This window comes from Synechococcus sp. TAK9802 (assembly GCF_014279535.1).
Taxonomy (GTDB): domain Bacteria; phylum Cyanobacteriota; class Cyanobacteriia; order PCC-6307; family Cyanobiaceae; genus Parasynechococcus.
Map to the genome: position 1 here is coordinate 53740 of NZ_CP047937.1, position 112685 is coordinate 166424.

Below are 112685 nucleotides of genomic sequence, written 5' to 3' on the forward strand. Positions count from 1 at the left end.
CCAACCCACTGTGACTGAGCCCACTCTGGTGGAACCGGTTCAGCGGGCGACGCACCGTTCCGTCGCTGACCCACCGCGGGTTGAAGGTCATGAACCGGTGCTCTGGGTGGCCTTGGCGGATCATCTCGGTGCTGCGGAAACAGCAGCTCCTTTGAATTTGCGGGCCTTTGCTGGCTCGCTCAGCCTTCGCGATGCCACCGGGGAGCAAGGCATTGATTCAGGGTTCGTGATCAGCTGGCGCAGTGTTGCTAAGGCCCGTCCGCTCAAGTTGGCTCGCCGGATTGCAGGTCCCTACGCCAGCTTTGAGTCGGCGGATCGTGTCGCCTCCCGTTGGCGTGCTTTGGGGGTTGCGGCCGAGGTGGCCCATCCCAAGGAGTGGGAGGTGTGGGCGCCGGAGGGTTCGCCTGTTCCCGACGGTCTGGCGGTGCGTGATTGGCAAGGCACCGTCACCAGCAGCGTCGAACCGGTGTTGCAGACGTCGGAGGGTGGACGCCCCCTGCAGGGCCCTCTTCTGATTGAGGCCTCGGATGGGTTGCTCTGGGCTGGTGGACGTTTTGAGGGGCCCTTCCGGTTGCAACAGGATGCCTACGGCAGCTGGACGCTGGTGGAGCAGGTGGCGGTGGAGCGCTACCTCGAGGGAGTGGTGCCCCACGAGATCGGTGCGGGTTCACCGATGGCGGCGTTGCAGGCTCAGACCGTTCTGGCGCGCACCTGGGCTCTGGCCAACAGCCATCGCTTCAACATCGATGGCTATCACCTCTGCAGCGACACGCAGTGCCAGGTCTATAGCGATCCCCGCCATGCGGGAGCAGCTGTGCGTGAGGCGATTGCGGCCACCCAGGGCAAGTTGCTCAGCCTGAACAACCGGCCAATCAGCGCGGTGTATCACGCCACCAATGGCGGGGTCATGGCTGCCGGTCCGGAAGCCTGGGCCATGCAGCCCACCACGTATTTGCGTGCGAAGCCGGATGGGGATGAGGGCTGGAGCAACCGTCATCCCTTGCCCCTGCAGCAGCGCAAGGCGGTGGAAGCGTTGCTGGCGGATCGCAGCGGGGCCTATGGCCAGCGCCATCCCCGCTTCCGCTGGACCCGAATCCTTTCGGGTCCGACCTTGCGTCAGGCCCTCGGAGCCGCCGCAGACCCGCTGGTTTCGCCTTTGCAATTGAAGGTGCTGGAGCGGGGTGCAAGCGGCCGGGTGCTGGCCTTGCAGATTTCAGGCAGCAGCGACGCCGTTCCGGTCATCCTCAAGTTGGATGCCATTCGTCGCACCCTTCGCATCCTGCCCAGCACCCTGTTCGTCTTGGAGCCTCAGGGGGCCGAACGCTGGTTGGTGTTGGGTGGTGGCTTTGGCCATGGGGCCGGTTTGTCGCAGGCTGGAGCCATTAATCTGGCCTGGCGTGGCTGGCCCGTGGAGCGGATCCTGAGCCATTACTACCCAGGGACTGTCTACGGCCCACTCTCAACACTGGTGCAGTCCCCTTAAAGTCCTTCCCACCTGGGCAGCTGGATGAGCTCGAACGCTATATCGGGTGATCACCGTCGGGTGAAATCGGCAGCGTTCCTGTTCGCCTGTGGATGTGCTGGTGCCGCTCCCCACTGGTTGGACCCCGCCCGTTCGCTCTGGCCTGCCATCAGCCTTGCCTTGATGCTTGGGGGCTATGGCCTCCGTTCTGTCATGCGTGGGCAGCTGACGCGTGGGTCATCGGAGTCCGTACCAGCGATCGATCCGGCCAAACTTCCCAGCCTCGATGTGGTGGTGGCGGCCCGCGATGAAGAGGCGGTGGTGCCGCGCTTGGTGGAACGGCTCACATCTCTTCGTTATCCGTCCGGCCAACTCACCACTTGGGTGATCGACGACGGCAGTCTTGATCGGACGCCTGCGTTGCTCGACGATCTGGCCACCCGGCACCCGGCACTCAATGTGATCCATCGCCAGCGCAATGCCGGTGGTGGCAAGTCGGGTGCCCTCAACACAGCCTTGAGCCGGCTCAAGGGTGACTGGCTGCTGGTGCTTGACGCGGATGCTCAGTTGCAGGATGACCTGCTCGAGCGTCTTGTCCCCTACGCCCTGGATGGTGGTTGGTCGGCGGTGCAGCTGCGCAAGGCCGTGATTGATGCCGATCGCAATTGGTTGACCCGATCCCAGGCGATGGAAATGGCTCTGGATGCGGTGATCCAGTCAGGCCGCCTCGCCAATGCAGGCGTGGCCGAACTGCGGGGGAACGGACAGCTGATCAAACGCTCCGTGCTCGAGTCCAGTGGTGGTTTCAATGAAGACACCGTCACCGATGACCTGGATCTCAGCTTTCGTCTTCTGACCCACGGAGCTTTGGTTGGATTGTTGTGGGACCCTCCGGTCCAGGAAGAGGCGGTACCCGGTCTTCAGGCCTTGTGGAAACAACGGCAGCGCTGGGCGGAAGGTGGCCTGCAACGCTTCTTCGATTACTGGCCGGTGCTCACCTCAGCGCAGTTGAGTCTTCGCCAGCGCTGGGATCTGACGGCCTTTTTTCTGCTCCAGTACGCCTTGCCGGTGGTGTCCTTCGCTGATCTGGGCACGGCTCTGATCACCCAAAGCGTGCCGGTCTACTGGCCCTTGTCTTTGGTGGCGTTCAGCGTGTCGGGTCTGGCCTATTGGCGTGGATGTAGCGATGGCAGTGAGGGGCCGGCGATTCCCTCAGCGAGCTTGTCCAATCTCCTTGTCGCAATTGCCTACCTGGGCCATTGGTTTGTGGTGATTCCCTGGGTGACATTGCGGATGTCACTGCTCCCCAAACGCCTGGTCTGGGCCAAAACCAGCCATGGTCAGGACCAGCCCGTCCAGGCCTGATGGCTCCGCCCTTTTCGTTGTTCGATCAGGCGGAGGATCGCTTTGAGGATTTGGCTTGGGGCCAGGTTCTTGTCACCCCCTTTGAGCTGGGGGCTTGGGCGTTGCTGGAGTCGATGGGGGACCAAAACCATGTGCCCCAGTTGTGTTGGATCCGGCCCGATCTGTTGGGCTGTGTCTGGATGGCAGGCAGTGGAGAGGGCACCGCTGGGATGTCGGTGTTTCTGTCTCTATTGGGGGCTGAGGGCGGAGGTTGGTCGGAACCGCAGCGGATTTCCCGAGATTAGGAGCGGTCGGAGCAGAACCCCTTGCTGTTCGTCTCTGACGGTTGTTTGCACCTGATTCATTCGGCCCAATTGGTTCGCGATCCAGAGGATCGCGCTGCTGTCGACGCATCCAGCAGCTTTTCCATGCAGTGGACAGCTGTGCTCCGGCATCAGTGGCTGGCGCTGGACGGCCTCGATCCTTCCGAATCTGAGACCTGGTCGGCCGAGGCATGGTCGACTCCCGTTGACCTGTTTGACGATCCCGCCTTCTGCCGAAATCCCCCCTATCCCCTGGAAAACGGCCAGTGGTTGTTGCCGATCTACCGCAGCCTGGAAGCGGACGGGGCCTTTGGTCATGACCACAGCGAGATGGTGCGTTTGGATCCGTCTGGTCAGTGTCTGGACAAGCCGTTTGGCATTCCAGACAGCACTGGCAGGGTGCATGGCTCCGTCGTTGCCTCGCGCGATGGCGAGCAAATGATCCAGTTCTTTCGCAGTCGCCTCGCGGATCAGATCTACCGAAGTGTGAGTTCAGATGACGGCCATACCTGGTCAGCTCCGGAGCCCACTCAGCCCCCCAACAACAACAGCTCCATCCAGGCCTGTCGTTTGGCGAGCGCGCGATTGGCGATGATTTTCAACCGCTTTGGCTTTGCGCCTGATCCGGCCGAGTCGGGGGAGCCGCTGGAGTGGGGGAAGCCCGTTGGCCCCGAACCCGATGGCCGTTGTCGATTGCCATTAGCGATGACGACGGCCTGAATTGGCCGTGGATTCGCGACATCGATACCGGTTTCGGCTTCTGTGGGCCGATGAATTGGGACCTCAATGGGCAACTGGCCTACCCAACCCTGATCGAGGGGCAGCCCGGTGAGCTGCATGTGGCTTATTCCTGGGCGGGGCGCCAAGCCATTTGCTACGTCACGCTGAGTGAACAGGAGGTGATTGGGTACGACCCTGCCGCCACTCCCTTTGGTTCGTTCTGACGTCAGCGGAATCCATCAACTGATCGCATCAATTGATCTCATCAACGTCGAGCACCTGACCATTGAAGAAGTCCGCCAGGTTGCGGGCCTGACGATCCAGGCCTGACGGCGGGCCTGGTTGAGGGCTGGATTCGGCTGTGGGTGGAGTTGGTTTCGGCTCGATCGGCTCGGGTTGGGTGCGCGGCAGTTCCGGTGCAACGGCCGGTGCTGGTGCTGGTGCTGGTGTTGCTGGGGGGGCCGGGATCGGCGCCGGTGTTGTTGCGACTGGTGTTGGCGCGCTTGGTGGTGGAGTGATCGATGGAGTTGTGACCGGGGCTGTTGCCAGCGGAGTTGGCATGGCGCTGTTGCTGGCCTCCAGCACCAGCTGCCTCGAGCCTCCAAGCGCTTTGGCCACGGCCTGTTCCAGCAGGGATGACCGGCTCTGAACCATCCCCATCCAGTTGCCTGCCACTTGAACAACGGCGCGGTTGGCATCCAGGCGCACCAGTTGGGCCTGCTGCGACAGCAGCATCCGGGTGGAAGGCAGTTCAAGGCTGCCAAGGATCTGTTGCCATAGCTCGGGCAGGTTGGTGCTGGCTGCCGGTGCAGGGGTGGAGACCGTCGGCAGTTCCGGCGATGGAGCTGGGGCGGGGGCAGGTTTTGGGCTGGGGGTAGGCGCCTCGATTGCAGGGGCTGCGGCGGAAGCCGTGGGAGCAGGAGGGGCGACTGGTGTTGTCGGTGGGCTTGCTGCTGCCGGCTGCGTTGTTGCTGGTTGTCTTGGGGCCGGAGCTGCGGCTGCGCTCTGAGCTGCCACCGGTTCCGCCAGCAACCCCAAAAGCAGCACTTCCAGCCACAGGCGCGGCTGCACGCTTTGGCGCAGTTGTTGCTCGGTGCCGCGCAGTTGGGCCTGCCATTGCAGCAAACGGGCCCGGCCGATGGCCTTGGCGAGGTCGGGCAGCTGCTCGCGGAACTGGGGCGAAACGCTGGCGAGTTCCAGTCGGTCTGGAGCGGCCGCCATCAACACCAGATCCCGCAGCATTCCGGCTAGACCCTGCAGCACGGCCCCGGGATCCCGGCCTCGGTCCAGCAGGTTGCGGGTGGCCTCCAGCAGCTGCACAGGTTCGGCGCTGCTCATGGCCCCCACCAGTTCCAAAAGCTCCTGTTCGGGAACGGCCCCCAGCAGATCCCACACCGCAGCGGCTTCGATCGGCGGCGGCAGCAGGCTCAGCTGATCCAGCAGGCTTTCCGCGTCCCGCAGGCCTCCCTGGGAACGCTGGGCCACCACATGAATGGCCTCAGGCTTGATTTCGATCGCTTCCTGTTCGGCGATCCAGCTCAGATGCTTGTTGAGGGCATCCAGAGGAATGCGCCTGAAATCAAAGCGTTGACAACGGCTCAAGATCGTCGGCAGCACCCGTTGCGGGTCGGTGGTGGCGAGCACGAACACCACCTGCGGCGGTGGCTCCTCCAGGGTTTTCAGCAGGGCGTTGAACGCTGCGGTGGAGAGCATGTGGCACTCGTCCACCACGTACACCTTCCAGCGGGCCTGCACCGGGGCGAAGCGGGAGCGTTCGATCAGCTCGCGGATGTTGTCGACGCCGGTGTTGGAGGCCGCATCGATCTCGATCACATCGAGGGCGGTGCCGGCGGCGATCGTGGTGCAGAGCTCGCAGGTGCCGCAGGGTTCTGGGGTGGGCCCCTCGCTGTTCAGGCAATTGAGCGAGCGGGCCAGGATGCGGGCGCTGGAGGTTTTGCCGGTGCCGCGCGGGCCACTGAACAGATAGGCCGGTGCAATCCGATTGCTGGTGAGGGCGTGGCCCAGGGTGGCGGCGATCGCCTCCTGCCCTACCAGCTGATCAAAGCGCTGGGGCCGGTATTTGTGATGCAGCGGCTGGTAGGCCGAACTCATGCGCCGCGAGCGTTAAGAGGAGATTACTCAGAGGATTCGGAGCCTGGAAGGGCGGGGTGCTGCTGGAGCAGGGCATCAATCCGCTGTTGCAGGTCTTCGACGGCGGCCAGTTCATCGGCCAGGCTCTGGCCCGTGAGCAACAGCCGGCGATCGGGTCCCTCGCCCGCCCGTTCCAGCAGACCCTCCAACTTGTGCAGCAGCGAGAGGCGCAGGCGTTCCAGCTTCTCCACACCCCGCCTGGCCATGGCACGGGCGTCGTCATCGAGCAGGCCCCGTTGCACCAGGAGCTCCAGGCCCCGCATCAGCGCCGAAGGCATCAGCCCGCTCCAGTGGCGGGCGCGCTCCAGCACGGAGTCCACCTGGCCACTGCGATGACGTCCGGTTTTGCACCAGGTGGCGAAGTGCTCGCAGTTGTTGAACAGCAGGTTGTAGTGCTGTTCCCCCAGGCGCCCCATGGCCCGGCGCAGGGTCACACCCTGCGGAGATGCCTCGACGTAGTTGATCACCCGCAACGGTTGTCCCTTGCAGAACTCCTCCAAGGGGCTGCGCAGGATTTCACGCCCTTCCAGATAGTGAGCGACGGTTCCGTCGCCGAGGTCGATGCCGTGATGGTTGAACAGGCCGTGCTGCCGCGGCACCTCCAGGTGGTCAGCGGCAGCCAAGACTTCAGGCGGTCTTTTGCTGTTCCGTGCCAGGCAGGGGCAGCACCTTGCCACCGGTATGTTCTTCCACCATCGCCCGGGTGACGGTGAACTCCTTCACCGATGTCTGCGATGGCAGGTCGTACATCAGGTCCAGCATCAGCTCCTCAACGATGCCGCGCAGGGCGCGGGCCCCGGTCTTGCGCCGGTGAGCCTCCTGGGCAATCGCCTCGATGGCGTCATCGGCGAACTGCAGTTGCACGTTGTCCATGCTCAGCAGGGTGCGGAACTGCTTCACCAGAGCATCGCGGGGCTCCGTGAGGATCGATTGCAGGGCGCTTTCGTCCAGGGGCTCCAGCACGGCGCTCACAGGCATCCGGCCGATGAATTCGGGGATCAGGCCGTAGCGCACCAGATCATCCGGCTCCAGGTGCCGCAGCACTTGGGCGGCCTGAAGGTCGCGGTTGGCGCGGCTGCGTCCACGGCCGTCGCTGGGCATGAAGCCGATGGCATTGCGGCCCATGCGTTTCTGCACCACGTCGTCCAGACCGACGAAGGCACCACCGCAGATGAACAGGATCTGGCTGGTGTCGATCTGGATGCAGTCCTGATAAGGGTGCTTGCGTCCGCCCTGGGGCGGCACGTTGGCCACCGTGCCCTCCAGCATTTTCAGCAGGGCCTGCTGCACACCTTCGCCGGATACATCCCTCGTGATTGAGGGGTTCTCGCTCTTGCGGGCGATCTTGTCGATTTCATCGATGTAGATGATCCCCCGCTGGGCCTGGTCCACATCCATGTCGGCCTTCTGCAGCAGCCGCAGCAGGATGTTTTCCACGTCCTCACCCACGTAGCCCGCTTCGGTGAGGGTGGTGGCATCAGCCACGGCGAAGGGCACGTCCAGCATTTCGGCCAGGGTCTGGGCCAACAGCGTCTTGCCGCAGCCGGTGGGTCCGATCAGCAGGATGTTGCTCTTGTGCAGCCGGGTTGCTGTTTCCTCGGTTTCACCCTGGCCATCCCCCTGCCAGGCCAGACGTTTGTAGTGGTTGTAGACCGCCACCGACATCACCTTCTTGGCCGCGTCCTGGCCGACCACCTGCTGGTCCAAGAAGCTCTTGATGTCCTGCGGCCTTGGAATGGAAGCCAGGGTCGGGGCCGGCTTGCTGCTCTTGCGGGCGGCTGGGGTGGCCTTTCGGCTCGGCTCATGGTTGTGGCGTGGGTTGCCCTGCCCATCCACCAGCTCTTCATCCAGGATCTCGTTGCAGAGATCGATGCATTCGTCGCAGATGTAAACGCCAGGTCCGGCGATCAGCTTCCGCACCTGGTCCTGGGATTTCCCACAGAACGAACACTTCAGATGGGCGTCGAACTTGGCCATCGAACGCTGGGCACCACGCAGGAGAACAACTCAGGAATCAACCGATGGGGTCTCCCTGAACACACAGGATCGAGAACGGAAGGGCGTCTGTCAGCCCTCCGTAATGATTCCTCCGTCCCCGGAACTGTCCACCACGCGATCGATCAGGCCGTATTCAACCGCTTCTGCCGGAGAAAGGAAGTAGTCGCGGTCGGTGTCTTCCGAGATCTTGTCGAGCGGCTGACCGGTGTGTTCCGCCATCAACCCGTTCAGGGTTTCCTTGAGATACAGGATTTCCTTCGCCTGGATCTCGATGTCCACCGCCTGCCCCTGGGCGCCACCGAGGGGTTGGTGAATCATGATCCGGGCATTCGGCAGAGCAAGACGCTTGCCTTTGGTGCCTCCGGAAAGCAGGAAGGCACCCATGCTGGCGGCGAGGCCGTAGCAAATGGTCACCACGTCAGGGGCGACCTGCTGCATCGTGTCGTAGATCGCCAAACCAGCGGTGACGGAACCGCCTGGTGAGTTGATGTAGATCTGAATGTCCTTTTCGGGATCCTCGGCTTCGAGGAACAGCATCTGAGCTACCAGAGCATCGGCAACGGCGTCATCCACGCCGGTGCCGAGGAAGATGATTCGCTCCCGCAGCAGGCGGGAGTAGATGTCGAAGGCGCGGTCGCCGCGACCGGACTGTTCCACAACCGTGGGCAGAGGGCCCGGTGCCGAGACGGGCATGGCGGCCCGCCAGCGGTTCTGGATGGGGTGGTGACTGCGGGCGTCGATCACGCGATCGGTCTGCGGTGAAGTTGGGTCAATCTATGGGCGTTGCTCAGTCCTTGGCGTCCGCCTTGGACTTGCTTGTGGCCGCGGTCTTCTTGGCGGCGGGCTTTTTCTTGGCGGCAGGCTTGCTGTCATCCCCAGCCGGTGCCTTTTCGGTGAGGGTGCTGTTCTCCTCGAGCCAGCCCATCAGACGATCCTGCATCAGGTCATCCATCACGGCCTGACGCAGGCGCTCGGGATCGATCTTGGCGTCGGCGGAGAGCTCCTTCTTTACCTCCTTGATCTTGGCGTCCACATCCTTGTCGTCGAGCTTGATGTCCTCCGCTTCAGCCAGGGCGGTGAGGGCAAAACTGCGGCGCAGACGCTCTTCGGCCTCAGGGCGGGAGTTCTGCATCAGGTTGCGCACCAGATCGGGAGTAAACAGTGATTTCACATCCATGCCCTGCTGGGCGAACTGGGCTGCGGTCTGCTCCAGCAGGTTGCGGCTTTCCTGTTGGATCAGGGCTTCCGGCAGCTCCACCTCCAGCTGCTCCACCAGGGCGGCGACGAGGGCATCGCGTCGGTTGCTGGTCTGACGGCGTTCGGCGTCGTCCTTGAGCCGCTGCTCCAGATCTTTGCGCAGGTCTGCCAGGGTCTCCTGCTCGCTGGCCTGCTTGGCGAATTCGTCGTCCAGCTCGGGCAGTTCGCGGGTCTTGAGGTCCTTCAGCTCGATCTCGAAGGCGGCCTTACGTCCGCGGGCGTCCTCCTTCGGGTAGTCGTCAGGGAACTGGCAATCCACGGTTTTGGTCTCGCCGACCTTCATGCCGATGACCCCTTCGATGAAGCCGGGGATCATCCGGCCGTTTTCCAGGTCCACATCCATCGAATCGGCGCTACCGCCCTCGATCTCGCTGCCGTCATCGCTGTAGGTGCCTTTGAAGCCGAGCACAGCGATGTCGCCGTTCTTGGCGGCACGACCTTCCACCGGAACGACCGTGGCCATCTGCTTGCGGGAGTCCTCAAGCATCGCGTCGACCCGTGAGGCGTCGTAGGCGACGGTTTCGAATTCCGCCTTCAGGCCCTTGGTGGTTTTCAGCTTCGGCGTCGGGGCGACGTCTGCTTCCAGGGTGAAGGTGAGTTCCTTGCCGGGCTCAAAGCTCTCCAGCAGACCGTCGAAACCACTGCTCAGATCAGGCTGACTGATCGGTTCCAGCGATTCCTGCTGGATGGCGTCACGCCAGGCGTTATCGATCAGCTTTTCCAGAGCCGTGGCTTTGATCCGCACGCCTCCCAGCTGCTGCACCAGCACCGTGCGCGGCACCTTGCCTTTGCGGAAGCCCGGCAGGTTGATGCTGCGGCTGAGGCTGGTGATGGCGTCTTCGTAACTCGTCTTGCAACGCTCCCCGGGAACGGTGACCGTCACCGCCAGGCGGCTGCTGGGGCGGGCTTCGGTGGTCACCTTCAGGGCTGCAGCGCTCATGGGGGAAGGGAAAGGGCAGCCCAGCACTTTATGCAACGGGTGAATTCAGGCTGGATCGGTAAGCTGATCGCGTCGCTTGATCGGCATCACGTTCTCTACGCAGTGATGTCGGATCTGAAAAACGACAGGTTTTCGTTCAGATCGTTCACTCCACCGCTTGTCTTCGACCCATCCCAATCGCCCTCTCAACGTTGCAGTTCTCGGTGCCAGCGGTGCTGTTGGCCAGGAACTACTGCTGCTGCTTGAAGAGCGCCGTTTCCCCGTTGGCGAGCTGAAGTTGCTGGCGTCGGCCCGTTCGGCTGGCCAAACTCAAAGCTGGAATGGCCGCACCCTCACGGTGGAAGAGGTTTCGGCCCAATCCTTTGAAGGGGTCGACCTGGTGCTGGCGTCAGCCGGTGGTTCTGTTTCCAAGCAGTGGCGCGAGGCGATCACCGCCGCCGGTGCGGTGATGGTGGATAACTCCAGTGCCTTCCGGATGGAGGAGGGTGTGCCGCTGGTGGTGCCTGAGGTCAATCCCGATGCGGCCTTCGCCCACAGGGGCGTGATCGCCAATCCGAATTGCACCACGATCCTGCTTACCCTCGCTTTGGCTCCTTTGGCGGCCAAGCGGGCGATGCGCCGGGTGGTGGTGAGCACCTACCAATCCGCCAGTGGTGCAGGCGCCCGGGCCATGGAAGAGCTGAAAAACCTGTCGCAGACGGTGCTGGATGGCGGCACTCCGAAGGGAGAGGTGCTGCCTTACTCCCTGGCGTTCAACCTCTTTCTGCACAACTCTCCCCTGCAAGCCAACGGCTATTGCGAGGAGGAGATGAAGATGGTGAACGAGACCCGCAAAATCATGGGTCTGCCGGCTCTGCGCTTCACCGCCACCTGCGTGCGGGTGCCCGTGCTGCGGGCCCATTCCGAAGCGGTGAACATCGAGTTCGAGTCTCCCTTCCCGGTTGATGAGGCACGTGAGTTGTTGGCGGCGGCCCCCGGTGTGGAGTTGATTGACGACCCGGCGGCGAACCGTTTCCCGATGCCGACGGATGTGACCGGTCGCGATCCGGTGGCGATCGGGCGGATCCGGCAGGACATCAGCGATGCCAATGCTCTGGAGCTCTGGCTGTGTGGGGACCAGATCCGCAAGGGAGCAGCGCTTAACGCTGTTCAGATCGCAGAACTGTTGATCGAGAAGTGATGACTCAGGCCGCCACCCTCTCGCCAACGCCTTTCGGCCGTGTGGTCACCGCGATGGTGACCCCCTTTGATGCCAGCGGTGCTGTGGATCTCAGCGTTGCCGCAAACCTGGCCCGTCACCTCGTGGATCAGGGCTCCGATGGATTGCTGGTTTGCGGCACCACCGGTGAATCGCCGACCCTCAGCTGGGACGAGCAGTTGCAGCTTCTTCAGGCAGTGCGTGATGCCGTAGGCGATAACGCCAAGGTGTTGGCGGGCACGGGCAGCAACTGCACGGCCGAAGCGGTGGAGGCCACCAAGGAAGCGGCGGCGGCCGGCGCCGATGGCGCTCTCGTTGTGGTGCCCTACTACAACAAGCCTCCTCAGGAGGGCCTGGAAGCCCATTTCCGGGCCATCGCGGAAGCGGCTCCTGAGCTGCCACTGATGCTGTACAACATCCCTGGCCGCACCGGCTGCAGCATCGCCCCGGCCACGGTGGCCCGGCTGATGGACTGCCCCAACGTGGTGAGTTTCAAGGCCGCCAGCGGCACCACGGAAGAGGTCACGGCCTTGCGGCTGGCCTGCGGTCCGCAGTTGGCGATCTACAGCGGTGACGACGGCCTCACCCTGCCGATGCTTGCGGTGGGTGCCGTGGGCGTGGTGAGTGTGGGCAGCCATGTGGCGGGCCCTGAGATCCGCGCCATGATCGAGGCCTATCTGAACGGCGATGGTGCCTCCGCACTCGCCCTGCACGACGCGTTGATTCCTCTGTTCAAGGCCCTGTTCGCCACCACCAATCCGATTCCCGTCAAGGCAGCCCTGGAACTCAATGGCTGGTCTGTCGGTGCGCCTCGTCCGCCCCTCTGTCCCCTCTCTGACGACATGAAACGTTCGCTTTCCAACGCCATGGCCGCCCTCCGTCAGACCTAGCCCGGTCCGGCTTATCGGCTTACGCAACCTGTTCTTTACACATCGTTTTCATGGCCAACAACGCGCGATCCAGCAAGGGTCAGGAGCCCTGCCTTCGGGTGATTCCCCTGGGTGGTCTCCACGAGATCGGCAAGAACACCTGTGTGTTCGAGTACGGCGATGACCTGATGCTGGTGGATGCCGGTCTGGCCTTCCCCAGCGACGGCATGCACGGGGTGAATGTGGTGCTGCCCGACACCAGCTTCTTGCGCGAGAACCAGAAGCGGATCCGCGGCATGATCGTCACCCATGGTCATGAAGACCACATCGGTGGCATCGCCCACCATCTCAAGCACTTCAACATTCCGGTGATCTACGGGCCGCGGCTGGCCCTTTCGATGCTCACCGGCAAGATGGATGAGGCCGGTGTCCGCGACCGCACCACCCTGCAGACCGTCGGTCCGCGCGATGTGGTGAAGGTGGGTCAGCACTTCTCCGTGGAGTTCATTCGCAACACCCACTCGATGGCCGACAGCTTCTCGCTGGCCATCTCCACACCGGTGGGAACCATCATTTTCACGGGTGACTTCAAGTTCGACCACACCCCGGTCGACGGCGAAAACTTCGATATGGCCCGTCTCGCCCACCACGGTGACAAGGGCGTTCTCTGTCTGTTCAGCGATTCCACCAACTCCGAGGTTCCTGGCTTCTGCCCGCCGGAGCGCTCGGTGTTCCCCAACCTGGATCGCCACATCGCCAATGCCGAAGGCCGGGTGATCGTCACCACCTTCGCCAGCTCGATTCATCGCGTGTCGATGATTCTGGAGCTGGCCCTGAAGAACGGCCGCAAGGTGGGGCTGCTGGGCCGCTCGATGCTCAATGTGATCGCCAAGGCGCGGGAACTGGGCTACATGCGCGCGCCGGATGAACTGTTTGTGCCGATCAAGCAGATCAACGATGTGCCCGATCGCGAAACCCTGCTGCTGATGACCGGCAGCCAGGGTGAGCCGCTGGCCGCCCTGAGCCGCATCTCCCGTGGTGAGCATCCCCAGGTGAAGGTGAAGACCACCGACACGATCATCTTCTCGGCCAGCCCGATCCCGGGAAACACGATTTCCGTGGTCAACACCATCGACAAGCTGATGATGCTGGGCGCCAAGGTCGTTTACGGCAAGGGCGAAGGCATCCATGTCTCCGGCCATGGCTTCCAGGAAGACCAGAAACTGATGCTGGCCCTCACCCGGCCCAAGTTCTTCGTGCCGGTGCACGGTGAGCACCGGATGCTGGTGCAGCACTCCCGCACCGGCCATTCGATGGGGGTTCCGGTCGACAACACCCTGATCATCGATAACGGTGATGTGGTGGAGCTCACCCAGGATTCGATCCGCAAGGGCAATGCGGTGAAGGCGGGCATCGAGCTGCTGGATCAATCCCGCAATGGCATCGTCGATGCTCGGGTGCTGAAGGAACGTCAGCAGCTGGCCGAAGACGGCGTGGTGACGATCCTCGCCGCCATCAGCACCGATGGCGCCATGGTGGCTCCGCCGCGGGTGAACCTGCGGGGTGTGGTCACCACAGCTGATGCCCGCAAGATGTCGTTGTGGGTGGAGCGTGAAATCAAGTGGGTGCTCGAAAACCGCTGGAAGCAGCTCTGCCGCAACACCGGTGGCAAAGCACCGGAGGTGGACTGGATGGGTGTGCAGCGAGAAGTGGAGGTGGGCCTTGGCCGCCGGATGCGCCGTGAACTGCAGGTGGAGCCGCTAATCCTTTGCCTGGTGCAGCCGGCCCCTGGCGGCACACCGGTCTACAAGGGCCGTGCCGATGCTGAGCCCGATGACCGTCCGGCTCCCCGCGGTCGCGGTGGTCGTGGCGGTGGCTCTCCCTATGGCCGTCGCAACGGCGGTGGCGGCGGAACCCCCGCTCCGGTGCGGAACAACCAGGGCAACGGCCGGTCTGGCTCGGCAACACCGGCCCCCGTCCGTGCCGCTGCGGCAACCGCAGTGGTGGAGAAAGTGGCTCCTCAACCGGTGGCTGAAAAGGCAGCACCGGCTTCCCCGGAGCCGGACATGCCTGCTGGCCGCACCCGTCGTCGTCGTTCAGCGGCCAGCTGATCGGGCGAAGACCCCTTTGATCCTGTTGATCAGCCCCATCGGCTCCACGGAGTCGGTGGGGATTTTGATGTCGGGCTGGAGTTGAACGCGGAGCCATGAGTTCTCCAAAAGCTTCGTGGCCGCAGGCTCCTGGGGTGCGGGTTCGACGGCGTCGAGGGGTGGCTCTTCTTCGCTGCGTGCTTGTTCCTGGTTCGCCATCTCGACCTCGACGTCTGAATTGGCTTCCGGGCTCAGCGTTGGCTCTGGGCTTGGGACAGGATCTGGCACAGAAGTCGCCGTGGGAGAGGGATCCGGCGACTGCATGGCTCGGGGTTCCTCCTCACTGGACAACCACGGCATTGCGGTGACCACATCAGCCGGTGCTGGCCTGGCCTGATCGGGATCGGTGCTCAGGAAGGGATCCTTCAGCAGGTCTGGGATGGCGCCATTGGTTGCGGGTGTCATGTCTGCTTCGCTGGCGATCTGTTCTGATCGGCAGCGCTTTAGCCCCTGTTCCGCCAGGGCGGCGATGGTGGCGTCCACGTCACCCTCCAGCACCCGTTCGTAGGCGACGGCGGCTTGCTCCGGTTGCTGGAGACCATGCAGCTGGATGTGACCCAAAAGCAGCGACACCACCGCCCGCCAGCCCAAGACGAGGCTGGGGTCGTGGTCCTTCGATGCGCTTTCAAGTTGACCCCACAACGCCGAGGCGATGGCATGGGCCTCGGCGTACTCCCCGAGGCCATAGGCCCGTTCCGCGGCTTGGTAGTGCTGCTCGAAATCGGCGTCCACGCGTTGGGGGGCCAGTCCCCCCGTTGTAGACCGTTAGTCGGGGTCGTGCGGTGAAGCCGTGCCTTGGGCGGTGTGACGTTCTTCACCTGCCAGCCCGAACCCGGCGTGCACCACCTGGAGCGCCTTGACGCCAGCATCTTCGGCCACCACACAGCTGGTTCTGATTTCGCTGGTGGCGATCAGGCCGATGTTGATGCCCGCATCCGCCAGTGCGCGGAACATGCGCCCCGCCGTCCCTGGCGTTGCCGGCATCCCAGCGCCCACAGCACTCACCCGGGCAATGGCCTCACCATCCTCCAGAGCGGCACCGGGCCACTGGGCCAGCAGGGGGGCCAGGGCTACATCGGCGCGGGTACGGTCGTCCTTGCGCAGGATGAAGGTGATGTCCCGCGATCCGTCGCTGTGCTGACGTTCCGATTGAACGATCGCATCGAGGCTGATGCTGTTGTCTGCCAGGGCTGAACACAGCGCCGCTGCGGTGCCGGGTCGATCGGGCACGTGGCGAACACTCAGTTGCACTTGGTCGCGGTCCAGGGCGACGCCGCGCACTTCTGGTTCCCCGCTGCCGTTGTCGGTGGGATTGATGCGGATTTGCGAGTCCTCCAGGGCGAAGGCCTCTTGCACGGCTTGAACCGCTTTGCTGCCGGCGCCGGAGTCGATCACGCAGCTCACCTTCACCTCACTGGTGGCGATCAGGCGCAGGTTGATGCCCTGCTGACACAGGCAGTTGAACAGGCCGGCGGCAATTCCAGGGCGTCCCATGATGCCGGCCCCGCTGATGCTGAGCTTCGTCAGTCCTGCTTCGGACGCCAGATCGCCGCCCAGTTGGTCCAGCACCTTCTGGCAGACAGCGCGGGCCAGCTCGAGATCCGCTTCCGCCACCGTGAAGGTGATGTCGTTGCTGCTGCCCTCGTGGGTGGCCTGAATGATCAGGTCCACATTGATTCCTGCCTCAGAGAGGGTTTCAAACAGTCGTGCGGCAATCCCAGGCTGATCGGGAATCTGGGAGAGGGCGAGCACGGCCTGTCCGTCCACTTCCTCCATCCCATCCACAGGACTGCCGAGCTCCAGGCCACTGCTGCTGATCGGACGGGCTGAACGGCTGGTGATTCGGGTGCCGGGGGCATCGCTCCAGCTGGAGCGCACCACAAGGTTTACGCCGTAGTTGCGGGCAATCTCAACGGCCCTGGGATGCAGCACGGAGGCCCCAAGGCTGGCGAGTTCCAGCATTTCGTCGCAGCTGATCGTCTCCATCAGCTGGGCATCGGACACCTTGCGTGGATCGGTGCTGAGCACACCCGGAACGTCGGTGTAGATCTCGCAGGCATCGGCACCCAGGGCCGCCGCCAGGGCGACAGCAGAAGTGTCGGAGCCTCCGCGCCCGAGGGTGGTGATTTCGTTGAGGCCATCGCTGCTGGTGCTGGTGCCTTGGAAACCAGCAACCACCACCACCTGGCCAGCTGCGAGGCGGTTGCGGATTCGGTCGGTGCGAATCCCAAGGATCCGGGCCCGGCCATGGGTGGATTCCGTGGCGATGCCCACCTGTGGACCGGTCATCGATGTCGCACTGACCCCCTGGGCGTTCAAGGCCATCGCCAGCAAGGCGATCGACACCTGTTCGCCACTGGCCAACAGCATGTCCATCTCCCGCTGGGTGGGGGCAGAGGTGATGGCGTTGGCCAGACCCGTTAATTCATCGGTGGTGTGGCCCATGGCGGAGACCACAACGACCACGTCGTGCCCTTCTTCACGGCAACGTCCGATCCGATCAGCCACCGCCTTGATGCGTTCCACGCTGCCGACGGAGGTGCCCCCGAATTTCTGCACCAGGAGGGCCATGGACCGGGCTTCAGCAACGCTGGATTTTCTCACCTGGCGGGCAGCAATCAGCCCAGCAGGCCGTCGCGGAAGGCGTCGCCCGGTTGAGCGCCGCGTTTCAGACGGGCCTCCACCTCCAGGAGACGGCCCAGCAGCGAAAGGAAGCGCTTGGGCGGGCGGCCCTGCAACTGCTTGCGCATCACGTAGATGCGCTTGGGGTTGCCGATCCCAGCGGCTTTGGCGATCACCGCCACATCCCGTTCCCCCTGCTGTTCAAGCAGTCTCACCCAGAGCCAGCCGCGGATCTGACCGGTGAGGGTGGCCACGATGCGCAGGGCTGGTTCCCCGGCTTCGATCAGGGCATCCCAGCGGGCGATCGCCTCGCCGGGGTTGCCCTCCAGCAGGGCATCGCCCACGGCCAGGGCGTTGGTGGAGCGTCCTCCCACCAGCTCCTGCACCCGTGCAGCGGAAATGCTGGTGTCCCGCAGGGAAAGCTTGCGCAGTTCCGATTCCAGTCGGGCGCTGTCGGTGCCGATGGCCTCCACCAGGGCATCGATGGCATCCGGCTCCACCTTGAGGCCCAGGGCTTCGGCCGTGCGTTGCACCAGCTGGCGCTGGCCGTTGCCATCCCAGGCGGCCGGCAGTGGAAAGCTCTGCTCCTGATCGAGCCCGCTTTTGATCCGTTTCTGCAGGGCTTTGGTGGTGCGCAGGCGACCATCGGGTTTGGCCGGGTTCACCAGCACCAGGTGGCTGCTGTCGGGGATGAGCTCGAGGGCAGCCTCAAACCGGTCAGCCAGCTCACTGGTGCAGCCATTGCAGAACGGACTGCGCTGCAGCAGCACCAGCCGTTCGCCCGTGGCGAAGGGAGGGGTGCGGGCCTCCTCGAGGGCCTGCAGGGCCTGACCAGCGTCGGCCCCATCCAGGCGGCTGAGGTTGAGGCTGCTCCAGCTGGGGTCGACAACCTTGCCGATCAGGGCATCGATGGCCCGGTCCCGCGCAGCGGCGTCATCACCCCAGAGCAGATGGATCGGCATGGGTCGATGATGGCGTGGATGGCCCAGGACCACCCGATCTTCACCGAAAGCATCCGGCGGATCCGGGCGGCACTGGGGGACACGGGCCTGCCGTCGCTGCAACAGCAGGTGCTGGAACGGCTGGTGCACAGCAGCGGTGATCTCTCGTTGGGAACACTGCTGCGGTTCAGCGAGGGGGCCTGTGAGCAGGGTTTGGCAGCGCTGAAGCAGGGGGCGCCGATCCTGACGGACACCGCGATGGCGGCGGCGGCGGTGGCCCCGATGGCCCAACGCACCCTCGGCAGTGCGGTGCACACGGTGCTGGAGTGGGCACCTAAGGCGGCGCCGGCGGGTTCAACGCGCACGGCGGCGGGCATGGAGCAGGCCTGGCGCGCGCTCGCGCTGGACTCACCGGCTCCGGTGGTGCTGATCGGTAGTGCGCCAACCGCCCTTGAGGTGCTGTTGCAGCAGGTGGCCGCCGGTGCTCCAGCCCCCAGCCTGGTGATCGGCATGCCGGTGGGTTTTGTGGGGGTTGCCGAAAGCAAGAAGCATCTGGCGGCCAGTGGCCTGGCCCAGATCCGTTTGGAGAGCAGCAGGGGTGGAGCGGGTCTGGTGGCCGCGGCGGTCAACGCTCTGCTGCGCGCTGCTGCAGCACCAGCTCCGCCCCTTTCCAGCTGAGTTGCCAGCCCCCGGCAAGGTCGGCCGCACCGCCGGGGGCACCCCCTTCCAGTCGCCTGCTGAGCTCGTCCAGCTGGCTGGCCGGCAGGGCTGGCACCCCCTGCTGCAGCAGCCACTGCGCCAGCAGCAGGCGGCGGCTGGCTGAGCTCAACGCCCCCAGGCCGCGGCGGTCCAGGCCGGCAGCGGTTTGCAGAAACTTCAGGGCCATCCGGCTGAGTTCCGTCTGACTGTCCCGCACTTGGGACACCCGTTCGGCCAGATCGCTCATTCGCTGCGTGCTGCCTGGATGCAACGCCTCCAGCACCGGCAGTACCTCCTGGCGGATCCGGTTGCGGGCGAAGGCAGGGGATTTGTTGCTGGGGTCCTCCCAGATCGGCAGGGCCAGGTCCCGGCAGATCTGGAGGGTGTCGTGGCGCTGCAGGTGCAGCAGCGGCCGGCGCAGGAGGGGCCCTTCCGGGCTGAGCGGGCGGACGCTGGGCAGGGCCGCCAGGCCGGCCAGGTTGCTGCCGCGGGCAAGCTGCAGCAACATCGTTTCGGCCCGGTCGCTGGCGGTGTGGCCCGTCACCACATCGGCGCCTGCTTGGCGGCCCCGTTGTTCCAGTCGTTCGTAACGCCACTGCCGGGCCTTGGCTTCGCTGGGCATGTCTCCAGCCGCTGCCTGGTCCACCAGCAGGGGGAGCTGCCGCTGCTGGCACCAGCTGCTCAGTTCCGCGGCGATTCGGCTGGAGTTGTCGTGCCAGCGGTGGTCGCCGTGCCAGAGGCTCAGGCTCCAGCCATGCAAGGGCGCCAGATCCTGCAGCAACGCCAGCAGAGCCATGGAGTCCTGTCCGCCGGACACCGCCAGCAGCAGGGAGCTGCCCTGGGGCAGCAGCTGCGGCTGCATCAGCAGGCGCCGGTGCAGGCGGTCATGCCAGGACGTCCAGTCCAAAAAGGAGGGGTGCGTTTCCCCCACGGTGTGAGAATCAGGGCATCGCTGTCCAGTCCCCCATGACCCGTCTTCAGCAGCTGCCCGTTTCTCTGCAGCGCAGCCTTGAGCAGCGCTCTGCGCTCAAGGTGATCGCTGGCCTGATGAATTTCGATGCCGCCAGTGTGGAGCGGGTCGCCCATGCCGCCGGGCGTGGCGGTGCTGATCTGATCGACGTGGCCTGTGACCCCGCCCTGGTGCGTCTGGCGATCGAGGCCTCCGGTGGTGTGCCCGTGTGCGTGTCGTCGGTGGAGCCTGAGCAGTTCCCCGCGGCGGTGGAAGCCGGTGCGCTGATGGTGGAGATCGGCAACTACGACGCCTTCTATCCCGAGGGCCGGATCTTTGATGCGGCTGAGGTGCTGGAGCTCACCCGCCGCACCCGCCAACTGCTGCCCAACGTGGTCTTGAGCGTCACCGTGCCCCACGTGTTGCCGATGGATGAGCAGGAGCAGCTGGCCATCGATCTGGTGGCCGCCGGTGCGGATCTGATCCAAACCGAGGGCGGCACCAGTGCCAAGCCCTTCAGTGCTGGCCACCTAGGCCTGATTGAGAAGGCTGCCCCCACCCTGGCGGCGGCCCACAGCATCAGCCGCGCTGTCGATGTGCCCGTTCTGTGTGCTTCGGGTCTGTCGGCGGTGACGCTGCCGATGGCCATTGCTGCCGGTGCGGCCGGTGTGGGCGTTGGTTCTGCCGTGAACCGCCTGCAGGATGAGTTGGCGATGGTGGCCGTTGTTCGTGGTCTGCGTGATGCCCTCGGCAGCGCTGTCGCGACCCGCGTCTGAACTTGAATCTGCGCTGAGCGGAGGCCTCTTCCCCTTCATGGTGTGAAGAGTGCTCCGCTCGCTCGCGGGAGCAACAGCTCTCGTGTGAAAATCGAACTCTGACTTCCAGTTCCATGCAGTTCATCAACACGCTGACCGTTCTGGCCCTGGTGGTGGCGTCCTTCGCCTTGATCGTCGCTGTGCCTGTGCTGTATGCCTCCAGCGAAGACAGCGGCCGCTCCAACCGTCTGATCCTGCTGGGAAGTGCCGTCTGGGTCGCCTTGGTGCTGTTGAACTGGGGTGTGAGCTTCTTCGTCGTCTGAGCTCAGGCCTCATCGGGAACCTGGCGGGTGCCACGATGGTTGAGATTCAGCCGGCACCCTCCCAATGGCCACGTTTGAAGGACGTTTCTCTGACGCAGTCGGGCTGCGGGTCGGCATCGTCGTGGCCCGTTTCAATGATCTGGTCACCGCCAAACTGCTGAGCGGCTGTCTCGACTGCCTCAAGCGCCATGGCGTGGATGTGTCGGAAACCAGCTCCCAGCTGGACGTGGCCTGGGTGCCGGGTTCGTTCGAATTGCCGATCGTGGCGCAGCAGATGGCCCGCTCCGGTCAGTACCAGGTGCTGATCACCCTGGGGGCGGTGATCCGCGGCGACACGCCCCACTTCGATGTGGTGGTGGCGGAGGCCAGCAAGGGCATTGCTGCGGTGGCGCGCGACACATCCGTGCCCGTGATCTTCGGTGTGTTGACTACCGACACGATGCAGCAGGCGCTTGAGCGGGCGGGCATCAAGAGCAACCTCGGCTGGAGCTACGGGCTGGAAGCCCTGGAGATGGGCAGCCTGATGCGGGCCTTGCCGTCGGCTTGATGTTTCAGGCCGCCAACTGATCGAGCACCTGGCGGGCCCGTTGAACCACGGGCTTGGGAACGCCGGCCAGGCGTGCCGCTTCGATGCCGTAGCTGCGGCTGGCGCCGCCGGCCTGCACCTGATGGAGGAAGACCAGATCTTCACCGGTTTCCTCCACCAGCGCCTGGAAGTTGGCCACGTTGTCGCGTTCGGCGGCCAGGTTGTTGAGCTCGTGATAGTGGGTGGCAAACACCGTGCGGCTGCCTAGGTCGCCCGCCAGGTGCTCGCTCACGGCCCAGGCGATCGAGAGGCCATCGAAGGTGGCGGTGCCCCGCCCGATCTCATCCAGCAGCACCAGAGAACGATCGCTGGCGTGGTGAAGGATGTTGGCGGTTTCGGCCATCTCCACCATGAAGGTGGACTGGCCAGCGGCCAGATCATCCACGGCACCCACCCGGGTGAAGATCCGATCGGCGATGCCGACCGTGGCGGAGCGGGCCGGTACCCAGCTGCCGATCTGAGCCATCAACTGGATCAGGCCGATCTGGCGTAGATAGCAGCTCTTGCCACTGGCGTTGGGGCCCGTGAGCACCACCAGATCGGTGCCTTCACCGAGCTGCACGTCATTGGGGGTAAAAGTGGTTTCCACCAGCCGTTGCTCCACCACCGGGTGGCGGCTGGCCTCCAGCTGCAGCCCCCGGCCGTCGGTGATGGTTGGTGCGCAGTAGCCACCGCTGGCGGCCACATCGGCCAGGCCGGTGAGGGCATCGAGGGCAGCAACGGCACGGGCCGCCTGGCGGATCGGGGCGGCCATGGCCCCCACCTGCTCGCGCAGCTGGCAGAACAGCTCGTATTCCCGCTGGCAGGCCCGGGCCCGCAGCTGGAAGATGCGGCCTTCTCGCTCTTTGAGATCAGGGGTGATGAAGCGTTCCTCATTGGCCAGGGTCTGGCGCCGGATCCAGTGGTCCGGCACGGCGGTGGCCTTGGCTTTGCTCACCGCCAGGAAATAGCCGAAGGTGCGGTGGTGCTGCAGCTTCAGGGTGCTGATGCCACTGCGTTGGCGCTCCTGCTGCTCCTGGTGGCTCAGCCAGGCGTCCTGATCGTCCAGCTGGTTGCGCAGCCCATCCAGCAGTGGGTCGACGCCGTCATGGATCAGGTCGCCCTCGGAGAGAGAGAGCGGTGGGGCCTCCACTAGGCTGTGGCGAATTGTCCGGGCTAGCTCGGCTAGTGCTGGATCAGGGCTGAGCAGCTGCTGCAACCACTCTGGCCCCGCGCTGATCGCAGAGTCCAGCCGAGCGGTGAGCTGGGGTAAGCGTTCCAGGCCATCGGCGATGGCCACCAGATCACGGGCACCGGCATGGCCCGCTCCGGCTCTGCCGGCCAGCCGTTCCATGTCGCCCATCGGCCGCAGCAGCTGGCGGATCGCCAGCCGCAGGCTGCGCTCATCCACCAGGGTGCTCACCAGATCCTGGCGCTGCTGAATGGCCTGACGGTCCATCAACGGTGCTTCCAGCCAGCGGCGCAGGCAACGGCCGCCCATGGCGGTGAGGGTGCGATCGATGGCCCAGAGCAAGGACCCCTGCAACTGGTTGTCACGCTGGGTGGCGGTGAGCTCGAGGTTGCGGCGGGTCTGGGCATCCAGCACCAGGGCATCGCCGCGGTGCACGATCGCCGGTACCTCCAGGGGGATGCGGCTGTCCTCCTCCAGGGGCTGGGTGTCCTGCAGGTAACGCAGCAGGCCGCCGAGGGCCTGCAGGGCCAGGGGGTGCTCCGGCAGGCCGAGGCCATCGAGGCTGCTGAGGCCGTAGTGCTGCTGCAGGGTGCGCTCCGCCTCCACAGGGCTGAAGGGGGTGCTGGCCATTGGCGTCAGCCGCAGCCGTTCCGGGCACCAGGCCGGCCGCTCAGCATCGAGGGCGGCGGCCCAGAGCAGTTCGGAGGCCTCCTGCTGGGCCAGCTGCTGGTGCAGGGCGCTGCTGTCGTCCCGTTGCATCACCTGCACCTCGCCGGTGCTCACATCGGCGCTGGCCAGGCCCCAGCGCAGCGGTTGCTTGCCCTGGGCCGGCTCCACCACCACCGCCGCCAGCCAGTTGTTGCGGCGGGCGCTGAGCATGCCCTCCTCCAACACGGTGCCAGGGGTCAGCACCCGGGTGATGTCCCGCTTGAGCAGGGCGCCCTTGGTGGGGGTGGTTTCGAGTTGATCGCAAAGTGCCACGCTGTAGCCCTGCTTGATCAGTTCGGCGCAGTAGCGCTCGGCGGCGTGGTGGGGTATGCCCGCCATCGGCACCCGGCCGATGGCTTTGCCGCCCTCCTTACCGGTGAGGGTGAGCTCCAGCACCCGGGAGAGTTCGATCGCGTCTTCGAAGAAGCACTCGAAGAAGTCGCCCAGGCGGTAGAGCAGGACCCGCTCGGGATGGGCGGCCTTGAGCTCCACGTAGTGGCGCAGCATCGGTGTGAGCTGCAGCGGGTCCAGCTGGCTGTGGTGGGCCCAGGCCGGTTCGTCGCTGCTGGGTTCGGAATCGTTTGCAGCCGGGGAGTCGCTGCTGGCCTCGCTTGCCGTGGCCTGTCGCTGGCGGGGCCTGGCGGCTGCATCGGCGCCGAGCTCGTCGTCGCTGAGATCGTGGCTGGCCGCCTCAGGTTCGCTGGTGGGTGCAGTCGGTGCGGCCGGCTCAGGCGCCCCGAACAGATTGCCTTGCAGGGCGTCGTCAGGGGACTGGGACGCGGACCGGGGCATCTGCTGATCTGACGGATCCGGATCGTACCGGGCCTGACCGGATTGAGATGCCTCAGCGGCGCAGCACCATCAGCTGCTGGGGGTTCGCATCCTGGAAGCCCAGTTGCCGGTAGAAGCCGGCGCTCTTGGTGGTCATCAGATACACCCGTTCCACGCCCACCACAGGCGGGGTGTGGAGCAGTTCTTCGATCACCCGGCGGCCGAGGCCATGGCCCTGCAGATCGCCGGCCACCACGATGTCCCAGAGCACGGCCCGGCTGAAGCCATCGGAGGTGGCCCGGCCGAAGCCCACCAGCCGCTTGCCGCGCCAGAGGCTCACCACGGCATCGCTACCGGCCAGCAACCTCCGCAGCTGAGCAAAGCTGCGGCCGCGGGCCCAGAAGGCGTGGCGATCGAACAGCCGTTGCAGCTTGAGCAGGGCCCTACTGGGGCGCAGATCCGGCCCGAGGCCCAGCCAACGCAGGCCGGGGGCACCGGGGGCATGGTGAACCAGCCGGATCGGGGTCACGGGTCGGGGAGCCGCAGCACTTCATCTTGCTCCCCGGCGATAATTGACGGCCGCCGTCTGGCCCCGCACCCATGCCCGCCTACGACCTCACGGCTCCGTATTCGCCGAAGGGTGATCAGCCGACGGCGATCAAGCAGCTGGTGAAAGGCGTCAACAGCGGTGAGCGCTATCAGACGCTGCTGGGGGCCACGGGCACGGGCAAGACGTTCACGATGGCCAACGTGATCGCCCAGACCGGCAGGCCGGCGCTGGTGCTGGCGCACAACAAAACCCTGGCGGCCCAGCTCTGCAATGAGCTGCGGGAGTTCTTCCCGGAGAACGCCGTTGAGTACTTCATCTCCTACTACGACTACTACCAACCGGAGGCCTACGTACCGGTCAGCGACACCTACATCGCCAAGACGGCGTCGATCAACGAGGAGATCGACATGCTGCGCCACTCGGCGACGCGCTCTTTGTTTGAACGGCGCGACGTGATCGTGGTGGCCTCGATCAGCTGCATCTACGGCCTGGGGATTCCGAGCGAATACCTCAAGGCGGCGGTGAAATTCGAAGTGGGCGAGACCCTCAACATTCGCAGCCAGCTGCGGGAGCTGGTGAACAACCAGTACAGCCGCAATGACACCGAAATCGCCCGCGGCCGTTTCCGGATAAAGGGGGATGTGCTGGAGATCGGCCCGGCCTATGAAGACCGGTTGGTGCGGATTGAGCTGTTCGGCGACGAGGTGGAGGCGATCCGTTACGTCGACCCCACCACCGGTGAGATCCTGCAGAGCATGGACGCGGTGAACATCTACCCGGCCAAGCACTTCGTCACCCCCAAAGACCGGCTGGATTCCGCCATCAGCGCCATCCGCTCAGAGCTGCGGGAGCGGCTGGATGTGCTCAACGGCGAAGGCAAGCTGCTGGAAGCCCAGCGGCTGGAGCAGCGCACCAAGTACGACCTGGAGATGCTGGGCCAGGTGGGTTACTGCAACGGGGTGGAGAACTACGCCCGCCATCTGGCCGGCCGCGAAGAGGGCACTCCGCCGGAGTGCCTGATCGATTACTTCCCGGACGACTGGCTGCTGATCGTGGATGAGAGCCACGTCACCTGTTCGCAGCTGCAGGCGATGTACAACGGCGATCAGGCCCGCAAGAAGGTGCTGATTGAGCACGGCTTCCGCCTGCCCAGTGCCGCGGACAACCGGCCGTTGAAGGGGGCCGAGTTCTGGGAGAAGGCACGCCAAACCGTTTTTGTTTCAGCCACCCCGGGCGACTGGGAGATGGAGGTGAGCGGCGGTGAGGTGGCTGAACAGGTGATCCGCCCCACCGGGGTGCTCGATCCGGTGGTGGAGGTGCGGCCCACCACGGGGCAGGTGGACGATCTGCTCGGAGAGATCCGCGATCGGGCGGCTAAGAACCAGCGGGTGCTGGTCACCACCCTCACCAAGCGGATGGCGGAAGACCTCACCGACTACCTGGCGGAGAACGAGGTGCGGGTGCGCTACCTGCACTCGGAGATCCACTCGATCGAGCGGATCGAGATCATCCAGGATTTGCGCCTTGGGGAATACGACGTGCTGGTGGGGGTGAACCTGCTGCGGGAAGGTCTGGACCTGCCGGAGGTGAGCCTGGTGGCGATTCTCGATGCCGACAAAGAAGGCTTCCTGCGGGCTGAGCGCTCCCTGATCCAGACCATCGGCCGGGCTGCACGCCACGTGGAGGGGGTGGCGCTGCTCTATGCCGACAACATGACCGACTCGATGGCCAAGGCCATCTCTGAAACCGAGCGCCGCCGGGCGATCCAGCAGACCTACAACGAGAAGAACGGCGTGGTGCCCACTGCCGCGGGCAAGAAGGCCAGCAACTCGATCCTCAGCTTCCTGGAGCTGAGCCGCAAGCTCAAGCAGGATGGGCCCGATGCCGATCTGGTGGAGGTGGTGGGCAAGGCCGCCAAGGCCCTGGAGAACGATCCTGATGCCGGCCTGGCGCTGGAGGCGCTGCCGGAGTTGATCGATCAGCTTGAGGCCAAGATGAAGGAGGCGGCCAAGAAGCTCGATTTCGAAGAAGCGGCCAACCTGCGCGATCGGGTGAAGCAGCTGCGTCAGAAGATGGCCGGCTCCCGTTGAAATTCGCGGTGGGAACCCTTGGCAATTGACCATTGGTCCCTCCGTAAGGCAGAGTCTCCAAGTCGTCAGGGACACGCCCGCGTCGACACCTGCGGATGTAGCTCAGTGGTAGAGCATCTCCTTGCCAAGGAGAGGGTCGAGAGTTCGAATCTCTTCATCCGCTTTATTCAGAACCCAGTCCAGGAGGGCCTTCTGCGAGTGAGCCTCCATTAGGCTGCACTCGATTCGGTTGCCGTCTTCCATGCTCAAGCTCCTGCTGGGTGATCCCAATGCCCGCAAGCTGAAGCGTTACCAGCCGATCGTTTCGGATATTCAGCTGCTCGAAGAGGAGATCGCTCCGCTCTCCGACGAAGAGCTACGTCGCAAAACCGCTGCCTTCCAGGAGCGGTTGGCCAATGCCGGAAGTTTGGCGAACCAGCGCCCGATCCTCGATGAGATCCTGCCTGAGGCCTTTGCCGTTGTTCGTGAAGCCGGCAAGCGTGTGCTGGGCATGCGTCATTTCGATGTGCAGTTAATCGGCGGCATGGTGCTGCATGAGGGTCAGATCGCCGAGATGAAAACTGGCGAAGGCAAAACCCTGGTGGCCACCCTGCCGAGCTACCTCAACGCCCTCACTGGCCGGGGTGTGCATGTGGTGACGGTGAACGATTACCTGGCGCGCCGCGATGCCGAATGGATGGGCCAGGTGCATCGTTTTCTTGGCTTGTCTGTCGGTTTGATCCAGCAGGACATGCGTCCTGAGGAGCGCCGGCGCAACTACAACTGCGACATCACCTACGCCACCAACTCAGAGCTCGGTTTCGATTACCTGCGCGACAACATGGCCGCCGACATCTCGGAGGTGGTGCAGCGCGAGTTCCAGTACTGCGTGATCGACGAGGTGGATTCGATCCTGATCGACGAAGCCCGTACCCCCCTGATCATTTCCGGTCAGGTGGAACGGCCCCAGGAGAAATACCAGCAGGCGGCCGAGGTGGCCAATGCCCTGGCCCGCGCTGCCGAGCTGGGCAAAGACGGCATTGATCCGGAAGGGGACTACGAGGTGGATGAAAAGCAGCGCAGCTGCACCCTCACCGATGAGGGCTTCGCCAAGGCCGAGCAGATGCTGGGGGTGACGGATCTGTTCAACCCCCAGGATCCTTGGGCCCACTACATCACCAATGCCCTCAAGGCCAAGGAGCTGTTCGTCAAAGACGTGAACTACATCGTCCGCGATGGTGAGGCGGTGATCGTCGATGAGTTCACCGGCCGGGTGATGCCGGGCCGCCGTTGGAGTGATGGCCAGCACCAGGCGATTGAGGCGAAGGAGGCCTTGCCGATCCAAGCGGAAACGCAGACCCTCGCTTCGATCACCTATCAGAACTTCTTTCTGCTCTATCCCCGTCTGGCCGGCATGACCGGTACGGCCAAAACGGAAGAGGTCGAATTTGAGAAGACCTACAAACTCGAAACCACGATCGTTCCCACCAACCGGGTGCGGGCCCGCCAGGACTGGGCCGATCAGGTGTACAAAACCGAAGCTGCCAAGTGGCGGGCTGTGGCCAACGAAACCGCTGAAATTCACAAGAGCGGCCGGCCGGTGCTGGTGGGCACCACTTCGGTGGAAAAAAGCGAACTGCTGAGTTCGCTGCTGGCGGAGCAGGAGATCCCCCACAACCTGCTCAACGCGAAGCCGGAGAACGTGGAGCGCGAATCGGAGATCGTGGCCCAGGCGGGTCGGGCTGGCGCCGTGACCATCGCCACCAACATGGCGGGCCGAGGCACCGACATCATTCTTGGTGGCAACAGCGATTACATGGCCCGTTTGAAGTTGCGGGAGGTGCTGCTGGGCCGTTTGGTGAAGCCTGAGGACGATCACAAGCCGCCGGTGCCCCTGCAGCGCAGTGCTGCGGGCGGGTTCGCCGATGCTGCTGCGCCGTCCATGCCCCGCAGCGGCGAGAGCCTCTACCCCTGCTCCCTCACCGACGACACCGATCAGGCTCTCGGGCAGCTGGCCCGAGATCTGGTGAAGGCCTGGGGTGACCGTGCCCTCACCGTGATCGAGCTGGAGGAGCGCATTGCTACGGCTGCTGAGAAAGCCCCCAGCGAAGACGCTCAAATTCAGGCCCTGCGGGAAGCGATCGCCCGGGTTAAGGGGGAATACGACGCCGTGGTGAAGCAGGAGGAAGCCCGTGTTCGGGAAGCCGGTGGTTTGCATGTGATCGGCACCGAACGGCATGAGTCCCGTCGGGTGGACAACCAGCTGCGGGGCCGGGCCGGCCGTCAGGGTGACCCGGGCTCCACGCGCTTTTTCCTTTCTTTGGGCGACAACCTGCTGCGCATCTTCGGCGGTGACCGTGTTGCCGGCTTGATGAATGCCTTCCGCGTGGAGGAAGACATGCCGATCGAATCCGGCATGCTCACCCGCTCGCTGGAGGGGGCTCAGAAAAAGGTGGAGACGTATTACTACGACATCCGCAAGCAGGTGTTTGAGTACGACGAGGTGATGAACAACCAGCGCCGTGCGGTGTATTCCGAGCGCCGGCGTGTGCTCGACGGTCGCGCCCTCAAGAAGCAGGTGATCGGCTACGGCGAGCGCACCATGGGCGAAGTCGTGGAGGCCTATGTGAATCCGGATCTGCCGCCGGAGGAATGGGATCTGGGCCAGCTGGTGGGCAAGGTGAAGGAATTCATCTATCTGCTGGAAGATCTCACCCCTGATCAGGTGCAGGGCCTTGGCATGGAGGAACTCAAGGCCTTTCTGCAGGAGCAGCTGCGTAATGCCTACGATCTCAAAGAGGGCCAGATTGAGCAGCAGCGCCCGGGGCTGATGCGGGAGGCAGAGCGCTTCTTCATCCTTCAGCAGATTGACACCCTCTGGCGTGAACATCTCCAAGCGATGGATGCCTTGCGTGAATCGGTGGGTCTGCGTGGCTACGGTCAGAAAGATCCGCTAATTGAATACAAGAACGAGGGCTACGACATGTTCCTCGAGATGATGACCAATATGCGTCGCAATGTCATCTATTCAATGTTTATGTTCCAGCCTCAAGCGCCTCAGAACTAGTTTTCTCGTTGTAGCTTATTTTCTTCCGGGAATTTTTTGATTAATATTGATTAATTGCTGTTAATTCAGGACAGTATTGATGCTGAAAATAGTTATACTGTTAGATTTTCTGTGCCAGCTAATTTTTATTTTAGGCTAAAACCTGAGCTAATTACAAGTATCAGTTTTGCTCAATCCGGATTTGAAAATATGTTTATTTTTGCATGAATATTCAGGGCTTGTATGTGGCAATTAGCTTAATTTAATGAGCAAGTTGTCAGCACTTTATTTAGTGCTTTCTCCCAGGAATTCCAAGATTTCTCGGTCCTTGAGATTCTGGGCTTCGCCTGAGCATTCTTCAAGGAGCTGCCGACCGGCCGCCACTTCTTGTAAGCAGCGCTTGAGGTTCGTCACCGTGTTCTCGAGGTGATCGATCCGTTCCATCAGGTTGCGGATCACGTTTGCTTCCGCATCTGGCAGTGCTGAGTGGGCCAATGGATTGATCCGCACGCCGCTCTGGTGAATCACGCGGCCGGGAATGCCCACAACGGTGCAGTCGCTTTCCACATCGCGCACCACCACCGAGCCGGCGCCGATGCGGGTGTTGGTGCCGATCGTGATGGCCCCCAGCACCTTGGCTCCGGCTCCCACCACTACGTTCTCCGCAAGGGTGGGATGGCGTTTGCCGTGCTCCTTGCCAGTACCACCAAGGGTGACACCCTGGTACAGCAGGCAGCGGGGGCCGATTTCGGCGGTTTCGCCAATCACGACCCCCATGCCGTGGTCGATGAACACGCTGTGGCCGATGCGGGCGCCGGGGTGGATCTCAATGCCGGTGAGGGCCCGGCCGATCTGGCTGAGGCAGCGGGCGGCCAGCTTCAGCGGTAAGTGGCAGGTCCAGAGCCGGTGGCTGACTCGGTGCAGGCTGATGGCCTGGAAACCGGGGTAGCAGCACACGATTTCCAGCCAGCCGCGGGCAGCCGGATCACGCTCGCGGATGATCGCGAGGTCGGCACGGATGTGATCAAACATCGCAGGGGTGTCAGCTGGCGGCCGCCGGGATCTGCAGGCCGATCTCCTTGCGGAGCAGATCGATCGTATCGGTGCTGAGGTAGCTCTCGGCGCAATGCACCTGGGGCATGCGCATCAGCTGGGAGCGGTTCTGGCGCAGGCTTTGTTCCACCAGGGGCAGGCTGGGCCGATCGCAGAGCACGTGGCTCGAGGCCCGCAGCAGGGCCAACAGGCGGCTGCCCACATCGGGAGTGGCCGTCATCAGCAGCAACTCGTTGCCGCGCATCGAGTGGAGAATCACCTCTGCGGCCCGCAGGATGCCCGGGCTGATGCTCACCAGGCCCACACAGCTGCCAGGCCGCAGCTCCTTGAGCATGGCCAGCTCCTGGCGGAAGTCGTTGAGGTCCACGGCCACGGCGCGGACGCTGTGCTTCTTGGCCAGCTCCTCCACCGGTTGGAGGAAGTAGCGGCTGGTGACCACCGTTCCGTTGCTGGAGTTCTCCAGCACGCTTTCCAACTCTTCCATCGGTACCACCTCCACCGGCACATCCAGGCAGGGCTCCAGTTCTTCGGCGATCAGCATGGAGGCACCGATGTCCTCCCGCGGCGTGCTGACCAGCACGCGGGCGCCGCAGCGCAGCCGCCAGTCGATCTCCCGGGTGAGCAGTTCCCGGGTCTGCTGCAGGGTGCAGCCCGCATTCAGCAAGCCATCCACACATTTGCGCACTTCCCGGTCGAGATCGGTGACGCCCCGATTGCGGATGTGCGGCGGCGTCTTGATTTCCCGGGGCTTTTGCTGGTCGCGCACGTAGATGCCGGAGCCGGCCATGGCTTCCACCACGCCATCGGTTTCCAGCTGGCGGTACACCTTGCTGATCGTGTTGCGGTGCAATCCCGTTTGCATCGCCAGCTGTCGGGTGCTGGGCAATCGATGCCCCGGCGGGTAGTGCCGCGCTGCGATGGCGAAGCAGATCTGGTTGTACAGCTGCGTCGACGCCGGAATGTCGCTTTCCTGTTGGATATGGAATCGCACGCCGGTGGGACAGGTCGGAATGCGGCCACCATACGGAGCGAATTGCCTGGTGACAATTGGGGGTGTGTCCTGTGGGCCTGTGACAATGTCCAGCTTCCCTTCGCCTGGCTGGGTTGAGCTTGCCAATGGCGTTGTGCCACTGCGCTGCTGGTGGGCGTTGCCGCAGGTTAGTATGAACGATTTAGATACCAAATCGTTAATTAATCGTGTTTATATCGTGCTGCCTGAGGTGTATGGGGTGAACGCCTGGGTGCGGAGTGTGGTGGATCGCCTGGCCGCCCAGGGGTACCCAGCACTGGCGGTGCCGTTGTTTGCCCGCACGGCTCCTGATCTGGAGTTGGCCTACGACGCCTCCGATCTGGCTGAAGGCCGGCGCCACAAGGACGCCACTACCGCAGATCAAATCCTCGGCGATGTCTCTGCAGCGCTCAGCTGGTTGCGGGCCCGTTACCCCCAGGCCTCCATCCATGTGGTGGGCTTCTGCTTTGGGGGGCATGCCGCTTTTCTGGCAGCCACATTGCCCGGGGTTGAGCATGCCTTTGATTTCTACGGCGCCGGTGTGAGCCGGATGCGCCCCGGCGGCGGTGACCCTTCTTTGGCCCTGCTGCCTGAGATCAAGGCGCGGCTCACTTGTGTGTTCGGCACGGCTGATCCTTTGATCCCCATGGAGGATCGTGAGGCGATTCAGTCGGCCCTACAGCAGCAGGACCCCTCGGGCCAGCGCTTGCGCGTTGTGGAGTGTGCCGATGCCGACCACGGCTTCATGTGTGAAGCCCGCAGTGCGTTTAATCCCCAGGCTTCAGCCCAGGGATGGTGGTTGCTGCTGGGTGACGAGCCTGAGGGTTAGCCCTGAGGGCTGGCCACCTTGGCGGCGGTGGGCTTGGGCGGTGCGGGGATGGTGCGCACGGCCTTGTTGGCGGCCTGCTCCTTCTCCTCTTTCTTCACCAGCGGCGTTTTGCGCGGGGTGAGGAACATGATCATGTTGCGGCCCTCCCGCTTGGGCGCCTGCTGGATCTCGGCCTTTTCCTCGAGATCTTTGGCCATCCGCCGCAGCAGCGTTTCCGCCAGCGCCGTGTGCTGAATTTCGCGGCCGCGGAAGATCACGGTGCACTTCACCTTGTCGCCCGCCTTGAGGAAGCGCTGGGCCTGACCGATCCGCACGTCGTAATCGTGCTGATCGATCTTGTAGCGCATCTTGACCTCCTTGACTTCGGTCTGGTGCGACTTCTTCTTGGCCTCTTTGGCTTTCTTTTCCTGCTCGAACTTGAACTTGCCGTAGTCCATGATCCGGCAGACCGGTGGGTCAGCCTTCTCGCTCACCAGCACCAGATCCAGTTCCCGGTCGCGGGCCACATCCAGGGCTTCTTCGCGGCTGATCACGCCCAGCTGAGCGCCGTCTGAGTCGACCACCCGCAACTGGGGGTAGTTGATCCGGTCGTTGATGTTGGGCAGCTCCCGAACCGGGGCACGACGGTCGAAACGGGGACGTGGGGGCATTCAGGCGGTGACGGGGACAGGTGCAGACAACTTCGCTGAATACAACGTCTGCATCCTTCACCTTAGATGTTGCTCGATCAACGTCATTGCATCTGTCAGCGTCGCCTGGTCGGCCAGCCAGTGGGGGTTGTGCTGACGCCGGAACCAGGTGCGTTGGCGTTTGGCGAACTGGCGGGTGCGTTGGCTGGTGATTCGCACCGCCTTTGCAGTGCTCAGGCTGCCGCCGATCACCTGCAGTGCTTCGCCGTAGCCGATGGTCTGCAGCAGCGGCAGATCAGCGCCATAGCGCTCGCTCAGGCGCCGGGTCTCCTCCACCAGCCCATCGCGGTAGAGCTGCTCGGTGCGTTGCTGGATGCGTTGGCGCAGGTTGGCGGGGTTGAGGCCCAGTTCCAGAACCCGCCAGGGCGGAGGCGCGGCTGTGGCCTGGCGGCTCATCGGTTGCCCGGAGGCGTAGAGCACCTCCAGGGCGCGCTGGGTGCGCACCGCATCAGCCGGGGCGATTTTGGCGGCGGCCATGGGGTCGGCGGCCTGCAGCAGGGGGTGGCAGATGCCCTGGCCCAGGACCTTCAGCTGCTGGCGCAGCTGCGGCTGAGGTGCCACAGCCGGAGGCTGAAGGCCACTGGTGAGGGCCTTGAGATACAGGCCGCTGCCGCCCACCAGTAATGCCACGCCCCGCTGCTCCAGAGCGGCGTCGATGCAGGGGGTGGCGATCGCCTGAAACTCCTGGAGGGTGATCGGCTGATCGGGTCTGCGCAGGTCCAGCAGATGGTGCGGCACCCGCGCCTGTTGCTCCGCCGTTGGCTTGGCGGTGCCGATGTCCATCTCCCGGTAGAGCTGGCGGGAATCCACGTTGATCACGGGCAGATCCAGCCGTTCGGCGATGTCCAGCGCCAGGGCGGTTTTGCCGCTGGCGGTGGGCCCGAGCAGGGTGATCACCAGGGAGTGGGAGCTGTTCAAAAGGGTGAGGGGGTGCAGCCCGGCGTGGAATGGGCGCTGAGAGGCCTCTGCAAGCCTCTATAGACAGCCGGTGGTAGATTGACATTGTCAGGTCGAGGTTTAGAGCCGTTGCGCCCGCCCATGACCCGGTTTCCTGGCTTGAGACTTTCTGAATGAGCGACGCTTCCAAGGTCCAGAACGCCTACGGCGCCGAGCAGATTCAGGTGCTGGAAGGGCTTGAGCCCGTCCGCAAGCGCCCGGGCATGTACATCGGCTCCACCGGACCGCGGGGCCTGCACCATCTGGTGTACGAAGTTGTTGATAACTCGGTCGATGAAGCCCTGGCGGGCCATTGCGACCGCATTGTTGTGGTGCTGGGGGAAGACGGTTCCGCCTCGGTGAGCGATAACGGCCGCGGCATTCCCACCGATGTGCACCCGCGCACCGGCAAGAGCGCCCTGGAGACGGTGCTCACCGTGCTGCACGCCGGCGGCAAGTTTGGCGCCGGTGGTTACAAGGTGTCCGGCGGTCTGCACGGCGTTGGCGTCTCGGTGGTGAACGCCCTGAGCGAATGGGTGCAGGTGACGGTGCGCCGTCAGGGCCAGGTGCATCGCCAACGTTTTGAGCGCGGCGCGGCCATCGGGGGGCTGGCGTCGGAGTCGCAGCCCGCAGCGGAGTCCGGGGAGACCGGCACCACCGTTTGCTTCAAGCCTGACCTTGAAATCTTCACCGGCGGCATTGTCTTCGACTACGCCACCCTCTCGGCCCGGCTGAGGGAGCTGGCCTACCTCAACGGTGGTGTGCGGATCGTGTTCCGCGATGAGCGGGAGTCGGCCCGCGATGAGGAGGGGAACCCCCATGAGGAGACCTACTTCTACGAAGGCGGCATCAAGGAATACGTCGCCTACATGAACAAGGAGAAGGACGCCCTTCACCCCGAGATCATTTACGTGAATTCCGAAAAGGACGGCGTTCAGGTGGAGGCAGCCCTGCAGTGGTGCTCCGATGCCTACTCCGACAGCATCCTCGGCTTTGCCAACAACATCCGCACCGTGGATGGCGGCACCCACATCGAAGGCCTGAAGACGGTGCTCACCCGCACCCTCAACGCCTTCGCTAAGAAGCTGGGCAAACGCAAGGAATCCGATTCCAACCTGGCAGGGGAGAACATCCGCGAAGGCCTGACGGCGGTGCTCTCGGTGAAGGTGCCCGAGCCGGAATTTGAGGGTCAAACCAAGACCAAGCTCGGCAACACCGAGGTGCGCGGCATCGTCGACAACCTGGTGGGCGAAGCCCTCAGCCAGTTCCTCGAGTTCAATCCCTCCGTGATCGGCCTGATCCTCGAGAAGGCGATCCAGGCCTTCAATGCCGCTGAAGCCGCCCGTCGGGCCCGCGAACTGGTGCGGCGCAAGAGCGTTCTGGAGAGCTCAACCCTGCCCGGAAAACTGGCCGATTGCAGCTCCCGCGATCCCGGCGAATCCGAGATTTACATCGTGGAGGGCGACTCTGCTGGTGGCTCCGCCAAGCAGGGCCGCGACCGTCGCTTCCAGGCGATCCTGCCGCTGCGGGGCAAGATCCTCAACATCGAAAAGACCGACGACGCCAAGATCTACAAGAACACGGAGATCCAGGCCCTGATCACCGCCCTGGGCCTGGGGATCAAGGGGGAGGACTTCGACGTGAAGAACCTCCGTTACCACCGGGTCGTGATCATGACCGACGCCGACGTGGATGGCGCCCACATCCGAACCCTCCTGCTCACCTTCTTCTACCGCTACCAGAAGGAGCTGGTGGAGGGCGGCTACATCTACATCGCCTGCCCGCCCCTCTACAAAGTTGAGCGCGGCAAGAACCACACCTATTGCTACAACGAGGGCGATCTGCAGAAGACCCTGGAGGGCTTCGGCGAGAAGGCCAATTACACGATCCAGCGTTTCAAGGGTCTTGGCGAAATGATGCCCAAGCAGCTCTGGGAAACCACCATGGATCCCACCACCCGCACGATGAAGCGGGTGGAGATCGAGGATGCCCTCGAGGCTGATCGCATCTTCACGATCCTGATGGGCGACAAGGTGGCTCCGCGCCGTGAATTCATCGAAACCCACAGCGCCGAGCTGGACATGGCAGCCCTCGATATTTGATGACGGCTGATCGAACAGGGACTGTTTCGACAAGCAGTGTCCTTCGTTGGAGTTGGCTGCTGGGGGTGGCGTTGATGGCTCCAGCTGCCCTGCCGGCCGGTGGTGCCGACCGGCATCAACCGCAGCCCCGGCGTCGCGCGGCCTCCGGACCATTGCACATCAGTTCCGATCAACCTCTTCGCCTCAGTCCGCTGGCCGTGGCGCCTCGGTTGAGCACCCTCAAGGCGGGCTCATCCCTGCGCTTGTTGCGGCGTTGGTCCACCGCTGATGGCCAGGACTGGCTGCACGTGCAAACCCTTTCCGGAGAGCAACGCCGTGGCTGGCTCCGCGTCTGAGGCTCTCTTGGTTGGGCTCGGGGCCATCCCTGGAGCCTGGCTGCGCTTGAAGGTGGTGAACCACTTTCAGCCGATGGTGCCTAAGAAGCACTGGGGCACCTTCATCGTGAATGTGATGGCCTGTTTCGCTCTGGGCCTGGTGCTGGCCCTCGATGAAACCTGTGCCTCCAGCACCGGCATTGCCTTGTTGATGGGGGTGGGTTTTTTCGGCAGCCTCAGCACCTTTTCCACCTTTGCCGTAGAGCTGCTGAACGAGTTGCGGGCCGGCCAGATGCTTACGGCTGTGGTGCTGGCGCTGGCCTCGATCGGTGCAGGTTTGCTGGCCTCTGCTTTGGGTTACGGACTGGGGACCCATGCCTGAGACCAAACCGAGCCTTCAGCTGGAACTGCAGGAGCTGCTGCTTGTTGGCGTGGGCGCTGTGCCCGGAGCACTTCTGCGCTGGCAGTTGGCCCTGCATCTGGGGGATCAGAACCTACTGGTGAATGGTCTGGGGGCTGCCCTGTTGGGTTTGCTGGCCGGGCTCCCCGCTGCTCCACGGCGACAGTTGCTGCTGGGGATTGGCTTCTGCGGCTCGCTCACCACCTTCAGCAGTTGGATGCTGGCGGCCATGAAGCACCTGAGTTCCGGTGATTGGGCCGCCGCGTTGGGTTTGATTGGGCTGACCCTTGGGCTGGGAGTTGGTGCCGCAGCCCTTGGGTTCAGCCTGGGGCAACGGCTCAAGCCGCCAGCGCCGCCTCAATCGCCGACTTGAGGTCTTCAGGGGTGACGCCGCTCTTGAAGCGGGCGATCACGGTGCCGTCCTTGCCCACCAGGAACTTCTCGAAGTTCCACTCCACATCTCCGGCGGGATCCATCTGGTTGAGCGTTGTATAGGGCTCGGTGGTGCTTCCCTTCGCATGCACCTTCTCGAACAGTTCGAAGTCGGCGCCGTAGGTGGTGGAGCAGAAGCTCTTGATCTCCTCCAGGGTGCCGGGCTCCTGGGCGCCGAAGTCGTTGCAGGGGAAACCCAGCACCGCCAGCCCCTTGGCGGCGTAGGCCTCGTTCAAGGCCTGCAGACCGGCGTACTGCTTGGTGAATCCACAGCGGCTGGCCACGTTCACGATCAGCAGCACCTTGCCGGCGTAGTCGCCCAGGGATTTGCTGCTGCCGTCAGGGGTGGTGACGGAGACGGAACTGACGCTGATCGCCATGGTGAACCAGTGGTGGAGCGCAGAGGTTAACCGGCTGTAACGGCCATACACTGGGCTCCCGGCCGGAGGGGCATGACGGAGGCATCGGGGCTGAGCAGTGGTGGCGTGAGCGTGGAGCCGGAGTTGCTGGCCGAGGCGGTGGCCCATGAGCTCGCCGCAATGCTCCAGGCGGGTAATTACGACGCCGTGAAATTGTTGTTGGAACCGGTGCAGCCGGTGGACATCGCTGAGGCGATCGGCAGTCTTCCGGCCAACCTGCAGGCGATTGCCTTTCGCCTGCTCAGCAAAGACGAAGCCATCAGTGTTTACGAATACCTCGACACCGCCACCCAACAGAGCCTGCTGAGCCTGCTGCGCTCCGGTGAGATGCGGGAGGTGATGGAGGAGATGTCGCCCGATGATCGCGCCCGGTTGTTCGAGGAGTTGCCGGCCAAGGTGGTGCGGCAACTCCTGAGTGAGCTCAGCCCTGATGAACGCAAGGTGACGGCTGAGTTGCTGGGCTACCGCTCCGAGACGGCCGGTCGTTTGATGACCACCGAATACATCGCCTTCAAGGAAAACCAAACGGCGGCGGTGGCGCTGGAGATCGTGCGGCGGCGTGCCCGCGATACCGAGACGATTTATTCCCTCTACGTGACGGACGCTGAGCGACGCCTCACGGGGATCCTGTCGCTGCGGGATCTGGTCACAGCGGATCCCCAGGCCCGCATCGGCGATGTGATGACCGAAGAGGTGCTCAGCGTCAGCACCGACACCGACCAGGAGAAGGTGGCGCGCACGATTCAGCGCTACGACTTCCTGGCTGTTCCCGTGGTGGATCTGGAGCAGCGTCTTGTGGGCATCGTCACGGTGGACGACGTGATCGATGTGATCGAGCAGGAGGCCACCCGTGATCTCTACGCCGCCGGCGCGGTGCAGGCCGGCGATGACGACGACTACTTCAGCAGCAACCTGTTCACCGTTGCCCGGCGCCGCGTTGTTTGGTTGGCGGTGCTGGTGCTTGCAAGCTTTTTCACTTCGGAGGTGATTGCCGCCAATGAAGACGTCCTGCAACAAGTGGTGTTGTTGGCGGCGTTCATTCCCTTGCTCGGTGGAACCGGCGGCAATGTGGGGGCCCAGAGCTCCACGGTGGTGATCCGTGGTTTGAGCACCCAGAGCATCTCCAGCCTGGGACCCCTCAGGGCGATTGGCCGCGAAGCCATGGCGGGGGCGTTGTTGGGGGTGTTGATGATGCTGCTGGTGGTTCCCTTCGCCTGGTGGCGTGGGGAAAGCGCTTTGGTCGGCCTCTCGGTGGGGATGAGCCTGCTGGCCATCACCACCCTGGCAGCCACAGCTGGTGCTGCGTTCCCACTGCTGTTTGACCGTATGGGTCTGGATCCAGCGCTGATGTCCACACCCTTCATCACCACCTGCACGGATGTGGCGGGAACGCTGATCTATCTGAAGACGGCAGGGTGGTTCCTGGTCAACCTGCCGCAGCTGGTGCAGGCCACAAGTATTTCTACCCATTTCTTTGTCTTCGGCGTTTTCTGAGAGTCTGTTTACGTTTCTTAGGAGTAGGCTTCACATAACTCAAAGAAGCACTCCATGGCTCCTGCTGCGACCGCTGCTTCCAAGCCTAAAACTTCTGCGAAAGCTGCGAAAACCGTCACGGCAGACGTCGACCTGGTCCGCTCTTATCTGCGTGACATCGGCCGTGTTCCCCTGCTGACCCATGAGCAGGAAATCACCCTGGGGCGCCAGGTGCAGGAGCTAATGGATCTGGAGTCACTCGAGTCCGAGCTCGAGAGCAAGGGTGGAGAAAAGCCCAGCCGTGACCAGTTGGCCAAGGCTTCCGGGTTGTCGTCGATGCAGCTCAAGCGAAAGTTGCAGCACGGCCGTCGTGCCAAAGAGCGGATGGTTGCCGCCAATCTCCGGCTGGTGGTGAGCGTGGCCAAGAAGTACACCAAGCGGAACATGGAACTCCTGGATTTGATCCAAGAGGGCACCATCGGCCTGGTGCGGGGTGTTGAGAAGTTCGACCCCACCCGTGGCTACAAATTCTCCACTTATGCCTATTGGTGGATTCGACAGGGCATCACACGGGCCATCGCGGAGAAGAGCCGCACGATCCGGCTGCCGATCCACATCACCGAGATGTTGAACAAGCTCAAGAAGGGTCAGCGGGAGCTGAGCCAGGAGCTGGGCCGCACGCCCACCGTCACCGAGCTGGCCGAGTTCGTCGAGTTGCCTGAAGACGACGTCAAGGATTTGATGTGCCGGGCACGTCAGCCGGTGAGCCTGGAGATGAAGGTTGGTGATGGCGACGACACCGAACTGCTTGAGCTGCTCTCGGGGGATGGTGATCTTCCCAGTGATCAGGTAGAAGAGGATTGTTTGAAGGGCGATCTGCGCAGCCTTTTGGGGCAGCTGCCCCACCTGCAGGAGCAGGTGCTGCGCATGCGTTATGGCATGGATGGGGAAGATCCGATGAGCCTTACCGGCATTGGCCGCATCCTGGGCATGAGCCGCGACCGTGTTCGTAACCTTGAGCGTGATGGCCTGGCCGGTCTGCGCCGGGTGAGTGATCAGGTGGAGGCTTATGTCGCCTGTTGACTTGATCTTGCGTTGATCAGCTGCTGAAGCACCGGATTCACCTGATCCGGTGCTTCGTCGTGGGGGCAATGGCCCGCGTTGTGAATCAGTGAAAGGGACTGAATGCAGTCCAATGTCTGCGCCCATCGCTCCGCTTCTGCGACTGGCTCCCAGGGATCCTGCTCACCCCAGATCAGGTCCACGGGTGTCGACATCCCCGCCATTAACTGTGGGGCGAGATAGTCGTCAAACAGGTTGATGAAGCCGCGAAAGGCCTCAGCCGCACCCCGGCGTTGGGTCGGTTGAAACAGCAGATCCACCAGGTCGTCGTCGATGTTGGCGCCACTGGGATAGGCCTGCTTCAACACACTGCGGATCACGCCGGGCCGTGCCGCATTGCGGAACAGCGCGGTGCTGAGCCAGCGCTGCCGCACCATCGTCTTGAGCAACGGTCGGATCCAGGACATCCAGGCGGGTTGGGTGGACAGTTGCTTGTCGTCCATCAAGCGCTGGGCGCAGTCGATCAGCACCACGCCCCGGCATCGTTCCCCCAGCAGTTGTGCGGCCCGTAGGGCAACGACCCCACCGATCGAGTTGCCCACCAGTCGCACCGGGCGATCGATGACTTGGCGGCAGAAGTCAGCCACCTGTTGGCCCCATAGATCAAAGCCGTAATGAACGGCATCCGCTGAAACGGACTCGTCCTTCAAGCGAGCCCGAGGCTGATCGCTGCGCCCGAAACCGAGTAGATCGATGGCGTAGGTGGGCAGCAGTTCGGCCAGCACCGGTTGGTTGAAGCGCCAATGGTTGGTGTTGGCCCCGAACCCATGAATCAGCAGCATGGCCTCTTCGGCATGGGGGTCGCCCATCAGGCTCCAACCGATTGATCGCTCGTTCCAGCTCCAGAGGTTGTGGCTTGGGCTCACGCCTTGGTTTGTTGCGCCCGTGCATCCTGGCGAGGGAATCACTTGGATGACGGTCGTTGCTCGGGCCCTGTTCTGACGCCAATCGCGAACCCATGGATGCGTTGACCGAGGCCGAAACTGCTGTTCTATCGGCAGCCTTGCTGGCTTGGTGGGAGCGGTATGGCCGCGGCGGCATCCCCTGGAAGCAGTTGCCTGGCGGCGCACGTCCAGCGCCGGAGCAGGATCTCGATCCCTACGGCATCTGGATTGCCGAGGTGATGCTGCAGCAGACCCAGTTGGCCGTGGCTCTCCCCTACTGGACGCGTTGGATGGAGGCGTTTCCCTCTGTCGAGAGCCTGGCCGCGGCGTCTCTGGATGAGGTCCGGCTGCAGTGGCAGGGCCTGGGGTATTACTCCCGGGTCCGCCGGCTGCATGAGGCGGCGCAACGGTTGGTGGGCCGACCATGGCCGCGCAGCTTGGAGGAGTGGATGGCGTTGCCGGGAATCGGCCGCACCACCGCTGGCAGCATCCTTTCGAGTGCCTTTAATGCCCCGTTGCCGATCCTGGATGGCAACGTCAAACGGGTGCTGGCGCGATTGACGGCCCATCCGCGCCCACCGGCCCGTGACGACGCCTTGTTCTGGTGCTGGAGTGAGGCCCTGCTTGATCCGGTTCGGCCACGGGACACCAACCAGGCCTTGATGGATCTTGGGGCCACGCTTTGCACCCCCCGCCAGCCGGACTGCCAGCGCTGCCCCTGGCAATCCCATTGCGCTGCCTACGCTGCCGGCGATCCTTGCCGCTGGCCCGTGACCGAAGCCCCCAAGCCCCTGCCCTTCCAGGTGATCGGTGTGGGGGTTGTGCTCAACGCGGCCGGGGAGGTGTTGATTGACCAGCGCCTGGAGGAAGGCCTGCTTGGGGGAATGTGGGAGTTCCCCGGTGGCAAACAAGAACAAGGCGAAACGATTGAAAATTGCATTGCCCGCGAGTTGAAGGAGGAGCTCGGCATTGCGGTGACGGTGGGCGCTGAACTGATCACCGTTGATCACGCCTACAGCCACAAGAAGCTGCGCTTTGTGGTGCATCTCTGCGACTGGGTCTCGGGGGAGCCGCAGCCCCTTGCCAGTCAGCAGGTGCGTTGGGTGCGGCCGGAGGAGCTGGCGAATTACGCCTTTCCGGCCGCCAATGCTCGAATCATTGAGGCCCTACTTGGCAGCTTGGAAAGCTCTGCCCACCCTTAAGCAAGGTCCTGATGCGGTCGGATGGCGCTTGGTCCCGTCGTTGTCTGTTTCGGTGAAGCTCTGATCGATCGGCTTGGGCCGCCGGGCGGTGATCCGGCGGTGGATCGTCCGGTGGACGACTGTCTGGGAGGAGCGCCAGCAAATGTGGCTTGTGGCTTGGCCCGCTTGGGCACCCCCGTGGCTTTTGCCGGACGACTCGGCCAGGACTCCATCGGTGAAGCCTTTTCCAGGTTGTTTGCTGAGCGTGGTGTCGAAACCTCGCTCCTGCAGCGGGATGCCGAGCGTCCAAGTCGCATCGTGCTGGTGCGCCGTGCGCGGGATGGGGAACGACAGTTTCAGGGCTTTGACGGAGATCAGGGGGCCGGCTTTGCCGACCAGGCGTTGGAGCCGGTTGCCCTACCCCCGGCCCGATGGTTGTTGATTGGCACGCTTCCGTTGGCAGCACCAACGTCGGCTTCGGCTTTGTTGTCGGCCGTGCGCCAGGCCAGGAGCCAAGGCACGGCGATCGCCCTTGATGTGAATTGGCGTCCCACCATCTGGGATGCCAGCGCTGATCCCGAGGCGGGACCGTCGGCTGCGGTGAAAGCGTCGATTCGACCGCTCCTGGACCAGGCGGCCCTGATCAAGCTGGCGCGGGAGGAAGCGCTCTGGTTGTTCAACACCGACGATCCCGGTGCAATCCAGCAGGCCTTGCCCCAGCGGCCGGATGTGGTGGTGACCGATGGTGCGGCCCCGGTGCGCTGGCATTTGGCTGACGACTCTGGTCGGCAGGTTGCCTTTCAGCCCCCCAGCGTCGTTGACACTACCGGTGCTGGTGATGCGTTTACAGCAGGGCTGTTGCACCGCTGGGCCGCCGCGCCCCAGGAACGCATCCGTTTCGCGACCGCCTGTGGTGCTCTGGTCTGCGGCGGGGCCGGTGGCATTGATCCCCAGCCCACGCAGGCTCAGGTGGAGGCCTTTCTTGGAGAGGTGAGCTGAGCGAGCCGCCCTTCGTCTTGATGGCGAAGTTCCAGGTGCCAGGCCTCGGCCAGGTCGAGCCCCAGCCGTTCCGGCCACTCCACGGCCATCAACGCCCCGGTGGCGCTGGCTTCCTCCTCCTCCTGAAGAAACAGTTCATCCGCGGAGGCCGGTTGCTCCAAGCGATAGAGATCAAGGTGCACCAGCTGTGGCTTCCCCTGGGGGTAGTGCTGGGCCAGTGCAAAGGTGGGGCTGGTAATCGCTTCGCTGATCCCGAGGCCCTCGGCCAGGCCCTGCACCAGCGATGTTTTGCCGGCGCCAAGGGGCCCGCTCAACAGCAGGATTGCTCCCGTTGGAAGCTCGCGCGCCAGTAGTCGCCCCAGAGCCCGGGTCGTCTCAAGGGTCTCAAGAGCCCAGACATGCCCTGTAGAGTCCGGCTCAAGCGAGCCCGAAGCCTCGGCGTCTCTGCAGAGATTCAACTCCACGATTCATTAGGGAGCACCGAAACCATGGTGGCAGCGCCCACATCCCCGGCTGAGCTGAAGCTCGGTGTTGATTGCGTCATCGCCGATATCAATCAGGCTGAGTTCGGCCGCAAGGAACTCGACATCGCCGAGACCGAGATGCCCGGTCTGATGGCACTGCGCGAGAAGTACGGCAGCGAAAAGCCCCTCAAGGGCGCCCGCATTGCTGGCTCCCTGCACATGACGATTCAGACCGCCGTTCTGATCGAGACCCTGGTGGAGCTGGGCGCTGAAGTGCGCTGGGCCTCCTGCAACATCTTCTCCACCCAGGACCACGCCGCTGCAGCCATTGCGGCCCGCAACATCCCGGTCTTCGCGGTGAAGGGCGAAACCCTGGAGGAGTACTGGGAGTACACCCACCGCATCCTCGAGTGGGGTGACGGCGGTTCCCCCAACATGATCCTGGATGACGGCGGCGATGCCACCGGTCTGGTGATGCTGGGCAGCAAGGCTGAGCAGGACATCACGGTTCTCGACAACCCCGGCAACGAAGAGGAGACCTTCCTGTTCGCTTCGATCAAAAAGAAGCTGGCTCAGGACCCCAGCTTCTACTCCCGCACCAAAGCCCAAATTCAGGGTGTGACCGAGGAGACCACCACGGGTGTGGCGCGTCTCTACAAGATGCAGAAGAGCGGTGAGTTACCTTTCCCCGCCATCAACGTCAACGACTCGGTCACCAAGAGCAAGTTCGACAACCTCTACGGCTGCCGTGAGTCGCTGGTGGACAGCATCAAGCGCGCCACCGATGTGATGGTGGCGGGCAAGCAGGCCCTGGTGATCGGCTACGGCGATGTGGGCAAGGGTTCGGCCCAGTCGCTGCGCGGCCTTGGTGCCACCGTTTGTATTGCGGAAGTGGACCCGATCTGCGCGCTGCAGGCGGCCATGGAGGGCTACCGCGTTGTCCGTCTTGAGGACGTGGTCGAAGACATGGACATCTTCGTCACCGCCACCGGCAACTACCAGGTGATCCGCAACGAGCACCTGGTGAAGATGAAGGACGAAGCCATCGTCTGCAACATCGGTCACTTTGATAACGAGATCGATGTTGCCTCCCTCAAGGAGTACGAGTGGGAGAACATCAAGCCGCAGGTCGACCACATCACCCTGCCCAGCGGCAACAAGATCATTCTGCTGGCGGAAGGCCGCCTGGTGAATCTGGGCTGCGCCACCGGCCACCCCAGCTTTGTGATGAGCAACTCCTTCACCAACCAGGTGTTGGCTCAGATCGAGCTGTTCACCAAGGGCGACGAGTATGCCAATGAGGTGTATGTGCTGCCCAAGCATCTCGATGAGATGGTGGCGCGCCTCCACCTCGGTCGCATCGGCGCCAAGCTCACCGAACTCAGCAAGGATCAGGCCGACTACATCAATGTGCCCGTGGAAGGTCCCTACAAGCCCGACCACTACCGCTACTGATCACGATCCAGCGGATCGGAATCTGATTTCCACGGCCCCATGGAAGACTTGCGCGATCAAGCGCAGTCTCCATGGGGCTTTCTGATCTGATCACACAACTGCCGGAGTTGATCGGCCAGGCGGTTGAGGCGAATCAGTGGCTGGGTTACACCGCGATCTTCGCGGCAATGTTCCTCGAGAACTTGTTCCCGCCGATTCCGTCCGAGCTGATCATGCCCCTCGGGGGCTTCTATGTGCAGCAGGGTCAGCTGGATCTGGTGCCCGTGGTGCTGGCCGGTTTGCTGGGCACGGTGCTCGGTGCCCTGCCCTGGTACGGGATCGGTCGCTTGATCAACGAGGAACGGATCGAAGCTTGGTTGCAACGTCACGGTCGCTGGATCGGTATCAGTGCCGATGAGTTGGCCCGTAGCCGCCGCTGGTTCAGCCGCTACGGCACCGCCCTGGTGTTCTGGGGGCGTTTGGTGCCTGGCATTCGCACGCTGATCTCGGTCCCGGCGGGCATTGAAATGATGCCGATGGCCCCGTTTCTGGTCTGGACCACCGCCGGCAGCCTGATCTGGACGGCCCTGCTCACCGTGGCCGGCATGGTTCTCGGAGAGGGCTACAGCAACGTTGAGCTCTGGATTGACCCGGTCTCCAAGGCTGTGAAGGTGTTGCTGGTGGTGTCGCTGCTGGCGGGTGCGATCTGGTTGGGTCTGCGCATCTGGCGCCGGGGTCAGTCGTCCGACTGAGCACCGGCGCGAGGGTTTCCCTGGGGGAGAGGATCAGAAGGGGATGTCCTCGTCGGAAGCCTGGCCGCCAAAGCTGCCGGCAGCTTCCTGGTTGTCCCGTTTGGAGCCCAGCAGTTCGAGCCGATCCACACGGACCACGGGCTTGCTGCGCTCTTCGCCGCTAGCACGGTCGGTCCAACGGTCCAGCTTGAAGCTGCCGATGATGCCGAGCAAGGAGCCCTTCTTCACGTAATCCGCAGCAACCTGGGCCTGCTTGCCCCAGATCTCGAGGTTGAACCAGTCGGGTTCATCGTCGCGGCTGCGACGGTTCACCGCCATGGTGAGGTTGGCCACCATGCTGCCGGACTCGAAGTAACGCACTTCGGGATCGCGGCCGGCACGGCCGACGAGGGTGACGGAATTAACGCCCATCGATAATTCATCTCCTGAATTTGGATTCATGATGCGGCACCGGTTGGGTGACTGCTTTTAAGGAGTTCCACCCAAGCCGCTGGGTGTAACAGGCAACCGCTGAGAACGCCCCTATGATCCGGCGGTCTCGACTGCGGTGTCTGTGTTCCTTCGTCGTTTCCAGCTGTCGCGCGACATCGGCATCGACCTGGGCACCGCCAACACCCTGATCTACGTTTCAGGCCGGGGCATCGTGCTGCAGGAGCCCTCCGTGGTGGCTCTTGATCTCGAGCGTGGCACCACCATGGCTGTGGGTGATGAAGCCAAGTTGATGCTTGGCCGCACCCCGGGCAACATCCGGGCCGTCCGCCCGTTGCGCGATGGGGTGATTGCCGATTTTGATGCGGCTGAGCAGATGCTCAAAACTTTCATTACCAAAGGCAATGAGGGGCGCGGCATCATGGTCCCTCGGCTCGTCGTCGGCATTCCCAGTGGCGTGACTGGTGTGGAGCGTCGCGCCGTTCGTGAGGCGGGCATGGCAGGGGCCCGTGAAGTTCATCTGATTGATGAGCCGGTGGCAGCCGCCATCGGCGCTGGCCTTCCGGTCACCGAGCCCGTTGGGACGATGATTGTTGATATAGGTGGCGGCACCACTGAGGTGGCGGTGTTGAGCCTGGGCGGAACGGTGCTGAGTGAATCCGTCCGCGTTGCCGGCGATGAGATCAGCGACTCCATCAGCGTCTACCTCAAAAAGGTGCACAACATGGTGGTGGGTGAGCGCACGGCCGAGGAAATCAAGATCCGCATCGGCTCCGCCTTCCCTGACGACGAGTTCGATCAGCAGTCCATGGATGTGCGGGGTCTCCACCTGCTCTCTGGTTTGCCGCGCACCATCAATCTCAAGGCCGGTGATCTGCGGGAAGCCATCGCCGAACCGCTCAATGTGATCGTCGAGGCGGTGAAGCGCACCCTGGAGCGCACCCCGCCTGAGTTGGCGGCCGACATCGTGGATCGCGGCATCATGCTGGCTGGTGGTGGTGCGTTGGTGCGGGGCATCAGCGACCTGATCAGTCACGAGACCGGCATCTTTGTGCATATCGCCGAAGACCCCCTGCTCTGTGTGGTGAACGGTTGCGGCCAGGTCTTGGAGGACTGGAAACGCCTGCAGCGGGTGGTCGACACCCCGGAATTCGTTCGCGCCGCGGCAGGCGTCTGAAGTCATGGCCCCGACGCTCCGTCCCGGCAAGAGCCGCTGGCGCGGATTGGGGCAACTCACCCCCTGGCTGTTGCTTGTGGCCGGGCTGTTGATGGTGCGTCTGAGCAAGGGCGCTGGTTTCAGCGATGCCTATGCCCTGCTCAGCCGTCCGTTCTGGCCTGGGTCTGCCCAGCGGGAATGGGTCATGGCTGCAGCGGATTTGGAGGAGCGCTCTCGCCTGCAGCTGCTGGAAGAGGACAACCGTCGTTTGCGAGGTCTGCTCGATCTTCAGCAACAGGGTTCTGAAGAGGGGCAAGTGTCCGCCGCTGTGATCTCCCGCTCGCCGCGGGGATGGTGGCAGCAATTGGAGCTCGGCAAGGGCTCGCTGCAGGGCATCGGCCCTGGAGATGCGGTTCTGGGACCTGGTGGTCTGGTGGGGCGTATCGCCAGCGTGACCCCCGCGACTGCGCGGGTGAAATTGCTCACCGCACCGGGCCATGAGATCGGCGTCTGGCTGCCCCGCAGCCGCCGTCATGGGTTACTGGTGGGCCGCGGCAACAGCCGTCTGTCGCTAGGCTTCATCGATAAAGACCCCAACGTGCGGCCCGGGGATCTTGTGGCCACGTCCCCGGCCAGCACCCTGTTGCCCCCCAACGTGCCGGTGGGGGTAATCCAGTCGGTGGATGAACAGGCTGTTCCTGCACCCGTAGCTGTGGTGCAGTTGATCGCAGCGCCCGAGGCGATCGACTGGGTGCAAGTGCAGACCCGTTGAGATGCACCACTGACATGAAGCGCCTGCACCGACAACCGATCTGTGTTGCCTCAGCTTTGGTGGTGCCGTTTCTGACCCTGGCGTCGCCGCCTTGGTTGGCCATCGATGGGGTTGGTCCCGCCTGGGCTGTGCTTTGGCTGTTGCCCTGGGCTCTCGTGGATGGTCCGGTGTCGGGGGCGTTGTCGGGTGTGGCTTTGGGGCTGGTGCTGGATGGTCTCAATCTGGGCGGTGTCAGTCAGGTGCCGGCGCTGCTGCTGCTGGGCTGGTGGTGGGGACGGCTGGGGCGGCGTGCAGCCCCGATCCAACGCAGCCTGAATCTGGGTTTGTTGGCCTGGCTCGGGTCCATGGGTTTTGGTTTGTCGTTGATCCTTCAGCTCTGGTGGGGTCAAGGGAGAGTTTTGGATCCCTTGACCCAGAGCTGGGGCCTGCAGACGCTCTGGTGCCAGGCCCTGGTGACGGGTTTGCTGGCGCCGGTGTTGGTGTCGTTGCAGTTGCTGCTTTGGCGCAGGAGAGTTCCCTCATGAGGCTGACGCGTCGGGATCTGCTGCTGGGGACAGCGGCCATGGGGCTGGCGGCCTGCGGCCCGAGGACCCCACAGACCAGGGCTCTGGAGTTGTGGACCCTGCAATTGGCTCCCAAGTTCAACCCCTATTTCGCCGATGTTCTGGGGGCCTGGGGCGGCCTCCATCCCGATGCGCCCGTGCGCTGGACGGATCTGCCTTGGGGGTCCGTGGAACGCAAGTTGCTGGCGGCGGTGTTTGCGCGCACGGCCCCGGATGTGGTGAACCTCAATCCGCCCTTTGCGGCCAATCTGGCCAGCAAGGGGGGCTTGGCCGACTTGACCCCGCTGCTGCCGGCTGATGCCGCTGGTCGCTATCTGCCCTCGGTGTGGCACGCCTGCCGTGACCCCGATGCCGGGCAGATCGCTGTGCCCTGGTATCTCACGGTGCGGCTGAGTTTGGTGAACCGGGCGCTGTTGGATCAAGCCGGCATCGCTGCTCCGCCCAGCCGCTGGGAGCAGGTGCCGGCCTTCGCCCGTCGGATCCGCGAGCGCACGGGCCGTTATGGCCTCTTCCTCACCACTGTTCCAGACGACTCGGCCGAGCTCCTGGAAACTTTGGTGCAGATGGGGGTGACCCTGCTGGACTCCCAACGCAGGGCCGCTTTCGACAGCCCTGCGGGGTTCCGAGCCTTTCGTTTCTGGAGTGATCTATACCAGGAGAGGCTGTTGCCCCGGGAGGTGGTGAGTCAGGGGCAGCGCCGGGCGATCGAGTTGTTCCAGAGCGGTGATCTGGCCCTGGCGGCCACGGGGGCGGAATTCCTGCGCAGCATTCAGACCAATGCGCCAGGGGTGGCCGCGGTGACGGAGCCCCATCCCCCGGTAACCGGTGCCGATGGCACAGCCAATGTGGCTTTGATGACGTTGGCGGTGCCGCGTCAGAGCCAGCGCGCCCAGGAGGCCGTGGATCTTGCGCTGTTTCTGACCAATGCCGATCAACAGGCGCGCTTCGCTGCCGAGGCTCGGGTGCTGCCGTCGTCGTTGGAGGCCTTGGCTCGGGTGCGTGAGGCGTTGGAGCAGGAGGAGCCCGCGACAACCGCGGAGCGTCAGATTCGCCAGGCCCGTTTGTTATCGGCCAGCACGTTGGACCGGGCCAGGATGTTGGTGCCGGCGCTGCCGGGGATCAAGCGCCTGCAGAAGATCCTTTACACCCAGATGCAGCGGGCGATGTTGGACCAGGTCAGCCCTGAGCAGGCTTTAACAGCTGCGGCGGCGGAATGGAACCGTTACGCCCGTTCGCGCTGGCCTGAGGCCGCCGGCAATTCTTAAAACAATCGGTAAACCGGCTGCGCGCCAGGGTGTTTGTGTCGGTCTCCAGGCCCTGACCAGTAAGGTTGCAGCTCGTTAAGGGTTTGATTCGGATGACGGGCGACCTGCCCTCACAACCGAAAGCGACCATTCTTGTCGTTGATGACGAGGCTGCTGTTCGGCGCGTTTTGGTGATGCGCTTGCAGTTGTCGGGTTATCGCGTCATCTGCGCTGAGGACGGTGAACAGGCCCTAGAGATGTTCCATAACGAGTCCCCCGACCTGGTGGTGCTCGACGTGATGCTGCCCAAGCTGGATGGCTTTGCCGTCTGCCGCCGCCTGCGGGCCGAATCCTGCGTCCCGATCATTTTCCTCTCCGCGGTGGAAGCGATCTCCGAGCGGGTGGCTGGCCTGGATCTGGGCGCTGACGACTACCTCCCCAAGCCCTTCAGCCCCAAGGAACTCGAGGCACGCATCGCCACGATTCTGCGCCGGGTGGGCCGGGGCAATGCGGTTGTTGAAAGTCGTGAGCTGCCTACGGGGCAGGGCGTTTTGCGGCTCGGCGATCTGGTGGTGGACACCAACCGACGCCAGGTCACCCGTGGATCCGAGCGCATCAACCTCACCTACACGGAGTTCAGCCTGCTGGAGTTGCTGTTCCGCGACCCCGGCCATGTGGTGCCACGGGCTGAAATTCTTGAGCAGCTCTGGGGTTATCCCCCTCGCCGTGCAGCCGATCTGCGCGTGGTGGATGTCTACGTGGCGCGGTTGCGCGGAAAACTGGAGCCTGACCCTCGCAATCCAGAGTTGATCCTCACGGTGCGAGGCATTGGCTACGCCTCCCAGCGCATGGGCGAGGCCTCCGCTGCTGGTTGATTAACCCGCGGGCGGGCAGGATGGCGCCCGACTGACCTGCTGCTGTGTCTGAGCTGCGCGACACCCGTCTGGAAAAGGCCAAGACCTTGGAGGAGCTGGGGCAGGGCCCTTATGCCCTCACCTTCAGCCCTAGCCATCGCATGGCCGAGTTGCAGGAGACCCACGCCGATCTGCCCAAGGGGGAAGAGCGGGACGTCAGTGTTTCTGTGGCCGGACGGGTGATGACCCGCCGGGTGATGGGAAAGCTGGCCTTTTTCACCCTGGCCGATGAGACGGGCTCCATTCAGCTGTTCCTAGAGAAGGCGGGTCTGGAGGCCCAGCAGGAGGGCTGGTTCAAACAGATCACCTCGCTGGTGGACAGTGGCGACTGGCTTGGGGTGAGCGGCACCCTGCGTCGCACTGACCGTGGCGAGCTGTCGGTGAAAGTGAGCGACTGGCGCATGCTTACCAAGGCGCTGCAGCCCCTTCCCGACAAGTGGCATGGATTGGCTGACGTGGAGAAGCGCTACCGCCAGCGCTATCTGGACCTGGTGGTCTCCCCCGAAAGCCGTGAGACCTTCCGGCGCCGGGCTCGCTTGGTGAGCGGCATTCGCCGCTGGCTCGATCAGCGGGACTTTCTCGAGATCGAGACCCCCGTGCTTCAGAGCGAACCCGGTGGCGCTGACGCGCGACCGTTCGAGACCCACCACAACGCTCTCGACCTGCCCCTCACCCTGCGGATTGCCACTGAGTTGCACCTCAAGCGCCTGGTGGTGGGTGGCTTTGAGCGCGTGTATGAGCTGGGCCGGATCTTCCGCAATGAAGGGGTCAGCACCCGCCACAACCCCGAGTTCACCTCGGTGGAGATCTATCAGGCCTACAGCGATTACCTCGGGATGATGGAGCTCACCGAGCAGATGGTCAGCGCGGTGTGCCAGGAGGTCTGCGGCACGACCACCATCACTTACCAGGGCACCGAGATCGATCTGGCTCCGCCGTGGCGGCGCGCCACCATGCATGAGCTTGTGCAGGACGCGACGGGGCTTGATTTCAACAGCTTCAGCAGCCGGGATGAGGCGGCTGCGGCGATGACCGCCAAGGGCCTACATGCGCCTGAGCTGGCCGACTCCGTGGGCCGTCTGCTCAATGAGGCCTTTGAGCAAGAGGTGGAGACGACCCTGATTCAGCCCACCTTCGTCACCGATTATCCGGTGGAGATTTCGCCCCTGGCTCGGCCCCATCGCAGTAAGCCCGGCTTGGTGGAACGCTTTGAGTTGTTCATCGTTGGCCGTGAGCACGCCAATGCCTTCAGTGAGCTCACCGATCCCGTGGATCAACGCCAGCGCCTGGAGGCCCAACAGGCGCGCAAGGTGGCGGGTGATTTGGAGGCCCAGGGGTTGGACGAGGACTTCGTCATGGCTCTCGAGGTGGGCATGCCCCCCACCGGAGGTTTGGGGATCGGCATCGACCGGTTGGTAATGCTGCTCACCGACAGCCCTTCGATTCGGGACGTGATCGCCTTCCCGCTGCTGCGGCCGGAGTCTCGCAAGGGAGAACCACCCTCAGTGGAATAATGGGACGAGTGGCATGGTCCTATCCCCATGAGTGGAGAACGCGTCGGGTTTCGCTTCAAGCACGCTGATGCCGTGGTCAAGCGGAATCCCCAGGGCCGTTCCCGCCGGGGATGGGTGATGGAGCCGGTGGAGCAGACCACCAGCCGTGGCACCAAAATGCCTGCTTACCGCATCCGCTGGCGCGACAGTGAGCGCCCGGAAATTGTGTTGCAGCACATGCTGATCGCCGATCCGGATCCCACACCTCCCCCCGAGGGTGTGAGCCTCGAGCCCCCCGCGCCCAAGGCCTGATCTAATTCAGTCCAGCGTCGCGGCGCAGCTGTTCAAGCTCCTGTTCCGCTTCAAACAACGCCCAGTCCTTCTCCAGTGTTGAGGGGCTGGGTGTTTGCTTTTGCTGTTGAAGCTCCTTGAGCTGTCGCTCCACCTCGTTGAAGCGGCGTCCCAGATCCTCCAGGTCGGCCCAGAGGGCGCGACCCTGGTTCATCAGGCTGGTGAGATGTTGTTCGGCTCGTCCGGCCAGATCGGCTGCGCCGGCTGCCCTGGTACGCTCCACCCGACTGCGCCAAGCCCGCACGTCCTCGGCCAGCCTTAGCAGCTGCTGGCGTTGCTGCTTCGCCTCGCCCTGAAGTTGCTGGCGTTGCCGTTGCAGGGCTGCCGCCCGATCTTTCAGATGCTGTTCGCTGAACAGGTGCTCCTGGACGGGGTTGTTGCGCAGAAAGGCGGAGAGCCGGGCATCCAGCTCCCGCTCCAACTGCTCCAGCCAGCTGCTCATGCCTCGCCTGGGGTGGTGATCACCGGTTTTTCGATCTCTTTCTCCAGGGGCTCGATTGCGGCCGTTTTGGAGTTGAGGATCATCTGGGTGAGCTGCGCCGCTTTCACTTCTCCCACTTCACCTTCCAGTTCCCCCAGGCGATCGAAGGCCGCCATGTACACCGCTTCCAGGTCTTGGATCAGCTGCTCACGCTGCCGCTTGATCGCCTTACGCCGTTCGTCTGATTTCATGCCGCCTTGAGCTCCTTGGCTTGGTCTGTGGGATGAGTCTGTTGGCTCAGTTTGCCGGCAAAAGCAGATGCAGAGCGATCTGCTGGTGTGATCGGTTCAGCGGCGTACGGGGAATATTTGACGCTGTGCTCGGTGATCCCGGCGACGCGCTGGCGAAAGAACCAGGCCTCGCCGCCCAGGTGCATGGTCTGATCCATCCCTTTGCGGACCCTAGGGGGGTGCAGCAAACCATCTGTACCATCAGCCCTCCATTGATTTGCGCTCGTGCCTGAGCCCACAACGTCGCTGCGAACAAGCCGTGCGGAAGCTCGCGTGCAAGGCGCGGAGGGTCGTCTCTGGCCTGTGGTGATCGCTCTGGGGTTTTTGGCGCTTGTGGGTTCCGCGATTGGATGGTTCCTGCTGCCCCGCAGTTCACCCGTCGATGCTGCACCTGATCGTGCGGTTCAGCAGCCTGCCGTCAGCTTGCCGTCGGCGGAGCTGGATCAACGCCAGCAATTGCTCAGTCGGCTGCGAGCGCTTCAAGTGGATCGCAGTTGGTTTGTTGAACTTGTGGATGCCAGCCAGCTCAGCACGGAGTCGCAGCAGGATGCTCCGTACCGCAGGGTCTGGACCGAGCTGGCCGAGCAATGGCTCGCTCGGATTGCCTTGCTGCCGCCGGCGATTCGGGCCCAGTTGGGGCGTCTGAGGGAAGGGGACTGGCAGCCGCCGCGTGAGGCGCTGTTGAAACAGGGCGTTCATTCGCGGGTCGTCGAGCATCTGGTGAGTGCTGGAGCCCAGGATCTGCTGCCGGTCACCATGCGTGGCCGCAAACCCGCCAACCCCTTTCTTCAGCTCTGGATTGCAGCGGCGATTCAGAGCCTTGATGACGTTGAGATCGTGCGGCTCAAAGCGCGTCCGCTTGAACCCGCCATCACGTCGTTGCCGATCCCTGCCGGTGGCGCGCGTTTGGTGCTGGTGGAGGCTCCAGCAGGTGATGCCGTGGTCCTGGGCATCAACGGCACACCGCTGATGCAGATGATGGTTTTCGGCGTCAACGGGCAGGTGGAGGAGGAGCGTGGTCCCCTGCGGGTGACTCGGATTGCTCCGCAAGCTGGCTCGCTGCTGCAGGTGTTGGTCACCAACGAAGGGGTTTCTTCGAGTCTGTTCACCCTGTCCTGTCGGGCGGACCCGCTCGATCAGTAGCGCTCCATCGCTGCTTTCACGTCCTTCTTGGATTGCTTTTCCTTTTCGGCGGCGCGTTTGTCGTGCAACTTGCGCCCTTTGCCCAGCCCGATGGTGAGCTTGATCCAGGACCCCTTGAGGTGAATGTTGAGGGGGATCAGCGTCAGGCCTTTCTGATCCACCAAACCGCGCAGCTTGTCGATCTCACGGCGATGGGCCAGCAGTTTGCGGGTGCGCAGCGGGTCGTGGTTGAAGTAACTGCCGGCATGGGTGTGGGGTGAGATATGCACGTTGTGCAGCTGCAGCTCCCCATTGCGGATCAGGCAGAAGCCATCCCGCAGGTTGGCCTTGCCGTTGCGGATCGACTTCACCTCGGTGCCCACCAGCTCGATGCCGGTTTCGAGGGTTTCGAGGATTTCGTACTGGTGCCGTGCCTGCCGGTTGTCCGCCAGCATCCGATTGGCGGCGGCCCGTGCCGCGGCTGCGGCTGCTTTTTTCGCTCCTCCCTTGGCCATGGCTGCGGCTGCGTCTTCCGACCCTATCCAGGTCTGGGTACCCTGCCCGCATGGCGATTGTCTCCTCCAGCTCCGGTCGCAAGCCACCACGCCGCCCTGAAGCGCTGGTGGACCCCCAGCCGGCACCTGAAGAGGTGGTGAGTCGGCCGGAAGACAAGCTTCGGCCCCAGCGCCTGAACGACTACGTCGGCCAGAGCGAGCTCAAGCAGGTGCTGGGCATTGCGGTGGAAGCGGCGCTTGGCCGCGGCGATGCTCTGGACCATGTGTTGCTCTATGGCCCGCCGGGTTTGGGCAAAACCACCATGGCCATGGTGTTGGCCGAAGAAATGGGGGTGCAGTGCAAGGTCACCAGTGCACCGGCCTTGGAACGCCCGCGCGACATCGTTGGCTTGTTGGTCAACCTGCGGCCCCGTGATCTGCTGTTCATTGACGAGATTCATCGCCTGACCCGGGTGGCGGAGGAACTGCTCTATCCGGCGATGGAAGACCGTCGCCTCGATCTCACCGTGGGCAAGGGGAGCACAGCACGAACCCGTTCCCTCGACTTGCCGCCCTTCACCCTTGTGGGGGCCACCACCCGCGCCGGATCGCTGAGCTCCCCGCTGCGGGACCGGTTCGGCCTGATCCAGCGGTTGGAGTTTTACGGCCAGGACGACCTGGAAGCGATCGTCGAGCGCACCGCCGGGCTGATCGGGGTCACCCTCACACCCCAGGCCCGCAGCAGCATTGCGGCCTCCTGCCGCGGTACGCCCAGGATTGCCAACCGCCTGCTGCGCCGGGTGCGGGATGTGGCCAGCGTGCGTGGCGGTAGCGGTGGAGCCATTGATCAGGCCCTGGTGGGAGAGGCCCTGAGCCTGCACCGCGTTGATCATCGGGGCCTCGATGCCAGCGATCGGCGTTTGCTGCAGCTGCTGATCGACCACCACGGTGGTGGTCCGGTGGGCCTGGAGACTCTGGCGGCGGCCCTCGGCGACGATCCCGTCACCCTGGAGACCGTGGTGGAGCCGTTTTTGTTGCAACAGGGGTTGCTGATGCGCACCCCTCGCGGCCGAATGGTCACGGATGCGGCCCGCAGTCATCTGGCCGAGGCGGCATGAACCGGTTTCTCGTCCTGTTGATGAGTCTGGTGCTGGCACTGCCGGTGCAGGCCCTCGATCTGCAGGGGCTCTATGAGCAGGCGCTGACGGCAAGCCGTCAGGGGGATTTTGTGGAGGCGTTGCCCCTCTGGGACCGCTTTCTGGAGCAGGCTCCAGAGGATGCAGCAGCGCTGAGCAACCGCGGCAATGTGCGTCTCGCTCTGGGTGATCCTTCCGGGGCCATCGACGATCAGAGCGCTTCGATTGTGCTGGCGCCGGAGGAAAGCGACCCGCATCTGAACCGGGGCACGGCGGAGGAAGCGCTTCAAGACTGGTCCGCGGCAGCGGATGACTATCTCTGGATTCTGGAGCGCGATCCGCAGGATGCCTCAGCCCTCTACAACCTGGCCAATGTGCGTGGCTCGCAAGGGGACTGGCCTTTGGCGCGAGAGCTTTATGGCCAGGCTGCTCTGGCCCGCCCCGGCTTCGCCATGGCCCGCTCCAGTGAGGCGCTGGCGGCCTGGCAGGCGGGAGATCTCGATTGGGCGGAGGCGGAATTGCGCAAACTGATCCGTCGCTATCCCTTGTTTGCTGACGCTCGGGCGGCCCTCAGCGGCCTGCTCTGGCGCGAAGGATCCAGTGGTGAAGCCGAAAGCCACTGGGCCGCGGCGGCCGGCCTGGATCAGCGTTACCGCCAGGCCGATTGGCTGCAGCAGGTGCGCCGCTGGCCACCGCAGCCGACGGCGGATCTGATGGCGTTCCTTGCCCTGGAGGCGTCCTGAGATGACCCAAGCGACGTCCCTGTCCGATCGACTCAGCAGGGAGCTGCCTGAGCTGCTGCAGCTGCGCCGGCATCTGCATGCCCACCCTGAGCTCAGCGGTGAGGAACATCAGACGGCTGCTTTGGTCTCCGGTGAACTGCGTCAGCTGGGTTGGCGGGTTCGTGAGGGAGTTGGCCGCACGGGCGTGGTGGCCGAGTTGGGGCCCGATCACGGCCCCACGGTGGGTTTGCGGGTGGACATGGATGCGCTTCCGGTGGAGGAGCGCACCGGGCTGAGCTATGCCTCCACCCGCCAGGGTCTGATGCATGCCTGTGGCCACGACCTGCACACCTGCACGGGTCTTGGGGTGGCGCGCTTGCTGGCTCAGGAGCCCCACTTAGGGGCTCGAGTGCGGCTGCTGTTTCAACCCGCCGAAGAGTTGGCCCAGGGGGCGGTCTGGATGCGAGATGCGGGGGCGGTGGAAGGCCTTGATGCCTTGTACGGCGTGCATGTGGTGCCGAATCTGCCGGTGGGCACGGTGGGAATACGGCGGGGTTGTCTTACAGCGGCGGCCGGTGAGCTGGAAATCTTTGTTCAGGGTCAGGGTGGCCATGGCGCCCGTCCCCACCAGTCGGTGGATGCTGTTTGGCTGGCGGCTCGGGTGATCACAGAGCTTCAGCAGACCATCGCCCGCCGCTTGGATGCGTTGCAGCCTGTGGTGATCAGCTTCGGCAAAGTGGAGGGCGGTCGCGCCTTCAACGTGATTGCCGATCAGGTGCGCTTGCTGGGTACGGTGCGCTGCCTGGATCTGCAGCAGCACGCCCAGCTGCCGGCTTGGATCGATGAGACGGTGCAGGGGATCTGTGCCAGTGGAGGGGGTACGGCAGTGGTGAATTACCGCTGCATCGCGCCACCGGTGCACAACGATCCGCAGCTCACGACCTTGCTCGAACGTTGTGCGGTGGAGTGTTTGGGGCGCGACAAGGTGCTGCCGGTGGAGCAGCCTTCCCTGGGGGCGGAAGACTTTGCTGAGCTGCTTCGGGATGTGCCGGGAATGATGGTGCGGCTGGGCGTGGCCGGGCCCGAGGGGTGTGCGCCGCTGCACAACGGAGCGTTCGCACTGGAGGAAGATGCCCTCGGTGTTGGCATTGCGGTTCTCACGGCCACCGTGCTGGCCTGGATCACGGAGAACAACTCGGCATGAACCAACGTCGTGCGGTGATTTGGGTTTCCCTCGGGACTCCGTTGCTGATCCTGCTCGCGTTGCTGGCCACCAACCAGCGCCAGGGCAAGGACCGGGTGCAGGTGTTGCCCGCAATATTGGTGGGTTCGGGTCTGATCATCAGCAGCGCTCTCGGTCGGCAGCGCCGCCGCGCCAGGCTGTTGGCCGATCTTCAACGGGCGCGCACCCCTGGCAGCAACCCATGAATGAGACCGATCCGCAACGCCCTGATCTCGAAGAGGTCCGCCAGGCCATTGCCAGTGGGGATCCGGTTCAGGCGATGCCGGCGATCACAAAGCTCCGCCATTGTTCGGACGCTGAGGCTGTGCCGTTGCTGGTGCTGGGCACGGAGCAGAAGCCCTTTCTGGTGCGTTCTTTGAGCTGCAGTGGATTGGGCTACAAGCGCACCGAACAGGGCTGGACTGTGCTGAGTGCGTTGATCACCGCCGATGAAGACCCCAATGTGCGGGCCGAGGCAGCCAATGCTTTGGCCAGCTATGGAGTGGAGCGGGCCTGGCCTTTGCTGCGTTCGGCCTTTGAAGTTGATGCCGCCTGGCTGGTGCGCTGCAGCATTCTGTCCGCCTTGGCGGAACAACCCGACATTGATCTGGGTTGGTTACTGGAGTTGGCAACCATGGCGATTGCCGATGCCGATGGCACCGTGCGGGTGAGTGGGGCTGAAATTCTCAGTCGGATTGTTCGGGAAGCGGGTACCGATCCCATCGCGGTGCAGGCCAGAGGCTTGTTGCAATCTCTGCAGCAGGACAGCGATCACCGGGTGGTGGCTGCGGTGCTCAATGGTTTGCAGGTCAGCTGAACGGGTCTTTGAGCAACGCTTGCTAGCGTTCAAACATCACTAGGGGTGTCCGGGTTTTCTCATGAACCCAGACTGAGATCACACCCTCCGAACCTGATTCCGGGTCATGCCGGCGCAGGGAAGTGCTTGAGCGTGATCCACGGCCAAACGTCGACCCCTGGGCTGTCCGTCGCACCTCAGATCATGCGCGCTTCCTGGGTTGAGTCCCGTAAGGGTCAGGCCAACGTCTCTCAGATGCACTACGCCCGTCAGGGCGTGGTCACCGAAGAAATGGCCCATGTGGCGAAGCGGGAGAACCTGCCCGAGTCGCTGGTGATGGAAGAGGTGGCCCGGGGGCGAATGATCATCCCGGCCAACATCAACCACACCAATCTGGAGCCGATGGCGATCGGCATCGCCAGCAAGTGCAAGGTGAACGCCAACATCGGCGCCTCTCCGAATGCGTCTGATGCCGCTGAGGAGGTGAAGAAGCTGAAGCTGGCGGTGAAGTACGGCGCCGATACCGTGATGGATCTCTCCACCGGCGGCGTCAACCTCGATGAGGTGCGCACCGCGATCATCGGTGCATCCCCCGTTCCAATCGGCACCGTGCCTGTTTATCAGGCTCTTGAGAGCGTCCACGGATCGATCGAGAAGCTCGATGAGGACGACTTCCTCCACATCATCGAGAAGCACTGTCAGCAGGGCGTCGACTATCAGACCATCCACGCTGGCCTGTTGATTGAGCATCTTCCCAAGGTGAAAGGCCGAATCACCGGCATCGTCAGCCGCGGCGGCGGCATCCTGGCGCAATGGATGCTGTATCACCACCGTCAGAACCCGCTCTACACGCGGTTTGACGACATCTGCGAGATCTTCAAGCGCTACGACTGCACCTTCTCCCTTGGTGACTCGCTGCGTCCCGGTTGCCAGCACGATGCATCGGATGCTGCTCAACTGGCTGAATTGCACACCCTCGGTGAACTGACCCGTCGCGCTTGGAAGCACGACGTGCAGGTGATGGTGGAGGGTCCCGGCCACGTTCCCCTCGATCAGATCGAGTTCAACGTGAAGAAGCAGATGGAGGAGTGCAGCGAAGCACCCTTCTATGTGCTCGGCCCCCTGGTCACCGACATTGCTCCCGGTTACGACCACATCACCTCTGCGATCGGTGCGGCGATGGCCGGTTGGCATGGCACGGCGATGCTCTGTTACGTGACGCCGAAGGAGCACCTCGGTCTGCCCAATGCTGAGGATGTGCGCGAAGGCCTGATCGCTTACAAGATCGCTGCCCATGCTGCAGACATCGCCCGCCACCGTCCCGGTGCCCGTGACCGTGACGACGAGCTCAGCCGCGCCCGCTATAACTTCGACTGGAACAAGCAGTTTGAGCTGTCCTTGGATCCGGAGCGGGCCAAGGAGTATCACGACGAAACCCTGCCGGCTGACATCTACAAGCAGGCTGAGTTCTGCTCCATGTGCGGACCGAAGCACTGCCCGATGCAGACCAAGATCACTGATGAAGATCTTGAGGGCCTTGAGAAGGTGCTCGAAACCAAAGCAGGAGCCGCCGAGCTCACAGCGGTCAAGCTCGACAAAGCTGATTGATTGTGTTGACTGAAGTCAGCTGTTGGCCCGGCGTCCGTTAGGACGTCGGGCTTTTTTGCGTAAGGCCATTGGTTGGGTTGGTGACATAAAAAAAGACCCCCTGCCGAGGCAGGAGGCCTTGTTGTTGACGTGTTCTAGCGATCAGCCGAGCAGAGCCTTGGCCTTGGCCACCACGTTCTCCACCGTGAAGCCGAACTCCTTCAGGCAGGTGCCGCCAGGGGCGGAAGCGCCGAAGCGGTTCATGGTGACGCTGTCGCCATCCAGGCCGATGAAACGGTGCCAGCCGAAGGATTCAGCGGCTTCCACCACCATGCGCTTGCGCACGGCGTTGGGGAGCACCTCTTCCTTGTAGGCGTCGGTCTGCTCGTCGAACAGCTCGACGCAGGGCATGGAGACCACGCGCACCTTCTTGCCTTCAGCGGTGAGCTGCTTGGCGGCTTGGACGCAGAGGTCCAGTTCGGTGCCGGTGCCGATCAGGATCAGATCGGGAGTTCCTGCGCAATCTTCCAGCACGTAACCACCCAGGGCCACCTTGTCGATGGAGGAGTTGGCCTGGTTGGCCATGCCCTGGCGGCTGAGGCAAAGGGAGCTGGGGCGCTTGCGGTTCTGGATGGCCACCTTGTAAGCACCGCTGGTCTCATTGCCGTCGCCAGGACGGAACACCAGCATGTTCGGCATCGCCCGCAGGGAGGGGATGGTTTCGATCGGCTGGTGGGTGGGGCCGTCTTCACCCACACCGATGGAGTCATGGGTGAGCACGTAGATCACGCCCAGCTCGCTCAGGGCGGACAGGCGCATGGAACCGCGCATGTAGTCGGCGAAGACCAGGAAGGTGCCGCCGTAGGGGATCAAACCGCTGTTGTGATAAGCGATGCCGTTGAGGATGGCGGCCATGGCGTGCTCACGCACACCGAAGTGCAGGTAGCGCTTCTCAGGGCTGCTGGCTTGATAGGAGCCGGTTTCACCCTTGATGTCCGTGTAGTTGGAGTGGGTGAGGTCGGCGGATCCGCCGATCAGTTCGGGCAGGTTGGGGCCCAGAGCACCCAGGCAGATCTGGGAGTGCTTGCGGGTGGCCAGGCCACCGTCTTCAGGGGTGTAGGTGGGCAGATCCTTGTCCCAGCCCTCGGGCAGCTCACCGCGCAGCATCCGCTCGAACTCGGCCGCTTCGCTGGGGTACTTGGTGCGGTAGGTGGCCAGGGTCTGGTTCCACTCGGCCTCGAGGCTGGCGCCACGGTCGATGGCTTGGCGGAACTGGTCGTAGGCGTCCTGGGGAATTTCGAAGGGGGCGTAGTCCCAACCCAGTTGCTGACGGGTCAGGGCTGCTTCCTCCTCGCCCAGAGCAGCACCGTGCACACCAGCGGTGTCGGCTTTGTTGGGGGAGCCGTAGCCGATGGTGGTGGTCACCTTGATGATCGACGGCTTGTCGGTCACAGCCTTGGCAGCCTCGATCGCCTTGGCGATGGCATCCACATCGGTGTTGCCCTCGGCCACGTGCTGCACATGCCAGCCGTAGGCCTCGTAGCGCTTCAGCACGTCCTCGGTGAAGGACACATCAGTGCGTCCATCAATGGTGATGCTGTTGTCGTCGTAGAGGGCAATCAGCTTGCCCAGCTTCAGGTGACCGGCCAAGGAGGCTGCTTCGGAGGAAACACCCTCCTGATTGCAGCCGTCGCCCATGATCACGTAGGTGTAGTGATCCACCACGGCGGCGTCGGCCTTGTTGAACTTGGCCGCCAGGTGGGATTCAGCGATGGCCAGGCCCACAGCGTTGGAGATGCCAGCACCCAGGGGACCGGTGGTCACTTCAACGCCGGGCGTTTCGAAGGTCTCGGGGTGGCCGGGAGTCTTGGAGCCCCACTGGCGGAACTGCTTGATGTCTTCAATGGAGACCGAGTCGTAACCGGTGAGGTGCAGCAGCGCGTACAGCAGCATGCAGCCGTGACCGGCTGACAGCACGAAGCGGTCGCGGTTGAACCACTTCGGGTTCTTGGGGTTGTGCTTGAGGAACTTGTCCCAGAGGGCGTAACCCATGGGTGCGCAGCCCATCGGCAGGCCGGGGTGGCCGCTGTTGGACTTGTTGATGGCGTCGACAGCCAGCATCCGAATGCTGTTGATGCAAAGCGTGTCGAGTGACGCGGGCGCAGCGACCATGGTGTTAAGAGGAAAAGTTGGAGCGATTTTGACGCACGGCGTGAGCGGTAAGGCTCAGCTGGCGCGTTTGAAAGCCAGGCAGACGTTGTGGCCGCCGAAGCCGAAGGAGTTGGACAAGACAGTTCCCAGTGTCTGATCCCGCGCCTCGTTGGGCACGACATCCAGATCACAGTCGGGATCCGGGGTGGTGTGGTTGATCGTGGGAGGCACGACGCCGTGTTGCAGCGCCAGCACGCAGGCCACCGCTTCAATGCCACCGGAGCCACCCAACAGGTGACCGGTCATCGATTTGGTGGAGCTCACCGGAATCTGCAATGCACGTTCACCCAGGGCGCTTTTGATCGCCGAGGTTTCGTTCTTGTCGTTCGCGGGGGTGCTGGTGCCGTGGGCGTTCACGTAGTCGATCTCAGAAGGATCGATACAGCTATCGGCCAAGGCCAGGCGCATGGCCTCAGCACCACCAACGCCGCCGGGGGTGGGGGAGGTGATGTGGTGCGCATCGCAGGTCATCCCATAACCCACCACTTCGCCAAGGATCGTGGCGCCACGGGCCTGGGCGTGCTCGAGGGTTTCGAGCACCAGCACGCCGGCACCTTCACCGATCACGAAGCCATCGCGTTCTTTGTCGAATGGACGGCTGGCGGTGGCCGGGTCGTCATTACGGAACGACAAGGCCTTGGCACTGGCGAAGCCGGCCACCCCTAGGGGAGTGATCGCCGATTCGGCGCCTCCGCACACCATCGCGTCGGCTTTGCCCATTTGGAGCAGACGGAATGCATCGCCAACGGCATTGGAGCCGGCAGCGCATGCGGTAGCCACAGCGGAGCTGGGCCCCTTTGTGCCCAAAGCAATGGCGGCAAGACCTGTGGCCATGTTGGGAATCATCATCGGCACCGTGAACGGGCTCACCCGTCCAGGGCCTTTGCCCTCCAGCACATGGGCCTGCGTCTCCATCGTCAGCAGACCGCCGACGCCGGAACCGATGATCGTGCCAATCCGATGTGCATTGGTGTCGTTGATTTCAAGGCCGGCATGGGTCACAGCCTGTTTGGCTGCCACCACGCCGAACTTGCAGAACCGATCCCAGCGCTTGGCTTCCTTCGGTTCGATGAAGCCGGACGGATCGAAGTCCTTCACCTCCGCCGCAAAGCGGCAGGCGTGTGCGGATGCATCGAACAGGGTGATGGCATCCACTCCGTTTCTGCCGGAGGTGAGGCCATTCCAGTAGTCCTGAACCGTGTTGCCGATCGGTGTGACCGCGCCGAGGCCGGTGATGACGACGCGATGGAGACCATCCACCATTGCGTTGCTCAGGCCTGTTTGTCTTCGATGTATTTGACGGCGTCACCAACGGTGGTGATGCCTTCAGCTGCTTCGTCGGGAATCTCGATATCAAAAGCCTCTTCCAGGGCCATCACGAGTTCCACGGTGTCCAGAGAATCAGCACCCAGATCGTTCTGGAAGTTGGATTCGGGCTTCACTTCGCCGGAGTCAACACTCAGTTGCTCCGCAACGATTGAGCGCACCTTTTCGAGAATCGCTTCCTGGGACATAGCCGTGGCAACGGGACGCTGCATCTTACGGGCACGCCTTCGTGGTCCCTTTCTCAATGACCGCGCCGTTAACAACGGTGACGGCCTGGTCATGGACCGGCGAAGGACGGGTACGTTTGCCGCAAGCCTTCGTATGCATCGGGCACATGTCCCACGCCGTCAAGATCTACGACACCTGCATTGGCTGCACCCAGTGTGTGCGCGCCTGCCCTCTCGACGTGCTTGAGATGGTGCCCTGGGACGGTTGCAAAGCCGGCCAGATTGCCTCCTCCCCACGCACCGAAGACTGCGTTGGTTGCAAGCGCTGTGAGACCGCCTGCCCTACGGACTTCCTCAGCATCCGCGTTTACCTGGGCGATGAGACCACGCGCTCCATGGGTTTGGCCTACTGATTTGCCCCATTTCACCTCATAAGCTCGGCCCGGCTTCAGCCGGGCTTTTTTTGTATGTGCGGAATCGTTGCCCTTGTGGGCTCCCGAGAAGCGGCGCCTCAGCTCCTGGAGGGTTTGCGGCAGCTGGAGTACCGCGGTTACGACTCCGCTGGCATTGCCACGGTGGCTGGTCAAGGCCAGTTGACCTGCCTTCGGGCCAAGGGCAAGCTCCGCAATCTCACCGCTTGCTTTGAGGCCGAAGGCGCGCCCGGTCAATGCGGTATCGGCCACACCCGCTGGGCCACCCATGGCAAACCCGAAGAGCGCAATGCTCATCCGCACCGCAGTAGCAACGGTGCAGTGGCGGTGGTGCAAAACGGAATTATTGAGAACCACCGTGCCCTGCGGGAGCAGCTGGATGCCTCAGGGGTGGTGTTCCAGTCGGAGACTGACACCGAGGTGATTCCCCACCTGCTGGCTGCGGAATTGCAGCAGCTGCAAGCCGCTGGTGGAGCCCCTAGCGGTGGGCTGTTGTTGGAGGCCCTGCAGCGGGTTCTCCCCAAATTGCAAGGGGCTTATGCCCTTGCGGTGATTTGGGATCAGGCGCCGGGGGCATTGGTGGTGGCCCGTAAGGCGGCACCGCTGTTAATCGGTTTGGGAGAAGGCGAATTCCTCTGTGCCAGCGATACGCCGGCCCTGGCGGGATTCACCCGCACGATCCTGCCGATGGAAGACGGCGAGGTGGCTTTGCTCTCACCTCTGGGGGTGGAGCTCTACGACGCCGCGGGGGTGCGCCAGCAACGCATGCCCACCCAGCTCAGCGGTGTGGATCACGTGGCCGACAAGCGCGAGTTCCGTCACTTCATGCTCAAGGAAATCCATGAGCAACCGGAAACCGCAGAGCTGTGGGTGACGCGCCACCTGCCCCAGGGACTGCCGCCGGAAAAGCCGGTGGCGCTGCCGATGGACGATGCCTTCTATGCCGGAATTGAGCAGATTCAGATCTTGGCCTGTGGGACCAGTCGCCATGCCGCGATGGTGGGGGCCTACCTGCTGGAGCAGTTCGCCGGGATTCCCACGTCGGTGCACTACGCCAGTGAGTTCCGCTACGCCCCGCCTCCGCTTGCCCCCCACACCCTCACCATTGGCGTCACCCAGTCCGGTGAAACGGCCGACACCCTGGCTGCCCTGGCAATGGAAGCCGAGCGGCGTTTGGCCCATAGGGATCCAGCCTTTGCCCCCCGCCAGCTGGGGGTGACCAACCGTCCAGAAAGTTCTCTCTCACGTCAGGTGCCCCACATCCTTGATATCGGGGCCGGGATTGAAGTGGGCGTGGCGGCCACCAAGACCTTCCTCGGTCAGCTGTTGGCCTTCTATGGCTTGGCCATGGCCTTTGCCGCCCGCCGTGGGTCTCGCTCAGCTGCTGAGATCAACGCTCTGGCGGATGAACTGCGCGGTCTGCCCCAGCAACTGCGCCAGCTGGTGGCTCTGCACGACCAGCGCTCCGAGGCCCTGGCCCATCGCTTTACCGACACCCAGGACATGATTTTCCTGGGGCGGGGAATCAACTACCCGATCGCACTGGAGGGGGCGTTGAAGCTTAAGGAAATCAGCTACATCCACGCCGAGGGATATCCGGCCGGTGAGATGAAGCATGGTCCGATCGCCCTGCTCGATTCCCGGGTGCCGGTGGTGTCGATCGCTGTGCCCGGATTGGTCTTCGAGAAGGTGCTCAGCAATGCCCAAGAAGCCAAGGCCCGCGACGCCCAGCTGATCGGCGTGGCGCCCCAGGGGCCCGACACCGATCTCTTTGATGAACTGTTGCCGGTGCCCTCGGTGAGCGAGTGGATCAGCCCTTTGCTCACCGTGGTGCCAATGCAGTTGTTGAGCTATCACATCGCCGCCCATCGCGGCCTGGATGTCGATCAACCCCGCAACCTGGCCAAGAGCGTCACGGTGGAGTGAGCCTCAGCTGGCATTGATGCTGAGATCACGACTGCTGAGATCGCTGCGGCCGTAGCGGTCCTGGAAGCGCACGATGTCGTCTTCACCGAGGTACTCGCCGCTCTGAACCTCGATCAGTTCCACGGGGATCCGACCGGGATTGGAGAGGCGGTGTTTGCAACCCATCGGGATGTAAGTGCTCTGGTTTTCCCCCACAAGCTGCTCAATGCCGTCGCGCTCCACCAGGGCTGTGCCCTTCACCACCACCCAGTGCTCGGCACGGTGGTGGTGCATCTGCAGCGACAGGCTGGCGCCGGGTTTCACCGAGATCCGTTTCACCTGCCAGCGGGTTCCTTCGGTGATGCCGGTGTAGTGACCCCAGGGACGGTAAATCTTGCGGTGCGCCTTGCCCTCCGGGCTGCCGGCGGCCTCCAGCTGCTTCACCACGGTCTTGATCTCTTGGGCCTTAGAGCGATCCGCAATCAACACGGCGTCGTCGGTTTCCACCACCACGAGGTTTTCAACCCCCAGCCCCACCACCAAGCGGTGTTCGCTGCGCAGATAGCAGTCGCGGCTGCCTTCGCTGATCACGTGGCCCTGCAGCACATTGCCTTGGGAATCCTTTTGCTCTGAGGTTTCCCAGAGTGCGCTCCAGCTGCCGACGTCGCTCCAGCCCGCATCCAGTGGCAGCACACTGCCCAGTTCCGTTTTCTCCATCACGGCCACGTCAATGGCCACGTTGGGGCACTTGGCAAAGGCTTCCCGCTCCAGTCGATGGAATTCCAGGTCGGCTGTGTCTTGCTCCAGAGCGGCCCGGCAGCAGCTCACCACTTCCGGGGCCAGTCGCTCCAGTTCCGCCAGCATGGCGCTTGCTCGGAACAGAAACATGCCGCTGTTCCAGGTGAAGCGGCCGGTGGCCAGGAATTGCTCTGCTGTGGCCTGATCGGGCTTCTCCACGAACCGCTTGATCGGCACATGGGGCGGTCCTCCAAGGGAGAAGGGTTCGCTTGCTTCGATGTAGCCGTAGCCGGTTTCCGGGGCCGTTGGCACGATCCCGAAGGTCACCAGTCGTCCCGCTTCGGCGGGTTTGCGGCCGGCGTCGATGGCCTGGCGGAACTCGGCGGCATCGCGGATCAGGTGATCCGCCGCCAGCACCAGCAGCAGGGGGTCTTCGCCGTCGGCCGTGGCCTGCAGCGCGGCCACCGTCACCGCCGGGGCGGTATTGCGGCCCATCGGTTCCAGCAGGATCGCGTTCGGTTCGACCCCGATCTGTCGCATCTGTTCGGCCACGATGAAGCGGTGGTCTTCATTGCAGATCAGCAGGGGAGCCGCCAGGGCGTCCAGGCCATGAAGCCGCTGTTGGGTCTGCTGCAGCAATGTGGCTTCGCCGTCTCCGCTCAACGGCCAGTACTGCTTGGGGTAACTCGCCCGTGACAGCGGCCATAGCCGTGTGCCGGTGCCCCCGCAAAGGATCACAGGAATCAGCGGTGTGGAGGCCATCACGTCCTGAGAGCGGTGACCCAGAATCGCTTGCCCTATGGGGTTCTGTCGATGCCCCGAGAGAGACCTGTCAGAGCTCCAGCAGGCCCGGCGGTGGCGTGAGCAGCAGCCAGCCGTCCTCCAACTGCACCTCTGGCACGATCGCCTCCACGAAGGGAATCAGCAGCTTGCGGCCCTCCGATGTGGTGATTTCCAGCAGGTCGTTGCCGCCGCTGATCAAATCACTCACGGTGCCAACGGCAGGACCATCCGCTGCGAGCCGTGCCTCCAGGCCCAGGAGGTCGAGCAGGTGAAATTCCCCCTCGTCCAATTCGGGCCGGTCATCCGCTGACACCAGCAGTTCCTGGCCCACAAGGGTTTCGGCGGCGCTGCGGTTGTCGATTCCTTCAAGTCGCACCACGAACAGCGACTTGCCAGGCAGTTGCCTGCCCTTCTTGAGTTGGATCTCCGTCGGCTCCCCTCCCTTGGGGCTGCGCAGCCAGCGAGGTCCAGGAGCTGTAAAGCGCTCGGGGAAATCACTGGCGGGGTTCACCCGCAGTTCCCCCTGCAGCCCTTGGACCCCCACGATCTTGCCGACGCTGAGCCAGTCATTGCTCTCCGCCATGCCATCCGCCGCGCACTCTGCCGATAATGGCGCCAGATTCGTCTGCGAACGAGCCATGGCGCCTGCAACCGCTCCGATCCTCCCCGGCGCCACTGTCACCGTGGTCGATGCCACTTCGATCTACAACGGTTACACCGGCTTTGTGCAGCGAATCAGCGGCGACCGTGCGGCCGTTTTGTTTGAAGGCGGAAACTGGGACAAATTGGTGACCCTGCGGTTGAAGGATCTTCAGCCGGCCTAAGGCAATGGATGCTGACCGAAGCCTGCGACAACGGCTGCAGTCAACGGTGCTGGAAGCAAGGACCCCGGCGGGCAAGGCTTACAACGCTGTCATTTTTGGGGCAATTCTTCTGAGTGTTCTGGCCCTCTCGCTGGAACCCGACCCCTTGGGCAACTCAGCCCTGCGTCAAACCAACGTGCCCTGGATTGATCTGGTTCAGAACGTTTGCTTGGCGGTGTTTGCGGCGGATTTCGTCCTTCATCTGGCCTTGGTGGAGAGGCCTCGCCGTTACCTGTTCAGCTTCACCGGATTGATTGACGCTTCGGCGGTGCTTTTTTTCTTCGTGCCGCAGGTGCGCAGTGAGCTGTTGCTGTGGGTGTTCAAGTTCGGTCGCATCCTGCGGGTGTTCAAGCTGCTCAAGTTCATCGATGAAGCCCGCGTGCTGGGGCAGGCATTACGGGGAAGTGCCCGCACCATCGGCGTCTTTCTGTTCTTCGTCTTCCTGCTGCAGGTGGTGCTCGGCTACAGCATCTTTGTGATCGAGAGCGCCCGGCCGGACTCCCAGTTCCAGACGGTGGCGAGCGGCGTCTACTGGGCGATCGTCACCATGACCACCGTTGGTTATGGCGATGTTGTTCCCCAGACGGAACTGGGGCGGCTGCTGGCCTCAGTGGTGATGCTCCTGGGTTTCGGCATCATTGCCATTCCCGCAGGGATCCTGACGGTGTCGGGGGTGCGCCATCACCAGCAGAGGTCGGTGGAGCTGGTCTGCAGCAGCTGCGGGCGTCAGGGGCACCGCAAGGGTGCCCGTCACTGCGATACCTGTGGCGCGTCGCTGCCTTCCAGGGCCTGAAGAGCTGCTGTTGCCGCGCTCTGCTCGGCCTCCTTGCGGGATCGGCCTTTGGCTTCCGCTAGGTCTTGGCCTTGGACGCTCACCCGGCAGCGGAAGCGTTCGGGGTCGCCGTGCTGGCGGCTGCATTCTTCGGTGGTGTAGCTGGGCAGTCCCAGCCCCTGGCCCTGGCTCCACTCCTGCAGGGCTGTTTTGCCGCCGAACTGATGGGGAGTTGCCAGCATCGCCTGGGCGGTGGCGCACCAGTGGGGGGTGAGCCAGCGGTGAATCGCTTCAAGGTTGCCGAGGGAGCTGTACAACGCACCGATCAGAGCCTCGGTGGCATCGGCTCGCAGCCTGGATTCGGCGGACCGATCCCCCTGGGCGTGCCGCCCCAGCAGCAGATGCTGTTCGATGCCAAGTGCTGCACCCACGTCCGCCAGCCAGCGATCGCTGACCAGCTGGGCCCGCAGGTTGGAGCAGGCACCCACCGCGAGATCGGCGTGGTGGCGATCAATGAATTCGGTGGCGGCGAGCCGCAGCACCGCATCACCAAGGAACTCCAACCGTTCCAGGTTGCGGGCCCGGCCGCTCGATATGTGGGTGAGGGCCTGATCCACCAGGGTGAGTAGCTCAGGGTTGATCGGAATCTCAGTGTCGAGGCGCTGAATCAGGTTGGTGAGCTCTGCAGCGCGGGATGGATCCACAAAGACTCCTGAGTAACGCTGATTTGGGGTGAAAGCAGGACATAAGCCGGGTTCTGTTCACACCTCCTTGGAGGGTGGGTGGCTATCTATCTGGGACCGCCGTTACCGACGGCCTCAAGCGGCGCGTTCAAACGGAACGGGGCCAATGGCCAGCCGTCGTTCCTTGGCCTTGCTCCCAGCCGGGGTTTACCGAGCCAGCACCTCTCGATGCTGCTGGTGCGCTCTTACCGCACCTTTGCACCCTTGCCTGTGCCGGCGAACCGGCCATCGGCGGTGTGTTTCTGTGGCACTCTCCTCACGGTCACCCGCACTGGGCGTTACCCAGCAAGCTTGGCCATCAGGGAGCCCGGACTTTCCTCAGCCGACACTCAAAGAGATCGGCCGCAACCACCTCGCCTGCTTTCAGAACTCATCATGCCTCGTGGGCATAATTCAGATGTCTGGGGCTGTAGCTCAGCTGGATAGAGCGACGGTTTCCTAAACCGTAGGTCGTGGGTTCGAGTCCCGCCAGCCCCGTGAGAATTGCTCAAGAGGTAGTGAGCGCTACATCTGGTGGGGTGTTCATATCGTTCACCACCGCTAGGGTTGGTGCAACCGGGTTTGGGTGCCATGACCCAGCTTCACGATCTCCGTCTCCGGCTGTTGGTGCAGCAGGAAAGTGAGCGGATTGCTGAATCCCAGCCCACGGATCTGGATTTATCAGTGGTGCAGGCCCGCTGCCTGTGTTGGCTCGCCCTCCTGGCGGAAGCCCATGAAGACCAGGCCAGTGACGCGGAACGTCGCGGCGATACGGAACAGGCCATGGGCTGGTTCGCCGATTCGATGCGGCTGCGGGATGTGATCGGTGTGGTGTCCTCCATTGAGATCCCCCTGCCCGACACCGCTGGTGAGGATGGCCCCCAGGCCGAGGAGGATCTGGGGCCTCAGGCGGCTTGATCGGTGGCATAGTGGGGGATGACCGCGAGGGACTGCATTGCCGGAAGAGCCCTGCCAGTGCCCGGATTGCCAACGGTTTTACCGGGAGCATGACCGGCTGATCCGGGAGTCCCCCACGCTTCGTCAGCAACAAGAGCTCAACTGGGCAGCCCTCCAGTCGTTCCGCACCTTGTCCGGCCGTGTGCTCGAGGATCTGCAGAAGCAGCACGGGTCCCGCCAGACCGCCGATGCAGCCGCTTCGAAGCCTGCAGCATCCGGCGCCCCTGTTCCAGAGGAATCAGCTGATTCCATCCAGCAGGCCATTGCCGATCTGGAGAACATCAACGCCCATCTGTTCTCGATTGAGGCCTTGATGGAACGGGTGTTTGATGTGCGCGTCCCGGAAGAAATCGAGCAGAAGTTCCGCGAACTGGCCGGTGAGCTGGCTCCAGACCCGTTGAACGTGGACCGTCTACGGCTCAACCGCCTGTTGCACCAGACGCCTGATCTGCCTGATCGGAACTGAAGCGCTGCATCTTTAGTTGTGAGCCCTGGCCATCAATCCAGGGCTTTTTTGTGGCTGTAGTCAGCGCACGTCGCAGGTGATCTCCACGTTGAGAGGATCCACGGCCCAGATGTTCTTGCAGTACTCGCCGATGGACCGGTCGGAGGAGAAGAACCCGGTGCGGGCCGTGTTCAGCAGCGACATCCGATTCCAGTGCATCCGATCGCTCCAGGCACGGCTCACCGCCTCCTGGGCCCGCAGGTAGTCGGCGTAATCGGCCATCACATAGAAGGGGTCGTTGCCGGTGAGGTTGTCGAGCAGGGGGCGGAACAGTTCGCCGTCGCCGTTGCTGAAGTGCCCCATCTCGATCAGCCGCAGGGCCTCCTGCAGTTCCGGAAGTGCCGCGATCACATCGCGAGGGCGGTAACCGTCCTGCTGCAGGGCCGTGATCTCCTCCACCGTCTTGCCGAACAGGAAGAAGTTCTCGCTTCCCACCAGCTCGCGGATCTCCACATTGGCCCCATCAAGGGTGCCGATGGTGAGGGCCCCATTCATGGCGAACTTCATGTTGCCGGTGCCCGAGGCTTCCTTGCCGGCCGTGGAGATCTGTTCGGAGAGGTCGGAGGCGGGATACACCTGCTCCCCCAGTTTCACGTTGTAATCCGGCAGGAACACCACCCGCAGCAGGCCGTCCATGTCGGGGTCGGCATTGATGGTGTCGGCGATGCCGTTGAGGAAGCGGATGATCAGCTTCGCCAAGTAGTAGCCGGGAGCGGCCTTGCCGCCGAAGATCACGGTGCGAGGCGCCATGCCGTCGGTCTGGCCGTTCTTGATCCGCAGGTACTGGGTGATCACCTGCAGGGCGTTGAGGTGCTGGCGCTTGTACTCGTGGATGCGCTTCACCTGCACGTCGAACAGGCTGGCGGGGTCCACCAGCACGCTGGTGTTGCGGTGGATGTAGGTGGCCAGCTTGCGCTTCACCGACAATTTGGTGTTGCCCCAGAGCTCGAGGAAGCCCTGGTCGTTCTGCCGCTCCTCCAGCTTGCGCAGGCTCTCCATGTTGGAGATCCAGTCCGGCCCCACGTGTTGATCCAGTAGAGCCGACATCTCGGGGTTGGCCAGGGCGACCCAGCGGCGTGGGGTGACGCCATTGGTGACGTTGGTGAACTTCTCCGGCCACAGCGCCGCGAACTCAGGCAGCAGATCGGTTTTCACCAGATCGGAGTGCAGCGCTGCCACGCCATTCACATGGTGGGCACCGATCGTGGCCAGGTGGGCCATGCGCACGGCCTTGCTGCCCTCTTCATCGATGATCGAAAGCTTGCGCTGGATCGCATCGTTGCCGGGGTAGCGCAACCGAACCTGTTGCAGGAAGCGCCGGTTGATCTCGTAGATCAGCTCCAGATGGCGGGGCAGCAGGCTGCTGAACAGGTTGAGGTCCCACTTCTCAAGCGCTTCGGGCAGCAGGGTGTGGTTGGTGTAGGCCACGGAGCGGGAGGTGATGTCCCAGGCCCGGTCCCACTCCAGGTGCCGATCGTCGATCAGCAGCCGCATCAGCTCCGCCACGGCGATGGCCGGGTGGGTGTCGTTGAGCTGAACCGTCCAGTAGTTGGGGAAGTCCTCGACGGACAGGCCGCGGTTGTCGAGGCTGCGCAGCATGTCCTGCAGCGAGCAGCTGACGAAGAAGTGCTGCTGTTTCAGGCGCAGACGCCGGCCTTCGTCGGTGCCGTCGTTGGGATAGAGCACCTTGGAGAGGGTTTCGCTGCCCACCTTTTCCTCAACGGCGCCGTAGTAGTCGCCGATGTTGAAGGCATAGAAGTCGAAGCTTTCGGTGGCATCCGCGCGCCAGAGCCGCAGCCGGTCGCAGATGTTGACGCGATAGCCCAGCACCGGCACGTCATGGGGAATGCCGATGGCGTGTTCTGCCGGGATCCAGCGGGAGCGGTAGTTGCCTTTGTCGTCGATGTAGCTCTCGGTGCGGCCGCCGAAGCCCACGAAGCAGGCCTCGTCGGGCTGGGGCAGTTCCCAGGGCCAGCCTCCCTTGAGCCACTTATCGGTGATCTCCACCTGCCAGCCATCGCGGATCAGCTGATCGAAGATGCCGAACTCGTAGCGGATGCCGTAGCCGGTGGCCGGGATCTTCAGGCTGGCCAGCGATTCCATGTAGCAAGCCGCCAGACGGCCGAGGCCTCCATTGCCCAGGCCCGGTTCCTCCTCCACATCCAGGATCTGCTGCAATGATTCAATGCCGAAATTCTTCAGGGCCTCCTCGGCTTCCTTCTGGATCCCGAGGTTCAGCAGGTTGCTGTTGAGCTGCGGGCCGATCAGGAATTCCGCCGACAGGTACGCCACCGATTTCTGCGGGCGGGCCCGCATCGCTTCAGTGGTGGCCAGATAGCGCATCATCAGCCGATCACGCACCGCATAGCTCAGGGCCATGTAGAGGTCATGACGGCTGGCGGTGGGGGCGAGCTTGCCGAGCGTGAAGAACAGGTGTTCCGTCATGCCGTCGAACACGCTCTTGGCATCGAGGCCAGCGCGTTCTGGGTCGTTGTGACAGCCGGGGGTCGGCAGACGCAGATCGAACGGTTGTGACGTGGTCATGGGGGTTCAGCGAGCCATGGAGCGTGGAATCACCGTCAGGCCAGGGGTGCTCGGAGCCCAACTCAATGAATTACCCGGACCGTAGCCATCACAACTGGGGCTGCCTGAAAAAAAGCGCTTAATACAGCATTCCCGGTCAATTGGGATCGTCCAGCGAACAGTTCAGCGGCGGAATCACCATTAAGGTTCGGCGTGAGACATGCCCGGCTTGATGCTGCTGCCCACCCTGCTGAGCGAAATCAGCAGTCACGACCTCGAATTGGCGGAAACGCTGATCGGCGTCCTTCGCTTCATGCTGATCTTCGTGGCGGCCCGCACCCTCGCCGAGGTGCTAGTGCGGTTCGAGTTGCCCACAATCCTCGGGGAACTGCTTGCTGGTGTGCTGATTGGTGCCTCGGGCCTGCATCTTCTGGTGCCGCCGGAGACCCAGGTGCAGCTTTCCGGAGCTTTCTCCGAGGTGGTGGCCGGCCTCTCGCATGTGCCGGTGGAGGAGATCCCGGCTCTCTACAACGAGAGCTTCGGCGCCTTGCAGGCGGTGGCCACGCTGGGGCTTTATTCCCTGCTTTTCCTCACGGGTCTTGAAAGTGAGCTGGAGGAACTGATGGCGGTGGGGGCCCAGGCCTTCAGCGTTGCCGTGGTCGGCGTGGTGCTGCCCTTCGCCCTCGGCACCCTTGGCTTGATGGCGATCTTCCACGTGGATGCGATCCCGGCCATCTTCGCCGGTGCCTCGATGACGGCCACCAGCATCGGTATCACCGCAAGTGTTTTCGGTGAACTCGGCTATCTGCGCACCCGAGAAGGCCAGATCGTGATCGGCGCCGCTGTGCTCGACGACATCCTCGGCATCGTCATCCTGGCCATTGTGGTGTCCCTGGCGGCAGGCGGCAGCCTGGAGATCGGGCCCATCGTTCAGCTTGTGGTGGCGGCCGTTCTGTTTGTGGTGGTGGCTTTGCTGTTGAGCCAGAAGGCAGCCCCTGTCTTTGATTGGTTGATTGATCAACTCAGGGCGCCCGGAGCCAAGTTGATTGGTTCCTATTTGCTCCTCGCGATCAGTTGCTTCGTGGCATCAGCCATTGGGTTGGAGGCTGCACTCGGGGCCTTCGCCGCTGGTTTGATCGCCAGCACCTCCAAGCATCGCCACGAGATTCAGGCGGCAGTCACCCCCATCGTTGGCTTGTTCGCCACCGTCTTCTTCGTGCTGGTGGGTGCAGGAATGGACCTCTCAGTGATCAACCCCTCTGATCCGGGGGCCCGTTCCGCCCTGGTGGTGGCAGCCTTCCTGTTCGTGGTGGCGATCATCGGCAAGGTGGCTGCCGGTTGGGCCATCTTCAGCAAGGAAAAGACCAACAACCTGGTGGTGGGGCTGGGAATGATGCCCCGCGGCGAAGTTGGCCTGATTTTCCTGGGCCTGGGCACGGCTTCAGGGCTGCTCAGCCCTGGCCTTGAGGCGGCGATTCTGCTGATGGTGATCGGCACCACGTTCCTGGCGCCGGTGCTGTTGCGCATCGTCCTCAAAGACAAGCCCCCTGAAGACGGCAATCAGGTTCCCGAAGAATTTGCTGCCGATCCCCTGGCGGGTGCCTCCTGAATCAATCCTCTTTTCCAGCATTAGCGAGGACGATCAGAACACTCCAGCCCACGGCCACAACACCAAGGCTGGAGGCCCAGCTCGGACCCAGGACCCAACTGAATCCGAGCTGGGTGACAACGCCCACGACGAGGGCCAGCAGCAGGCTGCTGATCACAAGCACCGGTTGACGCACCGATTCGGGCAGCTCACTCTCCTTGAGGCTTGATTCCAACGTGCTGAGCGGTGCGCTCAGCGGCACGTAAAGGGCGATGGCCCAGAGCAACGCTCCGCGCCAGACGGATGCGTCCGCCAGCGGTCCGCCCATCACCTCGTAGCTCACCATCCAGGCCGCTTCAGTGCTGCTTAGCATCGCGTCCCTCGCAGCCGGCTGTGGATCGCGTCACCTGGAGCCATCTCGGCCACGCCGTGCACACGGTGCAGCAGCATCCCGAGCAGGACAGCAGCGACTATCCGGCGCTTCTGCTGGTGCATGGGTTCGGGGCATCCACCGATCATTGGCGTCACAACATTCCCGTGTTGGCCCAGACCCATGCCGTGCATGCGATTGATCTGCTGGGCTTCGGTAGAAGTGCCAAGCCAGCGGGTCTGAATTACGGGGGTGCCCTGTGGCGTGACCAATTGGTGGCCTATGTGCACGAGCGGATCGGGCGTCCGACGGTGATCGCCGGCAATTCCCTGGGAGGGTTTGCGGCCCTCGCCGCTGGAGCCGCCATGGGATCGGACTGTGCTGGCGTCGTGCTGCTCAATGCCGCCGGTCCCTTCAGTGATGAGCAGAAACCGCCGCAAGGCTTGGGTGCCATCGCCCGCCAGAGCATCGGCACGGCCCTGCTGAAGAGTCCGGTGCTGCAGCGGTTGCTGTTCGAGAACCTGCGCCGACCCGCCACGATCCGCCGCACCCTCAATCAGGTGTATGTCGACAAGACCAACGTTGACGATTGGCTGGTGGAGTCGATTCGGCGCCCCTCCCTGGATCCAGGCGCCTTCGGGGTGTTTCGCACGGTCTTCGATATCCCCCGAGGTCAGCCCCTCGATGAGCTTTTCGCCGAACTGACGGCGCCGTTGTTGCTGCTCTGGGGCATTCGTGATCCCTGGATCAACGCCCCCGGTCGCCGCTCCACCTTTCAGCGCCATGCTCCTGAGGCCACCACAGAGGTGGTTCTGGAGGCCGGGCACTGCCCCCACGATGAGGTGCCGGATCAGGTGAATGCGGCGTTGCTGCAATGGCTGGACGGCCTGAAGTCGGCTGCGGCACCGACAAATGTTGATCTGCTGGCTAAGTGAATGAATGAGCCACCCCGCATCGGCGGATGCCCATGACCCTCACCCAGCAGTCGGCCCCCTATGCCCACTGGGAGTTCGTGCATCCCAGCAGCGCTGATCGGTTGCGCATCATTCCCGAGCGGGGTGGTCTGGTGAGTGGTTGGTGTTGCAGGGGGCGGGAGATCCTCTATTTCGACCAGGACCGTTACGCCGATCCGAGCAAAAGCATTCGCGGCGGCATTCCGGTGTTGTTCCCGATCTGCGGCAACCTGCCCGGAGATGTGCTGCCGGTGGATGGCGTTGACCATCCCCTCAAGCAGCACGGCTTCGCCCGGGATCTTCCCTGGCAGCTCCAGTTGCTTGAGGATCAGAGCGGTGTGTGCCTCAGCCTCTCCAGCAGCGACGAAACGCTGAAGGCCTATCCCTTCCCTTTCCGTTTGGAAATGGAGCTGCGTCCGGTGGCCTCTGCCTTGGAGATCTCCACCACGGTGCACAACTGCGGTGATGCCGCCATGCCGTTCAGTTTCGGTTTGCACCCCTACTTCAACGTGAGCGATCTGGCCCAGACCCGGCTCACGGGTCTGGCAGAGCGCTGCCTCAACCACCTGGAGATGGCGGAGGCCGCCACCATCGATCAGCTCAAGCGGTTGCCCGAAGGGGTGGATTTCCTCTGCCGGCCTGCGGGTCCTGTCAGCTTGATCGACGACGCCACCGGCGTGACGCTGGAACTGCAGCATCAGGCACCGATGGATCTCAGTGTGGTTTGGACTGAGCCCCCGCGGCCGATGGTTTGTCTGGAACCCTGGACAGGGCCCCGGCAGGCCCTGGTGAGCGGTGATCGAAAACTAGTGCTCCAGCCCGGTGCAAAGCAGACCCTGGCCTGTCGCTACAGCGTTTCCTGATTCACCCCTGGCAGACGGCCGCGGCTGAGCTGCAGCTTGGGGTCGAACTGGCGTTTCACCGCTTCGATCAGCGGTCGGGACGGACGGTCAAGCCAGACCGGCACGGTTGATCCGGCCGCGCGTTTCAACAGCGTCATTTCGCCGCCGAGGCGGATCACGCTGCGGCGCAGCGCCTCCAGCTGGTGATCCGCTGTCGCCGCGTCGCACCAGCCGTCACCGCAGCCGGCTCCTGCGGCCAGTTCCCAGGTCCATGGTTTGAGGGCCCTCATCGCCTCATCCCGCAACAACCGGTGCAACTGGGCCGGCGGTAGCACCAGCCGCACCAGCTGCCCAGAGGGGCTGGCATTGAAGGGTGTGGTGAGGGCATCGGAACAAGCCTGGCGTTCGGCGCTGAGTTGCTGGTTCAGCGCCAACCCCTCGAGCTGCTTCAGCTGATCGTTCACCGCCTGCTCCGACACGCTGCTCACCACCAGCCGCAGCCGCCAGGCACCATCGCCGCCGTTGATCCAGTCACAGCGTTCCGGCGTCAGGCTGGAGCGCAGCAGTTCGCTGCGAAAGGCCTCCTGGGCCTTCAGGTCGCCTTCCAAAAACAGGCCGCTCCGGGCGAGTCGCAGCGGTTGCAGCCGCAGGGTGAGTTGGGTGATCAGCGCCAGGCTGCCCCAGCTGCCGCAGAGCAGCCGCATCAGGTCGTAGCCCGCCACGTTCTTCACGACCCGTCCACCGGCATGGGCTTCGACGCCATCGGCCCGCAACAGGCCGATGCCAATGATCTGATCGCGTACCCCCAGATGGCGCTGCCGCAGTCCCCCCGCCAGTCCACGGGCCACCAGGCCGCCGATGCTTCCGGGAGCGCCGGCCCGGGGCCAGTCAATGGGCAGCCATTGCCCCTGCTCCGCCAGCAGATCCTGCAGGTCCTGCAATGGCATGCCGGCTTCCACCGTGATGGTCAGATCGTCCACGGCATGGTCGATCACCCGGTTGAGCTGCCGGCAGGAGAGCACCTCATGGCGGGGATCCAGCGGTGGACCCCAGTCCAGGCGTGTGCCCAGGCCACTGGGACTCCAGGGGGTGCCGCTCTGGTGCCACTGGTGCACCAGATCAATCAGAGCACTGCGGCTTGCGGGGGAATGGCTCACGGCACGATGGTGCCATGAAGGTTGTGGTCATTGACGACGATCCCACCGGCTCGCAGACGGTGCACAGCTGTCCGCTGCTGCTGCGCTGGGATGTCGACACCCTGCGCCAGGGGCTGCGTCATGCGTCGCCCCTGTTGTTTCTGTTGGCCGACACCCGGGCGCTGATGCCCACGGATGCTGCGGAACGCAACCGCGGCATTGCGGTTGCCTTGGATCAGGCGCTGCAGCGGGAGGGATTGGCGCGTGATCAGGTGTTGCTGGTGAGTCGTGGTGATTCGACCTTGCGTGGCCATGGGGTGCTGGAGCCTGAGGTGTTGCAGGCGGCCTTCGGACCCTTTGATGCCACGTTCCATGTTCCGGCATTTTTGGAAGGTGGCCGCACCACCGTGAACGGCGTGCATCTCCTCCACGGGGAACCGGTGCACACCACGCCGTTTGCTCAGGATCGGCTGTTCGGTTTCAGCAGCAGTGATCTGGCCTGCTGGTTGGAGGAGAAGAGTGATGGGTCCATTGCCGCGGCGTCGGTGCAGCGCGTCAGTGGCCGGGAGCTTGATGCCGCCTGCTCAGCAGGTCTGCCGCTGTTGATTGAGCGTCTGCGTGGGCTCCAGGGCAATGCCTCTGTGGTGGTGGATGCCGAACGCCAGGACCAGCTCACGGCTCTGGCCGCAGCGGTGCGCGCCCTGCAGGGGCAGAAACGCTTTCTGTTCCGTTCCGCCGCCAGCATGGTGAAGGCTCTGGCGGATCCAGGTCCGCCGCCGCTTGATCCCAAGGGCTTAGCGGGGTTGCGGCTGTTGGCTGACGATGGAACGCCTCTGCCGGGACTGGTGATGGTGGGCTCCCACGTGCTCTTGGCGGATCAGCAGCTGGAGCTGTTGCTGCAGGAATCGGGTTGCCAAGGGGTTGAACTGTCGGTGCCGCGCATCGCTCGGGTGCTGGAGGGGCCGACACCCGACCTGTTGCTGGCGGATCTGGAGCGGGTCTGGTTGCAGCAGCTGCGGGCGCTGCTGGATCAAGGCCTGACGCCGGTGCTGTTCACCAGCCGCGGTGAGCTGCGTTGTGCTTCCGAACAGGAGGGCCGGCGCTTGTCCTGCGCTCTGGCCGAGTTGATGGGGCGACTGGCATCAGCCCTGGCTCCTGATCTGGGCTATCTGCTCAGCAAAGGCGGCATCACCACCCAGACGCTGCTGGCCCGGGGTCTGGCCCTCGAGTCGGTGCAGCTGGAAGGGCAGCTGCTGCCGGGTCTCTCGCTGGTGCGTCCGTCAACGGGACCCTGCAGCGGTCTGCCGATTCTCACCTTCCCCGGCAATCTCGGCGTTGCCGGCACCCTGCGGGAGGCCTGGCAGCGGATGGAGGCCGGCTGAGGCGGCCAGTAGTTCCATCGGATGCTGCACCTGGGCCCGATCGCCCAGATGGCGCCGCAGCTGCAGGGTGCAACCGATGTTGGCGCTGGCCACCAGTTCGGCGCCTGTGCTGCTGAGGTCGTCGGCCTTGATTTGGCCCAGTTCGGCGGCTTCCTCTGGCTGCACTAGGTTGTAGATGCCGGCGCTGCCACAGCACACCCCCGCCTCGGTTGCTTCCCGCAGCTGAACGTCGGGGATGGCCCGCAGCAGTTGGCGGGGCTGGGCCTGGATGCCCTGGCCATGGATCATGTGGCAGGCGTCATGCATGGCCACGACGCCGGGAAGTGGTTGCAGTTGGGCGCGGAACGACTCCAAAAGGCCGCGGTCCGCCAGGAATTCCTGCACATCCAACACCGGAGCGCGGAAGGCCGCTTTCCCGTTCAGGAGCTCGCCGTATGCCTTCATCGTGTGGCCGCAGCCCGAAGCAGCCACCAGCACCGCATCCAGATCTCCCTTAACGGCATTCATGCTCCGAATCAGATCCGTCGCCAATTGGCGCGTGAGTTCCAGCTCCCCCTGGTGATGGCTCACCGCCCCGCAGCAGCCCTGGTCTGCTGGGATGACCACCTCAAATCCGTTGGCTTGCAGCACCTTCACCGTTGCGGTGCTGACGCTGGGATCGAAGCAGCGCTGCACGCAGCCCAGCAACAGCGCCACGCGGCCGCGGCGTTTGCCGGAGGCGGGATTGATCTGGGGTAGTCGGTCGCTGAAGCTCTCCGGCACCAGGGGCGGCAGCAGCTGCTCCATCGCTTCGATTTCCGGCCCGAACAGACGGGTGAGCCCGGAGCGGCGGGCCAGTTGTTGCAGCGGTGTGCCGGCATAGGCCCGCAAGGGTTGCAGCAGGGCCCGCAGGCGCTTGGGGTAGGGCAGCACCTGCAGCAGCAGCGTGCGGAAGCTGGTTTGCCAACTGCTGCGCTGGTTGGCCTGATTCAGCTTGGGCCGGGTGGCTTCGATCAGCTGGTCGTAGCGGACTCCCGAAGGACAGGCGGAAACACAGGCGTAACAGCCCAGGCAGGTATCGAAATGGCTGGCAACCGTGGCATCCAGCTCCAGGTCACCGGCTTCGATTGCCCGCAGCGCATGGATGCGGCCGCGGGGCGAGTCCATCTCACTGGCCAGCACGCGATAGCTGGCACAGGTGGGCAGGCAGAAGCCGCAGTGCACGCAGGGGTCTGCTGCGCCGGCGGGAAGCCCGGGGAGCTGGGTGGGATAGGCCATCGCCTGAGTCTGGCGTGAATGGCAGCTCTGGTGATCAAAAGCGCTGGATGATCGCTTCGGCGAAACCGCTGCAGCTCACCGGATCCACCTGGGGTTCCATCAGTCGGGCCAGGTCGTAGGTGACTTGCTTGTCGGCAATGGCGGCACTGAGGCCCTTGGTCACGAGATCAGCAGCCTCCTGCCAGCCGAGGAACTCCAGCATCATCACGCCGCTGAGGATCACCGAACCGGGGTTGATCCGGTCGAGGCCAGCGTGTTTCGGGGCGGTGCCGTGGGTGGCTTCGAAGATGGCGGCGTTCTCGCCGATGTTGGCGCCGGGGGCCATGCCCAAGCCACCGACCATCGCTGCTGCGGCGTCGGAGATGTAATCGCCGTTGAGGTTCAACGTGGCGAGGATCGAATACTCCTGGGGGCGGGTCTGGATCTGCTGGAAAATGCTGTCGGCGATGCGGTCATCCACCAGCACCATCTCCTTCCACTTGCCGCCACCATGGCTGCTGCCGATGGCGTCGATCACCGCCTGCACCTCGGCGTCGATGTCGGCTTTCTTCTCTGGAGTGAGGCTGTCGTAGCCAGGCTCGATCATGCGGGCGTTGGCCTGCACGCTCAGGTTGGGATCCTTCTCGAGGTTGCCGAGGATCCAGCTTTCCCGCTCGGTGATGCACACATCGCGGAATTCGGTGGTGGCCAGTTCATAGCCCCAGTCACGGAAGGCACCTTCCGTGAACTTCATGATGTTGCCCTTGTGCACCAGGGTCACGTGGCGCTTGTCGCCCTGAAGACGCAGGGCGTGTTGGATGGCCTTGCGGATGTGGCGCTGGCTGCCGGCTTTGCTCACCGGCTTGATGCCGATGCCTGAACCCTCTGGGATCTGGCGCTTGCTCAGTTTGCCGTTGGCAGGGATCACAACCTCGTTGAGGTGCTTGCGCAGCTCCTGGCCAACGGCGTCATCGGCTTCCCATTCCACCCCCATGTAGATGTCTTCGGTGTTCTCCCGGTAAACGATCACGTCCAGATCCTGGGGACGCTTATGGGGGCTTGGGGTGCCCTCGTAGTAGCGGCAGGGCCGCACGCAGGAATACAGATCAAAGATCTGGCGCAGGGCCACGTTCAGCGAACGGATGCCACCACCCACGGGTGTGGTGAGGGGGCCTTTGATGGCCACGCCGTAGGTGCGGATCGCCTCGAGGGTGTCTTCCGGCAGGTACTGGTAGGTGCCGTAGAGGTCGCAAGCTTCATCGCCGGCGTAAACCTTGAACCATTCGATGCTCTTGCTGCCGCCGTAGGCCTGGGCCACGGCCGCATCAAGCACCTTCTGTGTTGCAGGCCAGATGTCCACGCCGGTGCCATCGCCGCGGATGAAGGGAATGATCGGGTTGTCGGCCACCACGGGCTGACCGTTCTCGAAGCGGATCGGTGTGCCCTGGCTCGGGGCGGTGAGCTTCTCGAACTGGGCCATGGCGGTTGGTCGGGCGTCAGCAGGCCGAGCCTATGACTGAGCCGGGAGCCTTACGGTTTCAAACAGTGCAGACCGCGCATTGATGGCCAGCGAGCAGGTGTGGGTGGTGGCGGCCTGCTTCAACGAAGCCGAGGTGATCAGCGTCTTTTTAGAGCGGGTCATGGCCTTGCCGGAGGTGAACCATCTGCTGCTCATCGATTACGGTTCCTCCGATTCCACCGTTGCTGTGATCCGTGCCTGGCAGAAGAGTCATGCCGACCAGGCCGTCACCCTGTTGGAACTCACCCGCAACTTCGGCAAGGAGGCCGCGATGCTTGCGGGGTTGGACTACGCCAACGGCCGCTGTGCGGCCGCGGTGCTGATCGATTCCGATCTTCAGCATCCGCCGGAGCGGATTCCGGCGATGGTGCAAGCCTGGCGCAACGGCGCTGAGGTGGTCACCGCGGTGCGGGATGACCGCGATGCCGAAGGGCTGGTGAAGGTGGCCTCGGCCTCCTGGTTCTACCGGGTGTTCAATCGCCTGGTGGATTCGATTCAGCTGAAGGAGGGTGCCGGCGATTTCCGCCTGTTGAGTGCTCCAGTTGTGGAGGCGGTGACCCAGTTGCGTGAGGCCACCCGCTTCTCCAAGGGGCTGATGCCTTGGACCGGCTACCGCAGCGAGGAGATCGCTTACAGCCGGGTGGCCCGCGGTGGAGGCAGTACGTCCTGGAGCTCCCTCAAACTCTGGCGCTATGCCATGGATGGCATCTTCTCGTTCACGGTGAAGCCGCTGAAGGTTTGGGGTGTGATCGGCGTGCTGATTTCCTTCCTGAGTTTTGTCTATGCCGCACTGATCGTGCTGCGCACCCTGGCCTTTGGTGTCGATCTGCCGGGATACGCCTCACTGATCGTGGCGGTTCTGTTCCTAGGGGGGATTCAGCTGATCGGCATCGGCGTGCTGGGTGAATACATCGGTCGGATCTACATCGATGTGAAACGGCGGCCGCATTATTTCGTCCGAGCCGTGCATCAGGGCTCAGAGCTTCTGCGCTGAAGCCCACTCCTTTTGGCGGTTTGTGGAACTGAAAAAGGTCACAGACTGCTGAAAGGCCGCCTGATCCATTCCCAACGCAGCATTGGGGAGGGCTGGGTGGATGAGCAGAACAGGTTGTGAAGCACGATCAACGGCGATGGAGCTGTATGCCGTTTCCCAACTGCGGCGGAACGCTGTTCCGAACATCGATCCACTGAACAACACCCCGGCGAAGCGTCGGTTGGTTGCAAGTCCGGCCTGTCGCAGGCGCGGGATGGACAGCCCGCTCAGCAGCTGGAGAACCATCCACTTCATCAGACCACCTGTCTGCAGGCTGCGCCACCAAAGCCGGAGCGAAAGACCCTCCGGCAGCGATTCCCGCGTCGTGCGCACCCAGGTGATCGATTCGGAACGGGCCAGATCCAGCACCGCATCCAGCACAAGGGGCACGAGGTGAATGTGCTGGTGGCCATCGAGGCGGATGTGCTGCAGACCTGTGAGCTGGCGGTAGCGGCTGATCTGCTGCAGCAAAACAGTGCGCAATTGAGGGGCGATGCGTTGGCGCTGCCAGGGCAGGACCGAAGCCAGCAGCAAGCGTCCGAAACCGGTCGGAAGATCCGGGCTGTTCGGCAGGCCATGCCCCTCAGTGAGACAGACATGCAGGCTGAGCGGTGGTGGGTCTGCAAGGTCTCGCCACGCCTCCACGGCGGCGGTCGCACTGGGACCATTCACCAGAAGACTGGCCCCCTGAAGCCGACCGCTTTGGGCCAGATCGAGGATGGCTGCATCCACGCCCTCCGCCAGGCCGAGATCGTCGGCGTGAACCAGTGGGGGTTGGCCGTTCTGATGCTCATGGGCCTTGGCACTGAAGCGGGCCGCTCGGCTCCAGATCAGGGCATTCAGCAGCGTGGGTGTGAACACCAGCACCAGGGTCGGGGCCTGGAGCAGCGGTAGGAGGGCGCAGACACTGAGGTTGACCACGTACTGCAGCAGCAGCCAGCGACGGGCGAACTGGCGGCCCCCCGTCTCTTCCCGGAACGTCACCAGGGCATGGCCGAGATACCCCGCTATTGAGGCGGCCAGGAAGGCGATGGGGTTGGCCAGGCTCAGGCTCATCCACGGGCCCAGCAGCAGCAGCACGCTGATGTGAACAGCTGCCGCCGTGCCCCCCACCAGGCCATAGCGCAGCAGTCGGTTCAGCAGAAGCATCATGGGCACTGTGGTGGCGTGATGTTGCAGCGCTGCAGCAGGGCCTCAATCAGCCGCCAGGCCTGTTGTTCGTAGCGTTTGACGAAGTCTTCAAAGCTCTGGGCCGCCGCCTCATCGGCACCATCGGAAATCACTCGCAGCACCAGCCAGGGGACGCCCTCCTGCTCGGCCACCTGGGCGACGGCGGCGCCTTCCATCTCAACGGCACGCAGGTCGGGCAGGGCATCCCGCAGCGCTTGCAGCACCGCTGGATCGCCGATGAAACGATCTCCTGTGGCGATCAGACCGCTGCTGGGCCGAGCGAACCCGTCCAGATCGCCTGCGCTATGGGCCTCCAGCAGAGCGGTCTTGGCCCAGTTGAACCAAGCCGGCTGCGGTTGGAGCCGGGCCTGCTTCAGTGCTGGCAGCGTGAAGCGTGGGAACAGGGGTCGGGCATCCATGTCGTGCTGCACCACGGCATCGGCCAACACCACATCCCATTGGCGCAGGGCGGGATCCGCAGCCCCGGCAACGCCGGTGAACACCAGCAGATCGATGCTGGGATCACTTGCGAGTAGGCGTGTGGCGGCCCGTGCAGCGCTCACCTTGCCCCAGCCGCTCCAGGCCAGGCTCAGGTCCACCTTGTCGCTCCAGGCTCCTCGGTGGATCTTTAGGTCGCCGTGGTCGCTGCAGCTCAGATCCGTGAGGTGGCTGAGATCCGAGCCGATCTCTTCCGGCATGGCGCCCAGCAGGCCGATATGCAGCGGTTGCGTCATGGTTTCGTGAACCTCGCGCAACCGTAACGGCGACCTTTTGCTTCTCCCTCCACACTGTGCGGAATAAGGAGGTTGCAGTGAACGCGGGCGAATCGGTACACAGCGTGGCCCGGATGCGAGCGCTTGCATCCACGATCACGCTTGTGCGTCGTCAGTTTCCCGCTGCCCAGGCCGACCTCAGCCCCTGGCGGGACGACCCGCAGACCCGACAGTGGACTGAGACGGAATCGCTGGATCTCTCGTTTCACTTCCCTGGCTGGAGTCCCCGCCTCGAATGCCGCAGTTTGCTGATGCAATTGCGCATCAGCACGGACCGTGGTGACGATCAGCTGCGCTTGCTGGGGGTGTTGATGCGGGGCATGACCTACGACGGTGAACGCTGGCGTCTCGCCACGGTTGGTGATTGGTTGCCGGAAGGCCCCCACCTGCCTCAACAGCAGCAGGTGAAGCAGCTTCAGAAGATCTGTCGCGAGCTCTTCGAGCTCTTCGATAGAACTGCTGCGTCCGAACCCGCGGCGTAACCCTTCGCAACGCACAAAGCCGTCTTGCATGGAACTCCTTTTAAGTTCGAAGGCAGGCCATTTCTCGTCATCATGTCTGTCGCCCTTGCTGCCCAGCTCCGGGAAGGCACGAAAAAGTCGCACACCATGGCCGAAAACACCGGCTTCGTGAGCTGCTTTCTGAAGGGAGTCGTTGATAAGGCCAGCTATCGCAAGCTTGTTGCTGATCTCTATTTCGTTTACTCCGCGATGGAGGATGAGATCAGCCAACTGAATGACCATCCGGTGGTTGGACCTGTCGCCATGGCTCAGCTGAACCGTCGTGAGGCACTTGAGCAAGACCTTACCTACTACTTCGGTGAAAACTGGAAGGAAGAAATCAAACCCTCTCCTTCTGCTGCCGCATATGTCGAGCGCATTCACGCTGTTGCTCAGGAGTCTCCCGAGTTGTTGGTGGGTCATCACTACACCCGCTACCTTGGTGATCTCTCCGGTGGTCAGATCCTCAAGAACATTGCCCAGAAGGCGATGAATATGGACGGCGATGCAGGTCTGCGCTTTTACGTTTTTGATGAGATCGCCGATGAGAAGGCGTTTAAAACTACTTATCGCTCCGCGATGGATAGGTTGCCGATCGATCAGGTCATGGCTGATCGCATCGTTGAAGAGGCCAATCATGCCTTTCATCTGAATATGAACATGTTCAAGGAGCTTGAAGGCAACCTGGTAGCAGCCATCGGTAAAGTGTTGTTCGGTTTTCTCACCCGCCGTCAGCGTGCAGGCAGCACAGAAGCTGTTACTGCATGATCACATCGATTCAAGAATCCGAAACGTTGTTTTCAACGATTCGAGTCTTGGTGCCTGGGACTAGCAGCCGTTTTCGTTGTGGGGGCTTGAGTGTTGCGAAGCAGACAGTTCGTTTGTTGTCAGAACTTAGGCCTACAACTCTTGTCACCTATAGAGAGCGGACGGTAGAGCATCCATTCATAGACGATCTACTAAAAGAAGGTCTTGTAGATGACAAATGTCTTTGGATAGTCACTTGGGGCTTTGATGTTCCAAGATTACTTAAACGCCTCCGCGGAAGAAATGTTATATACCATGCTCATAGCTCGGGATATGGATTCAAGTTACCACCGAGTGTTCCTATTGTTGCAGTAAGTCGAAATACAATGGGATATTGGGGCCATCATGCTTCAAGAAATCCCTTATTTTTAATTCCCAATGCACTGGAATCACAATGGATAGAGAGGGGAGATTTGAAGGGTGATCTTGCAATTAGGCCCATTGATGTTCTCGTCCAAAAAAGGAAGAGTAGTAATTATGTTTTGTTCGAATTAGTACCAGCTTTGCGCGCTAAGGGTTTACGTGTCGAGATTCAGAGTGATTGGGTAGAAGATATTGTTCGTCTATTCAATGACTCAAAGGTATTTTTGTATGACTCTACCGAGCATTGGTCTGCAGCTGGAGTGACTGAGGGATTTGGTTTGCCTCCTGTGGAGGCAATGGCATGTGGATGCATAGTTTTTAGCAGCTTAAACCATGCACTTTCAGATATTCTTACGCCTGGTGAAATTGGGCACCAAATTGGTTGTGGATCTTTGTCTAATGACGTCAATAGAATAATTGCTGCTGTTTGTAATCCATCGGATTGGAAATCATCTTCTATAAAGTCTGACTTAGCGCTGCTTGAATTGTCTGAAGAGTCTCATGTCAAGCGTTGGAAAGATGTTTTAAATCAAATTGATCAACTCTTACCCATGTTTTATGAATCTGATTTCATAAAACAGCGTTCTCGTCTCCGTATTGTAGGTATAAAGCTGTTCAACAGGTTGCGATTTTATATAAATAAATTACTAGGAGCTTCTTGATCGTATTATACCTGCTTGCTGCATTCAACTTGAGTTGCTTGAGCACTCTGAGAAGTAATCACTGCACAATCTGTTCTCTGCAATATATCAATTTGCTTAAATGATTCAAAACATATTCTAATGATGCCTACAGAGCCCTATTTGCTTTAGGATGAGAAGAGGTATAGATTAGTTCCTTCCATCAATTGCAGAAACTTAGAGTTATTTGATAAAAACTTAATAGTGCTGCTGCGAGTCGGGATTGGTGGTCAATCGGTTGAGTGGCTGTCTGCAATTTTTTAGAATCTGAACTTAGCCAATTAAAATAGTATTACTTGTTCACTTAATGTGCAAAATGTGTTTGCTAGTAGGACGCTGATTGGGCTAAGACAGCTCATTAGTTATGTTGAACCTAATGTTTTGTCCAGGGTTTGGTTCATACTACCAGCCTCAATATTGTCTGGCTTTCTTGATTTTGCTGCCGTTGCGGCGATAGGCAGACTTACGGGTAGCCTTGTAGGTAGTGATTTAGAAAATCTTCTTCCTGGCATAAAAGTATTTGGCGCAAGTGTATATGAACAATCTTTGTGGCTTATAGCAATTTTTATATTAGTAAATTGGCTGCAATCAGCTGTTCGTTTATCACTACGTTTCATGCAAGAAAATCTTGCTGGAGAGATATGGCTTAATCTTTCAGGCCGTATTTTTAGGCAGATTCTTGAGCAGCCATATGAACGCCACCTCTCAGGGAGTATTACTTCTCTTGCTTCAGACCTATTGTCTAACTTGGAAGCACTTCTTCGAGATATACTTACACCTGCATTGAGAGCAATAAGCTGTATAATTACTATAGCTATGTTAGTAGCTGGAATTTTGTATGTAGGGGGTGGCGCGTCTTTCGTATTGATAATTTCAATGCTTGTGATGTACGTAGCCTTATCTTATTTTATAACACCAAGGCTTCGATTTGCATCTAACCAAAAAATTGCTAATAGGGAAAAATATACCAAGAGTTTTTTTGAATCGCTTGGGTCAGTTGCTGATTTAAAGTTGGGTTTAAACGAAGAGTATTTTATTAAGCGTTATATTGATTCTACGCAAATTTATAAGAAGTCCGTGGTAAATACCGTGGTATTGCCTGAAGTTCCAAGATTGTTCATTGAGCCCTTAGGTATCTCTGCAATTTTCTTGGTGGGTGTTTTGCCACAAATTCTTTCCGGGCAGCAAGAAAAGATTGTTGAAATTCTCCCATTCTTGTCAATTTTATCTGTAGGTGCTTTGAGGCTTGCAAAACCTCTGCAGGATCTCTTTGCTTCTATCTCTATACTTAGGGGTGGATTACCTGAAATTAAAAATATCTTGTCACTCCTAAATAATACGAATTTTTTGAATTCCTCTGATGTCAAAAGTAGTGTTTCATGCGCTGAGGGGATTTTTCCACAAAGATCAATTAGTCTTTCAGGTGTACACTATTCCTATCCCTTGACTGATAAGTCAGTCCTTCAAGGAATTACTTTAGATATTCCAGTAGGATCACGTGTTGCTTTTGTTGGGCCTTCGGGAAGTGGTAAGTCAACCGCAGCTAATATTTTGCTGTCATTATTGCATCCACAGAAAGGAAATCTTCTTCTAGATGGTATTCCACTGCTGGATAGTGAAATTTCTGCTTGGTACTCATGTTGCGCAAAAGTTCCGCAATCAATTCAGTTATTATCAGATTCGATTATTTCTAATGTAGCTTTTGGACAGGTACCAGAAGAAGTGGAGGAAGATAAAGTTTGGGATGCTCTAGCTGCTGCTCAATTAGATGAGATTGTTTCTGAACTTCCGTACGGAATTTATACGCCTATTGGTGATAATGGTATCAGTCTCTCTGGTGGTCAACGTCAAAGATTAGCTCTAGCTAGGGCTTTCTATAGACAAGCCAAGTTTTTAATTCTAGATGAAGCTACAAGTGCATTAGACAACCAAACAGAGTCGGAAGTGATGCAGTCTATTGAGATAATTGGAAGAAGGTGTACGACTCTAGTAATCGCCCACAGATTATCTACTATAAAAAAATGTGATCGCATATATGAATTCCTGGATGGAAAGATTATAGCAAGTGGCCAATTTGATCAACTTCGTTCAACATCAAGTAGTTTCCGCAATATGATTGAGTTGCAGTCATTTGATGTAGAATGTTAAGGTACCGATTTTTACGAGTCGTTTTGCCAGAAAATATATGGAAACAAGTAGTATCCGAGTTCAGGACTCATTTTCCTGGTATTTATCTCTCATCAATTCTATTTGGCCAGGTATTCTTGTCTTCATTTGCCAATCTTTTGAGTGTTGATAATCGATTAGTAATGCTCGTGCTTAGATTTTCAATAATGATATTTAGCTACGTGTATATTTATATTTTTTTACGGGATAAAAAAATGCAAAATTATTTTAATTTATGGGTTTTCTCTGTCGTTTTGTTTTGGTTTTTCTACCTAATAAGACTCTTTTTTGATGTCTATGTATCGGGCGTTGCCTTAGCTTTGCCGCTATGGGAATTATTGGCTTGGAGTTTAGGAAGCTCTTTGCCAATTGCGATTTGTTCTTATATTTTAGCGTCACAGCAAAGTCTTGACTCAGTACTTATTAGGCAAGTCAAGTACGGAGTTATTTTGCTTGGAGCTTCAATTATCTGTTTTGTTATAGATCCTGGTTTATCTCAAGGTCGTTTTTATTTAGAACACTTAAATGCCATTACATGTGCGAATGCAGGCTGTTCTTTGGTTCTGCTTTGCTTTGCTCGTATTATATTGTGTAAGGTAAACTCGACTGGGATCAATTCAGGCCGATTGATTACATGTCTAGGCATATTTATTGGTTCGTTTATTATTATTTATAGCGCAACTAGGGGAGTCCTGTTGGCCAGCTTGCTTATTATCTCTGCGTCAGTTTTATTGCTGCGTTCACGTCTTAACTTTACAGCCTTAGCGAAAACGAAATACTCTTTGCAGTTAGTGATCGGATTTTCTGTATTAGTCCTCTTGATAAGTACTTCTCCTCATTTGGTGGAGAAATTGTTTACATCACGATCTGCGGTTACTGTGCTAACACGCTTAGAATTTTGGAAAGTATCTTTTGAGCAGTTTGTGGCTAATCCTTTCCTGGGAATTGGCTTTCATTTACAAGAGATACTTGGCAAGCTTGAGATTGAGAAAGGTATTTATTATCCTCACAATTATTTGTTTGAGTCCCTGGCAATTGGCGGTATTTCAATGACTCTGCCGCTGCTTTATTGCATGTTTTCCCCTTTGGTCAGTTTTTATAAAGAGTTAAGAATTGATCCTTCTGTTCTTCCTTCCGGCCTTATGGCAGCTCAGGCTCTCGTATATTCAATGCATAATGGACACCTTGGCGATTTCCCTTTTTTCTGGATGGCAATAGGAATAATTGCAGGGTCTAGATATCGAATAAACCCTAGTAACGCTGTTAATCGCCAGTTCGAGAATTAAATATTTTGAATACTTGATTTATTATTCCAGACCTCCCTAGTATTGTTGCGATGCATAGTAAAAGGTTGTATGGCTTTGGATTTTTCAGATATCTCACTATGGGCTGAAATAAATTAATCAAATATATTCCTGCACCCAGCCGATGTGTTGATATCACTTCGAATCTTCCCATGCCGTATTTTAGGCTTCTGGCGGGAGATACTTGAAGTGAGTGATGGGCAATCGATAATTCTTTTAACTTAATTATCTTTATTCCTTGCTTGAGAAGTCGAATTAATAAATCTGTTTCTTCGTTGGATGCCCACGGAGTGTTTGCGCCTGGCCCGATATTCTCGTTGAAGATAAATGGAAGTGATTCAAGTTTTGATTTTCTGGCAAAGATATTCGAGGTTTCAGCCTTAGCTTTGAATAAGTCTAGTGATGAAGTCACCCATGAGTAATTTAGGCTTGGTTTGGATAAGCAACTACTGATCTCTGATGGTTCGATCTTTGCCGTCAAAATAGTTTCGAATTCCCGTTTTTGCTGGAATAATTTTGTGATATTTTCTATAAGTCTAGGTGGATATAGGCAATCGTCATCAGGAAAGGCTATTAATGCCGACACAGCTTGTTTGGCGCCGAAATTTCTCGATCTAGACGCTCCTTTGAAGTTTACTCTTTTATGTATTATCGGGAGCTTTTCGCTCCACTTTTTTATAATATAGTGCAATATATTTTCTTCGTTTTGATCTACTATGATAATTTCTGTTGGCTTTTTCGTCTGTCTATAAATTGAATCGAGAAAGTTGTCCACTTCATTTGTTCTTCCGTATGTGCAAAGCACTAATGATAAATCGACTTTAATTGTCGGATTTTCTTGGGTCATGTTCCTGTTGCTTTCCCTAATAGTTTAATCCATGAATGGCCAGTCAGGCATGGCGCTGACGGACGAGTTTGATTTTTTTAGTATGTAGCAATGTATCTGTTTTCTGCTGTTTTTTGATTTTTGGCAAAGGAAAATGGCCTAGTAATTATCGCGTATTTTTAGTTAAATATGTTGATTGTTGGCAATGAGTTGCAGTTTTGGAGTGATGCTTTGGTCATGTTCTTGCGCTTACTTCCTCTAAAATGCGTTCATGAGTTTTCTCGCAGGTCTTAACGATGCCCAGCGCAGGGCGGTGGATCACCACGAAGGTCCTCTGCTGGTGGTTGCTGGGGCCGGTAGCGGTAAGACCCGGGCCCTGACCCATCGCATCGCTCACCTGATTGGGGAGCACGGTGCAGACCCGGGGCAGATTCTGGCGGTGACCTTCACCAACAAGGCCGCTCGGGAGATGAAGGAACGGCTCGAGCTGCTCTTGGCTCAGAAGCTGGCACAGAGTCAATACGGCCAGCCTTGGAGCACCCTGCCGCCGGTGGAGCAGCGTCAGTTGCGTTCGCGCATTTACCGCGAAGTCACCAAAGAACTCTGGATCGGCACCTTCCACGCGTTGTTTGCGCGGATGCTCCGCTACGACATCGACAAATACCAGGATTTCGAAGGACTCACTTGGACCAAGCAGTTTTCGATCTACGACGAAGCGGATGCCCAGAGTCTGGTTAAAGAGATCGTCACCCAGGAACTGCAGCTGGATCCCAAGCGCTTTGACCCCAAGAAGACCCGTTGGGCGATCAGCAACGCTAAAAACCAAGGCTGGCTTCCCGATCAGCTTGAGGCCAATGCTGAAGGGCAGCGGGGCAAGCTCACTGCCGATGTCTACCGGCGTTACCGCAAAGCTCTAGCGGCCAACAACGCCCTCGATTTCGACGACCTCCTGTTGTTGCCGGTGCAGTTGCTGCAGCAGAATGAGCAAGTGCGCAGCTACTGGTACCGCCGCTTTCGGCATGTGCTGGTGGATGAGTATCAGGACACCAACCGCACCCAGTACGAGCTGATCAAGCTGCTCGTGACTGATGGCAAGCACCCTCAGGATGTCGACGACTGGTCCGGCCGTTCGGTGTTTGTGGTGGGTGACGCCGACCAGAGCATCTATAGCTTCCGGGCTGCGGATTTCACGATCCTGATGGGCTTTCAAGACGACTTCGGAGACCAGGCGCCGGATGACATCACCCGGACGATGGTGAAGCTGGAGGAGAATTACCGCTCCACCGCCACGATCCTTGAAGCGGCCAACGAGCTGATTTCCAACAACAGCGAACGGATCGACAAGGTGTTGCGACCCACACGTGGTGAGGGGGAATTGATTTCTCTCACCCGATGCGATGACGAAATCGCTGAAGCGGAAGCCGTGGTGCACCGTTTGCGCACGATGGAAGCTTCCAATCCTGAGCTCAGTTGGGGTGACATGGCTGTGCTTTACCGCACCAATGCCCAGTCCCGTGCGATCGAAGAATCGCTGGTGCGCTGGGGCATCCCCTACATCGTTGTGGGAGGTCTGCGCTTCTACGACCGGCGTGAGATCAAAGATCTTTTGGCCTATCTGCGGCTGCTGATCAATCCGGCGGACACCGTCAGCCTGCTGCGAGTGATCAATGTGCCTAAGCGCGGCATCGGCAAGACCACGATCCAGCGGCTTACCGATGCGGCCAATCAACTAGGCATTCCGCTGTGGGATGTGGTGAGTGACTCCGAAGCGGTGCGTTCTCTGGGAGGTCGTTCCGCCAAGGGACTACTGCAGTTCTGCGATCTGGTTAATGATCTCCAGTCGCGCAGTCGTGAGGTGGCTCCCTCGGAACTGATTCAGCAGGTGATGGAGAAAAGCGGTTATGTCAGCGAGTTGATCGCTGATGGCACGGATGAGGCCGAGGAACGGCGTCGCAACCTGCAGGAATTGGTGAACGCCGCCCTTCAGTACCAGGAGGAGAACGACGAGGGAGATCTCGAAGGCTTTTTAGCCTCAGCGGCACTTGCCAGTGATGCCGATAGCAAAGACACCGAAGCGGACCGGGTCACCTTGATGACCCTGCACAGCAGCAAAGGTTTGGAGTTCCCGGTGGTGTGTTTGGTGGGCATGGAGCAGGGCTTGTTCCCCAGCTACCGCTCCCTTGATGATCCGGCGTCTCTGGAGGAAGAACGTCGCCTCTGTTACGTGGGTATCACCCGTGCGAAGGAGCGTTTGTTTCTCTCCCACGCCAGCGAACGTCGGCTTTGGGGCGGGATGCGCGAGGCGGCTGTTCCGTCGGTGTTTCTTTCGGAGCTGCCGGAGGCCCTGGTGCAGGGGGACATTCCCCAGAGTGGTGGAGCAGCGCTTCGGCGCGAGCGGCGCCTGGAACGGCTCACCCGTGTGGATCGGGACAAACCGTCGTTAGCCCCCGCGAATGCGGTGCGGCGACGTCAGGCAGGGCCAGCTCCTGGTCGGAGCTGGCAGGTGGGTGACCAGGTGATGCACGCCAGCTTCGGTGTCGGGGAGATCACCCATACCTTCGGTAGTGGCGAGAAGGTGTCTATCGCGGTCAAGTTCGCAGGGATGGGTCCCAAGATCCTGGATCCGCGTCTCGCCCCAATCGAGCCTGTTGGTTGATGCGATTGATCGCAAGGGGTCAATCCCATGCAGATGCGTGATGATTGAGCTGCCGACTGAAGCACCGCGCATTGGATCTGCCGGGTGTGCCGCCATCGTTAGTGTCTGAGTTGCGTGGTGCTGCTCAAGACGCAGGAGTAAAGCGGCTGGCCCTCGTGGGTGGCGTGGTCAGAGACCTGCTGCTGCATCAGCTGCATGGTGTTCCATGGGCCGGTGTTCCTGATTTGGATTGGGTTGTCGAGGGGAATGCTCTGGCCCTAACGGACGTGCTGATGCAGCGCTGTGGTTCGCAACGGGTCACGGATGTGCAGCATTACGGGGCTTACGGGACAGTTGCACTGCGCTTCGATGGAATCCCTGTTGATTTGGCGTCAGCCCGGCGGGAGATCTACCCGGTTCCCGCTCAGAATCCCAAGGTGGAACCCGGCACGTTGGAGCAAGATCTTCTCCGGCGGGATTTCACCATCAATGCTATGGCCATTGACCTAATGGCTGAGCAGTTGGTTGATTTCCATTCGGGTCAACGCGGGTTGACCGACAAGCAATTGACACTGCTGCATGACCGCAGCATCGGGGATGACCCCACGCGCGTGATCAGGGCAGCGCGCTATGCGGCTCGGCTGGGGTTCACTTTGGATGAAAAAACTCAGGACCAAATCACCCAAACCATTCAGGCCTGGCCTTGGGCTTGGTCCACTAACGCTTCAGCTTCCGCGGCCCCACCGGCGCTCTCGACCCGTCTAAGGATGGAACTCGACCGTTTGTTCCAGCATGAACCTTGGGAACAGGCCATCGCTTTTCTGCAGCAATGGCAGGCTTTGTCGCTGATTGATCCCAGCCTGCAGGGCGATTCGCTACTGATGCGGCGTCTGCACTGGGCTCAGCGGCTGGAGATTCCCCTCATGTTGTCTTTGGTGTCCGGTGTCAGTCATCCCTTGTGCGTTGCGCAGCGACTTCAGCTTCCTGGTCAGCAGCAGCAGTGGTTACGCCAGATGGTGGATTTGAAGCAATGGCTTCTTGCGGATGCCCCGCGTGTGTCGTCGCCCCCGTCGGTCTGGTCAGAGGCTCTAGAGGCGCGTGGTGCGAAGGCTGAAAGTGTGGCTTTGCTGGTCTGCCTGATGCCCGTTCAGTGGAAACCTCTTTTGCGCTGGTGGGGGCGCTGGCGGAAGATCAAATCGCCGAAGACCGCCAGTCAGCTCCTGGACTCTGGCTGGTGTCCTGGCCCTGCATTGGGACAGGAATTGAATAGGCTCCGCCGTGAGGCTCTGGATAATTCATGATGAATAACAGATGACTATTCATCACCGAATGGCTAGAAAGCAGCGTGCCGGAGCCCGGTCATGGAGCATTTGTTGCAAAACCTCATGCAGGCACGTCTGTTGCGTTGCCTATCTGAATCCATTGGCCGTTCTGAGTGAGTTGAGCGGCGGCTTGGCTGCTGCAGGCCAGCAGTAAGGGGCCACAGGTCTGCGGGTCCACCAGCAGTTCGAGCATGTCCTGGGACACGTGATGTTTCAGCTGAACGGGCCCATCCAGCAGACGCAATGCTGCCCGGTTGGAGGGTGCCAGTGTGCTCGAAATGCCGCGTTCGAAAAGCTCCATTGCGCCGGTGTACGCCGGGATGGCATAACCGTCGAGCTGGACCATCAGTCCTGGACTGTTATGGAGCATTTCGCCCAGATGCCCGAGCAGTCCGAAACCGGTGATGTCCGTGCAGGCATGAATGCTCCCGCGGATAGGCTCGATCTCCTCAAGCAGCGTGTGCTGGCTCCACGCCATGGTCTGAAGCGCAGTATCCAGATCAGCCGCCTTGGTGGCGCCACTCATGGCCCCCGCAAACAGCACTCCGGTGCCCAGGGGGCGACTGATCAGCAGGGCATCTCCTGGACGCAGTCCTGTTTTCAGCCAGGGTGATTGGGGGCTGTTGCCGTTCACCGTGAGGGTGATCTGTACCCCGAGGCTGGCCGGCAGCGGTGAGGCGCTGCGGGATTCCATCGTGTGTCCACCGATCAGCTCGGCGCACTGTTCATCCAGAGCCGAGCGGATTCCTGCCAGGGTCTGCACCAGCAGCTCCTGCTGTTCGTCGGCTGAAACCATCGGCAGCGTAATCGTTGCCATGGCGCTGGAGACCGGGGCACCGGAGGCCCAGAGATCAGAGCAGGCGTGCAGGGCCGTCAGACGACCATTGAGCCAGGGGTCACTCACCAGGGCTGGAAAGCCATCCGTGCTCTGTAGGAGTCCTGGATGCCCAGCGGGATGGGCGGCGTCTTCGGGCTGTCCGCCAAGTCCCACTCGCTCCAGTGCTGCTGCCAGGGGTTGGGCCGGTAACTTGGCCGCGCAGCCCCGGCAGGCCTTCGGTGCTGCATCGGCCATCGCTGCTGGCTGTAGAAATCCAGTCATGAAGGCCCGATCAATGCGTTGCTTCAGGTGCCAAAGCTGGCGGGATGGCCCCAGTCGCCAGCCGCCCCAACGCGCCCAGGCAGCATCTTCATGACTGCCGATGAGCTGCAGCGCCTTGCGCTGGGGATGCCAGGGCCGCAAGGGTTGCCCCTGGCAGGCCGCTTCCAGATTGATGGCCAAGGGGCGTCCGGCGCGCACCGCCCATACCCCAGACGCTGGCCGGGGTGATGCGCTGACCACGGCACAGTCGCCGCTGGCGAATAGGCATGGATGGCCTTCGACCCTCAGGTGGCGATCGGTGCGGACCCGGCCATTGGGACTTAAGGGCAGACCAGTCGTCGCCAGCCAGGCGGGCCCCTGGCTTCCTGTGCAGAGCAGGCTGGGTCCGTTGTGGTGGCTGTCGTCGTCGGTGACGGCGATATTGGCCTTTCGCAGCACGTGTTGGACGGCTGGATCTAGTTGTCCCCTGCGCTGTTGCAGCTGGAGCTCGCGTTGTGGCCAGCGACGGCGCAGGGCCAGGACCACTTCCAGGCCGGCAGCTCCGGCCCCGACTACCCGCAGTGGCCTGGGGTCGCTTGGGTCTTCGTTTTCGAGGAAGGCGAGCGCGGCTTCCAACGGTTTGATGGGGACCCCTGCGGTGCTCGGTCGACTCACAGCTCCCACATCCAGGCTCAGCCAGTCGAAGTGGAGTGCAAGACGGTCGCGCAGGTGCAGACAGTTTTGTTCGGTGTCTAAGCCGGTAATTTCCGCTTCAACAAAGGCCACCCCGGCTCGGTCACAGAGCTGTCGAAGGTCGATGGCGAGCTCGTCGCGTTGATACAGCCCGGCAATCAACCCCGGCACCATGCCTGAGTACAGGGCTGTACTGCAGCGGTTGACCAGGGTGATGCTCTGTTGCGGGCGTCGCTCTGGCTGCATGGCCCAGCGTTTGAGCAGAAGCGCATGGCTGTGGCCACCGCCAGCTAAGAGCAGTGTTCCGCCGGTCGTCATTCGGATTGTCGGTAGCCCATGGGATTGGCCCGCTGCCAGGCCCAGCCATCGCGGCAGATGTCGGTGAGCGTGCGCTTCGTTCGCCATTGGAGAATGTCAGCGGCGCGTGAGGGATCGGCGATGGTGACCGCGGCATCGCCAGGTCGTCGGTCAACGAGGGCATAGGGAATGCCTTGTCCGCTGGCGGCGGAAAAGGCGTTGACCACGTCAAGAACACTGGCTCCGTCCCCGCTGCCGAGGTTGCAAGTGAGGTGCTGTGGCCCTTGACTGAGCAGGGTTTCTAGGGCGGCTTTGTGGCCTTCCGCCAGATCCATCACGTGGACGTAATCGCGTACGCCGGTCCCGTCGTGGGTGGGCCAGTCGCTGCCGAACACCCGGAGCTGAGCACGGCGGCCGACGGCCACTTGCGACACGAAAGGGAAGAGGTTGTTGGGAATGCCGAGGGGGTCTTCTCCGATCTGGCCGCTGGGATGGGCGCCCACGGGGTTGAAGTAGCGGAGGGATGCGATGCGCCAGGTGTTTGGAGTACCGCTGTTGAGATCGGCAAGCATCTGTTCAACAGCGGCTTTGGAAAAGCCGTATGGGTTGATGGGTTGGATGGGTGCCGATTCAAGTATCGGAACGGTTTCGGGGTAGCCGTAGACGGTGGCGCTGCTGCTGAAGACAAGGGTGCGGCAGGCATGGGCATCCATGGCCGCGAGAAGAGTTCGTGAGCCCGCGACGTTGACATCCCAGTAAAAAAGTGGCTTTTCAACGGATTCGCCAACCGCTTTGAGCCCGGCGAAATGGATGACGGCTTCAAAGGGACGACCGCTGGCGGCAGCCGCTGAAAAGAGCTCATCGAGGGTGATGGGATCGCGGATGTCCCCGCGCTTGATCTGCAGCTGTTGACCGTCCAGCGGCACATCGGCAAGAGAGGCCACTCTGGCGAGCGCTTCTGGAGAGCTGTTGGAGAAGTTGTCTAGGACGAGAAGGTCGTAGCCGGCTTCGAGCAGCACTATGCAGGTGTGGCTTCCGATGAAACCGGCTCCGCCGGTGATCAGCACGCGCCGGCTCATGTCTTCATACATTTGTTGTCCTGATTCTGAAGCAGGCCGTGGCTTGGGGGCTTTGAGATGTCGATGTCTTACCCGGCAGACTGGATCGCTGTATCTGCATCCCGCACGTGAGTCAGCTCCAGAGCCTCAGGGGCATGGTGGATCTGCTGCCGGAGGCGCTTCAGCGCTGGCAAGCGGTTGAGGCTCAGGCGCGAGAGCATTTTCGGCGGTCCGGATTTGGTGAGATTCGGACGCCGCTTCTGGAGACGACGGACCTGTTCTGCCGTGGCATCGGTGAAGCTACTGATGTGGTGGGCAAGGAGATGTACAGCTTTCAGGATCGAGGCGATCGCTCCTGCACCTTGCGGCCGGAGGGCACCGCATCAGTGGTGCGTGCTGCCCTTCAGCACGGTTTGCTCAGTCAGGGTGCCCAGAAGCTTTGGTATGCGGGTCCGATGTTTCGCTACGAGCGCCCTCAGGCGGGTCGGCAGCGGCAGTTCCATCAGATCGGGGTGGAGTGGCTCGGGGCAGAGCGGGCTCGCAGCGATGTTGAGGTGATTGCTCTGGCCTGGGATCTGCTCGCCAGCCTGGGTGTCGGTGGCTTGCAGTTGGAGCTGAATAGCCTCGGCACGGCTGAAGACCGTCAGGCCTACCGCAAGGCCCTGGTGGCTTGGCTTGAGCAGCGGTCTGAGGCCCTCGATCCCGATTCTCAGACGCGGTTGAGCACCAATCCCCTGCGCATCCTCGATTCCAAAAACAAAGCCACCCAGGCGCTGTTGGAGGAGGCGCCAACGTTGGCGGATGCCCTTTGTGAGGCCAGTCGTGAGCGTTTTGGAGACGTGCAGCGCGGGCTGACCGCCCTGGGCATTCCTTTCCGGCTCAATCCGCGGCTGGTGCGTGGTTTGGACTACTACGACCACACGGCCTTTGAGATCACCAGTGATCAACTCGGGGCTCAGGCCACCGTCTGCGGTGGTGGTCGTTACGACGGCTTGATCGGCCAGCTGGGAGGCGCCCCAACTCCCGCTATCGGCTGGGCTCTTGGCATGGAGAGGTTGTTGCTGGTGCTGGAAGCAGCAGCGAAGGCGGATGCTCAGGGTGTAGCTGCGAGGTTGACGGCGGCTGCAGCCCCTGATGTGTATGTGGTGAACCGTGGTGGGGAGGCCGAGCCTGCAGCCTTGGCTCTGGCGCGGGACCTTCGGGCGGCTGGGTTGTGGGTGGAGTTGGATGCATCCGGCTCCGCCTTTGGCAAGCAGTTCAAGCGGGCTGACCGCAGTCGTGCCCGCTGGGCACTGGTGCTGGGGGATGAGGAGGCCGAGCGTGGAGAGGTGCGGTTGAAGGCCTTGAACCAACAGGTTGAGGAATCCACCGTTGCACTCGCGCCTGTCTCCGCGATCGTGGAGACATTGAGCACCCCATGAGCACGCAGATTCACCTTGTTACAGGGGGTGCCGGATTCCTTGGCTCTCATCTTTGCGATCGCTTGATGGAGGCTGGGGAGGAGGTGATCTGCCTCGACAACTACTTCACTGGGCGCAAGGCCAACATCGCCCAGTGGATCGGTCATCCCCGTTTTGAGCTGATACGTCACGACGTCACCGAGCCGATCAAGTTGGAGGTGGATCGGATCTGGCATCTGGCTTGCCCGGCCTCGCCGATTCACTATCAGTTCAATCCGGTAAAGACCGCGAAAACCAGCTTCCTAGGTACCTACAACATGCTGGGGCTGGCCAGGCGGGTGGGAGCACGCTTGCTGCTGGCGAGCACCAGTGAGGTTTATGGCGATCCGGAGGTGCATCCCCAGCCGGAAAGCTACCGCGGTTGTGTGAACCCTATCGGCATCCGCAGCTGTTACGACGAGGGCAAGCGCATCGCCGAGACCCTCTGTTTCGACTACCAGCGCATGAGCGGCGTTGAGGTGAGGGTGATGCGGATTTTCAACACCTACGGGCCTCGAATGCTGCCCGATGATGGCCGCGTGGTGAGCAACTTCATCGTTCAGGCTCTGCGAGGTCAACCCTTGACGCTTTACGGGGATGGGTCCCAGACCCGTTCGTTTTGTTATGTGAGCGATTTGATCGAAGGAATGATCCGGTTGATGAATGGAGCTCATATGGGGCCAATGAACTTTGGTAATCCGGATGAATTCACCATCCGCCAGCTGGCTGAGCTGGTGCGTGGGCGGATCAACCCGGCCTTGCCGTTGATCAAGAAACCGTTGCCTGAGGATGATCCGATGCAGCGAAAGCCGGTGATCGACTTAGCTCGCGAGCAGTTGCAGTGGCAGCCGACTGTGTCACTGGAGCAGGGTTTGAACCCGACGATTGATTCGTTCCGTAAGTTCCTTGCACTACAAGATCGGTCTAAGGCGTGACCATCCATCGCATCTGCTGTATCGGTGCTGGCTACGTGGGCGGCCCAACCATGGCGGTGATCGCTGATCGCTGTCCGCAGGTGGAGGTCACCGTGGTGGATCTCAATCAAGCACGGATCGACGCTTGGAACGATCCAGACCTGAACCGGTTGCCGGTTTATGAGCCTGGCCTGGATGCCGTTGTGGGCCGGGCCAGGGGGCGCAATCTCAGCTTCTCCACAGAAGTGGAAGTCGCGATTGCGGCTGCCGACATGGTGTTCATTTCGGTGAACACACCAACAAAGACGAAAGGGCTGGGGGCGGGCCAAGCCAGCGACCTGCGCTGGGTAGAGGCCTGCGCCCGCACCGTGGCCCAGTCGGCTAAAGGCCACACGATCGTCGTGGAGAAGAGCACCCTGCCGGTGCGCACAGCTGCAGTGATCAAAACCATTTTAGAAGCAGCCAGTGAAGGTGAGGATCAGCGCACGTTCACGGTGCTTTCCAATCCCGAGTTCTTGGCAGAGGGAACGGCCATTCGCGATCTAGAAGCGCCAGACCGGGTGTTGATCGGTGGTGATGATTCGGCCTCCATTGATGCCCTTGCGTCGATCTATGCCCATTGGGTTCCGCAGCAGCAAATCCTGCGCACCAACCTCTGGAGTAGTGAGCTCTCCAAACTCACCGCTAATGCCTTCCTGGCTCAGCGGATCAGCTCGATCAACTCGATCGCTGCCTTCTGCGAAGCCACTGGGGCAGATGTGCGCGAAGTGGCCCGAGCCATTGGCACCGACAGTCGTATCGGCCCGAAATTTCTCAATGCCGGGCCCGGCTTCGGAGGCAGCTGTTTCCAGAAGGACATCCTCAACCTGGTGTATCTCTGCCGGCATTTCGGCTTGCCGGAGGTGGCGGATTACTGGGAAAGCGTAGTGGTGTTGAATACCTGGCAACAGCACCGCATTGCCCGGTTGGTGGTGCAGAAGCTGTTCGGCACCGTGACGGGAAAGCGCCTCGCGATTCTTGGTTTTGCCTTCAAGGCCGACACCAACGACACCCGCGAGGCCCCGGCGATTCGCATCTGCCTCGATCTTCTGGAGGAGGGCGCGCAGCTCGTTATCCACGATCCCAAGGTGGCAACCGAGCAGATGGCTCGGGATCTGAATCGGGAGTCAGCCTCTCAGGTGGATCGGCTGAGTTCCACCGGCAGTTGGTCTGAGGCCGGCAGCGTTGAGGATGCCGTGATGGGGGCCGATGCTGTGTTGGTACTCACCGAATGGCAGCATTACCGAGAGCTGAACTGGTCAGATCTGGCCGGAAAGATGCGCAAGCCGGCCTGGGTCTTTGATGCCAGGGCTGTCACCGATCCTGCCCAGATCAAAGCCGCTGGCCTAAGCCTATGGCGCGTTGGCGACGGAGAGGGTTGATGGCACGCACTGTTTTGGTCACAGGTGCAGCTGGTTTCATCGGAGCTGCCCTGAGTCAGAGGCTGCTCCAGCAGGGAGACCGGGTTGTCGGCCTCGACAACCTGAACGACTACTACAACCCAAGCTTGAAGAAAGCGAGGCTGCGTCAGATCAAGGCGGTTGCCCCGGAGGGTGCTTGGAGCTTTGTGGAAATGGCCTTGGAAGACGGCGATGCATTGATGGCTTTGTTTGCTGCCGAGAAGCCGTCAGTGGTAGTTAACTTGGCTGCACAGGCGGGGGTTCGTTACTCCCTGGAGAATCCGGCGGCTTACATACAGAGCAATCTTGTGGGCTTTGGCCATCTCCTGGAAGGTTGCCGCCATCACGGCACAGAAAACCTTGTATATGCTTCGAGCAGTTCGGTGTATGGCGGAAACCGCAATCTGCCTTTCCATGAGAAGCAGCCGGTGAACCATCCGGTGAGCCTCTACGCCGCTAGCAAGAAGGCCAATGAGCTGATGGCGCACACATACAGCCATTTATATGGTTTGCCGTCTACGGGTCTGCGGTTTTTCACGGTGTATGGCCCTTGGGGGCGACCCGATATGGCCCCGATGCTGTTTGCCCGGGCGATCCTGGCGGGCGAGCCAATCAAGGTGTTCAACTACGGCAAGATGCAGCGGGATTTCACTTATATCGATGACATCGTTGAGGGAGTGCTGCGTTGTTGCGATAAGCCGGCCACGGCAAATGCTGCTTTTGATCCGCTTCAGCCGGACCCAGCCACGGCGGCAGCACCGCATCGGGTGTTCAACATTGGTAATTCTCAACCAACCGAGCTGTTGCGCTTCATCGAAGTGATGGAACAGGCCTTGGGCCGGGAGGCGATCAAAGATTTTCAGCCGATGCAACCTGGGGACGTGGTGGCGACGGCTGCAGAGACCAAGGCCTTGGAGGATTGGGTGGGTTTTAAACCTTCAACCCCAATTGAATTGGGAGTTCAAAACTTTGCCGAGTGGTACCGCCATTTTTATAAAATCTAGATTCCGAACTTCGCAAATCTGATTAATCTTTTTGGGCCAATAGTGGTCAATTGTTCAATTGCATATGTTTCAAGCTTTTTATTGGCAGTAATGTAATTGTCGCTTTGACAGTAGTGATTTGTTTTGTGTCTGTCCAGAGATGGATTGCTGGAGCAAGTTAGTCCAAGTAGCTAAAATATTTCTTGATTTAAAGTTTGAATGTTAAGCGACTTCCCCAGCGGATCTGTTCGGCGTTAAGAAGTTGGCCCATGTCCACCAGCGAGGAGGCAGTGCTTCCATATACTTCAATCGCAGTACTTTCAGAGACATTCCAGCGGAGGGCTAGTGTGTAGTTGCTCTCTTTTTGAGAGTTTAAAGCAATGTTGGCCTCAGGAATTATTTCCCAGCTGGGAGCTAGGTCAATATTTGTGCTTATGCCTAATCCCCACAGATTCCCTAACCCGGACCAAGCAATCTTCGGGTTAATGTTAATCGCAATTCTAGAATTTGCTTCCCATGTAAACGGTGTTTCTGCAAACAAGTACCCCGGTGCAATGTTATTGCTTGTATTTATGTTGCGACCAAAGCTCAACCGAAGTGCACTCCAAAGTGGTGCACCTCTCAGTGGGCTCGTTAGTACTGCTTTCCCGGATCCGCGCCAGTTTGTTGAGCCATCATTTAGATATGAACGAGCTTGTGGGTTGTCTTGAGGAACATTAGTGCTACTACTTCTGTAAAAATTAAATTGGAAAATATTAGAAATTGAGTAGCCAACTGATGTATCAAGGCTTCTGCGACCGGACCTGCAGCTGCGGGTGGTGAAGCCGCGCCCGATCCGAGTGGCCCTGGTGGGTCAAGTGGGACGACCCGGCATCTATTCCCTCACCACCAGTGAGACCGGCCAGACCGCAGGTGGGCCAAAAATTCGGTTGAGTGGCTTGCCAACGGTGGTGGATGCGATTCAGAAGGCCGGTGGCATCACCCAGAACGCCAACCTGCGGGGTGTAGTGCTGCAGCGCCGTCTTCCAACAACGCAGAACGAGCTCAGTTACAAACAGGCGGAGTTGGATCTGCTGGCTCTGGTTCTTGATGGCAACCAGAGCCAGAACCCCTTTCTGTTTGATGGCGACACGATTCGGATTTCTGAAGCTGAGGAAACCCCTGAGGAAGCTGTTGAGTTGGCGGCGATGAATCTTTCGCCCCAGATGATTTCTGTGAACGTGATCGGTGAGGTGAATAAGCCAGGACGTCTTAAACTTCCAGCGAGTACTCCTTTGGTGCAGGCGGTGATGGCAGCCGGTGGTGCCAATTTCCGTGCAAACACTCGAAATGTGGAACTTGTTCGGATTAATCGGAACGGCAGCGCCAAGTTGAAGAGGTTCAAGCTTGACCTGAGTGCAGCGGCATCGAATGAGAACAACCCGCCGCTGCAAGATGGCGATTCCGTGTTGGTGAATCGCAGTCAATTGGCTAGGGCCGGTGATGCCATCAACACAGTGAGTCAGCCGTTAGGGGGCTTGGTGCAGATCTGGACGTTGTTTCGCTTGATCAACACCAACTGATCTCTGCCCGGCAGGCCATGCTTTGTGACAGTTTTCAGCATCTGTGCGGTGGCCATCAAATATCGCCTTGGCACGTTGGCGGTGACACCGGTGGCCTACCGCGAAAAGAACCTTGCTGTCGTTTCTGCGCTCCTGCCGATGTTCGAATCCCATGTCATTGAATTAGCCCAGTTGCCTTTGGTGTACCACGACCCTATCGCTCCGCTGTACGGAAGACTGTGTCCATGACGCCTGTTGATTGCTCAGGCCCGCGTTGAGGGGTTGATGGCCGTGACATCCGATGGGCAGTGGCCGGCTCTTCAATCGCGTGAGGCTGAAAGTTTCAGCCCTAACACCCAATCAGGGCGTTTTCTGAAGGACTGCACCCTCAAGGACAACCGCCTCAACCACCGCTGCCTGGGTTCCCGATGGGTGGTGGCGAAAAAACATTATTGATAACGACCGCACGCTGAGAGAACTGAAGGCAGAAGTAGTTGCATCCACGCCAACACCGCCGACTCGGCCGATGCTTACTCATCTGTCCCGTGCTCTCAGCTTCCCACCCCTTCAGGTGAGCACGTCGCTAGAGTCGATTTTTTGGAATTTTTGGATCCATGAGCAAGTCTTGTGGCTACCTAGTTGTGGCAGGATTCACTAACTGTCAGTTGAGGGCTTGAGCTCCGCTCCTACCCGTTAGCGTTCGCTTTTGCCCAATCTTTGTATCTATGCCCACCCATAAATGCAATTAAGTCTTCCCTGGATTCTGTCGAGAAAGCGTTTGATTGGAGCTGTCATCGCAGATGGAATTCTTTTTGCATTACTTTATTACGTACTTTACAAGTGGTGCTTTGGTATTTGGCCAGCTGTTTCGCCAAGATTGGCTTTTTTGCTAACGCTTTGGTCTTTAGCTAGTTATGTTATTGGGCGGTATTTCAGCGGAGACAAAAGAGGTTTTGAGATTGAAGCTTGGGATTTTGTCGGCAAGCAGCTGATTGGTACAGGCACTGCTTTGCTACTGACTCTTGGGATCACTTTGCTTCATATTTGGCTTTTTAACAAAAACCCGGTTCAGGCTTCATTTCACAGTTTCCTGATTCCTTTTTTGCTGTTGCTTGCTGTTTTAAGTATATTTCTACAGCTCACAATTCGCCGTTTGTCAGCTATTCGAGATCAAGATAGCATTTCAACTTGGGCCTATGTTGGTTCTGATTCAGGATTTCAACGGCTTCAAGAGCTGTTGAGATGGTCTCGCGTACGTATTCGATTTGAGCACGTACAACCAGAAAACTTAAGCAAAACATTTTTTGTTAAGTACGTTGTTGATCGGTTTCATGGTCAACATCCTGGCCTTTTGAAAAGCCTATCTCAATATCAGTTGAGAGGATCTGTAGTTTATAATCGTTTGGCATGGTGTGAGGCTGTTCTGCAGAGATTCCCATCTGATTTTCTTTCAGAGGCGGATCTTCTTGCGGGTGGTTTTTCAGTCGCTGAGAGCACTTTTCAGGTTCGCCTTAAACGTGTAGGTGACGTTGTCGTTGCTATGACCTTATTGCTGATCACAAGTCCACTGATACTTCTATCAGCACTATTGATTAAATTCAGTGATCGAGGCCCTATTTTTTACTCTCAGGTTCGTACTGGTCTAGACGGGAGTCCCTTTAAAATTTGGAAATTGCGAACCATGCGAATTGATGCTGAGTATCAAGGAGCGCAATGGTCATCGAGATCAGATCCTCGTATTACAAAGGTTGGGGCCTTGCTCAGGATTACGCGTGTGGATGAGCTGCCTCAACTCTGGTGTGTTTTGGCTGGATCCATGAGTTTGATTGGACCGCGTCCAGAACGCCCGGAATTTGATCAGCAGTTGTCTCGCAAGATTCCGTTTTACGAGCTCAGGCATCATATTCGACCTGGCTTGAGTGGATGGGCTCAAGTGAACTATCCTTATGGAGCCTCCATCGAGGATTCCGCGAACAAGTTGAGTTATGATCTGTATTATATAAAACATTTTTCTTTCTTGCTTGACCTTTTGATTCTATTCAAAACAATACGTTTGGTCTTCAATGCTCAAGGAGCATTGCCAGAACATTCTGCTGCTTCTAACCCCTCATCTTGATATCTGGCTGGATTAATGTCCAATGCAAAAAAAGCTCTTATTACAGGCATAACAGGCCAGGATGGAAGCTATCTAACAGAGTTGCTGCTGGAGAAGGGCTATCAAGTGCATGGGATCAAGCGGCGCTCAAGCAGCTTCAACACCAGCCGGATTGATCATTTATATCAAGACCCGCATGAAAGTGATCCTCGCTTGGTGCTCCATTACGGCGATCTCACCGACAGTACCAATCTGATTCGGATTATCCAGCAGGTGCAGCCGGATGAGATCTACAACCTCGGTGCCCAGAGCCATGTGGCGGTGAGTTTTGAGAGCCCTGAGTACACAGCGAATAGCGATGCGCTGGGCACGCTGCGGATCCTGGAGGCGGTCCGGATTCTTGGATTGACGGAGACAACAAGGATTTACCAAGCCAGCACCAGTGAGCTTTACGGCTTGGTGCAGGAGATCCCCCAGAAGGAGAGTACGCCCTTTTACCCGCGTAGCCCCTATGGCGTTGCCAAGCTCTATGCCTACTGGATCACGGTCAACTACCGTGAGAGTTATGGGATGTATGCCTGTAATGGCGTGCTGTTTAATCATGAAAGTCCGCGGCGGGGTGAAACCTTTGTGACGCGCAAGATCTCTCGCGGGCTGGCGCGTGTAGATGCCGGTCTGCAGGAGTGTCTGCATATGGGCAACCTCGACTCTCTGCGCGACTGGGGTCATGCTCGTGATTACGTCGAAATGCAATGGCTGATGTTGCAGCAGGAGAAGCCTGAGGATTTCGTGATTGCCACCGGCCGCCAGGAGAGCGTTCGCCGCTTCATCGAGCTCACAGCGCAGCAGCTTGGTTGGGGGCCGATGCATTGGGACGGCGAAGGCACATCTGAAGTGGGCCGCCGCGGCGACACGGGAGATGTAGTTGTGAAGATTGACCCGCGCTATTTCCGTCCTGCGGAGGTCGAAACCCTGTTGGGTGACCCGAGCAAAGCCAAAGACAAGTTGGGCTGGACCCCGACGACGACCCTTGAGGAACTCGTTGCTGAAATGGTGGCTACCGACGTTGAGGAAGCAAAGAAAGAGGCTTACCTCAAGCTAAAAGGCTTTGTAGTCGTTGGGGCACAGGAATGAGTCTGATTACAACTAGCGATAGTTTTGCGATCTTTGGGTCTCGGGGCATGGCGGGCAGCGCCATCAGCCGCGCTTTAGATCGCGTCGGTTACAACAGGCAGTTCAAACCTAGCCGTCAGGAACTGGATCTGCTCGATCCTCTTGCAGTGCAGCAGTGGTTTGCTGAGCTACAACCAACTGTGGTTGTGCTGGCTGCTGCGAAGGTGGGCGGTATTCATGCCAACAACACCTATCCGGCTGATTTTCTGCTTGAGAACCTCAAGATCCAGACTAATGTGATCGAAACGGCCTGGCGCTCTGGGGTGAAGCGCTTGCTGTTTCTAGGCAGCAGCTGTATCTACCCGAAATTCGCAAAACAGCCTATCAAGGAGGAGTCTTTACTCACCGGACCGCTCGAGCCCACTAATGAGTGGTACGCCACCGCCAAAATTGCCGGTATTAAACTCTGCGAAGCTCTCCGCAAGCAGCATGGCTTCGATGCGATCAGCCTCATGCCCACAAACTTGTATGGGCCTGGTGATAACTATCACCCGGAAAATAGTCATGTGTTGCCGGCAATGATTCGCCGCTTTCATGAGGCAATTGAATCCAACTTAACGACAGTGACTTGTTGGGGAACTGGTTTCCCTTTTAGGGAATTTCTACATGCTGATGATCTTGGTGAGGCAGCGGTATATGCATTACAACATTGGCAACCTGAAATGAATTCCATGGCTTTTCTTAATGTTGGTACAGGTTGTGAGCTGAGTATCCGAGAGCTTGCCCAAGAGGTGGCTAAAGTCACAAATTTTAAGGGTAAAATTATATGGGATACCTCTAAACCTGATGGTACGCCCAAAAAGTTATTGGATGTTGGTCGTATGCATGAATTAGGTTGGAAGCCATCAATTTCTTTAGAGAAAGGTTTAGTTCTTGCTTATCAAGATTTTCGGAATGCCCTAAGAGAGCGAAAATTGCGCCAATAACACTTTTCTGTAAGTGTAGTTTTCGCTTGAATCATTGATCTGCTTCGTAAAGATTAGCATGATTATATTCAGAAATTGCCTAAATACACTCACTTACTTGATCGGTTTAAAGTAAATTTGTTTATATATTTCATTTTCATCTTCGTGAAGATCTATAGCTGACCTATTATTGTGTATGCATCTTTTACATATTAACTTTTGAAGCATTAGCCTTATGGCGACCCAGGATTGGTTATAATTAACTTTTGGAAATAAACTCATTTGAAAATTCTATATGACGGTCAAATATTTAGCATTCAGCAATATGGGGGGATTTCTCGCTACTTCTGTGAGCTTGTGCGTTCCAACATCTCTCATACCATTCAAACTAGAATCTTTGCACCTTTTTCGGTTAATAATTATCTCACACAAATTAACAATAAAAATCTGAGTTTAAATAAACGCAAGCTTCCGCTTTTTCGAGGGTCGCACCATATTTACCGGAATCTATCAAGACTTGCGTTAACACTTTACGCTGATCTCAATAAATATGATCTAATTCACGAAACATATTATCACCGTTCGACTCTATGTCGTTTTAAAGGCAAGATTGTGACTACGGTTCACGATATGACTCATGAAATGTTTCCACATTTCTTTTCTAACAAAGACTGTACTTCAGAGCTAAAGTATGCTTCGATCAAAAGATCAGATCACGTAATTTGCATCTCTGAAAATACAAAAAAAGATGTTGTTAAAATCTTCAATATCGATCCAGATCGCATTTCAGTTGTTTACCATGGTTATAATCAACCTATATTTATAGATTCTTCAATGAAATATAATTCCCCTAGGCCTTATATTCTCTATGTTGGGAATAGATCAGGCTATAAAAATTTTTTGAATCTTTTCAAGGCTTATGTCAGTTCACCAATGCTACTTCGCGATTATATGATTATATGTTTTGGTGGAGGCGACTTTAATAAGGATGAAAAAAATCTTTTTAGAGAACATGATTTAAGTTCGTCCAACATTGCATACACTAAAGGCGATGATAAGACATTGAATTTACTTTATCATAATGCTTCCGTTTTTATATACCCTTCCTTTTATGAAGGATTTGGAATACCACTTTTAGAGGCGATGAGTTCGCGTTGTCCTGTGGCATGTAGCAATACAGGTTCATTCCCTGAAGTCGGTGGCGATGCTGTCGCCTATTTTGACCCACAGTCAGTTTCCTCAATTATGCATACTCTTGTAAATATATTAGATAATTCTATATATCGTGATGACCTTATTAATAAGGGGGTTAATCGACTGAATTATTTTAGCTGGAATCAGACAACCAATGAAACCCTGAGTATTTACAGCAAATTATTTTAATTTTCTACTGAAACTTATGCTCACCTCGTTTTTTTCTACTTCTTCGATTATTTGGAGAAATTTACGCGTTAATCGAAGAGTTGATTTATTTATTCTTTTATCTTTAATGATATCTGCTGCAGTTCTTGAGTTAATATCAATAGGCTTTGTTTTTCCTTTGCTTTCGGTATTAAGCAACCCCTCACAAATCAGAGATTCAATTTCCAGTGATCAATTTATTTTCCTTCTTCAATACTCTGACAATTCATTAATTGTTTTTGTTGCAACGTTATTCGCTATATCAACTCTAATTACAATGACAGTAAGACTCTACGCTTTAAAAAAATCGTCTTTAATTGCTGCAAAATTAGGTCATGAACTAAGTTGCAAAGTA

At 60.7% G+C, this 112685-nt stretch carries 107 protein-coding genes, 2 tRNA genes, 1 other RNA gene and 1 riboswitch (2 of these 111 only partly in view); of the genes, 70 read left to right on the forward strand and 40 right to left on the reverse strand.

Annotation, left to right across the window (positions count from 1 at the left end):
- The 5 genes in view from SynTAK9802_RS00305 to SynTAK9802_RS12480 are tightly spaced (at most 24 nt apart) and all read left to right on the forward strand, a layout consistent with a single transcriptional unit that may run on beyond the window.
- Positions 1 to 1483: the 3' portion of a SpoIID/LytB domain-containing protein gene (locus tag SynTAK9802_RS00305; RefSeq protein WP_186496657.1), read on the forward strand. Its footprint begins 77 nt before the window's first position; 1483 of the gene's 1560 nt are visible here — the last part of the coding sequence; its start codon lies beyond the left edge, outside the window; its stop codon occupies positions 1481 to 1483.
- Positions 1484 to 1507: 24 nt separating this feature from the next.
- Positions 1508 to 2827, forward strand: a complete 1320-nt coding sequence (locus SynTAK9802_RS00310; protein ID WP_186496658.1) for a glycosyltransferase family 2 protein — start codon at positions 1508 to 1510, stop codon at positions 2825 to 2827.
- Positions 2827 to 3111, forward strand: a complete 285-nt coding sequence (locus tag SynTAK9802_RS12470) for an exo-alpha-sialidase (protein ID WP_255487785.1) — start codon at positions 2827 to 2829, stop codon at positions 3109 to 3111. The genes SynTAK9802_RS00310 and SynTAK9802_RS12470 overlap by 1 nt, the downstream gene beginning before the upstream one ends.
- Positions 3112 to 3132: 21 nt before the next feature.
- Positions 3133 to 3849 carry an exo-alpha-sialidase gene (locus SynTAK9802_RS12475; RefSeq protein ID WP_255487786.1) on the forward strand — a complete coding sequence of 239 codons (717 nt, stop codon included), beginning with the start codon at positions 3133 to 3135 and terminating at the stop codon, positions 3847 to 3849.
- Positions 3816 to 4073, forward strand: a complete 258-nt coding sequence (locus tag SynTAK9802_RS12480) for a sialidase family protein (protein ID WP_255487787.1) — start codon at positions 3816 to 3818, stop codon at positions 4071 to 4073. Before SynTAK9802_RS12475 ends, SynTAK9802_RS12480 begins: the two co-directional genes overlap by 34 nt.
- Before the next feature lie 28 nt (positions 4074 to 4101).
- On the opposite strand, the gene SynTAK9802_RS00320 is transcribed toward SynTAK9802_RS12480, so the two are convergent.
- From SynTAK9802_RS00320 to tig, 5 genes are all read right to left on the reverse strand, one after another.
- Positions 4102 to 5961 carry a DNA polymerase III subunit gamma/tau gene (locus SynTAK9802_RS00320; protein WP_186496659.1) on the reverse strand — a complete coding sequence of 620 codons (1860 nt, stop codon included), beginning with the start codon at positions 5959 to 5961 and terminating at the stop codon, positions 4102 to 4104.
- Between the two features lie 23 nt (positions 5962 to 5984).
- Positions 5985 to 6623, reverse strand: coding sequence for a lecithin retinol acyltransferase family protein (locus SynTAK9802_RS00325; protein ID WP_186496660.1), 639 nt, complete (start codon positions 6621 to 6623; stop codon positions 5985 to 5987).
- 4 nt (positions 6624 to 6627) lie between these two features.
- Entirely contained in the window at positions 6628 to 7977 is a 1350-nt protein-coding gene (gene clpX, locus SynTAK9802_RS00330; RefSeq protein WP_186496661.1) for an ATP-dependent protease ATP-binding subunit ClpX, read from the reverse strand.
- A 90-nt stretch (positions 7978 to 8067) separates the two neighbouring features.
- Positions 8068 to 8742, reverse strand: a complete 675-nt coding sequence (gene clpP / locus SynTAK9802_RS00335; RefSeq protein WP_186494226.1) for an ATP-dependent Clp endopeptidase proteolytic subunit ClpP — start codon at positions 8740 to 8742, stop codon at positions 8068 to 8070.
- 43 nt (positions 8743 to 8785) lie between these two features.
- Positions 8786 to 10195, reverse strand: coding sequence for a trigger factor (gene tig / locus SynTAK9802_RS00340; RefSeq protein WP_186496662.1), 1410 nt, complete (start codon positions 10193 to 10195; stop codon positions 8786 to 8788).
- Positions 10196 to 10352: 157 nt separating this feature from the next.
- Here tig and SynTAK9802_RS00345 point away from each other — a divergent pair, with 157 nt between their 5' ends.
- Genes SynTAK9802_RS00345 through SynTAK9802_RS00355 form a run of 3 tightly spaced genes read left to right on the forward strand, consistent with a single transcriptional unit; the run spans position 10353 to position 14373 of the window.
- Positions 10353 to 11375 (forward strand): aspartate-semialdehyde dehydrogenase, encoded by a 1023-nt coding sequence (locus SynTAK9802_RS00345; RefSeq protein WP_186496667.1) that lies wholly within the window; start codon positions 10353 to 10355, stop codon positions 11373 to 11375.
- Positions 11375 to 12283: a 4-hydroxy-tetrahydrodipicolinate synthase gene (dapA, locus tag SynTAK9802_RS00350; protein WP_186496668.1), complete on the forward strand. Its 909-nt coding sequence runs from the start codon at positions 11375 to 11377 to the stop codon at positions 12281 to 12283. The genes SynTAK9802_RS00345 and dapA overlap by 1 nt, the downstream gene beginning before the upstream one ends.
- A 50-nt stretch (positions 12284 to 12333) precedes the next feature.
- Entirely contained in the window at positions 12334 to 14373 is a 2040-nt protein-coding gene (locus SynTAK9802_RS00355; RefSeq protein ID WP_186496670.1) for a ribonuclease J, read from the forward strand.
- On the opposite strand, the gene SynTAK9802_RS00360 is transcribed toward SynTAK9802_RS00355, so the two are convergent.
- Genes SynTAK9802_RS00360 through holA form a run of 3 tightly spaced genes read right to left on the reverse strand, consistent with a single transcriptional unit; the run spans position 14359 to position 17996 of the window.
- Positions 14359 to 15144 (reverse strand): hypothetical protein, encoded by a 786-nt coding sequence (locus tag SynTAK9802_RS00360; protein ID WP_186496672.1) that lies wholly within the window; start codon positions 15142 to 15144, stop codon positions 14359 to 14361. The two genes, SynTAK9802_RS00355 and SynTAK9802_RS00360, sit on opposite strands and share 15 nt — an antisense overlap.
- 33 nt (positions 15145 to 15177) lie before the next feature.
- The gene (locus tag SynTAK9802_RS00365; RefSeq protein WP_186496674.1) at positions 15178 to 16983 is read right to left on the reverse strand and encodes an aspartate kinase; all 1806 of its coding nucleotides are present in this window, start codon (positions 16981 to 16983) and stop codon (positions 15178 to 15180) included.
- 47 nt (positions 16984 to 17030) lie between these two features.
- The gene (gene holA, locus SynTAK9802_RS00370; RefSeq protein ID WP_186496676.1) at positions 17031 to 17996 is read right to left on the reverse strand and encodes a DNA polymerase III subunit delta; all 966 of its coding nucleotides are present in this window, start codon (positions 17994 to 17996) and stop codon (positions 17031 to 17033) included.
- Positions 17997 to 18005: 9 nt separating this feature from the next.
- Here holA and SynTAK9802_RS00375 point away from each other — a divergent pair, with 9 nt between their 5' ends.
- Complete coding sequence (locus tag SynTAK9802_RS00375; protein ID WP_186497906.1) at positions 18006 to 18653, forward strand: precorrin-8X methylmutase; 648 nt, start codon at positions 18006 to 18008, stop codon at positions 18651 to 18653.
- Here SynTAK9802_RS00375 and tilS read toward each other — a convergent pair.
- Entirely contained in the window at positions 18601 to 19605 is a 1005-nt protein-coding gene (gene tilS, locus SynTAK9802_RS00380; protein WP_255487788.1) for a tRNA lysidine(34) synthetase TilS, read from the reverse strand. The genes SynTAK9802_RS00375 and tilS overlap by 53 nt on opposite strands.
- Before the next feature lie 35 nt (positions 19606 to 19640).
- On the opposite strand from tilS, the gene SynTAK9802_RS00385 reads away from it, so the two are divergent.
- From SynTAK9802_RS00385 to ribH, 3 genes are all read left to right on the forward strand, one after another.
- On the forward strand, positions 19641 to 20399 hold the full coding sequence (locus SynTAK9802_RS00385; protein WP_186496678.1) for a DUF561 domain-containing protein: 759 nt from the start codon (positions 19641 to 19643) through the stop codon (positions 20397 to 20399).
- Between the two features lie 113 nt (positions 20400 to 20512).
- A complete protein-coding gene (gene psbZ / locus SynTAK9802_RS00390) occupies positions 20513 to 20701 on the forward strand; it encodes a photosystem II reaction center protein PsbZ (RefSeq protein WP_006850156.1) in 189 nt (62 codons plus the stop codon).
- 64 nt (positions 20702 to 20765) lie between these two features.
- The gene (gene ribH, locus SynTAK9802_RS00395; RefSeq protein WP_186496679.1) at positions 20766 to 21248 is read left to right on the forward strand and encodes a 6,7-dimethyl-8-ribityllumazine synthase; all 483 of its coding nucleotides are present in this window, start codon (positions 20766 to 20768) and stop codon (positions 21246 to 21248) included.
- A 4-nt stretch (positions 21249 to 21252) separates the two neighbouring features.
- Here the strand turns inward: ribH and mutS are convergent, their stop codons facing one another.
- Positions 21253 to 23958: a DNA mismatch repair protein MutS gene (mutS, locus tag SynTAK9802_RS00400; protein WP_186496680.1), complete on the reverse strand. Its 2706-nt coding sequence runs from the start codon at positions 23956 to 23958 to the stop codon at positions 21253 to 21255.
- A 52-nt stretch (positions 23959 to 24010) separates the two neighbouring features.
- Positions 24011 to 24466, reverse strand: a complete 456-nt coding sequence (locus tag SynTAK9802_RS00405; RefSeq protein ID WP_115009672.1) for a GNAT family N-acetyltransferase — start codon at positions 24464 to 24466, stop codon at positions 24011 to 24013.
- Between the two features lie 71 nt (positions 24467 to 24537).
- Here SynTAK9802_RS00405 and uvrB point away from each other — a divergent pair, with 71 nt between their 5' ends.
- The 3 genes from uvrB (at position 24538) to secA (ending at position 29623) form a co-directional block, all read left to right on the forward strand.
- Positions 24538 to 26577 carry an excinuclease ABC subunit UvrB gene (gene uvrB, locus SynTAK9802_RS00410; RefSeq protein WP_186496681.1) on the forward strand — a complete coding sequence of 680 codons (2040 nt, stop codon included), beginning with the start codon at positions 24538 to 24540 and terminating at the stop codon, positions 26575 to 26577.
- A gap of 91 nt (positions 26578 to 26668) precedes the next feature.
- Positions 26669 to 26740 (forward strand) — tRNA-Gly (locus SynTAK9802_RS00415).
- Positions 26741 to 26818: 78 nt separating this feature from the next.
- The gene (secA, locus tag SynTAK9802_RS00420; RefSeq protein WP_186496682.1) at positions 26819 to 29623 is read left to right on the forward strand and encodes a preprotein translocase subunit SecA; all 2805 of its coding nucleotides are present in this window, start codon (positions 26819 to 26821) and stop codon (positions 29621 to 29623) included.
- A gap of 264 nt (positions 29624 to 29887) precedes the next feature.
- On the opposite strand, the gene cysE is transcribed toward secA, so the two are convergent.
- A complete protein-coding gene (gene cysE / locus SynTAK9802_RS00425) occupies positions 29888 to 30634 on the reverse strand; it encodes a serine O-acetyltransferase (RefSeq protein ID WP_186496683.1) in 747 nt (248 codons plus the stop codon).
- Between the two features lie 10 nt (positions 30635 to 30644).
- Positions 30645 to 31646: a GntR family transcriptional regulator gene (locus tag SynTAK9802_RS00430; RefSeq protein WP_038556721.1), complete on the reverse strand. Its 1002-nt coding sequence runs from the start codon at positions 31644 to 31646 to the stop codon at positions 30645 to 30647.
- Between the two features lie 217 nt (positions 31647 to 31863).
- On the opposite strand from SynTAK9802_RS00430, the gene SynTAK9802_RS00435 reads away from it, so the two are divergent.
- Entirely contained in the window at positions 31864 to 32493 is a 630-nt protein-coding gene (locus SynTAK9802_RS00435; protein WP_370586365.1) for a dienelactone hydrolase family protein, read from the forward strand.
- Here SynTAK9802_RS00435 and infC read toward each other — a convergent pair.
- Both infC and miaA read right to left on the reverse strand, forming a co-directional pair.
- Positions 32490 to 33143 carry a translation initiation factor IF-3 gene (gene infC / locus SynTAK9802_RS00440; RefSeq protein ID WP_115081445.1) on the reverse strand — a complete coding sequence of 218 codons (654 nt, stop codon included), beginning with the start codon at positions 33141 to 33143 and terminating at the stop codon, positions 32490 to 32492. The two genes, SynTAK9802_RS00435 and infC, sit on opposite strands and share 4 nt — an antisense overlap.
- A 57-nt stretch (positions 33144 to 33200) precedes the next feature.
- Positions 33201 to 34100, reverse strand: coding sequence for a tRNA (adenosine(37)-N6)-dimethylallyltransferase MiaA (miaA, locus tag SynTAK9802_RS00445; RefSeq protein WP_186496685.1), 900 nt, complete (start codon positions 34098 to 34100; stop codon positions 33201 to 33203).
- Positions 34101 to 34252: 152 nt separating this feature from the next.
- Between miaA and gyrB the strand changes: the two genes are divergently transcribed.
- From gyrB to SynTAK9802_RS00465, 4 genes are read left to right on the forward strand one after another with little or no spacing between them, the layout of a single operon-like run.
- Complete coding sequence (gene gyrB / locus SynTAK9802_RS00450) at positions 34253 to 36220, forward strand: DNA topoisomerase (ATP-hydrolyzing) subunit B (protein ID WP_186496686.1); 1968 nt, start codon at positions 34253 to 34255, stop codon at positions 36218 to 36220.
- Positions 36220 to 36555, forward strand: a complete 336-nt coding sequence (locus tag SynTAK9802_RS00455) for an SH3 domain-containing protein (protein ID WP_186496688.1) — start codon at positions 36220 to 36222, stop codon at positions 36553 to 36555. The genes gyrB and SynTAK9802_RS00455 overlap by 1 nt, the downstream gene beginning before the upstream one ends.
- On the forward strand, positions 36536 to 36916 hold the full coding sequence (locus SynTAK9802_RS00460; RefSeq protein WP_186496690.1) for a CrcB family protein: 381 nt from the start codon (positions 36536 to 36538) through the stop codon (positions 36914 to 36916). Before SynTAK9802_RS00455 ends, SynTAK9802_RS00460 begins: the two co-directional genes overlap by 20 nt.
- A complete protein-coding gene (locus tag SynTAK9802_RS00465) occupies positions 36909 to 37307 on the forward strand; it encodes a CrcB family protein (RefSeq protein WP_186496692.1) in 399 nt (132 codons plus the stop codon). The genes SynTAK9802_RS00460 and SynTAK9802_RS00465 overlap by 8 nt, the downstream gene beginning before the upstream one ends.
- Here SynTAK9802_RS00465 and SynTAK9802_RS00470 read toward each other — a convergent pair.
- Positions 37273 to 37746 carry a glutathione peroxidase gene (locus SynTAK9802_RS00470; RefSeq protein ID WP_186496694.1) on the reverse strand — a complete coding sequence of 158 codons (474 nt, stop codon included), beginning with the start codon at positions 37744 to 37746 and terminating at the stop codon, positions 37273 to 37275. The two genes, SynTAK9802_RS00465 and SynTAK9802_RS00470, sit on opposite strands and share 35 nt — an antisense overlap.
- Before the next feature lie 72 nt (positions 37747 to 37818).
- Between SynTAK9802_RS00470 and mgtE the strand changes: the two genes are divergently transcribed.
- Together mgtE and SynTAK9802_RS00480 are read left to right on the forward strand one after the other, a co-directional pair.
- Positions 37819 to 39279, forward strand: coding sequence for a magnesium transporter (gene mgtE, locus SynTAK9802_RS00475; protein WP_186496696.1), 1461 nt, complete (start codon positions 37819 to 37821; stop codon positions 39277 to 39279).
- A gap of 54 nt (positions 39280 to 39333) precedes the next feature.
- Positions 39334 to 40341 carry an RpoD/SigA family RNA polymerase sigma factor gene (locus tag SynTAK9802_RS00480; RefSeq protein ID WP_186496698.1) on the forward strand — a complete coding sequence of 336 codons (1008 nt, stop codon included), beginning with the start codon at positions 39334 to 39336 and terminating at the stop codon, positions 40339 to 40341.
- Here the strand turns inward: SynTAK9802_RS00480 and SynTAK9802_RS00485 are convergent.
- Positions 40326 to 41246, reverse strand: a complete 921-nt coding sequence (locus tag SynTAK9802_RS00485) for an alpha/beta fold hydrolase (protein ID WP_186496700.1) — start codon at positions 41244 to 41246, stop codon at positions 40326 to 40328. The two genes, SynTAK9802_RS00480 and SynTAK9802_RS00485, sit on opposite strands and share 16 nt — an antisense overlap.
- Before the next feature lie 92 nt (positions 41247 to 41338).
- On the opposite strand from SynTAK9802_RS00485, the gene mutT reads away from it, so the two are divergent.
- Positions 41339 to 42466, forward strand: a complete 1128-nt coding sequence (gene mutT, locus SynTAK9802_RS00490) for an 8-oxo-dGTP diphosphatase MutT (protein ID WP_186496702.1) — start codon at positions 41339 to 41341, stop codon at positions 42464 to 42466.
- A gap of 21 nt (positions 42467 to 42487) precedes the next feature.
- A complete protein-coding gene (locus SynTAK9802_RS00495; RefSeq protein ID WP_186496704.1) occupies positions 42488 to 43444 on the forward strand; it encodes a carbohydrate kinase in 957 nt (318 codons plus the stop codon).
- Here SynTAK9802_RS00495 and tsaE read toward each other — a convergent pair.
- Positions 43411 to 43902 (reverse strand): tRNA (adenosine(37)-N6)-threonylcarbamoyltransferase complex ATPase subunit type 1 TsaE, encoded by a 492-nt coding sequence (gene tsaE / locus SynTAK9802_RS00500; RefSeq protein WP_186497911.1) that lies wholly within the window; start codon positions 43900 to 43902, stop codon positions 43411 to 43413. The genes SynTAK9802_RS00495 and tsaE overlap by 34 nt on opposite strands.
- Before the next feature lie 30 nt (positions 43903 to 43932).
- Here tsaE and ahcY point away from each other — a divergent pair, with 30 nt between their 5' ends.
- Together ahcY and SynTAK9802_RS00510 are read left to right on the forward strand one after the other, a co-directional pair.
- A complete protein-coding gene (gene ahcY / locus SynTAK9802_RS00505; RefSeq protein ID WP_186496706.1) occupies positions 43933 to 45363 on the forward strand; it encodes an adenosylhomocysteinase in 1431 nt (476 codons plus the stop codon).
- A gap of 71 nt (positions 45364 to 45434) precedes the next feature.
- On the forward strand, positions 45435 to 46094 hold the full coding sequence (locus tag SynTAK9802_RS00510) for a DedA family protein (RefSeq protein ID WP_186496708.1): 660 nt from the start codon (positions 45435 to 45437) through the stop codon (positions 46092 to 46094).
- 33 nt (positions 46095 to 46127) lie between these two features.
- On the opposite strand, the gene SynTAK9802_RS00515 is transcribed toward SynTAK9802_RS00510, so the two are convergent.
- Positions 46128 to 46505, reverse strand: coding sequence for a single-stranded DNA-binding protein (locus SynTAK9802_RS00515; RefSeq protein ID WP_114988041.1), 378 nt, complete (start codon positions 46503 to 46505; stop codon positions 46128 to 46130).
- A 142-nt stretch (positions 46506 to 46647) separates the two neighbouring features.
- Between SynTAK9802_RS00515 and SynTAK9802_RS00520 the strand changes: the two genes are divergently transcribed.
- The 7 genes from SynTAK9802_RS00520 to SynTAK9802_RS00550 all read left to right on the forward strand — a co-directional run bounded on the left by SynTAK9802_RS00520 (position 46648) and on the right by SynTAK9802_RS00550 (position 52977).
- The gene (locus SynTAK9802_RS00520) at positions 46648 to 47700 is read left to right on the forward strand and encodes a rod shape-determining protein (protein WP_186497913.1); all 1053 of its coding nucleotides are present in this window, start codon (positions 46648 to 46650) and stop codon (positions 47698 to 47700) included.
- A 4-nt stretch (positions 47701 to 47704) separates the two neighbouring features.
- Complete coding sequence (mreC, locus tag SynTAK9802_RS00525) at positions 47705 to 48451, forward strand: rod shape-determining protein MreC (RefSeq protein ID WP_186496710.1); 747 nt, start codon at positions 47705 to 47707, stop codon at positions 48449 to 48451.
- A 14-nt stretch (positions 48452 to 48465) separates the two neighbouring features.
- Positions 48466 to 48975 carry a rod shape-determining protein MreD gene (locus SynTAK9802_RS00530; RefSeq protein ID WP_186496712.1) on the forward strand — a complete coding sequence of 170 codons (510 nt, stop codon included), beginning with the start codon at positions 48466 to 48468 and terminating at the stop codon, positions 48973 to 48975.
- Positions 48972 to 50279 carry an ABC transporter substrate-binding protein gene (locus SynTAK9802_RS00535; protein ID WP_186496714.1) on the forward strand — a complete coding sequence of 436 codons (1308 nt, stop codon included), beginning with the start codon at positions 48972 to 48974 and terminating at the stop codon, positions 50277 to 50279. Before SynTAK9802_RS00530 ends, SynTAK9802_RS00535 begins: the two co-directional genes overlap by 4 nt.
- A gap of 92 nt (positions 50280 to 50371) precedes the next feature.
- Complete coding sequence (gene rpaB / locus SynTAK9802_RS00540; protein ID WP_114988045.1) at positions 50372 to 51133, forward strand: response regulator transcription factor RpaB; 762 nt, start codon at positions 50372 to 50374, stop codon at positions 51131 to 51133.
- 44 nt (positions 51134 to 51177) lie between these two features.
- Positions 51178 to 52686 (forward strand): lysine--tRNA ligase, encoded by a 1509-nt coding sequence (gene lysS / locus SynTAK9802_RS00545; protein ID WP_186496716.1) that lies wholly within the window; start codon positions 51178 to 51180, stop codon positions 52684 to 52686.
- Between the two features lie 27 nt (positions 52687 to 52713).
- Complete coding sequence (locus SynTAK9802_RS00550) at positions 52714 to 52977, forward strand: hypothetical protein (protein ID WP_006851112.1); 264 nt, start codon at positions 52714 to 52716, stop codon at positions 52975 to 52977.
- A gap of 1 nt (position 52978) precedes the next feature.
- On the opposite strand, the gene SynTAK9802_RS00555 is transcribed toward SynTAK9802_RS00550, so the two are convergent.
- Genes SynTAK9802_RS00555 through SynTAK9802_RS00565 form a run of 3 tightly spaced genes read right to left on the reverse strand, consistent with a single transcriptional unit; the run spans position 52979 to position 53885 of the window.
- On the reverse strand, positions 52979 to 53458 hold the full coding sequence (locus SynTAK9802_RS00555; protein WP_186496718.1) for a hercynine metabolism protein: 480 nt from the start codon (positions 53456 to 53458) through the stop codon (positions 52979 to 52981).
- A complete protein-coding gene (locus tag SynTAK9802_RS00560; protein WP_186496720.1) occupies positions 53455 to 53688 on the reverse strand; it encodes a hercynine metabolism small protein in 234 nt (77 codons plus the stop codon). The genes SynTAK9802_RS00555 and SynTAK9802_RS00560 overlap by 4 nt, the downstream gene beginning before the upstream one ends.
- On the reverse strand, positions 53685 to 53885 hold the full coding sequence (locus SynTAK9802_RS00565) for a hypothetical protein (protein WP_186496722.1): 201 nt from the start codon (positions 53883 to 53885) through the stop codon (positions 53685 to 53687). Before SynTAK9802_RS00565 ends, SynTAK9802_RS00560 begins: the two co-directional genes overlap by 4 nt.
- A gap of 115 nt (positions 53886 to 54000) precedes the next feature.
- Here SynTAK9802_RS00565 and SynTAK9802_RS00570 point away from each other — a divergent pair, with 115 nt between their 5' ends.
- The gene (locus SynTAK9802_RS00570; protein ID WP_370586366.1) at positions 54001 to 54870 is read left to right on the forward strand and encodes a hypothetical protein; all 870 of its coding nucleotides are present in this window, start codon (positions 54001 to 54003) and stop codon (positions 54868 to 54870) included.
- On the opposite strand, the gene smpB is transcribed toward SynTAK9802_RS00570, so the two are convergent.
- Positions 54864 to 55364, reverse strand: coding sequence for an SsrA-binding protein SmpB (gene smpB, locus SynTAK9802_RS00575; protein WP_115009647.1), 501 nt, complete (start codon positions 55362 to 55364; stop codon positions 54864 to 54866). The two genes, SynTAK9802_RS00570 and smpB, sit on opposite strands and share 7 nt — an antisense overlap.
- A 50-nt stretch (positions 55365 to 55414) precedes the next feature.
- On the opposite strand from smpB, the gene ruvB reads away from it, so the two are divergent.
- From ruvB to thiC, 6 genes are all read left to right on the forward strand, one after another.
- Positions 55415 to 56461, forward strand: coding sequence for a Holliday junction branch migration DNA helicase RuvB (ruvB, locus tag SynTAK9802_RS00580; RefSeq protein WP_186496724.1), 1047 nt, complete (start codon positions 55415 to 55417; stop codon positions 56459 to 56461).
- Complete coding sequence (locus tag SynTAK9802_RS00585; protein ID WP_186496726.1) at positions 56458 to 57222, forward strand: tetratricopeptide repeat protein; 765 nt, start codon at positions 56458 to 56460, stop codon at positions 57220 to 57222. The genes ruvB and SynTAK9802_RS00585 overlap by 4 nt, the downstream gene beginning before the upstream one ends.
- Position 57223: 1 nt before the next feature.
- Positions 57224 to 58405, forward strand: a complete 1182-nt coding sequence (locus SynTAK9802_RS00590) for an amidohydrolase (protein ID WP_186496728.1) — start codon at positions 57224 to 57226, stop codon at positions 58403 to 58405.
- Complete coding sequence (locus tag SynTAK9802_RS00595) at positions 58402 to 58629, forward strand: DUF3188 domain-containing protein (protein ID WP_186496730.1); 228 nt, start codon at positions 58402 to 58404, stop codon at positions 58627 to 58629. Before SynTAK9802_RS00590 ends, SynTAK9802_RS00595 begins: the two co-directional genes overlap by 4 nt.
- On the forward strand, positions 58626 to 59240 hold the full coding sequence (locus SynTAK9802_RS00600; protein WP_186496732.1) for a HEAT repeat domain-containing protein: 615 nt from the start codon (positions 58626 to 58628) through the stop codon (positions 59238 to 59240). Before SynTAK9802_RS00595 ends, SynTAK9802_RS00600 begins: the two co-directional genes overlap by 4 nt.
- A gap of 31 nt (positions 59241 to 59271) precedes the next feature.
- A riboswitch (TPP riboswitch) is annotated at positions 59272 to 59378 on the forward strand.
- Between the two features lie 45 nt (positions 59379 to 59423).
- Complete coding sequence (thiC, locus tag SynTAK9802_RS00605) at positions 59424 to 60827, forward strand: phosphomethylpyrimidine synthase ThiC (RefSeq protein WP_186496735.1); 1404 nt, start codon at positions 59424 to 59426, stop codon at positions 60825 to 60827.
- A 141-nt stretch (positions 60828 to 60968) separates the two neighbouring features.
- Here the strand turns inward: thiC and tkt are convergent, their stop codons facing one another.
- From tkt to acpP, 3 genes are read right to left on the reverse strand one after another with little or no spacing between them, the layout of a single operon-like run.
- Positions 60969 to 62978: a transketolase gene (gene tkt, locus SynTAK9802_RS00610; protein WP_186496736.1), complete on the reverse strand. Its 2010-nt coding sequence runs from the start codon at positions 62976 to 62978 to the stop codon at positions 60969 to 60971.
- A 54-nt stretch (positions 62979 to 63032) separates the two neighbouring features.
- Entirely contained in the window at positions 63033 to 64280 is a 1248-nt protein-coding gene (fabF, locus tag SynTAK9802_RS00615) for a beta-ketoacyl-ACP synthase II (protein ID WP_186496737.1), read from the reverse strand.
- 8 nt (positions 64281 to 64288) lie between these two features.
- Positions 64289 to 64531, reverse strand: coding sequence for an acyl carrier protein (acpP, locus tag SynTAK9802_RS00620; RefSeq protein ID WP_011363161.1), 243 nt, complete (start codon positions 64529 to 64531; stop codon positions 64289 to 64291).
- A gap of 146 nt (positions 64532 to 64677) precedes the next feature.
- Here acpP and psaC point away from each other — a divergent pair, with 146 nt between their 5' ends.
- A complete protein-coding gene (gene psaC, locus SynTAK9802_RS00625; RefSeq protein ID WP_006850103.1) occupies positions 64678 to 64923 on the forward strand; it encodes a photosystem I iron-sulfur center protein PsaC in 246 nt (81 codons plus the stop codon).
- 54 nt (positions 64924 to 64977) lie between these two features.
- On the forward strand, positions 64978 to 66867 hold the full coding sequence (gene glmS, locus SynTAK9802_RS00630) for a glutamine--fructose-6-phosphate transaminase (isomerizing) (protein WP_186496738.1): 1890 nt from the start codon (positions 64978 to 64980) through the stop codon (positions 66865 to 66867).
- Positions 66868 to 66870: 3 nt separating this feature from the next.
- Here the strand turns inward: glmS and SynTAK9802_RS00635 are convergent, their stop codons facing one another.
- Together SynTAK9802_RS00635 and rimM are read right to left on the reverse strand one after the other, a co-directional pair.
- A complete protein-coding gene (locus tag SynTAK9802_RS00635) occupies positions 66871 to 68346 on the reverse strand; it encodes a mannose-1-phosphate guanylyltransferase/mannose-6-phosphate isomerase (protein ID WP_186496739.1) in 1476 nt (491 codons plus the stop codon).
- 70 nt (positions 68347 to 68416) lie between these two features.
- The gene (gene rimM, locus SynTAK9802_RS00640) at positions 68417 to 68950 is read right to left on the reverse strand and encodes a ribosome maturation factor RimM (protein ID WP_186497914.1); all 534 of its coding nucleotides are present in this window, start codon (positions 68948 to 68950) and stop codon (positions 68417 to 68419) included.
- A gap of 55 nt (positions 68951 to 69005) precedes the next feature.
- On the opposite strand from rimM, the gene SynTAK9802_RS00645 reads away from it, so the two are divergent.
- Positions 69006 to 69191, forward strand: coding sequence for an NAD(P)H dehydrogenase subunit NdhS (locus SynTAK9802_RS00645; protein ID WP_186496745.1), 186 nt, complete (start codon positions 69006 to 69008; stop codon positions 69189 to 69191).
- Between the two features lie 4 nt (positions 69192 to 69195).
- The gene (locus SynTAK9802_RS00650) at positions 69196 to 70023 is read left to right on the forward strand and encodes an ion transporter (protein ID WP_186496747.1); all 828 of its coding nucleotides are present in this window, start codon (positions 69196 to 69198) and stop codon (positions 70021 to 70023) included.
- On the opposite strand, the gene rnc is transcribed toward SynTAK9802_RS00650, so the two are convergent.
- Positions 69981 to 70706 carry a ribonuclease III gene (gene rnc / locus SynTAK9802_RS00655; protein WP_186496749.1) on the reverse strand — a complete coding sequence of 242 codons (726 nt, stop codon included), beginning with the start codon at positions 70704 to 70706 and terminating at the stop codon, positions 69981 to 69983. The genes SynTAK9802_RS00650 and rnc overlap by 43 nt on opposite strands.
- Before the next feature lie 26 nt (positions 70707 to 70732).
- An RNA gene (gene rnpB, locus SynTAK9802_RS00660) (RNase P RNA component class A) lies at positions 70733 to 71110 on the reverse strand.
- A 38-nt stretch (positions 71111 to 71148) separates the two neighbouring features.
- On the opposite strand from rnpB, the gene SynTAK9802_RS00665 reads away from it, so the two are divergent.
- The 3 genes from SynTAK9802_RS00665 (at position 71149) to SynTAK9802_RS00675 (ending at position 72147) form a co-directional block, all read left to right on the forward strand.
- Positions 71149 to 71222 (forward strand) — tRNA-Arg (locus SynTAK9802_RS00665).
- A gap of 93 nt (positions 71223 to 71315) precedes the next feature.
- Positions 71316 to 71642 carry a hypothetical protein gene (locus SynTAK9802_RS00670; RefSeq protein ID WP_025362017.1) on the forward strand — a complete coding sequence of 109 codons (327 nt, stop codon included), beginning with the start codon at positions 71316 to 71318 and terminating at the stop codon, positions 71640 to 71642.
- A gap of 37 nt (positions 71643 to 71679) precedes the next feature.
- Positions 71680 to 72147 (forward strand): hypothetical protein, encoded by a 468-nt coding sequence (locus SynTAK9802_RS00675; protein ID WP_186496750.1) that lies wholly within the window; start codon positions 71680 to 71682, stop codon positions 72145 to 72147.
- Between the two features lie 60 nt (positions 72148 to 72207).
- Here SynTAK9802_RS00675 and SynTAK9802_RS00680 read toward each other — a convergent pair whose 3' ends face one another.
- Positions 72208 to 74730, reverse strand: coding sequence for a glycogen/starch/alpha-glucan phosphorylase (locus tag SynTAK9802_RS00680; RefSeq protein WP_186496752.1), 2523 nt, complete (start codon positions 74728 to 74730; stop codon positions 72208 to 72210).
- Positions 74731 to 74941: 211 nt separating this feature from the next.
- On the opposite strand from SynTAK9802_RS00680, the gene SynTAK9802_RS00685 reads away from it, so the two are divergent.
- Positions 74942 to 76318, forward strand: coding sequence for a cation:proton antiporter (locus SynTAK9802_RS00685; RefSeq protein ID WP_186497915.1), 1377 nt, complete (start codon positions 74942 to 74944; stop codon positions 76316 to 76318).
- Position 76319: 1 nt separating this feature from the next.
- On the opposite strand, the gene SynTAK9802_RS00690 is transcribed toward SynTAK9802_RS00685, so the two are convergent.
- Entirely contained in the window at positions 76320 to 76670 is a 351-nt protein-coding gene (locus SynTAK9802_RS00690) for a hypothetical protein (protein ID WP_186496754.1), read from the reverse strand.
- A gap of 20 nt (positions 76671 to 76690) precedes the next feature.
- Here SynTAK9802_RS00690 and SynTAK9802_RS00695 point away from each other — a divergent pair, with 20 nt between their 5' ends.
- Both SynTAK9802_RS00695 and SynTAK9802_RS00700 read left to right on the forward strand, forming a co-directional pair.
- On the forward strand, positions 76691 to 77602 hold the full coding sequence (locus SynTAK9802_RS00695; protein WP_186496756.1) for an alpha/beta fold hydrolase: 912 nt from the start codon (positions 76691 to 76693) through the stop codon (positions 77600 to 77602).
- A gap of 26 nt (positions 77603 to 77628) precedes the next feature.
- Entirely contained in the window at positions 77629 to 78483 is an 855-nt protein-coding gene (locus SynTAK9802_RS00700) for a galactose mutarotase (RefSeq protein WP_186496758.1), read from the forward strand.
- Here SynTAK9802_RS00700 and SynTAK9802_RS00705 read toward each other — a convergent pair.
- A complete protein-coding gene (locus tag SynTAK9802_RS00705; protein ID WP_186496761.1) occupies positions 78468 to 79619 on the reverse strand; it encodes an FAD-binding oxidoreductase in 1152 nt (383 codons plus the stop codon). The two genes, SynTAK9802_RS00700 and SynTAK9802_RS00705, sit on opposite strands and share 16 nt — an antisense overlap.
- 14 nt (positions 79620 to 79633) lie before the next feature.
- Between SynTAK9802_RS00705 and SynTAK9802_RS00710 the strand changes: the two genes are divergently transcribed.
- Positions 79634 to 80980 (forward strand): four-carbon acid sugar kinase family protein, encoded by a 1347-nt coding sequence (locus SynTAK9802_RS00710; RefSeq protein ID WP_186496763.1) that lies wholly within the window; start codon positions 79634 to 79636, stop codon positions 80978 to 80980.
- Here SynTAK9802_RS00710 and SynTAK9802_RS00715 read toward each other — a convergent pair.
- The gene (locus SynTAK9802_RS00715) at positions 80879 to 82237 is read right to left on the reverse strand and encodes a (Fe-S)-binding protein (protein WP_186496765.1); all 1359 of its coding nucleotides are present in this window, start codon (positions 82235 to 82237) and stop codon (positions 80879 to 80881) included. The two genes, SynTAK9802_RS00710 and SynTAK9802_RS00715, sit on opposite strands and share 102 nt — an antisense overlap.
- Positions 82238 to 82271: 34 nt before the next feature.
- Positions 82272 to 83696 (reverse strand): NADP-dependent isocitrate dehydrogenase, encoded by a 1425-nt coding sequence (locus tag SynTAK9802_RS00720; protein ID WP_186496766.1) that lies wholly within the window; start codon positions 83694 to 83696, stop codon positions 82272 to 82274.
- An 82-nt stretch (positions 83697 to 83778) separates the two neighbouring features.
- On the opposite strand from SynTAK9802_RS00720, the gene SynTAK9802_RS00725 reads away from it, so the two are divergent.
- Positions 83779 to 84729, forward strand: a complete 951-nt coding sequence (locus SynTAK9802_RS00725) for a glycosyltransferase family 2 protein (RefSeq protein WP_186496768.1) — start codon at positions 83779 to 83781, stop codon at positions 84727 to 84729.
- Here the strand turns inward: SynTAK9802_RS00725 and SynTAK9802_RS00730 are convergent.
- Both SynTAK9802_RS00730 and SynTAK9802_RS00735 read right to left on the reverse strand, forming a co-directional pair.
- Positions 84712 to 85920 (reverse strand): ChbG/HpnK family deacetylase, encoded by a 1209-nt coding sequence (locus tag SynTAK9802_RS00730; RefSeq protein WP_255487889.1) that lies wholly within the window; start codon positions 85918 to 85920, stop codon positions 84712 to 84714. The two genes, SynTAK9802_RS00725 and SynTAK9802_RS00730, sit on opposite strands and share 18 nt — an antisense overlap.
- Positions 85917 to 86672: a 5'-methylthioadenosine/adenosylhomocysteine nucleosidase gene (locus SynTAK9802_RS00735; protein ID WP_186496770.1), complete on the reverse strand. Its 756-nt coding sequence runs from the start codon at positions 86670 to 86672 to the stop codon at positions 85917 to 85919. The genes SynTAK9802_RS00730 and SynTAK9802_RS00735 overlap by 4 nt, the downstream gene beginning before the upstream one ends.
- 113 nt (positions 86673 to 86785) lie before the next feature.
- Here SynTAK9802_RS00735 and SynTAK9802_RS00740 point away from each other — a divergent pair, with 113 nt between their 5' ends.
- From SynTAK9802_RS00740 to SynTAK9802_RS00760, 5 genes are all read left to right on the forward strand, one after another.
- A complete protein-coding gene (locus SynTAK9802_RS00740; RefSeq protein WP_186496772.1) occupies positions 86786 to 87193 on the forward strand; it encodes a hypothetical protein in 408 nt (135 codons plus the stop codon).
- Positions 87194 to 87265: 72 nt separating this feature from the next.
- Complete coding sequence (locus SynTAK9802_RS00745) at positions 87266 to 87979, forward strand: heme oxygenase (biliverdin-producing) (RefSeq protein WP_186497917.1); 714 nt, start codon at positions 87266 to 87268, stop codon at positions 87977 to 87979.
- Positions 87976 to 89043: a glycosyltransferase gene (locus SynTAK9802_RS00750; RefSeq protein ID WP_186496774.1), complete on the forward strand. Its 1068-nt coding sequence runs from the start codon at positions 87976 to 87978 to the stop codon at positions 89041 to 89043. Before SynTAK9802_RS00745 ends, SynTAK9802_RS00750 begins: the two co-directional genes overlap by 4 nt.
- A gap of 336 nt (positions 89044 to 89379) precedes the next feature.
- Positions 89380 to 91209, forward strand: a complete 1830-nt coding sequence (locus tag SynTAK9802_RS00755) for an ABC transporter ATP-binding protein (protein ID WP_255487890.1) — start codon at positions 89380 to 89382, stop codon at positions 91207 to 91209.
- A gap of 116 nt (positions 91210 to 91325) precedes the next feature.
- The gene (locus tag SynTAK9802_RS00760; RefSeq protein WP_186496778.1) at positions 91326 to 92513 is read left to right on the forward strand and encodes an O-antigen ligase; all 1188 of its coding nucleotides are present in this window, start codon (positions 91326 to 91328) and stop codon (positions 92511 to 92513) included.
- Here SynTAK9802_RS00760 and SynTAK9802_RS00765 read toward each other — a convergent pair.
- A complete protein-coding gene (locus SynTAK9802_RS00765; RefSeq protein WP_186496780.1) occupies positions 92491 to 93378 on the reverse strand; it encodes a glycosyltransferase family 2 protein in 888 nt (295 codons plus the stop codon). The two genes, SynTAK9802_RS00760 and SynTAK9802_RS00765, sit on opposite strands and share 23 nt — an antisense overlap.
- Positions 93379 to 93628: 250 nt before the next feature.
- Here SynTAK9802_RS00765 and SynTAK9802_RS00770 point away from each other — a divergent pair, with 250 nt between their 5' ends.
- On the forward strand, positions 93629 to 96013 hold the full coding sequence (locus tag SynTAK9802_RS00770; RefSeq protein ID WP_186496782.1) for a UvrD-helicase domain-containing protein: 2385 nt from the start codon (positions 93629 to 93631) through the stop codon (positions 96011 to 96013).
- A 101-nt stretch (positions 96014 to 96114) separates the two neighbouring features.
- Entirely contained in the window at positions 96115 to 97293 is a 1179-nt protein-coding gene (locus SynTAK9802_RS00775; RefSeq protein ID WP_370586367.1) for a CCA tRNA nucleotidyltransferase, read from the forward strand.
- Positions 97294 to 97375: 82 nt separating this feature from the next.
- Here the strand turns inward: SynTAK9802_RS00775 and selD are convergent, their stop codons facing one another.
- Complete coding sequence (gene selD, locus SynTAK9802_RS00780) at positions 97376 to 99403, reverse strand: selenide, water dikinase SelD (RefSeq protein ID WP_186497918.1); 2028 nt, start codon at positions 99401 to 99403, stop codon at positions 97376 to 97378.
- Positions 99400 to 100461 carry a UDP-glucose 4-epimerase GalE gene (galE, locus tag SynTAK9802_RS00785; protein ID WP_186496786.1) on the reverse strand — a complete coding sequence of 354 codons (1062 nt, stop codon included), beginning with the start codon at positions 100459 to 100461 and terminating at the stop codon, positions 99400 to 99402. Before galE ends, selD begins: the two co-directional genes overlap by 4 nt.
- A gap of 107 nt (positions 100462 to 100568) precedes the next feature.
- Here galE and hisS point away from each other — a divergent pair, with 107 nt between their 5' ends.
- The 11 genes from hisS to SynTAK9802_RS00840 all read left to right on the forward strand — a co-directional run.
- Positions 100569 to 101861, forward strand: coding sequence for a histidine--tRNA ligase (hisS, locus tag SynTAK9802_RS00790; RefSeq protein WP_186496788.1), 1293 nt, complete (start codon positions 100569 to 100571; stop codon positions 101859 to 101861).
- Positions 101858 to 102814, forward strand: a complete 957-nt coding sequence (locus SynTAK9802_RS00795; protein WP_186496790.1) for a UDP-glucuronic acid decarboxylase family protein — start codon at positions 101858 to 101860, stop codon at positions 102812 to 102814. The genes hisS and SynTAK9802_RS00795 overlap by 4 nt, the downstream gene beginning before the upstream one ends.
- Complete coding sequence (locus tag SynTAK9802_RS00800; protein WP_186496800.1) at positions 102811 to 104214, forward strand: nucleotide sugar dehydrogenase; 1404 nt, start codon at positions 102811 to 102813, stop codon at positions 104212 to 104214. The genes SynTAK9802_RS00795 and SynTAK9802_RS00800 overlap by 4 nt, the downstream gene beginning before the upstream one ends.
- Positions 104214 to 105236, forward strand: a complete 1023-nt coding sequence (locus SynTAK9802_RS00805) for an NAD-dependent epimerase (protein WP_186496802.1) — start codon at positions 104214 to 104216, stop codon at positions 105234 to 105236. Before SynTAK9802_RS00800 ends, SynTAK9802_RS00805 begins: the two co-directional genes overlap by 1 nt.
- A 794-nt stretch (positions 105237 to 106030) precedes the next feature.
- Positions 106031 to 106777: a polysaccharide biosynthesis/export family protein gene (locus tag SynTAK9802_RS00810; RefSeq protein WP_255487790.1), complete on the forward strand. Its 747-nt coding sequence runs from the start codon at positions 106031 to 106033 to the stop codon at positions 106775 to 106777.
- Positions 106778 to 106825: 48 nt separating this feature from the next.
- A complete protein-coding gene (locus SynTAK9802_RS00815; RefSeq protein ID WP_186496804.1) occupies positions 106826 to 107005 on the forward strand; it encodes a hypothetical protein in 180 nt (59 codons plus the stop codon).
- A 529-nt stretch (positions 107006 to 107534) separates the two neighbouring features.
- Positions 107535 to 108872 carry an exopolysaccharide biosynthesis polyprenyl glycosylphosphotransferase gene (locus SynTAK9802_RS00820; protein WP_255487791.1) on the forward strand — a complete coding sequence of 446 codons (1338 nt, stop codon included), beginning with the start codon at positions 107535 to 107537 and terminating at the stop codon, positions 108870 to 108872.
- Positions 108873 to 108887: 15 nt separating this feature from the next.
- A complete protein-coding gene (gene gmd, locus SynTAK9802_RS00825; RefSeq protein ID WP_186496813.1) occupies positions 108888 to 109985 on the forward strand; it encodes a GDP-mannose 4,6-dehydratase in 1098 nt (365 codons plus the stop codon).
- Complete coding sequence (locus SynTAK9802_RS00830; protein WP_186496814.1) at positions 109982 to 110950, forward strand: GDP-L-fucose synthase; 969 nt, start codon at positions 109982 to 109984, stop codon at positions 110948 to 110950. The genes gmd and SynTAK9802_RS00830 overlap by 4 nt, the downstream gene beginning before the upstream one ends.
- Before the next feature lie 261 nt (positions 110951 to 111211).
- Positions 111212 to 112312, forward strand: coding sequence for a glycosyltransferase family 1 protein (locus SynTAK9802_RS00835; RefSeq protein WP_255487792.1), 1101 nt, complete (start codon positions 111212 to 111214; stop codon positions 112310 to 112312).
- Positions 112313 to 112328: 16 nt separating this feature from the next.
- Positions 112329 to 112685, forward strand: the beginning of a protein-coding gene (locus SynTAK9802_RS00840; RefSeq protein WP_186496817.1) for an ABC transporter ATP-binding protein. It continues 1398 nt past the right edge of the window; the window shows 357 of its 1755 coding nt (coding positions 1-357); the start codon lies at positions 112329 to 112331; its stop codon lies beyond the right edge, outside the window.

Coding starts and splice junctions, on each gene's coding strand:
- mutT (WP_186496702.1), top strand. CDS start 41,339: ATGGATGCGTTGACCGAGGCCGAAACTGCTGTTCTATCGGCAGCCTTG.
- SynTAK9802_RS00590 (WP_186496728.1), top strand. CDS start 57,224: ATGACCCAAGCGACGTCCCTGTCCGATCGACTCAGCAGGGAGCTGCCT.
- SynTAK9802_RS00830 (WP_186496814.1), top strand. CDS start 109,982: ATGAGTCTGATTACAACTAGCGATAGTTTTGCGATCTTTGGGTCTCGG.
- acpP (WP_011363161.1), bottom strand. CDS start 64,531: ATGTCCCAGGAAGCGATTCTCGAAAAGGTGCGCTCAATCGTTGCGGAG.
- SynTAK9802_RS00740 (WP_186496772.1), top strand. CDS start 86,786: ATGCGAGCGCTTGCATCCACGATCACGCTTGTGCGTCGTCAGTTTCCC.
- psaC (WP_006850103.1), top strand. CDS start 64,678: ATGTCCCACGCCGTCAAGATCTACGACACCTGCATTGGCTGCACCCAG.
- SynTAK9802_RS00650 (WP_186496747.1), top strand. CDS start 69,196: ATGGATGCTGACCGAAGCCTGCGACAACGGCTGCAGTCAACGGTGCTG.
- SynTAK9802_RS00480 (WP_186496698.1), top strand. CDS start 39,334: ATGGCTCCTGCTGCGACCGCTGCTTCCAAGCCTAAAACTTCTGCGAAA.
- SynTAK9802_RS00455 (WP_186496688.1), top strand. CDS start 36,220: ATGACGGCTGATCGAACAGGGACTGTTTCGACAAGCAGTGTCCTTCGT.
- SynTAK9802_RS00365 (WP_186496674.1), bottom strand. CDS start 16,983: ATGGCCCTCCTGGTGCAGAAATTCGGGGGCACCTCCGTCGGCAGCGTG.
- SynTAK9802_RS12470 (WP_255487785.1), top strand. CDS start 2,827: ATGGCTCCGCCCTTTTCGTTGTTCGATCAGGCGGAGGATCGCTTTGAG.
- SynTAK9802_RS00555 (WP_186496718.1), bottom strand. CDS start 53,458: ATGAGCAGCTGGCTGGAGCAGTTGGAGCGGGAGCTGGATGCCCGGCTC.
- uvrB (WP_186496681.1), top strand. CDS start 24,538: ATGCCCGCCTACGACCTCACGGCTCCGTATTCGCCGAAGGGTGATCAG.
- SynTAK9802_RS00515 (WP_114988041.1), bottom strand. CDS start 46,505: ATGGGCGTTAATTCCGTCACCCTCGTCGGCCGTGCCGGCCGCGATCCC.
- SynTAK9802_RS00385 (WP_186496678.1), top strand. CDS start 19,641: ATGACCCGTCTTCAGCAGCTGCCCGTTTCTCTGCAGCGCAGCCTTGAG.
- mreC (WP_186496710.1), top strand. CDS start 47,705: ATGGCCCCGACGCTCCGTCCCGGCAAGAGCCGCTGGCGCGGATTGGGG.
- SynTAK9802_RS00765 (WP_186496780.1), bottom strand. CDS start 93,378: ATGACCCAAGAAAATCCGACAATTAAAGTCGATTTATCATTAGTGCTT.
- SynTAK9802_RS00770 (WP_186496782.1), top strand. CDS start 93,629: ATGAGTTTTCTCGCAGGTCTTAACGATGCCCAGCGCAGGGCGGTGGAT.
- secA (WP_186496682.1), top strand. CDS start 26,819: ATGCTCAAGCTCCTGCTGGGTGATCCCAATGCCCGCAAGCTGAAGCGT.
- ribH (WP_186496679.1), top strand. CDS start 20,766: ATGGCCACGTTTGAAGGACGTTTCTCTGACGCAGTCGGGCTGCGGGTC.
- psbZ (WP_006850156.1), top strand. CDS start 20,513: ATGCAGTTCATCAACACGCTGACCGTTCTGGCCCTGGTGGTGGCGTCC.
- ahcY (WP_186496706.1), top strand. CDS start 43,933: ATGGTGGCAGCGCCCACATCCCCGGCTGAGCTGAAGCTCGGTGTTGAT.
- SynTAK9802_RS00355 (WP_186496670.1), top strand. CDS start 12,334: ATGGCCAACAACGCGCGATCCAGCAAGGGTCAGGAGCCCTGCCTTCGG.
- SynTAK9802_RS00690 (WP_186496754.1), bottom strand. CDS start 76,670: ATGCTAAGCAGCACTGAAGCGGCCTGGATGGTGAGCTACGAGGTGATG.
- SynTAK9802_RS00680 (WP_186496752.1), bottom strand. CDS start 74,730: ATGACCACGTCACAACCGTTCGATCTGCGTCTGCCGACCCCCGGCTGT.
- SynTAK9802_RS00750 (WP_186496774.1), top strand. CDS start 87,976: ATGATCACATCGATTCAAGAATCCGAAACGTTGTTTTCAACGATTCGA.
- SynTAK9802_RS00565 (WP_186496722.1), bottom strand. CDS start 53,885: ATGGATCAGACCATGCACCTGGGCGGCGAGGCCTGGTTCTTTCGCCAG.
- SynTAK9802_RS00720 (WP_186496766.1), bottom strand. CDS start 83,696: ATGGCCCAGTTCGAGAAGCTCACCGCCCCGAGCCAGGGCACACCGATC.
- glmS (WP_186496738.1), top strand. CDS start 64,978: ATGTGCGGAATCGTTGCCCTTGTGGGCTCCCGAGAAGCGGCGCCTCAG.
- SynTAK9802_RS00735 (WP_186496770.1), bottom strand. CDS start 86,672: ATGACGCAACCGCTGCATATCGGCCTGCTGGGCGCCATGCCGGAAGAG.
- SynTAK9802_RS00495 (WP_186496704.1), top strand. CDS start 42,488: ATGGCGCTTGGTCCCGTCGTTGTCTGTTTCGGTGAAGCTCTGATCGAT.
- SynTAK9802_RS00710 (WP_186496763.1), top strand. CDS start 79,634: ATGAAGGTTGTGGTCATTGACGACGATCCCACCGGCTCGCAGACGGTG.
- SynTAK9802_RS00645 (WP_186496745.1), top strand. CDS start 69,006: ATGGCGCCTGCAACCGCTCCGATCCTCCCCGGCGCCACTGTCACCGTG.
- SynTAK9802_RS00470 (WP_186496694.1), bottom strand. CDS start 37,746: ATGGCGATCAGCGTCAGTTCCGTCTCCGTCACCACCCCTGACGGCAGC.
- smpB (WP_115009647.1), bottom strand. CDS start 55,364: ATGGCCAAGGGAGGAGCGAAAAAAGCAGCCGCAGCCGCGGCACGGGCC.
- SynTAK9802_RS00530 (WP_186496712.1), top strand. CDS start 48,466: ATGAAGCGCCTGCACCGACAACCGATCTGTGTTGCCTCAGCTTTGGTG.
- SynTAK9802_RS00535 (WP_186496714.1), top strand. CDS start 48,972: ATGAGGCTGACGCGTCGGGATCTGCTGCTGGGGACAGCGGCCATGGGG.
- SynTAK9802_RS00635 (WP_186496739.1), bottom strand. CDS start 68,346: ATGGCCTCCACACCGCTGATTCCTGTGATCCTTTGCGGGGGCACCGGC.
- SynTAK9802_RS00310 (WP_186496658.1), top strand. CDS start 1,508: ATGAGCTCGAACGCTATATCGGGTGATCACCGTCGGGTGAAATCGGCA.
- SynTAK9802_RS00510 (WP_186496708.1), top strand. CDS start 45,435: ATGGGGCTTTCTGATCTGATCACACAACTGCCGGAGTTGATCGGCCAG.
- tkt (WP_186496736.1), bottom strand. CDS start 62,978: ATGGTCGCTGCGCCCGCGTCACTCGACACGCTTTGCATCAACAGCATT.
- SynTAK9802_RS00595 (WP_186496730.1), top strand. CDS start 58,402: ATGAACCAACGTCGTGCGGTGATTTGGGTTTCCCTCGGGACTCCGTTG.
- mgtE (WP_186496696.1), top strand. CDS start 37,819: ATGACGGAGGCATCGGGGCTGAGCAGTGGTGGCGTGAGCGTGGAGCCG.
- mutS (WP_186496680.1), bottom strand. CDS start 23,958: ATGCCCCGGTCCGCGTCCCAGTCCCCTGACGACGCCCTGCAAGGCAAT.
- SynTAK9802_RS00550 (WP_006851112.1), top strand. CDS start 52,714: ATGAGTGGAGAACGCGTCGGGTTTCGCTTCAAGCACGCTGATGCCGTG.
- SynTAK9802_RS00600 (WP_186496732.1), top strand. CDS start 58,626: ATGAATGAGACCGATCCGCAACGCCCTGATCTCGAAGAGGTCCGCCAG.
- SynTAK9802_RS00320 (WP_186496659.1), bottom strand. CDS start 5,961: ATGAGTTCGGCCTACCAGCCGCTGCATCACAAATACCGGCCCCAGCGC.
- SynTAK9802_RS00375 (WP_186497906.1), top strand. CDS start 18,006: ATGGCGTGGATGGCCCAGGACCACCCGATCTTCACCGAAAGCATCCGG.
- SynTAK9802_RS00700 (WP_186496758.1), top strand. CDS start 77,629: ATGCCCATGACCCTCACCCAGCAGTCGGCCCCCTATGCCCACTGGGAG.
- thiC (WP_186496735.1), top strand. CDS start 59,424: ATGCGCGCTTCCTGGGTTGAGTCCCGTAAGGGTCAGGCCAACGTCTCT.
- SynTAK9802_RS00795 (WP_186496790.1), top strand. CDS start 101,858: ATGAGCACGCAGATTCACCTTGTTACAGGGGGTGCCGGATTCCTTGGC.
- SynTAK9802_RS00585 (WP_186496726.1), top strand. CDS start 56,458: ATGAACCGGTTTCTCGTCCTGTTGATGAGTCTGGTGCTGGCACTGCCG.
- SynTAK9802_RS00725 (WP_186496768.1), top strand. CDS start 83,779: ATGGCCAGCGAGCAGGTGTGGGTGGTGGCGGCCTGCTTCAACGAAGCC.
- SynTAK9802_RS00560 (WP_186496720.1), bottom strand. CDS start 53,688: ATGAAATCAGACGAACGGCGTAAGGCGATCAAGCGGCAGCGTGAGCAG.
- selD (WP_186497918.1), bottom strand. CDS start 99,403: ATGACGACCGGCGGAACACTGCTCTTAGCTGGCGGTGGCCACAGCCAT.
- holA (WP_186496676.1), bottom strand. CDS start 17,996: ATGCCGATCCATCTGCTCTGGGGTGATGACGCCGCTGCGCGGGACCGG.
- galE (WP_186496786.1), bottom strand. CDS start 100,461: ATGAGCCGGCGCGTGCTGATCACCGGCGGAGCCGGTTTCATCGGAAGC.
- infC (WP_115081445.1), bottom strand. CDS start 33,143: ATGCCCCCACGTCCCCGTTTCGACCGTCGTGCCCCGGTTCGGGAGCTG.
- dapA (WP_186496668.1), top strand. CDS start 11,375: ATGACTCAGGCCGCCACCCTCTCGCCAACGCCTTTCGGCCGTGTGGTC.
- tig (WP_186496662.1), bottom strand. CDS start 10,195: ATGAGCGCTGCAGCCCTGAAGGTGACCACCGAAGCCCGCCCCAGCAGC.
- SynTAK9802_RS00805 (WP_186496802.1), top strand. CDS start 104,214: ATGGCACGCACTGTTTTGGTCACAGGTGCAGCTGGTTTCATCGGAGCT.
- SynTAK9802_RS00465 (WP_186496692.1), top strand. CDS start 36,909: ATGCCTGAGACCAAACCGAGCCTTCAGCTGGAACTGCAGGAGCTGCTG.
- SynTAK9802_RS00730 (WP_255487889.1), bottom strand. CDS start 85,920: ATGATGCTTCTGCTGAACCGACTGCTGCGCTATGGCCTGGTGGGGGGC.
- SynTAK9802_RS00685 (WP_186497915.1), top strand. CDS start 74,942: ATGCTGCTGCCCACCCTGCTGAGCGAAATCAGCAGTCACGACCTCGAA.
- fabF (WP_186496737.1), bottom strand. CDS start 64,280: ATGGTGGATGGTCTCCATCGCGTCGTCATCACCGGCCTCGGCGCGGTC.
- gyrB (WP_186496686.1), top strand. CDS start 34,253: ATGAGCGACGCTTCCAAGGTCCAGAACGCCTACGGCGCCGAGCAGATT.
- rpaB (WP_114988045.1), top strand. CDS start 50,372: ATGACGGGCGACCTGCCCTCACAACCGAAAGCGACCATTCTTGTCGTT.
- SynTAK9802_RS00670 (WP_025362017.1), top strand. CDS start 71,316: ATGACCCAGCTTCACGATCTCCGTCTCCGGCTGTTGGTGCAGCAGGAA.
- ruvB (WP_186496724.1), top strand. CDS start 55,415: ATGGCGATTGTCTCCTCCAGCTCCGGTCGCAAGCCACCACGCCGCCCT.
- gmd (WP_186496813.1), top strand. CDS start 108,888: ATGTCCAATGCAAAAAAAGCTCTTATTACAGGCATAACAGGCCAGGAT.
- SynTAK9802_RS00745 (WP_186497917.1), top strand. CDS start 87,266: ATGTCTGTCGCCCTTGCTGCCCAGCTCCGGGAAGGCACGAAAAAGTCG.
- rimM (WP_186497914.1), bottom strand. CDS start 68,950: ATGGCGGAGAGCAATGACTGGCTCAGCGTCGGCAAGATCGTGGGGGTC.
- SynTAK9802_RS00715 (WP_186496765.1), bottom strand. CDS start 82,237: ATGGCCTATCCCACCCAGCTCCCCGGGCTTCCCGCCGGCGCAGCAGAC.
- clpX (WP_186496661.1), bottom strand. CDS start 7,977: ATGGCCAAGTTCGACGCCCATCTGAAGTGTTCGTTCTGTGGGAAATCC.
- cysE (WP_186496683.1), bottom strand. CDS start 30,634: ATGTTTGATCACATCCGTGCCGACCTCGCGATCATCCGCGAGCGTGAT.